The following is a 112,807-nucleotide window of genomic DNA, read 5'->3' on the forward strand; positions in this document are numbered from 1 at the left end:
CCGCGACACTCGCCGCACTCGCGGCCAAGGCATCAATGCGTGCCGTGCAGCGTTCGCCCAGCCGTGACAAGGTGTTGTGCATGGCCAGTCCGTCGAACAGGTCGCCGCCAATGCTGTTGAACGCCGCGATCACCGGTGACACGCCGTCATCGACCGCGCGCAGATCCTGCATAAACTGACTGGCCGTAATGCCCCAGGTACCGATCTCGCCGTAGACAAAGACTTCGATCACGCGCTCGGTCGCTTCGCCACTGGCGTGCACGGCGTACCAGCTTTTGTCCTGCACCGGCACCCGCTGGCCGGCTTTGTTGTAAATGCGTGGCGGCGTGTTCTTGCTCATGTCTGCTCCTTGTCGTCGAGCGCCTGAAGCAGTTCGACGAGCGTGCTGTAATTAAGACCTTTACCCCGAGCGCGCTCGGCATCGGCGGCGTTTTCTTCGTCCACCGTTTCGGCGTCATAGCCGGTGCGCAGGACCATTTCGCTACGCGAGGCAAAGCCGGCGTTCACTTCCATCGTGCGTGACTGAACATCCTGAACCGGATGGATATACGCCCAGCCTTGTGGCACCCAGCGTGTACGCAGGTACTCACGGCGTCGTTGGGCGTAGTCCGGCAACAGCACGGCGCCACTGAGCACCGCCATATCCATCCACGCGGCCCGCACTGGGCGACATAACTGGTGCACATACACACCGAATTGCAGCTGCTCCAGTCGACGCCGGAACTCGGTAAGCACCACCCGTAGTGCACGGTCGTTCACTTCGCGCATGTCGCCTGTGAGGATCTCGTATGGCATTCCGGCGCCGGCCGCTGCCGCCATCAATTGCTGACGCATGAAATCCGGGTAGTTGTTGCCGGCATCTGGCGGCGAGGAAAACTCGACCTCCTCGCCCGGCAACAACTCCTGCATGGTCCCGGGCTCCAATGCCACCATCGGCGTGAAGCCATCCGAAGCGAGGTTCAGTGGCGCTCCGGTCACTGGGTCGACCGGCGTCTGGATGTCATCCGGTGATGGCTTCTTGATGAAGCCGGCGAACAGGTTGGCCACCTCTTGGCGGAACAACACCGCATCGTCGTAGTTGTCCAGGCTGCGCAGGCGCTTGAGCACCGGCGATAAACGCGGCAGACCACGCAGCTGACCCGGTTCGACCGGCTCAAAAATGTGCAGCACCTGGCTCGCCGGTACGCGCACCAATTGGTTGTAGCCACTGTTCAACGACGCGGCATCGCCGGGATGCGAGCGATACATCCAGTACGCCACCCGGCGGCTATCCGGACTGAACTCGATGCCGGCGCGAATGACGTTGCCGTTACGGGCCATTTCGGACTTGTCGTGTGGCACAAACTCCGGCGCCAGCACCTGGAGTTGCAGCGGCACCACCAGCCCCTCATCAAGGCTGCGCGGGCGCAGGCGGACAAAACATTCGCCGGCCGTTTCCACCGTCCGAGCGATCAACGCCTGCTGTCCGTAAAAGTCGGTGAGACCATCGGCGTCGGATTCTTCGGTCCAGTCGGCCCAGAGCTCCTGCAGCAAATGCCGAAGCTCGTCATCCTGGGTTTTTGGCCGCGGCGTGATACCGGTGCCGATCAGGTTGCTGACCCGTTTGTCGATGATGTTGAACGCGTACGGGTCGTTGCGCACTGCTGCACGGGAACGCGAACGCAGGTTGCGCAGCGCCGGAATGGCAATGCTGTTGAAACCGGCGTCGGGCGCATCCCAACTGGCGGAACGACGCCCTTCAGCCGCGCCTTCATAGCTGGCCTTGATATTCGAGGGAATCAAGAAACCGCTGCGGCCCAATGTTGGAAAGTGACGAGCCATTACAGTCCCTTGCCTCCATGGTAAAGCCGCACGATGCGGGACCGAGGGCCTGCCGCCGCGATCAGCGAGCTACGAATTTCGTCGCGTGCCCTGAGCAATTCGTCGATGTCGCGGTACTCGACGTTGCGATCGGCGTAACGCACGATTTTTTCGCCACGCGCGATTGCCTTCTCGACCGCGTCGAGTTGCTGTTGGGTAAAGGCCATGGGGAACGCTCTAAAGTAATAAGACAACGTGAGTTGCAACGGTGCGTTTTCACTCAGCGCCGTTTTTTGAGGTAGCCGCTGCTGGAGCTTCGACGCTGGGGCGGTCGTGCAATCGGCAGCAATACTGCGGCTGGCTTGGCTGGTGGCGGCACGGGATCCGCCGATTGCTGCGGAGATAACACCGGAGCGCGGACGCGTTCGACTGCAATGGCTTTTTCACCCGGCGCCGCCTGCAACAGGGCGCTTTTCACCCGCTCCCAGTCGTGTTCCTTGTAGCGATTCAGGCCCAGGTAATGCGCCATCGCCAGGCTGTACACCATCAAGTCGAGGGCTTCGTTGCGCTCCGCCTTGCCCTTGACCCATTCGATTTTTTTGTAGCCTTTGATGTACCGAGTCACCTTGCGCTCGGCGACGCACTGGGCGAAGAAATCATCCGGCAGGTCGTTGGCAAAGTGCAGCGCGCCGGGGCCGTCCTCTACTGGATAGCGGTTGTAAATCCAATCCTTGGCCGTGTCGGTACCGATGAACCACAGCTCGACACCCTTGCGTTCGGTCAGGCCTTTCCAGGTGACGTCCATCATCGATGGCCGCTGCGCAATCACCGGCCGACCTGACTTGCTCGCGCCCTTGACGGCGAAGATGTTGCGCCAGCGCCGCAGCCGGCAGAACTGGTACACCTCGTCGGTGTGGTTGCCGCCGGAGTCGATACCGGCTGCCCGGATTGTCAGGTCCGCGCCACACGGATGCGGATAACGCGCCTTGAGTTTGTCGTCGAGTACGGACCAGGTGCATTCGTCGGAGGGATCGCCCCAGATCACCTGGTAGTCGATGATCCAGCGCTCCATGCCGGCGCCCCAGCCCACCACCATGAACTCCAGCCGGTTGGCTTGAACATCGACCGAGGCCGTGAGCATCAGCACGGCGAACGGCATCGACCCCAGCCCGTAAGTTTCCAGGCGGGCCCGAGCCATCAGCACATCGGCTTTGGTTTGCTCTTGGGCGCTGTCCCAAACCTTGGCCAGACGGGTGTTATAAAACACCTGCATCGGCTCCAGATCGCCGCGGGACATGGCGGTCTTGGCCTTCTCGAACTGCTTGGCCAGCGCGGCCCAGCCTGTCCAGCCGGGCGGCGAGTACAACGCATTGAGGTTGAAGCCGACGGTTTCACCATCGCCCTGGGCATGGGCGCGCCACTCGCCTTTGGCCAACATCTCACCCTTGTGATGTTCCTCGATCAGCACGTCACAGTCAGGCCCGGCGCACTCGTAGTGTGCCCGTTGGCAATCCGCCGAATAATGCAGGCGTTCCCATTCGAGGACTTGCATGTGCCCGCAATTCGGGCACGGCACGTAGTAAAAACGCTGGTCGCTGGTCTCGAACAGGTCGGCAATGCGCGAGGCGCCCCGGATTGTCGGCGAACTGGAAAAGTAGAACTTGGCATTACGGCCAAACGTACTGCCCCGGGTTTCAGCCAGCTCAATCGGGTCGCCCTCCTCGCCCACGTCCACCACCCAGCGATCCACTTCATCGCCATAGATGTACCGGGCCGACAACTCCGACAGGTTTGCCGCCGATCCGGCGGTGGTGACATACAGCGAACCACCTTCGAATTCTTTGGTGTCCATGGTGTTGCGCGCATCACGCGAACGGTTCGCCGCGACTCGTTCGCGCAGCACTGGGGTGGCCTTGATGGTCTTGCCGATGCGCGACGAGACTCGCTTGGCCAACCCCAGGCTGGGCAACAGCGTGAGAATATTCGACGGCGCCATATGGATCAGGCCGCCAATCCAGTTCAAGGCGATCTGGGTTTTCATCAACTGCGAGGCCACCATGGTCACCACGCGCTTGCACGGGTGGGCCGGTGACAGGCAGCGCATGGGCTCGCGGGCATACGGTGTTCGCGCTGTGCGGTACTGTCCTGGCTCGGCCGCCCCGGCATCCCGCGGGATGCGCATGAACTCATCAGCCCACTGATCGATCCAGACATCCGGCTCTGGCCGCAGCCCGCGGAAATACGCCTCCCGGTACACCGCTGCACCGTCGGGCATTTCCGCTGACATGGATTAGCTCGCTGCAGTCAAAGAATGGATGAGGTCAGTCGAGGACATCCGCTCGGCATCGTCCAACACCCGGCGCAAGGCAGCAGTGAGGTGCTTCTCGATTTGCCAGTGATCACTCATGGCGGCCAATTCGGGGGCCAACTGTGGCGGCATACCCAGCAACAGATCCCGTAACATTCGCCCGGTCGTGTACGCCGCCGTTTTAACGGCCTCCAACTCGACGTGGGCGCCGCGATTCCTGTGAAACTCGCTCTCGGTCAAGCGTGACTCATAAAACTCGCGATAGGCGCGCGACTCCTGAAAGTCCGGGATGCCCTCGCCGGACAATGGCGCCTGGTGCGAAAGAACGGCTGAAGGCTCGTATTCGATCTGGGGGCCCGGGGTATTGCCTTCCGGCCTGCGCTGTATCCGTTCGCGCTCGTGCCGCGCCGCCACATTGGCTTTGCTCGGATCCGCTGTGCTGAACAGCAATCGGTCCGTGGCCTCGACATCCACCATGCCGTCCGCCAGCAGAACCAGACGACCGCTCTTGGCCAACTTCGACACATAGGGTTTCGACCAGCCTTGGCGCGTGGCGAACTCCGCTTTGGTGAGTGCTGTCATGTCCATGCCTTACGGTTAACCCGGCAGGGCCGAGGGTTAACCGAGTAAAATAGTCGGTTAACTCCTAGGTCAACCACCTCAAGACCACGGCCCACCTGGCTTTCAGCCAATTCCATAGCCTTTCAATCATTTGCTTAGTTAACTCTTGGTTAACTACCTTAGTTAACCGGGCTGAAAGCCGCGGCCCGCCTGACGTTCAGCCGACTCGACAGCTGGCTGAGTTAACCAGGTTAATTCGTTAGTTAACCGCACTGTAAGTCACAGCCCATAAGGCTTTCAGCTAAGTTAACCAAGGGAGTTAACCAGTTAACTAACTCTGGAGGGGTGCCGCTAACGCGTTTGCGCGAGTCTTATGCCCCGTGTTCCTTGGAAGTTGCCAGGGTCCCCGGGCCTCTGCCGTCTGTCGGAGTCACTCACTGCGTTTGAAACGGAGGCAGTCGACTAAGAGCATTACTTTGCACGATGAGATCGCTTGTTTACGGCTCATGCGGATATCGCAGCAATCTGGCGGGCAACCTCGTCATGGATCAGTTTGGCTGACCAGGTATGCGCAACGACGTCAGTGCCGGCTTCCAGCATCGCGGCATCACCTTCGACGGGAATGGCAGGCAGATCGGTCAGATCGTTGTAGCTACCGGAGAAGTCCGAAGTCCCACTACCAATTGCGGCACGCGCAGCCGCGGCGTCAACACTGACCAGCACCGCCTTACCGACATCCGACGCGTCCGTGATGTTGTCCGAGGTGATGTCGCCCGGTGCACTGCCAACATTGCTTGATCCCTTCACTACAGCCTGAAGCACTTGAAAGCCTTCAGTGATGGAGACAGGACTACCATAAGGCTGCCAACCATCGGCGAGGGCCTGTGCCAGCTTGACCGTCAGCTCCTCGGGAGTGTTGGCGACAACGGTTTCGTATTGGGTGTAAGCCATTCTCTAAATCTCACGATTGAATGATTGAGCGGCGAGCGGCTGACATGCACGCGAATCACCACAGTGGATGTGGCCCGTGACGGCGTAGGCCAGCAGGAGCACAAGTGGCAGCGTCCAGGAGCGGCGCTTCACGGCGCCGAATCCGATTTGGGAAACTTGAAGTCAGCGAACCGATCAGCCAGATCGGCGATTTTCTTCACGCCAAGAAAACCGATGAACACCCCGGCAGCCGTGGCGAAGTTCTGCGGTAAGCCGAAGTACTCCAACAGCGGAATCAGTCCAACGGTGATCAGTGTGCAAAGCGAAGCTTCAAGCAGTGCCTGTCGCCGCGAGCCACCGCCATAAATGATCCGCAAAGCACCGACCACGAATGACAATGCTCCGGCGTAGATCGTCGACGCATGCTGTCCCAGCCACGCGAATAGGACCAACCATGTTTCTGGTTTGTCGGGCATGTTTTTCATCCGAATTCCTCCCTTTCGGGGAGCGCAATAGGTCCGGCTCCAGCAGCAGTCCCCGCTTGGAGCGATGGATGTGGCGGCACCGAAAACGAAAAACCCTGCTCGATGGCAGGGCTTGTAAAGGACACAAAAAAACCCGACTCAATGGTCGGGCTCTTTAAAGGCGTCTCGCTGCGTTGACAGCAACACACGCTGCTATAAAAGCAAATCTATCCCGCGCGGAAAAGGCTTTTTGCAATAAAAGCGAAGCTTTACCCAAATTGGTACGGCCCTTCGAGACAGGCAGAAATCGGCCCAGATGCTGCCGGTCGCGAAACATTGTTTACAACCCAAGATGAGCAGGAGTGTACCGATTGCGACTTGGGGCATGGAGACTCTCACGAAAATGAAGAGTCCAATTTATCGGTGGGGGCTGGCAGGCGCGAAGGCCTCCAAGAGCAGCTCGCTGTCTTCTTGCTGAGGTAGTGATTGCCTTTCTAGCTCGTCCTGAGCCTGGTAAAACAAACGTGACATTACGAATCTGTTAGCTGCCAAGTCTAGGGGGCGTAGCGCCAAGCACTCCGAACCGGAGAACCGACCCTGACCTCTGGGGCCTACAGCTCACTCTCCATGCCCCGTTACCGAGACTGCCTTGATTTCAAGGTCTGAACTGGCCAGAGGCCACCCGAGTAGTGCTATCTTCGACAAGAGATAGCTTGGGCTTAGCTGTGACTTTGGATCGCAGGGAAATGGGTAGATCAGTTGGTCGACTAGAAACACTAAACAACATCTGTAATTTACTTATAAAGCAAGGAGCATGGCTTTGTTAGTCGCAAATGAAGGGCTCGAAATTCCTGAGGCAGCAATTAATAGCGCATTGACCAAATTATCATGGAAACTCCTAAAAAGAGAGCTTGATAAATTTCAATGGTATAGAAACCCGCTTGCATTACTAAGCGCAATTATGCGGACAGAAACACTTATCAATAGACGCCCGAACGCGGAAAAAACAAGAAAGAGAAAAGAACTATTCGATGACCTCATAGCCTTCATATCTCTTAGACTTGATAAGCCTTTGCTCGACCACTTTAAGAAAATGCTTGAATTCTTTGGCGTTGTAGAAACATGCTTTAGTGAAGTATTGAGTTTTGAAGGTGAGCTATCCGCTTTAAAAGATTTAAGTCCAGAAACCAGGCTATGGTCTACTATGACCTGGTTCGTAGGGGATCAAAATCATTTATATAAAAAAGTAGAAGATCAATTTAAGACAGGGACACCAGTACTTATAAACAGTCTTTCAGTAACTGATGCGTACGGTATTCCCGTAGACCCAGAAACTTATCACACGCAACAAGTCGAAGCCTTAGGCTCCGCTATATTGATGGAAGCTTATCGCAATAACTGGTTTAGCTCTGATGGGATTGTAGTAATTCCCGACCGAGTTCCTGTAGATGATGCCGAGGCATTTAAAGCCGGATCAATTCTCTATAATGCAAACATCTGGGCACTCATAGACATCCTACAAGAGCATGTGCGCTACCTAGGTAGAGAACATGATATTAGGGAGGCGCATGAATATGACAATGCCCCCGACAACTTTAAATTTGGAATTGAATTTGGGGAATCCACCAAAGCGCAAATTTTTGACTTCATCGCCGGCCAACGAAATAGCTCTAGGGAATCCACAAACTTTTTCTCCATAAACAAGGATTCCACGCTTAATTCATTACTGGACACGGCCGCAGCAATTAGTGGGTCGAAGACTGTCAAAGACCACTACCATGCTGCATCATCGCTCACTACATTACTAAGCTACAATGTACTTGAAGATGATGCGCTGTATGAAGGGTTAACTTTAAGTGACTGGATTGATGGCTTTTGCTTAATTAGAGAATTTTGTACTGCCATGCTGCCCAAAGCTTCCGAAGGAAAGCCCATGATTTCTGAACTTATCACTTTCAGTCAAGACTCCTTATTAGTTCATCTTCAATCCTCCGGAATGACCAAAGAAAAATCACTTACCTTTGTTAAAAATATAACCTTCCATCGAAAGGCAAGAGATCTTTTTGATGCGCCACTCATAAAGACATCAACAGGATTTGCAGTTATTTACGACATTCTCAAAGGAAGCGTAATAAGCAGAGCGATCGCATCGAACATACTGAGTAGAAAAGGTGAATTTAAGCCAAAAGGAGATGGACTTGAAAACGAAGTAAAAGAGCTTTTTATCTCCCATGGGGTCGAGGCGGTAGGCTACAAAAGAAAATACCCTGAGCCAGAGGGAGAATATCAGTACGATGTTTTAGCACTATGGGATGGCAAACTATTTGTTTTAGAATGCAAGAATAGATGGCTTTGCGAAGGTCGCCCGGTTGCGATCTATAATTTCTTAAAACAAACTCGCGAAGATGTCCGCCAAGCAACAAGACTGGTAAACGGTTTAAAACTTCATCCTGAGATGGTACATGCGGCATTTGGTCGAGAAGTAAAGTACGACGAAATTATTCCGTGCGTCGTTGCTGGGCTACCATACGCGATGCCAGACCAACTAGGTGGCGTGTTTTTTACTGACATATCGATACTCACCAGATTCTTTTCAGATAGATATTTTGGCGTGGAATACACTGATCGATCTAGAGAAGATCAACATGTAATTTACGATCAGTGGGAAACAAATGCGCCCTTAGTTTCCGACCTTATCAAAACGCTTCGTAACCCTATACAAGTAGCTATCACGAGCAGCACTCTTGGTACAAGAAATGTGGAATTTCCGGTTGGTCGATCTATCCACCTAAAGTCTTCCTACACCTACACCAAACAGTTAAATCTAGAAGCATACCGAGACATCATAAATAGTTTGTAATTTTCGCATACTCAAGGACAACAATATGCAACAGAACAACACGGACACAAAGGGAAGCTTTTCCGTAAGATATAAAGAGTTATCCTTTGATGGGGATGAGTGGCCAAGCGGCGAAGACAAGCTCTCTAGGCGGAAAGAAATTGAAAATCTAACTCCGCTATTAATAAACGCACAAGCGCCACTTGTAATATGCTTGGACGCCCCATGGGGCGCAGGAAAAACAACGTTCCTCAAGCTGTGGACACAGTACTTACGGTCACTTGAAATCAAAAGCCTATACTTAAATGCTTGGGAAAATGATTTTGCAGATGACCCGCTACTCCCACTATTAGCGACATTCGACAACTGGATGGCTGCTGAAAAAGAGGAATCCAAAGCAAAAGTCGCTTGGAGCAAGGCCAAAAAATTTGTTCCTGGCCTACTCAAATCCTCTGCCGTCGCTGCGGCCAAAGCTGCATCGTTTGGTATATTAGACATAGATAAAGAATTAGAGAAACTTGCCGGAGATGTAGTCGGAGGTGCAGTCGGCGACATTGTAGATAGCTTTAATGTGAAACAAAAGTCATTAAAGCAATTTAAAGATCAGCTATCCCTAGCTCTAGAAGGCTTACCGAATAGCCAAAACAATCTAGTTATTTTTATTGACGAACTAGATAGATGCCGCCCTACTTATGCAATTGAAATGCTGGAGCGAGTCAAGCATCTTTTTGATCTTGATCGAATCATATTCATACTTGCAATGAATCGAGATCAGCTAGGTAAAGGAATCCAAGGAGTGTATGGTTCATCATTCAATGGCATTCAGTATTTGAAGAGATTCATCGATATTGACTACCAACTTCGAACACCATCCATTAAGGAGTATATTTCTGTAAGACTACAAGAACAGGAAGTTGTAGACTACTTTCGAGCGCGACAGGATGGACGTTATGATCTTGAACACATAACTGAACTTATGACGTATCTTTCGCTTCGGTTCGAGTATACCCCTCGCGACATTAATCAGCTGATTGGCAGACTAAAGCTTATTTTTCGCAGCATTCCTCATAATCATTACCTTGATGAGTCAATCATCGTGCCTTTGTTAGTCTTGAGGCAAGAAAACCCACAGCTTTATACTCGGTATTCAAAGGATGCATTTTGCGCCAATGATGTAATTGAGTTCTTGTCAGGGGCTCGAATTGGTGAGGGTGCGTTGGAGCATCGCATTGCTGTAATGTTCGGCTACCTAATAGGTGCTGCTAGAGACCCACACTCCAACCAAAGTCTGGAGAGCGTCCTTGCGCCTTGGAAAAAATGGTCCGAGATGCTGTCAGAAGCAGCTGAAGCATCCCAACTCCGATCAGAGCTGCAAAGAACAGTCAATGTGGTGATTGAGCTTGCTACTAAAGATCGTGAACTCAGAAGTCGAAGAGGGCTTAACGAGCTAGCTTTTAAGCGTATTGAGCTAGTCGGAGAAATTAATTTCGCATAACATTCTGATGCGAGCAATGAGATATCGCCCAGTCCTTAGCGAATCAATTCCATGTTAATTTACTTCTGGAATTGAATTCGCTAAGGATATTACCCATACCCCCGAGGATCCCAGTAATACTCTACTCGGAAAACTTTCATGAGATGAATTTCCCAAAATTCCTTAGACGCATTAAGTTTGCTATTGGGCGATTTCCGCCTTTCGTCTCCGTCAATTTCGGGTCGATTGCTGCCTTTTGTGATAGGCAGTAATCGACAGATAAATTAGGCAGCTTGCCGCATTGAATGGACAGCACAATCGATCCATGCTGCCCCTGCTCTCGCCAGTTCACGCGTTTTCCCTTCGCTTATGCCGTAGTACTTGCCAACCCGGACCATGGTCCATTTGGCACCGTAGTACAGCCAAATAATATCTCCCATTTGCTGATCCCTATGCGCAAGTCTGGCCACCGCATTGTCGATGGCCATTGCCCAATCGTCGGTGATGCAATAATTTTGGCTCGGCGACACTTGCGGCATCGCCTGGCGCATCAGAGCAAAGGTCGGTGAGGTGTAATTTGGTATCCCTGCCCCGTCCATTCGCCACCATCCCCACTGTTCCAACAAGTACTCGGTGTCTCCTAATGGTCGGCCTGCCGGCTTACGAATCATCATGCATTCAATCCCCTGTGTAATTTGATCCGCCGGCACCGCGACGGTTGTTCTGTTGGTAGTATTCGGCTGGGCCAGATATCGACGAGCCCTGCTGGAGCACTGCAATTTCGCGCTGAGCCCACTGCAATTTGAAGCTCAACTGCGTCACCAATTCGTCCGAAGAAAGTACCACCCTGCTACCCAAAACTACCCAACCGGAGCCGTTGCAATCACTGCAAACCAGCTCATAAAAAACGCCCTGCACCACCGCTTTTCCTTTGCAGGCCGGGCAAGGCTCCAGCTCGATCCGCTCTCTCTTAAAACCGAAGCCTTGCCCTTTTTTCATGTTTCAAATCCTCGCCTTTAACAAATTGTGGAAGTGCCTCGCAGGCCCCGCCGTTTGTGGCGTTCAAGCTAACTTGCGAATCTTCATATCTAACGCCTGTCTGCCCATGAATGCCCCTGAAGCCATGACCATCTAACCAGTCGTGCCACTTCACCAGCGCCAGTCGACGCTGCTCGGTGGCCTGGGTGTTGATGTACGTCGAGGCGATCTTGCCCAGTGAGTGATTGAGCAACATCTCGCCGATGTGGCCGTCAATGCCAAGGTCCGTCCAGGCTGTTCGAGCTACCTTGCGCAGGTCGTGACTGGTCCAAGCCCCCTGCCCCAATCGCGTGAATACGGCGCTGGCCTGATTCTCGCTAAGCGGCAGACCACGACGTGACGGAAACAGATAGGCACCCTCGTAGCCGCTGGCTCGCTGGCAGATGCGGTACCGGCGCAACAGCGCGCAAGCTTGATCGGTCAGTGGCAGCCGGTGCTCGGTTCGGCTTTTGGTGTGCTCGGCAGGGATGAACCACTCACGCTCGGACAGCGCGATATCAGCCCAGCGGGTCATTCGTGTCTCGCCTATACGTGTGCCGTGACAGAGCATCATCAGGGCCAGCATGACGTCACCCGGTGCGCTGTCGAAGCGCTCGGCCAATAGAGTGACAATCTCCGGCACCTGCACACCACGAAGGCGCGCCGGCTTGGGCATGATCTGGGCAGTGGTGAAGTCGGAAAACTTGATTCCGGCCATGGGATTGGTCGGGATCAGGTCCAATTTATGGGCTTGGCGAAAAGCCACGGCCAGCAGACGAAACAGCTGTTGCACGTATGACAACGACAGCACAGCCTGCAATGGCCACATCAGTTCTTTGTCCAGGGAATAGGCGCTCACCGCCCGAATCGGCAAATCCCTCAAGCGTGGCGTTAAGTGGCAAGCAATCGCTGACTTGGCCCCGGCCTTGCGCTTGTTCGACAATGAGCGCGCCTTCGCCATACGCTCGCTAAACCAATCGAGAAGATCACCAACGGTACTCCAGACCTCAATGGCAACACTGGAATCGGGTTTGAGCACCAGACGCTGACGCAGCTCGGGCAGGACTGACAATACTGCCGCGGGCTTCAAATCCGGATAGCCCGCGATACGGTGCCACTTACGATTCGCGACCAAGTACCACGACCCACGTGCCCGCCTGCCGCTAAACCGAAAATACAGGCCGGGATGCCGAGGGTCGCGCAACGTGGTCACAGTCAGATCGGCTGCCTGGCGCCGGATCTCAGGTTCGGTGAGTGACACGGCCAGCGTAGTCATGCACCGGACACCAACTTATCCAGAGCAAACTCTCTCAGCACTTCTTGAAGACGCTTGGCCTTGATAATGGCTGCGGCGTTGCTCTCCCGCTCAGCCTCGACAGAAAGCGCCACTTCCTCAATACGTGCCGCTAGCTTTTTCATGCGTTGTCCGACTTCGTCAGCAAAGCTGATGACTTCGCCAGACAGCACCGCCAACGTATCCAGGGCGCTGGTATCGGCCTTTTTAATGGTCACAACGGCCGACTGGGTTTCTTTTGGCATGCTTTGCTCTCTCGGGGATTTGATAGTGATGGCGGTACGCTGAAAGTGACCGTTAACGGGTTCGCGAATGAGACCTGCCTCCTTCAACTCACCCAAGCCGCGACGGACAGCCGGGAACTGGGCCCCCGTGGCTTCGGAAACCATCAACGAATTGAAAATGTCGTGGGCACTCCAAGGCTCTTGGATTGGCACGACCTGAAACACCTTGCGGGCAAGTGAAGATTGCCCGGCGAGCATGTTTTGTTGCTTGGCTGCATTCATCAGAAGCCACCTGTGGGATTGAATGGATCAGGGAGGGAGTTCAATCGGGTACGAGGAAGCGAGGCTTGTTGCTGCTCGCGTTTTCCCGGGTCACTGGCAAAACGAGCCAGCAACTGGGCGCGTGCGACCTTGCCGTCAAGCGGGATCGACTGTTGCGACATGGTCATCAACAACTGCGCCTCGCCGTACTCTTCCGCGAGTTGCGTTTCGGGCTTTTGCGAGTCGTGACCAATTCCAATGGCGATGTCTTCGAGCGGCTGTCCGCTGACCAACATCCGGATGGTGATGTCATAGGCGCGATCAAAGACCTTGCTGGCCTTCTCGGACACCAAGCTGCTCAGGTTATGCATCTCGCATTGAAGCGCGGCATGACGTACCGCCGGGTGCGACCACTCGCGGAAAAATGCTCGGCTCGGGGCCAAATTAACCAGCGCTTCACGGAAGGCCTTATCGTGTGTAGGAATGCCCAGCATTTCAGGCGTTGGCTGACACCACTTCACAAACTTACCGACGCTCGGCGCGAAATCGTCGCCGTGCTGTCGGCAGTTCTGCAAGCCATAGCGAATCTGCTCGAGGGTATTGATCCCGGCGACGATGAAAGCCTTGATCCAACTGCGCTTCGCAGCCCGCAAGGCTTCATCATCTGGCCAAGCTTGTTTCCAGGCGGGAAAGATCGCTTGCAATTCCTTGAACAGCGAGTTGACGACGTCAGTGGTACCAGGCGGCAATTGTTTCGGTTGAACCAGAGCCACGGGCGGCAGGTTGCCCATCTTGCTCAGCAACTGATTGGCGCTACAGGGTGCTTTCAGCTCCATCACAAATCCCCCAGATCATCAGCCCAACTGGAGTCATCGAAGTCTGGGGACACCGATGAGCTGGAAGCCACTTTGACCTGCTCACGTTTGACCCAACGAATCAGACGAAAACACCAACCGGACGCGCTGTCGACGGTGGCAGGCTTGGCGACGAAGAAACCCTTGAAGCCAGCGAGCAAGTCACTGGTGAGCGAATCAACCGGCAGACCGGCAATCGTGAGCTGATCAGCCAGCGCCTTCTCGCTCGGCAACCAAGCGGCGAACATGGCAAAGCGCTGACGATCATCCAATGACGCGATGGCCGCTTGCTCCTGCTCGGAAATCACATCGGAAATCTCGCGCTGCAGCTGCTGTTCGGTTACTTGATGGTTAAGTGACGTATTGGGTGCAGATTCTGCACCCCGCTCTGTCACAGACTGCACCCCGTTCTGTTGTGATTTGCACCCCGTGGCGTCATTTGCACCCCGTTTTGTACGGGGTGCAGGATTTGCACCCCGTGATAATTGAAGGTCATAAACGACCGGGCGGCGGTCATGGCGATCGATGTGTACGGCGGCGATGGCTTGATTGCCCTCCTGAATCAGCCCAGCCTTCTCCAGGTCGTCCAATTTGTAGCGGACGGTACGCTCAGACAAACCGGTGTCCAGAGCTAGGGTGACGGCCGATGGAAAGGCACCAGCACCGTTCGAGCCGGCATAGTTGGCCAGACACAGCAGCACATGCCGCGCGCTTGAATCTTTCAGAGAATCGATGGGCAAAGAGAGTGCCCAGGACATTGCTTGAACACTCACTGCGAGGCTCCGATGTTAAATTCAGCCAAACGGGCAAGGCCTTTGGGAGTGACCATTGGATCGAATGCCACGCGCTCGATGCCGATCTCCGGGTCAGGCGTTAAGGCCGTTACCTTGTGAGTCATGTAGCCGGCGGTGATGCGCGGTTGATAAGCAACCCAGCGCTTGGAACCCTTGCGGCGGAAAATCCACCGATGCTGTTCAAGCCAAGCAAACAATTTCGCGGGCTGGAGCTGCAACTGCTTGGCGGTGTCGGTGATGCAGATCGCCCCGCCGGCCGCCGCCAGACGCTTGATCGCGGCGACTTTCGGTGCTTGATCGAGAATGACCAGCCGCAGCGACTGGTTGTCCTTGGCTTGGTCGGCGGCAGCCTGCAACGCTTCGGCGTAGGTAGCCGGGATCTGAAAATGATTGAGCTGGGCTTCGAGTTCCTGCCAGCGATCAATAATTTTTGCGCGGAATTCGACGCTGTAACCCGAGACCACCACCAAGGTGTCGCGCTGAGATAACAAGAACTCGCGATAGACCTGACCGTTTTGTGGGTGGACGTAGGGGGTGTCGTTTGACGAAACGACACCCTTGGCAACCAGCGCGCGGATGGTTTTCAGGACGTTGTCGTGCGTGCTGCCAGTCAGCTCGGCGATCTCGCGTGACGACATGGTGTGACATGACACGTTTTGCGATTGACCAAGACGTGTCACGACATCGAAGGTATTGCTCGGGGCAATATGGCTGTGCATAATCATCGCTCTCTAGTTTTACGAATCAGCCGACCTCGACCGTCGGCTTTTTTGTGTCTACGACTCAGGCGATCGACTTCAGCACTGGGCGAGATTTTTCGATCATCTCTTCGGCCTTCCGGCCAAGTTCCCCTGCCCTTGCTTCAACTTGCCGACATTCCTTGGCGAACGCTGGTAAGTGCGGCAGGTCCTTTTCGCTCATCACTTGGTCGTCGAACACCTCGCTTCCAGTGTCAATCACATCCCCCAGGGCACGGATCAACGCACTGAAGCTTTTGCTCCCGCATTGTTCGGTCGCCATCTGGCGGGCACCAATCAAACCGTGACGGCTGGCCAGTTCATTGACGCAGTGATCACGGAACTCAGGCTCGAGTGCATTCACCCACGACTCTTCCAGCCAAGAAGGAATTTCCTGCTCGCTCGACAGCCAGCGTTGAACACGTTTGAGCCAACGACCTGTTGCCCTCACGAACGGGAGGACATCGTTCAACCGCGCCAGCTCATCGAAATCAGGTACCTTCGCCAACTCGATCTTCGCGGCAGGGACGATTAAGTAAATTTCTCGGCTCAGCGCCTGGGCGAAATCGTCCTGGCTCAGGTTGGTGCGAGCGATCTGATTTGCCGCATGCGCAACCAGCACCTGATCGCGGGTTTGCAATTTGTGTCCTGGACTGGACGTATCCATATGAACTGCTCTCTTCTAATCTGACTTCAATGGAGCGCTGGATAATGTGATTGATTAACCAGCGAGACGCTGAGGTTGGGCAGGAAAGGGCTTTACCTCTTCCGCCTCGAAGCTGCCGTCATCAAATTCGGTCACATAAACTTCCCGCCCTGCTTTTAAGGCTTTGCTGATGCCGCCTTGGCTCATACGAAGCGCTGTTGCTGCTTTTAGCTGGCCAACTTTCGTCACAAAATCTTTGAGTGGTATGCGCTGCATACAGAACCTCTTTCACCATGCATACGCAAAAGTATTACCTGCGGTCTTTATTAAGTCAATATCGGCGGTCTTAGATTGATATTACCTGACGTAATACAGTGCTTTTATGAATAAACCTTTGAAAAAACGCCCATTGAGCGACGTAGAGCAGCAGGAATGCGCCGCGCTGAACGCGCTCTATAAAGCGAAGAAAAAAGAGCTCGGGCTGAGTCAAGAAAAAATTGCTATAGAAGGCCTCAAGGCCAATAGCCAGAGCGCTGCGAGCCACTATTTGACAGGGCGAAATGCCTTGAACATCGAGGCCGCCTCTGTATTTGCGCGTTATTTGAAAGTCCCTGTTTCAGCCTTTAGCGAGCGTCTTGCTAAAGAAATCGGCTCGCTTTCAAGCTCTGAGCCTTCGAATGTGGGTTCAACTCGTCAACCCATTGAGTCCTTCCGCTATCCAGTCATCAGTTGGGTTGCCGCAGGTGCCTGGGCGGAAGCCGTCGAACCCTTCCCTCCTGGGTTTTCAGATCGATACGAGCTATCGGACTACAACTCAAAGGGCCCCGCTTTCTGGCTTGAGGTCAAAGGTGACTCGATGACATCTCCGGTCGGGACAAGCATTACTGAAGGAACGCTGATCCTAGTTGATACTGAGGCTGACGTTCAGGCTGGAAAACTAGTGGTGGCCAAATTGGCTGACAGTGACCAGGCCACCTTCAAGAAGCTCGTAGATGACGGTGGTCGGCGTTACTTGAAGCCATTGAACCCTGCCTACCCTACAGAGATGTGTGCAGAGAACTGTCGAATCGTCGGAGTCGTGGTTAGGGCGCTGCAAAAGCTATAAACATGGCAACCCATCTTATCTACCTCTAGAGAGCCCGCCATGAGCGGGCTTTTTCGTCTTCCGACCACACAATTTTTTCTCTTTTTCTAAATCCGCAGCCTTCGTTTCTCTTTTTACATAAGGACGGCTGCAGGTGGCAGAAAAGGGCTATCCCAACCCGTCAAATATTTGACATTTTATGGTGGTGTTTTCAAACGACAAAAGTAAGGATCACCGTATGCATCGCCCTCTTTCTGCAAGCTCAACTGAGACTTTATGTGAGCGTCTACGCCGACGTATCCAACGCCTCATCGCTACACCGCATGCGCAGAAGATCCAATCCGTTTTAGTCACCAGATCAGAGAACGAATCTGCCGAAGCGTGGCACCAGGTGATGCAGGAGATTGAAGACACCGATGGGGTCCGCATGGATCGGCTTGAGTGCGGCGCCATTAGGATCGGGTGGCGAGAGTACTGCGAAGCGTAGAGAGAGCCCGCGATTGAGCGGGTTTTTATTATCTGCTGTATTTTTTATTACCTGCGGTCTTGACCAATTGTATTATCGCGAGTAATTTATTGCTCAGGCCATCGGCTTAGCAGCGAAAGCCGCGCCGCTCTTTAACAGTCAGCGAAACAAACAACAAACCGCATTGCCTCTATCGGCGACCGGCGAGCAGACAGGCCCGAAAGCCTGCCCACGACAGGATCAACCTGGACGGCTGATCGATGGTGAAACGCCAGAACCGTGTGAATGACCCGGCAAGCAATGCGCCCCGCCCCTCCGGCGGCAATAGAACGGACAGCATCACTGCTGCACCTAGGTGACAGGGTGCAGCGGGATGTAATCCCACCAGAGGAAACACCATGTTCGGAATGAAAAAACTCTTCGGCAAACAAGTCGGCAATGCCCAGGCCGAAATGAAGAAGGTCGTTAACCGCGACTTGATGCAGGCCATTGTCGGTGGCGGCCTATTGGTCGCTGCGGCTGATGGTGAGATTGAAGCCAGTGAGGTTTCCAAGCTGGATGAGTTGATTCGCTCCAACCCGAATTTGACACACTTCGGCAGCGAGATCACCGAAACCATCAATCGTTTTACAGGCCAGTTGAACGCCAACTTTCAAGTAGGTCGACTGGCGATCAAGCGGGAACTGGCCGATATCAAAAACGTTCCGGCCGACGCGGAGGAAGCCTTCGTCAACATTCTTGCTGTTGCCCAGGCTGATGGTCAGATCGAGCCAGCAGAGCTGGTGGTGCTGAAGGAAATAGGCATGCACTTCGGTCTGCGCCTGGCTGACTACGGTATCGAGGCGTGAAGTACGCGACAAAGGTTCTGCTGATCCTGCTGGCAGTGATCGTCGGCTGCATGTTGCTGAGCAACGCAGCCTCACGGGCCACTTGCTTCTACTACGGCTTCCAGACTGACCGAGAGACCCGCTACGCCGCCTTTGTTGGCTGCATGGTTCTGGTTGACGGGGCGTGGTTCCCACGCAATGAAGTCCGCGTAATGCAGTGATGTTTCACTGATGCCGCTTCTTGCAAGGCGGCATTGGGAAACCCACTCACGCAAGGAAATGGACAATGCTGATTTTGACTCGCAAAGCAGGCGAAAGCATCAACATAGGCAACAACATCACGATCACAGTGCTGAGTGTTAGCGGCAAACAGGTACGTATCGGAACTAGCGCCCCCAAGGATGTCCAGGTGCACCGAGAAGAAATCACGCAGCGCATTCAGGCGTGTTTGTCGAAGCCCGCGATGGCACCACCAGCGATCACTTAAGCAGGCCCTCGTGACACAAACAATGGCCCGGTTCCGATCGGGCTTTTTTACGCCTGCCTTTTATCAATCAGCCCCCTTCCCTGCCCAATGGCCACCAGTAGGTGGTCGGAGTGCTAATGAATACACCTAACCTACTCCGAGGGATCAACCATGCATCCATCATTTCAAGAGCGCATCGATGAAGTCGGTGAGCTGCTGCAACGAACAAAGGCCGCCCGCTCCGGGTTCTACAGTCGTATTGATCGACGAGCCCCGGCCAAAAATGTGCGCTACCAAGTCGTCGGCGGAAGCTTCGGCATGTATCAGATTAAAGACCTCACCACCGGCAAGACTCGCGCCTTCCGTAACGACTACAAGGCCGCTCACGACCTTGCCATACAGTTTGAAGCCAAGGCCAATCGCCAGATTACGGTGGCGCTATGAAAAAGCGAAAGCCCAACAATATGCGTACCCGGATAGAGCGAGCGAGCCGGGCACTGCTCAATGCCAATCACGTCGCGGTGGTCCACATCGACCCCAGCGGACACCAAGGGATGATCAACAGGAAGAGCTGCACGAGCATCCCGCCAGGACAACGCATGGCCGAAGCAGTCTGCGACGTTGCCCATCGCTGGACGATCTATGTCAGCGTCCAGTGTCGCGATCAACGCGGGCACCGCTACACGAAATCGGTGGAAGTCGCCCCTCAAGGCAACTATCTGGCCGCGCACCTCGAAGACGTGATCGAGGACACCTACAAAGCCCTGGTCGCCGAGAGCAATCCGAATCATCGGGTCGCGTCGGGCTGGATCGCCATTCCCGCCGACATCTCGTTGACCGAAGAACAGGCCGCCCGGATGTTCGACGCCGTGGGCGTATGGAACCAGCAGATAGCAGCATGAGACGTGTCAGCAGCCAGCGGCGCCAGCGCCTTCGTCAGCCTCAATTTCACCTTCCCCCTAGCGGCCTAATGGCCATCCCGGAGAAACAGCCATGTCTACCCCAACCGACACCGCAGAGTTCCTCGAAGAGCTGAACGGCGGCGCATTCGCTAACCAAATAGGCCACGCCCTTTCCGAAGTAGCCGCCGGGGTGGTTGATCACGGCAAGGCCGGCAAGCTGGTCATTACCCTGGACTTCAGCCAGATCGGCGAATCGAGCCAGGTAAAGATCAAACACAAGCTCGACTACAAGGTGCCGACCAAGCGTGGCACCCGCAGCGAGAACACCAGCCTGGATACGCCAATGCACGTCGGCTCCGGTGGAAAGATCACTCTCTTCGCCGAGAAGCACGACCAGCTCTTCAGCCGTGAACAAGCCCCAATCACCCCCCGCAACTAACCGCTCAACCATCAAGGAACTGACCAATGTCTCTGACCAAAGAAGCGATCCAGCTCATCACCGATACCGCGCTCGAAGCGAGCGGTAAAGCGCTGGCCACCCAAACGCCTACCATCGTGCTGCCCGAAGGTTGCCAAGTGGTCACACTGGAGAAGTGGCAGGCCGGTCGCAGCCGCTTTCGTGGCATTTACTCTACCCACTCGCTGGCCGACTTCAGCGCGTACGTCGCCGCAAGGACAATCCCATCCGCCAAGGGCTTCATCGACCAGGACGAAATGACCTGCACGCTGCTGTTCAACCTTGGCACCGATGCACTGCCAGGGCACGCAGATGACCGTGCCGTTCTGAAACTGAAGGCATCGGCCGGCTACAAGGCCGCTCAAGGCATCGGCGGCCGGGCTATGACGCAGAAGGATTTGAGCGACTGGATCGAAGATTGGCATCAGTACCTGACACCAGTAGATGACGAAGGGAAAGAAATCCCTGTCGCCAGGGCCATTGCAGCCGTGCGCACAATCACGGTCAAGGCGACCAGCGAATCCGAAACCACCGTCGGCGACACCAGCGCCAGCCGTAGCGCAATGGATCAGATCGAAGCCCGCAGCAAAGAAACGTTACCAGCGGCCCTGTTGTTCAGCACCATCCCTTACGAGGGCCTGACCGAGCAGCAGATCAATCTGAGGACATCTGTGATCACAAGCGGCGCCCAACCAGCACTGAAGCTTCGTTGGGTCGGTGAAGAGGTTCAACGCGAAGACATCGCGCAGGAGTTCAAGACAGTTCTGCAGCGCAATATCGGCGATGCAGCAGTACTTACTTTGGGTGCTTTCGATCCGAAGTAAGCGCTTCAGGCCGGGAAACCGGCCTGACCACCCTTACCTATTGCGCTGATGTCATGCGCTTAGCATGCTGGCAGCAATCTGCAATAAGACCGTAGCCGCCGCAGCAAATGCAGCCCTACTGTTCCATTTTGACTGCAAGCGCAACGTCCCAAAAAGCTCACCGCCATCGATCACGGCGCACTTCCAATAGTCGTCATCTGGCTTGCCTTTGAACTCGGGCGGTACAGGTGCTTTGACAATTGCGGCGACCACCCAAAACGCCGCCGAAAGCAAACCGGCAACGAGTGATGCGACATTCGCCACTTGTGCGTAGTCCACAGAATCTCCTTGATCCGGCCCCATGCCGGGCCAAACACAAATACCCCACTCCAACGAATCACGCCAGCCGGCGAAGCTGACACCTTACTGGTGATGCCCCACCTTTCGTATGCAGCAAACGGCTGCATCTAAGCGAATACAGCTTCACTTAGACGATTTCGATCTGGAGGATCGTCGACCTCGTAAGCGACACCATGCTCGACAACACCGAAGCCTACGACCAAGACGAAGGCAAAACCGTAACCCTGGATAAAGCGCTGCGCCAAGAGCTGGAACAACTGACCGAACCGGCCTACCTGCACGGCTGGGAATAACCCTCCCCATCTTCTGCCGCCACGCGCGGCACGGAGCACCCAATGAAACGAGAGCTGATCAAGATCAGTGAGTTCCAGCGCCGACGCTGGGGCGAAAACGGAACACCGCAATGCCCTCAGGCGATTCGCAACCACATCCGCAACGGCGTAGTGCCCGGCGAGCAGATCGGGAAACTCTGGTACGTTGACTGGACCGCATTCAACCGCTCGGATGGAAACGACCTGGTGGCTATGGTATTGAAAGGAGCTGCATGATGGCACCACGGCCGCGCAATACTGCGAACAAGAACCTACCGCAGAACCTGTACTTCGATGCGCGGCGCTCGACCTATCGCTACCGCCGGCCAACCGACGGCAAGTGGTTTCAGTTCGGCTCCGACCGCATCAAAGCAATCGACGCCGCAAAGCAGCTGAACCTAGAGTTTATGCGCGGCGCTGACCTGGTCGGCGCCGTGATGAGTGCTTCATCTGAGTCGTTCACCACTTTCCTCGACACCTACGAACGTGATGTCCTGCCGCCGCGCGAGCTGGCCAAGGGCACGCTCAGCCTATACGCGGTGCACTTCCGGCGCTTCCGTAAGCAGTTTGAGGGCAAGGCTGTCGACCAGATATCCATCCGTATGGTTGCAGAGATGTTGGACGCACTTACCCCGCGCACAGCAAACCAGTGCCGCGCACTGCTGACTGACATCTTCAACCACGCGGCGGCCAAAGGCCTGTGTCCGGACAACCCCGCAGCGAGCACGATTAATCGAATCGAGAAGAAACTGCGCAAGCGCCACACCGTCGATGGCCTGAAAGCCATCCGGGAGAAATCGCCAGTCTGGCTGCAGAACGCAATCGACTTGGCGTTGATCACCGCTCAGCGCCGGACGGATATCCTGGACATGCGCTTCGACGGAGTACGCGAGGGGTTTCTATACGTTGTACAGAAGAAGACGGCCAAGGCCAGTGATGCGGCGTGGATTCGCTTTAGAGTGACACCCGAGTTGCAGGCCGTGATCAGCCGATGCCGTGACGACACCGCTTCGCCGTACCTGGTGCATCGGAAGCCGGACCGCCTGAAACAGAAGCAGGCGCAGACGAAGGACCACTGGACGAAGGTTGAAGAGAGGTATTTGACTCGAGCGTTCAAAGGCGCCCGGGAGGCGGCGGAATGCTACGAGGGATGGAAGGAAGAAGAGATGCCGGGCTTTCATGAAGTGCGGGCGCTGTCGCTGCACCTGTACAAGAAAGCCGGAAAGAATGGGCAGAAAATTGCTGGTCATGCGAGCGAGGGCATGACCAAAAACTACCAGCGGGACCACGAGGAAATCGTATGGTCCGAGGCGATTCCAGACCTGAATATCAGCGAAATCACTGGATAGTTTTGCGCCAGTTTTGCGCAGGTTTTGCGCAGACACAAAAAAGCCGATCTATCTGATCGGCTTAAGTGTCTGATTTTACTCAGAAAATATGGTCGGGACGGAGTGATTCGAACACTCGACCCCTAGCACCCCATGCTAGTGCGCTACCGGACTGCGCTACGCCCCGACTAGGCGTGAAACTCATCCCTCAACCTCGAGGAACGCTCAAGAATATATCGCAAGCTTTTGAAAACTGGAAGTATTTAAAAGCAGAAAATTATTTCTTGAGGACAACCAGCACATCTTCCAATTCAGCAATCATCTGCCGAATCATCTGTTTGTACTGGGTGGTGTCATCTTTGGCTTCATCACCGGACAAGCGCAGGCGCGCTCCGCCGATGGTGAACCCCTGATCGTAAAGAAGCGCGCGGATCTGCCGGATCATCAGCACGTCCTGGCGCTGATAATACCGGCGGTTTCCGCGGCGCTTGACGGGGTTGAGCTGAGGAAACTCCTGCTCCCAGTAGCGCAGCACGTGCGGTTTTACCGCACACAGCTCGCTGACTTCACCGATGGTGAAGTAGCGTTTGCCTGGGATGACGGGTAGCTCGTCGTTATGACTTGGTTCCAGCATAAGCCTCAACTCGGGCCTTCAACTTCTGCCCTGGACGAAAGGTGACCACACGGCGAGCCGTGATCGGGATTTCTTCACCCGTTTTCGGATTGCGGCCAGGCCGCTGGCGTTTGTCCCGAAGGTCGAAATTGCCGAAACCGGACAATTTGACTTGTTCGTTGTCTTCAAGAGCGTGCCTGATTTCTTCAAAAAACAGTTCGACCAATTCCTTGGCCTCCCGTTTGTTCAGGCCCAGCTCTTCATACAGACGTTCCGCCATTTCAGCTTTCGTCAGAGCCCCCATACGTCACTTCCTTAACGTGGCGTTCAACCTTTGTTCGAGCGAGGTGAGGATGTTTTGCGTTGCGGTATTCACCTCATCGTCATTAAGAGTGCGCGATGGATGCTGCCAGGTCAAGCCGACTGCGAGGCTTTTTCTATCAGGATCAATGCCTTTACCCTGATACACGTCAAATAGCCTGAGGTCTGTCAGCCATTCGCCTGCATTTTCACGGATTACGTCCAGCACGGCCGTGGCCGCGACAGCTTTGTCCGCGATGAGTGCAAGGTCACGACGCACTTCAGGAAAACGTGATAACTCGTGGAATTTAGGCATTTTGCCCGACGCCACTTCGGCCAGAACCAGCTCGAATACGAAAACCGGACGGTCGAGGCCGAGGGTTTTCGACAATTCAGGGTGGATTGCACCCACGAAGCCGACCAGACGACCTTCACGTTCGATGCGCGCGGTTTGACCCGGGTGCAGCGCCGGGTGTTTGCCCGGTACGAAAGTGAACGAGTCCAGTGCACCGGCGAAGCCCAGTACTGCTTCCACGTCAGCCTTGACGTCGAAGAAGTCGACGGTATCGCGACCTTGCGCCCAGCCTTCCGGCAGACGGCTACCGCAAACGACACCAGCGAGCATCGGCTCCTGCTTCAAGCCTTCGAGCTGACCGACGAAACGCAGGCCGCTTTCGAACAGGCGGACGCGATCCTGTTGGCGGTTCAGGTTGTGCTGAAGCGCCTTGACCAGGCCAGGCCACAAGGACGAGCGCATGGCTGCCATGTCGTTGGAAATCGGATTGGCCAGCAGCAACGGTTCAACACCCGGATTAAACAGTTCGAACTGTTTCGGATCGATGAAGCTGTAGGTGATCGCTTCCTGATAACCACGGGCTACCAGCAGACGACGCAGCTCAGGCAGTTCGCTACGGGCTTCGGCCTTGGCTTGCGGTGCCAGGCGCGCTTGCGGGTAACGGACCGGCAGGCGGTTGTAGCCGTACAGACGCGCCAGTTCTTCGATCAGGTCGACTTCCAGGCTGATATCGAAGCGATGGCTTGGCACTTCGACGCGCCACTGCCCTTCCCCATCAGCAGTAATGGTCAGGCCCAAACCGCCGAGCAGACGCTCGACTTCGGCCGACGCCATTTCCATGCCCAGCATCTGGGTGATGCGCTGGGCGCGCAAGGTCACCGGGGCGATCGATGGCAGGTGCTGTTCGCTGACGGTTTCGATGATCGGGCCGGCTTCCCCACCGGTGATTTCCAGCAGCAGGCCAGTGGCGCGCTCCATGGCTTCACGGGCGAGCTGCCAGTCGACGCCACGCTCGTAGCGGTGCGACGCATCGGTGTGCAAGCCGTAGGAACGGGCCTTGCCAGCGACGGCGATCTGGTCGAAGAACGCGCTTTCCAGGAAGATATCGCGAGTGGTCGCAGTGTTGACGCCGCTGTGCTCGCCACCCATGACGCCGGCAATTGCCAGGGCGCGGGTGTGGTCGGCGATCACCAGCGTATCGCTACGCAGGCTGACTTCCTGACCGTCGAGCAGTACCAGCTTTTCGCCTTCTTCGGCCATGCGCACACGAATGCCGCCATTGATTTCGGCGAGGTCGAACGCGTGCAGCGGTTGACCCAGTTCCAGCATCACGTAGTTGGTGATGTCGACGGCAGCATCGATGCTGCGCACGTCGGCACGACGCAGACGCTCGACCATCCACAGCGGTGTTGGCCTGGACAGGTCGACGTTACGGATCACACGACCCAGGTAACGCGGGCAAGCGGCAGGCGCCAGCACTTCGACCGAACGCACTTCATCGTGCACGGCCGGCACGACAGCAACCACCGGACGGGTGACTTTGGCGTCATACAGCGCGCCAACTTCACGGGCCAGGCCGGCCAGGGACAGGCAGTCACCACGGTTCGGCGTCAGGTCGACTTCGATGCTGGCATCGTCCAGGCTCAGGTATTCACGAATGTCCTGACCGACCGGCGCATCGGCCGGCAATTCCATCAGGCCATCGTTGCCCTCGCCCACTTGCAGCTCGGCTTGCGAGCACAGCATGCCGTTGGACTCTACGCCACGCAGCTTGGCTTTCTTGATCTTGAAGTCGCCTGGCAGTTCAGCACCAATCATGGCGAACGGGATCTTCAGGCCCGGGCGCACGTTGGGCGCACCGCAAACCACCTGAAAGGTCTCCGAACCATTGCTGACCTGGCAAACACGCAACTTGTCGGCGTCCGGGTGCTGCTCGGTGCTCAGCACCTCGCCCACCACCACACCGGTGAATTCGCCGGCGGCCAGCGTAACGCTGTCAACCTCAAGACCGGCCATCGACAGACGAGCAACCAGCTCGTCACGACTTACCTGCGGGCTTACCCAGCCGCGCAGCCATTGTTCACTGAATTTCATCCTGCTCTCCTAAGAATTCGTTACGACTAGCGAAATTGCGCGAGGAACCGCAAGTCGTTGTCGAAGAACAGACGCAAGTCGTTCACGCCGTAACGCAGCATGGCCAGACGCTCAACGCCCATGCCGAAGGCAAAGCCCGAGAACTCTTCCGGGTCGATCCCGGACATGCGCAGCACGTTCGGGTGAACCATGCCGCAGCCCATGACTTCCAGCCAGCCAGTCTGCTTGCAGACGCGGCAGCCTTTACCGCTGCACATCACGCATTCCATGTCGACTTCAGCGGACGGCTCGGTGAACGGGAAGTACGAAGGACGGAAACGCACTGCCAGTTCTTTTTCGAAGAACACGCGCAGGAACTCTTCGATGGTGCCCTTGAGGTCAGCGAAGTTGATATCGCGGTCGACCAGCAGGCCTTCGACCTGGTGGAACATCGGGGAGTGGGTGATATCCGAGTCGCTACGGTACACACGGCCTGGGCAGACGATGCGGATCGGCGGCTGTTTCGACTCCATGGTGCGGACCTGTACCGGCGAGGTATGGGTGCGCAGCAACATGTTGGCGTTGAAATAGAAGGTGTCATGCATCGACCGGGCCGGGTGATGGCCTGGGATGTTGAGCGCCTCGAAGTTGTGATAGTCGTCTTCGACCTCAGGGCCTTCGGCGATGCCGTAGCCGATGTGGGTGAAGAACTGCTCGATACGTTCCAGAGTGCGAGTGACCGGATGCAGACCACCGGAGGTCTGGCCACGGCCAGGCAGGGTCACGTCAATGGACTCGGCGGACAGTTTGGCGGCCAGGTCGGCCTCTTCAAACAGTGCCTTGCGCGCATTGAGAACCTCTGTGACACGCTCCTTGGCAACGTTGATCAGCGCGCCGACCTGCGGGCGCTCTTCTGCCGGCAAATTCCCCAGGGTCTTCATCACCTGAGTCAATTCACCCTTTTTGCCAAGGTAGTGAACCCGGATTTGCTCCAGGGCATTGATATCTTCAGCGCTTTGCACAGCCTCGAGTGCTTGCGAAACGAGCGCGTCCAGGTTTTCCATGTACAGACTCCAGATACAAAATAGGGGAAGAGCTTGAAGGCTCTTCCCCTATTTATGACGTTTAACACCTGGCCCCACAGAGGTGAGGCCGGGTGACTGTCGGGGGTACTTAAGCCAAGGTGGCTTTAGCTTTCTCGACAATCGCAGCAAACGCCGCTTTTTCGTTCACTGCCAGATCAGCCAGAACCTTACGGTCGATCTCGATGGACGCTTTTTTCAGGCCGGCGATGAAACGGCTGTAGGACAGACCGTTGATACGAGCACCAGCGTTGATACGAGCGATCCACAGAGCGCGGAACTGACGTTTTTTCTGACGACGGTCACGGTAGGCGTATTGGCCTGCCTTGATTACCGCTTGCTTGGCAACACGGAATACGCGCGAACGTGCACCGTAGTAGCCTTTAGCAAGTTTCAGAATTTTTTTGTGACGCTTACGGGCAATGACGCCACGCTTAACACGAGCCATGAGTTACTTCCTCTATTCTTGACTAAAATTAACGAAGGCGCAGCATGCGCTCGACTTTTGCCACGTCAGACGGATGCAGCAAGCTGCTACCGCGCAGTTGACGCTTACGCTTGGTCGACATTTTGGTCAGGATGTGGCTCTTGAAAGCGTGCTTGTGCTTGATACCGTTAGCAGTTTTCAGAAACCGCTTAGCAGCACCACTTTTGGTCTTCATTTTTGGCATGTTCGGATACTCCGCATTCAGTTGATAAACATAATCAGAAGGCCTGCCGTGCCCTGTTGATTACTTCTTCTTTTTCGGGGCGATGACCATGATCAGTTGGCGTCCTTCCATCTTCGGATGCTGTTCGACCGAACCGTACTCGAGCAGGTCAGCTTCAACCCGCTTGAGGAGTTCCATCCCCAGCTCCTGGTGGGCCATCTCACGGCCGCGGAATCGCAAGGATACCTTGGCCCTGTCCCCATCACTCAGGAAACGTACCAGGTTGCGCAGTTTTACCTGGTAATCCCCTTCCTCCGTCCCTGGACGAAACTTGATTTCTTTAACCTGAATCTGCTTCTGGTTTTTCTTGGCCGCGGCAACCTGCTTCTTCTTTTCGAAGATCGATTTGCCGTAGTCCATCAGTTTGCAAACAGGGGGTACTGCATCGGCGGAAATTTCCACCAGATCCAGTTTGGCCTCTTCAGCCTTAAGAAGCGCGTCTTCAATTGACACAATCCCAAGCTGTTCACCTTCAGCCCCAATTAACCGAACCTCGCGTGCCGAGATATTCTCGTTGATCGGGGCCTTCGGTGCAGCTCGTTTATCTTGTCTCATTTCACGCTTAATAATAATTACTCCGAATCTGGGCGACCACGCCGGGAAACCGCTTGCGCGAGGAACTCAGCGAACTGGGCGACGGGCATCGAGCCCAGGTCAGCACCTTCACGAGTACGCACAGCGACAGTCTGCATCTCGACTTCCCGATCTCCGATAACCAAGAGATAAGGAACCTTGAGCAAAGTATGCTCGCGGATTTTAAAGCCGATTTTTTCATTTCTCAAGTCAGACTTGGCACGAAAACCGCTTTCGTTGAGGGTTTTTTCCACTTCGGCGGCGAAATCTGCTTGTTTGTCGGTGATATTCATCACCACTGCCTGGGTCGGAGCAAGCCACGCCGGGAATGCACCCTCGTAATGCTCGATCAGGATTCCGACGAAACGTTCGAAGGACCCCAGGATCGCCCGGTGCAACATCACCGGGTGCTTGCGACTGTTGTCTTCGGAGACGAATTCGGCTCCCAGACGCACTGGCAGGTTAAAATCGAGCTGCAGGGTACCACACTGCCACACGCGACCGAGACAATCTTTCAGCGAGAATTCGATCTTCGGACCGTAGAAGGCGCCCTCACCCGGCTGCAGATCGTACGGCAGGCCCGCGCTATCAAGGGCTGCAGCCAATGCAGCTTCAGCGCGATCCCACAACTCGTCGGAACCGACGCGTTTTTCCGGACGAGTGGACAGCTTCATCTCGACGTCTTTGAAGCCGAAGTCGGCGTAGACGTCCATGGTCAGCTTGATGAATGCAGCGGATTCGGCCTGCATCTGCTCTTCAGTACAGAAGATGTGGGCGTCGTCCTGAGTGAATGCGCGCACACGCATGATGCCGTGCAGCGCACCCGATGGCTCGTTACGGTGGCAGGCACCGAACTCGGCCAGGCGCATCGGCAACTCGCGGTAGCTTTTCAGGCCCTGGTTGAACACCTGCACGTGGCAAGGGCAGTTCATCGGCTTAATGGCGTAGTCGCGGTTTTCCGACTGGGTGGTGAACATGTTGTCGGCGTAGTTGGCCCAGTGCCCGGATTTCTCCCACAGGCTGCGGTCAACGACCTGGGGGGTCTTGATCTCGAGGTAGCCGTTGTCGCGCTGAACCTTGCGCATGTACTGCTCGAGCACCTGGTACAGCGTCCAGCCGTTCGGGTGCCAGAACACCATGCCCGGCGATTCTTCCTGGGTGTGGAACAGGCCCAGGCGCTTGCCGATCTTGCGGTGATCGCGCTTTTCAGCTTCTTCGATGCGCTGGATGTAAGCGGCCAGCTGCTTCTTGTCGGCCCATGCGGTGCCGTAGACGCGCTGCAACTGCTCGTTCTTGGCATCGCCACGCCAGTAGGCGCCGGACAGCTTGGTCAGCTTGAAGGATTTCAGGAAGCGCGTGTTCGGCACGTGCGGACCGCGGCACATGTCGACGTATTCTTCGTGATAGTACAGGCCCATGGCCTGCTCGTTCGGCATGTCCTCGACCAGGCGCAGCTTGTAGTCTTCGCCACGGGCCTTGAACACTTCGATCACTTCGGCGCGCGCAGTGACTTTCTTGATGACGTCGTAATCTTTCTCGATCAGTTGCTGCATGCGCTGTTCGATGGCGGCCAGGTCGTCCGGGGTGAAAGGACGTTCGAAGGCGATGTCGTAATAGAAGCCTTCGTCGATGACCGGACCGATGACCATTTTGGCCGTCGGGTACAGCTGCTTGACCGCATGGCCAACCAGGTGGGCGCAAGAGTGGCGAATGATCTCCAGCCCCTCTTCATCCTTTGGCGTGATGATTTGCAGCGACGCGTCGCTGTCGATGACGTCGCAGGCGTCGACCAGCTTGCCATTGACCTTGCCGGCCACGGTGGCCTTTGCCAGGCCAGCACCAATGGATGCGGCGACCTCGGCTACGGAAACCGGGTGATCGAATGTACGTTGACTGCCGTCGGGAAGAGTAATAGTTGGCATGGCGCCTCCTCTCCTAGTGGTGACCCCTACCAAAGGTCACGTGGGTTGGGATGAGCCAGTACAAGATCCGGTCCAGGCCATTCAATGACGAACGCCTGCCTTACAGCGGCAGGAGCCTTGCGGCCAACCGGAAAACCGAACCAGAGTGACTGGGATTCAAATCAGGATTATTCGAACATGTGCCGCCACCGGGACTGAAGGTCATCCGGGGCCTGCAAATACCCGAGCCGAGCATGCTAGCACAGATGAACGGTCGTCGATGCACGCAGCTTTGCTGCGAGGGCAAATCGGGCAAATTTATGCCAGAGTGCTGAACTTGAACCCCGCATCAGCCCTCAGATAACAAGTCATTGACCCAAAAGGAGCATCTCAGCATGCGTCTGAATCGTTTGTTCGCCTTCGTCGCCCCTGTCGTTCTACTGCTGCCCCTGGCCGCCCATGCAGAATGGCCAAAGGGCGAGCGGGAGAAATACATGGCGCAGTGCGTTCCTGCAGCTGCAGAGAAGATTGGTACGCCAGCAGCCAAATCCCACTGTGCTTGCGGCGCCGACGCCATCAAGTCATACCCTGCCGCTGATATCCAGGCCTTGATGAACAACACCGCCAGTGCTGAATTGAAGCAGAAGGCCCTGGGCAAAATTGCAGCCTGCAAAGCCACCAGCAAAGAGCAAAAATGATCCGGTTTCGGCGTTTCGAGCCATGAATTACCGGTAAAAAGCCGCTGAAACGGCCCCTTTCGTACAATTTATTAAGGTTTTACAGCTTTTTTTATCACCTTTATTTTCGGCTAGAAGCCTTATAAACCGGGGCTTTCAGCCGATTCAGGGAATCGGCAAGACACGACTGGTTCGCAAACAGCGCCTGCGGGGGGCTCCCAAAGCGAACATTTCGACTATGATACTCGGGTGTGCCCAGTTGGCCTGAGCAGCACAGTACTACTGAAAATATATGTTTCTTGGAGATACACCATGTCTAATCGCCAAACCGGCACCGTTAAATGGTTCAACGATGAAAAAGGCTTCGGCTTCATCACTCCTCAAGGTGGCGGTGACGACCTGTTCGTACACTTCAAAGCTATCGAAAGCGACGGTTTCAAAAGCCTGAAAGAAGGCCAGACCGTTTCCTTCGTGGCTGAGAAAGGCCAAAAGGGTATGCAAGCTGCTCAAGTTCGCCCAGAGTAATTTCCAGGCGCACTAAAAAAACCCCGTCCATGTGACGGGGTTTTTTATGGCACAAACAAAATCAGCCGCAGTTGACGCGGATGACTACGTGACTGGCATCGGTGTTCAGGTTCAGGCGGTCAGAGCGATACTCCAGCGTCACCATATCGGTTGGCAGGAGGAAGCGGGCATTCTGCGCGCCGGCGCGGGTACGCGCATGCTCCAGCAATTGCGGGGAAGCCTGTTTGCCAATGGCGAAATCGGCAGCCTTTGCCTCGCAGCGACTATGGCCGGTATCTGAAGTCGCAACAGCATCCGTTGCCGGCTCCGTGGCGGTAGTGCTGCAACCGGCCAACAAGGCAGCGGCCAGCACAGTACCCAATGACGCGAGCTTCCAAGGCATGAAGCCTCCTATTTCAAAAAATTAAGCTGAATTCGTGCGACAACCCGACTGCCGCCTGGTTTCACGGGACGGCACTTCACTTCGCCCCCGACCCGCACGAACGGCAATTCTGCCCGAGCACCGGCCAGCCTTCACTCTGCAAACGTGACTGAATGTGAACAGGACTCAATAGACGTCGATATAGTCGTACGGCGGATTCGGCCAGTTCTCTTTCAACGCATTGAAGATCTGCATGACCCACACCTCATCGCTGGCGGCGACACGTCCGACGTAGCCGGAACCCTTGGCCCAGGTTTCGAGGCGAAACAACAACCCGTCGATCTCGGTACCGCCGACGATCCCCGAAGAAATATAGGCAATGCCTTGCCGGGTGACCCGCAACTGGGTGTGTTCATCGTCACTGGCGGCGGCCAGCAACTGACGCACGGACTCAAGCGTCAAACCGTCAGGGGAATTCAAATCGATCTGCACAGCGTAGCCCTTGAAGAATATCAATGACCAAGTGTCGCATAGCCCGCCCTTGATGCCTAAGTCGGGGTGTAAAACGCCGTACAAAATGCTTAACTCGACGCTCGGACCTTTCCCCACTTAACGAGCGCCACCATGACCACCGTAAGCATCGACGCCGACATCAAGGCCAAGTGGCCAGACGGCCACAGCTCATACAGCCCAGGCAGCACCGAAGAGCTGGCCATTATCGGTATTGACCTGCTGGTCCGGGACATCGGGGCCGAAGCCGCTCAGTCATTCATCGAGCAGGTTTTCGAGAAGCACCTGGCCGACCAGAGAGCCGCGACAGATAGCGGCCGGGAGTAATCCCGCCCGCCGGCACCTGCACCTGCACAGGGAAGAGGCTATTTGAGGCGAGCCAGTCGTTCGGTCAGCAGATCGAAAAAGCCCTGGGCATCGCCGCTTTCAACCCAAAAGGCGTTTTTTGGCGCCTTGAGCGTGTCGTACCAATCGACAATGGTCTGGCCGAAGGTCGGGCCTTCGCGACTGTCGACCACCACGTTCACCGTACGACCGCTGAACAGCCCGGGCTTGAGCAGATAGGCGATGACCGTGGCGTCATGCACCGGGCCGCCCGCGATGCCGTAGTGCTCCATATCACCTTTGATGTACTCATTGAGAATGGCGCAAACCAGCTTGCTGGCCGTGTTGTCCAGTGCCGCAATCTGCCTCAGCCGCGACTCACTGGTGAGGATCTTGTGAGTCACGTCCAGCGGCAGGTAGGTCAGCCTCACCCCGCTCTTGAGTACCACTTCAGCCGCATGCGGGTCGGCGAACAGGTTGAATTCGGCCACCGGTGTGATGTTGCCACCGTTGAAATGCGCGCCCCCCATGACCACCACTTGCTTGATGCCCTGCACGATCTTCGGCTGCTGGATCAGCGCCAGGGCCAGGTTGGTCTGCGGGCCAAGCATTGCCACGGTAATGCTGTGGGGCTCGGCCGTCATCAAGGTGTCAATCAGATAAGTCACGGCACTGCCGTCGGCCAGACCTGGCCGGGGCTCATGCACGGTGATCCCCGACAAGCCCTCCTTGCCATGAATGTCTTCGGCGTAGATCGGCGTGCGCATCAGCGGCTTCGGCGCCCCGGCGTAGACAGGCACATCCTCTCGCCCCGCCCACTCCCGTGCCAGCCGGGCATTGCGTGAGGTCTTGTCCAGGCGAACGTTGCCGGCAACGGTGGTCAGCGCACGAATGTTCAGCTCATCGGGTGACGCCAGGGCGAAGAGCAAGGCCACGACGTCGTCGGCACCCGGGTCGGTGTCGATGATCAGCTCGATCTTTTCCGCCGCCCGGGCGCCGGTTGCAGTATTCAGGGACAAAGGCAGCAGACTCCATAGCGGATGGTGCAGTGTTTCAACCGAGCGGCAAGACTCAGAACGTTACCCCGGCGATCAACACGATGTTGCAGTACGGCTGACATTCACCAGTGCGCACGATCGCCCTCGCCTGCCGGCTCAGAACCTTGAACTCTTCATGGCTGAGCAGTTCGCGCCGCCCCAGTGAACCTGCGGCGTCCAGTTCATCCAGCACAGCCAGTGCCGACGGTTTTTTCTTGAGGATCTCGTGAGCCAGAACATGGCTTTCAACCTGCATTTCGCTCAGTACGACGTTCAAGGTGCTGACGAAATCCGGAATGCCATGGGTCAGCGCCAGGTCGATCAATTCGACGCCCGGCGGAACCGGCAATCCTGCATCGCCGATCACCACTTTGTCGCCATGGCCCAATGAGGCGATCAGCCGTGATAACGCGATGTTGAGCAGAGGTGTCTTTTTCATGGTGCTTGAAATGCCTGTACGTCGGACAAAGCCGGAATCGAGGGCTGCGCGCCGGCCCGGGTGACCGATAGCGCCGCAGCCACCTGGCCGAAACGGATCGCTTCAGCTTCACCTTTGCCGGCAGCAAGGGCCGCCGCGAAACCGCCGACGAAGGTATCGCCGGCCGCAGTGGTGTCGACCGCCTTCACGCTCGGCGCCGGGAAGTGCTGGAAGCTGTTGCCGTCGGCGAATAACGACCCTTGGGCGCCGAGGGTAATGATCACCTTGCCGGCGCCCATGTCGATCAGCTTTGTCGCCGCGGCTTGCGCAGTGTCCAGCGAATCCACCGCAACGCCGCTCAGGGCCGCCGCCTCGCTTTCGTTGGGAATCAGGTAATCGATCGACCCATACCAATGCGCTGGCAGCGCACGACTGGCCGGTGCCGGATTGAGGATGACAATCTTGCCCAGTTCGCGGCCGCGCTTGAGCGCATGACCCACGGTGGCATCCGGCACCTCGAGCTGACAGATGAGCAGATCCGCCGCCTGCAACACCGGATCGAAACGCTTGAGTTGATCTGCCGTCAGCGCACCGTTGGCACCGGGGACAATCACGATCGAGTTCTGGCTGTTGTCGTCCACCACAATCAGCGCCACGCCACTGGAACCGTCAACGGTGCTGACCGCCTGGCAGTCGATTTGCTCGGCCAGCAGCGCTGCGCGCAACGCGTCGCCATAGGCGTCACGCCCCACGCAACCAATCATCGAAACCTGCGCACCCAGGCGCGCGGCGGCCACGGCCTGGTTAGCGCCCTTGCCGCCGGAAACGACGGAAAACGACTCGCCGATCAACGTCTCACCACCCTTGGGCAGACGTGATGCCCGGGTCACCAGGTCCATGTTCAGACTGCCTACTACCACTACTTTTGCTGGCATACATTGCTACTCATCGATTCTGTTTCAGCGTTATTTCTGATTCAGCGAAACTGGGCAAATACGCCGGCCAGCGGCGCAGTTGATTCACGCATGACAATACTGGGCGTGACGATGCGTTGTTCGGTGCTGCGCTGCGGCGTAGCGATCCGTCGCAACAGCACTTCGGCCGCCATCTCACCGAGTTGCAGAATCGACTGCCCCACGGTGGTCAACGAAGGATAGACATAACGGCTCATCTGGATATCGTCGAAGCCGATCACCGACAGCTCGCCAGGCACCCGAATATTGAGCTCGGCGGCAGCCCGCAGCACGCCGATGCCCATCAAGTCGTTGGCGGCGAAAATCGCCGTGGGGCGATTGTGCTGCAGCAGAACGGTGGCGGCGGCGTAACCGCCGGTACTGGTGAAATCGCTTTGCACAATGCGCTCGGGCACCACTTCAATGCCAGCCTCCTCCAGCGCACGGCAGTAACCGGCCAGACGCATCTGCGCGACACTGGTGGTTTGCGGCCCGATGATCGTGGCGACATCCCGATGCCCCAACTCCAGCAGGTGCCGGGTCGCAAGATAGGCGCCGTATTCATGATCGATACGCACCAGATCCACATCGACGCCTTCCAGACCACGGTCAACGATCACCATTGGCGTGCGCACGCTTGCCAGGCCCTGGGCCAGACCGCTATCGCCACCGGCCGAGGCGACGATCAGCCCGTCGATGCGTTTTTCCAGCAACACCCGCAGGTAACTGCGCTGCTTGTCCGGGTTGTCGTCGGAGTTGCACAGGATCACGCAGTAGCCGTTGCGCTCGCAGTAATCCTCGATTCCCCGGGCCAGCTCGGCAAAGTACGGATTGAGGCTGTTAGGCACCAAAAGTCCGATGGTTGCGGTGGTCTTGGCCTTCAGGGATCGCGCCACGGCACTGGGTACATAGTCGAGGGTCTGGATCGCCGCCTCGACCTTAATGCGAACTTCTTCGCTGACCGGCCGGGTCTTGTTCACCACGTGAGAAACCGTGGTGTAGGAAATTCCGGCGAGCGCTGCTACATCCTTGATCGTTGCCATGACTCAGGTCCGCCGGCTTGCGCGCTGACTGCGATAAGTATCCAGCACCACCGCCACCACGATAACCGCGCCGGTAATGATGCGCTTGGTCGGTTCGGTCGCGCCGATCTGCGCCAGCCCCGCAGCCAGCACGGAAATGATCAGGACACCAAAGAATGTGCTGATGACCGAACCGCGACCACCCATCAGGCTGGTCCCGCCGATCACCACGGCGGCGATCACCTGCAGCTCCAGGCCGGAGCCGGCATTCGGGTCCGCCGCCTCCAGCCGCGAAATCTGGAACAACGCAGCGATGCCGGCCAACAGCCCCATCAGACTGAACACCAGAATCTTGTACGGCTTCGGATTGATTCCCGCCAGGCGCACCGCCTCTTCGTTGGTGCCGATGCCGATCAGGTAACGACCGAACACAGTACGGGTCAACACGGCCTGGGCGACGAAGATGATCAGCAAGGCGATGATGAACGACGGCGAGATGCCGAAGGCAATCGGGTTGGACAGCCAGGCGAAGGCATCGCCGATGTAGGCCGTGCGTGAACCGGTCATCTGGTACGCCACGCCCCGGGCCATCTCCAGCACGCCCAGGGACACGATGAACGAAGGAATCCGCCAGGCCACGGTAATCGAGCCGGTGATTGTGCCAGCGAGCGCCGCAATGGCCATGCCGAGTAATGCGGCGGGCAGAACGCTCCAGCCCCAGCCGAGAATCGCCACGCTGACCGCCGACGCCGCCAGCGCCAGCACCGAGCCCACCGACAGATCGATACCGCCGATGATCAATACAAACGTCATGCCGACCGCCAGCACCATCAGGTCAGGAATCTGGTTGGCCAAGGTGCTGAACGTATCGTAAGACAGAAAATGGCTGCTCAGCATTGAGAACAGTACGACCATCGCCAGCAAGGCCCCGGCCAGCCCAAGGTAGGTGCCGAGCCCGTAAAAATTGCCATTGCGCTTGCCGACGGAAGAGGCGGTTTTCATGGAAGATCCCTAGGCGCGGCTTCATTGAGCAGCGCGTCACGTTTTTGGTAGCCGGCGAAAGCGGCGGCAAGCAACTCATCCTGGGTCCAGCTGTCACGCTCGAAGGTTTCGATCAGACGCCCCGCCGACAAGACACCAATGCGGTCGCAAATCAACATCAGCTCCCGCAAGTCACTGGAGACCACCACCAGCGCCTTGCCCTGACGGGTCAGCTCGCCGAGCAGGTTGTAGATGTCGAACTTGGCGCCGACATCGATGCCACGGGTCGGCTCGTCGAACAGCAGCACCGAGCAATCGCGCTCCAGCCAGCGACCGATCACGACTTTCTGCTGATTGCCGCCGGACAGCTCGGACACCGACTGCCCCGGGCCGGAACTGCGGATACGCATGGCGTCGATCTGACGCTGCGCCAGCGCGCTCTCGTCTGCGTGATTGACGAAGCCGGCGCTGGAAATCCCCGGCATGTTGCCCAATGCGATGTTGGCACCGATCGATTGCGTCAGCAGCAGGCCTTCGCCCTTGCGATCCTCGGTAATCAGCGCGATGCCGTGACCAACCGCTTCCACCGGGGAGCGGATGCTGACCACCTGCGCGGGCGATCCCAGGGCAACGCTGCCGCTGTCCGCGAGGTCGGCACCGAAGATCAGCCGCAGCAACTCGGTGCGCCCTGCCCCGATCAGGCCCGAAATGCCGAAGATCTCACCAGCGCGGACTTCGAAGGACACATCACGAACCTTGTCCGAGCGGCTAAGGCCCTTGACCGTCAACGCCGGCGCGCCGATCTTGCGCGAGCCCATATCGATGTGTTCACCCAGCTCGCGCCCGACCATCAAGGTGACCAGTTGCTCACTGTTGTAGTTAGCCATCGGCTCGACGCAGACCAACTGGCCGTCGCGCAGTACCGCAATGCGCTGCGCGACCCGCGCCAGCTCTTCCAGACGATGGGAGATATAGATGATCGAGACGCCGCGCGCCTGCAGACGGGTGATCTGCTCGAAAAGCATCTCCACTTCCCGCGCCGTCAACATCGCGGTGGGCTCGTCGAGGATCAGCACATGGCAATCACCGATCAGGTTGCGGGCGATCTCCACCATCTGCTGATGGCCGATGCCCAGCTCACCGACCAGGGTGTCCGGGTCGATCGCGTCGAGCCCGACCTGGGCCATGGCTGCTATTGCCGCCTGGCGCAATTTGTTGCGACTGATCCATCCGCCCTTGTTGGGCAAATTGTCGAGAAACAGGTTTTCCGCCACCGACAAAGTGGGCAGCAGATTGAGTTCCTGCATGACCATGCGGATGCCCAGGCCTTCAGCCTGAGCCCTGCTGCCCGGGCGGTAGTCCAGCCCTTGAAACTGCATCTGGCCGGTAGTCGGCGTGACCAGCCCGCCGATGATCTTCGACAGGGTACTTTTGCCCGCGCCGTTTTCACCGGTCAGCGCCAGCACTTCGCCGCGCATGAGCGTCAGATCGATGCCGGCCAGGACCGGTTGAGCGTAGGTCTTGCCGATGCCGCTGACCGCAAGGACAGCGTTCGGGGCGCAAACGGACATAGAAAATCTCCATGCGCCCGCCCCGAACGGGCGAGCACTGTTGAGGCGCCAGAGGACTACTTGGTCACCAGCTCTACCGGAGTTTCGATGACGCCACTGGCGCCGCCTTCGACCTTCTCGCCCTTGAGAATCTTCAGCGCAGTCTCGATGCCGAATACAGCCTGTCTGGCCGCAAACTGGTCAGCGGTCGCCAGCACGCGGCCATCGGCGAGCATCGGCTTGATGGCATTGATGTTGTCATAGCCGACCACTTGCACCTTGCCAGCCTTGCCCGCTGCCCGCACGGCAGACACCGCACCGACCGCCATGCTGTCGTTGCCGGCCAACAGGGCCTTGGTTTGCGGGTATTCACTGAGAATCGAGGCGGCCACTTTGTTGCCTTTATCGATCTCCCAGTCGCCGGACTGCAGGGACACCACCTTGATCTGCGCCGCTTCCATCGCATCCTTGAAACCGGCGGTGCGCTGTTGGGCATTGGTGGTGGTGGACACACCTTCGATGATGCCGACTTCGTCACCGGCCTTCAGCTGTTTCGCCAGATAATCACCCACCAGACGCGCGCCCTTGCGGTTGTCAGGGCCTACGAATGGCACGCTGATGTTTTTGCTTTTGACCACGGCCGGGTCAAGCTGATTGTCGATGTTGACCACGGTGATACCGGCGTCCACGGCTTTCTTGATGACCGGGACCATGGCTTTCGAATCCGCGGGCGCAATCACCAGCGCATTGACCTTGGCCAAAATCATCTGCTCGACGATGCGCGTCTGGCCTGCGGTATCGGTCTCGTCCTTGATGCCGTTGGAGATCAGGTCGAATTCGCCGGAGTGCTCCTTCTGATAGGCCTTGGCACCGTCCTCCATGGTCAGGAAGAACTCGTTGGCCAGGGATTTCATCACCAGCGCGACTTTGGGTTTTTCGGGCGATTCGGCGAAGGCCGAAGAGACAGGCAGTGCAGCGGAGGCCGCAGCCAGCACAGCGATAGCGAGAAGACGTCCAGCAAATGGCAGCTTCATGGGTTCACTCCGATCTTATGATTATTGTGAGCAACGCTTGCGCTGACGTATGTTGCAGGCCCGCTGGATGACTATGCTCATCCCGGGCGACGCGCAAACGTTTGCGTTGACCGAACTATGCGAACCCTGCCGGGATTTGTCAACGGCCGTACAAGGGCTGACAGGAAGAGAGGACAAATGCCTGCACGCTTTGGAAACATCCACGGATAACGACATTTCAAATTCTTGAAAAAAGATCCCTTGAGGAAACATCGTCCCCCCTGCGGTTTTCTTTAATCTCGATGCCACCTGGAGATGCCACCTTGGTGAGATGGTTGTGTTAGCCGGTGACAAAAAACCTCGCCCCGCCTTACACCAAACGGAACAAATCGCTGTCAGACGATCTTCTTGAATTTTAAGCAGTTGCGAAAAGTAGTACAGTTAAATACTGTATGTACGTACAGCTTAATAAGGATAATCCCATGGACACCACTGTCACTCCTGACACCTACGTACGCATGGGCATGCGCGTACAGAAAATCATCAACTCCCCCACTGCGCAGAAAGCCAGGGCAGCGCTGATCTTTCGCCTGCCTGAAGAGCCGGTGGATGAATGGGAGCGCCTGCTCGAAGAAATCGACGAGAACGACAACGTCACCCTCGCCTATCGCGATGATGGTGGCGTGCAGATTTTCTGGGTTGTGCCGAAGGAAGATTGAGTCGATGACTGCCCGCTGTTTCGCTTTACTGTTTCTGCTGTTCGCCACGGGCGTCCAGGCGGACGCACCGCGCACGTTCGATGAGGCCAAGAAAATCGCGTGGGAGCTGTATGCCCCTCAATCAACGGAGTTTTATTGCGGCTGCAAATACACGGGCAACCGGGTGAACCTCGCCGCATGCGGTTATGTGCCACGCAAAAATGCCAAGCGCGCGTCCCGTATCGAATGGGAGCACATCGTTCCGGCCTGGCAGATCGGCCATCAACGCCAATGCTGGCAAGAGGGCGGACGCAAAAACTGCACACGCTACGATGCCGCCTACCAGAAGGCTGAAGCCGACCTGCATAACCTGGTACCCAGCATTGGCGAGGTCAATGGCGATCGCAGCAACTTCAGTTTTGGCTGGTTGCCGGAGCAGTCGGGTCAATACGGCTCCTGCCTGACCCAGATCGACTTCAAGGCCAGGAAAGTCATGCCCCGCCCTTCCATTCGCGGCATGATCGCCCGGACTTATTTCTACATGAGCAAGGAATATGGCGTACGTCTGTCCAGGCAGGATCGACAACTGTACGAAGCCTGGGACAAAACCTACCCGGTCCAGTCCTGGGAACGTCAGCGCAACCAGAGCGTGGCGTGCGTCATGGGGCGCGGCAATGAATTTGTCGGCCCGGTAAACTTGAAAGCCTGCGGCTAAGCCCGCACGCCAAAAAAAACACCAAGGCCCCGGGACGAAGTACCCGGGGCCTTTTTGTGATCAGTGCTCTATCACGCGCAAGGTTACTGAACCGCCGGACGCTCAAGCACCAGCAACTCGATGTTCTGTTTCTTCGCCCGGGTGAGCGATGCGCGGACCTCATCCTGCTTGGCCTGGGCCTCGGCCCGTGAGTTGTATGGCCCCATCAGAATACGTGTCTGGCCATTTTCCTTGACTACACTGGACATGAAGCTGTGCTCGATCAGCCATCCGCTCAGATCGCTGACCGCCTGAGGTGTTTCACCTCGCACTTCAAGATCCCATTGCGGCCCAGACACCTGTGCAGTTGCTGGTTCCACCGGCGGCCGTGGCTTCGGCGTGTCCACGCTCTTGCCCTCACCACATCCTGCCAGCGCCAATATCGCGATTACCCAGAACATTTTGCGCACAGCGTATCCCTCAGAATGCCAAAACGAGGATTTTAACACTCATGAATACTTCACGAGACCCGCAAAATGGGCACAAAACAGCGAGAATGATGGTTGCGGCCTCTGTATAGTTACGCCCTGGGAATTAATGTCGCTACTGAACGTCAGAAAGAGACACCCAAAAAGTGAGACTTCGCACTAATCTATACGTACCACCGACCTCTGCACTGTCCGAATCAGGTGCCCCACCAAGCAATCAAGGAGAAGACCATGCTGATACTCACCCGCAAAGTCGGTGAAAGCATAAATATCGGTGATGACATTACAATCACCATTCTGGGCGTAAGCGGCCAGCAAGTCAGGATCGGCATCAACGCACCGAAAGACGTTGCAGTGCATCGCGAAGAAATCTACCAGCGCATCCAGGCCGGTCTGACCGCCCCGGAAAAGCCGCAAACCTGATTCTTGCAGTCAGTAGCCAGCCCGTTCCCCCCGGACCACGGCTGGCTAAAGATTCAAATCCCGCATCCCGCCCAACTTGCCCGCTCGGCGCTACCCAAAAGCCACTCCCCGCGCCATCCCTGTGGCCGCAACCACCATCAGCAGCACCAGCAGCGCTTCGACATGACTTATGCGCGCGAACAGCTTCGCGCGTGCGGTGTCGATAGCCGTTTTACGCCCAAGCGCGATCCGCCACTTGATCAACGTCACCATCGGTGCAATCTCGAGCAACAGGATCAGCACGAAAAACGTCATCTTGAGATGGAACAACGGCTGATGCAGGTAATAGTCCGCGCCTTTTTCATACCCGCCGAAGGCCCGCATCCCGCCACTCAGTAACAGGACGACGGCGCAGATCCCCCAAAGGTTGTCCGCGATCAATACGCTGCGTGCCTCCCCGACCCCATCGGCCAATCGTCGAAAAGCCGTGCCTCGCGCCAGCACCGCCCAGAACCCCACCACCAGCGCCAGAAGATGGCCCGCCGCAAGCATCCAGTGAGTCAGCATCGAGAAACTCCTTTCAGGACGAAGTTGAATCAACCTGTCAGTAGTAGCCCATGAAGTGACGGGCTGCATCGGCGCCTTTGGTCGACCTTTATCGACGGAGCCAGAAAACCGCCACGCACCAACGGCGCTTGAAGAGCCCGGCACACACCACTCGTCGCCTGGGGCAGCGCAGCACTCAACAGGCCTGCATCATGGCGTACGGATTGCACTTGTGGCCTGTAGCTGCCCGGAACGACATAATTCTGACGCGGCAATCATTCAATCAACGCTTAAGGACTTCCAGCGATACGCTCGGCCAGTCACCAGGAGATGTAACGTGTCAACGCTCAATGAAATCGCAATGAATCACGCGAGAATGGCCATGGAAAAGGCTGCAGAGTCGACGGTACCGAGCGAGCGACACATCCAGATTGTCGGCTTCGAAGTACCGACAATGGAAACGCAACCCAATATTCCACTGCACCTCATCGCTGGAGTGCAGGACTCCCACAACAGCCAGGTGGCCGGTTACTCGCTCTGACTTTTACACAGCGAGCCACGAACTGATCGGCACGTCACATAACCGCTGACCGTGTAGGGATGGCATCTCAAAGGCGCCCTTCAGACACGGTCACCGGCTGCCCTCTTTCTGCACATAAGCCTTTGCCCGACGCCACTTGCAGAGCGTCACTTTTCCACTGCTATGCTGGTAACAGCTGTTTCCCAAACCAGAGAAAAGCAGCATGGCAGCAGAAGGCAAGCGACTCCCACTCACTTTCAAGGTTATGGCCTGCCTGGCCGCAGGCATCCTTGTGGCCTGGGTAGTCACAACGCTGCTCGACACTTACTTCAACATGCCATTGCTGGCAGACACCAAGGGCTGGCTGCTACGTGCCGGGGATTGGCTTTTGCTGGAAACGCCAATGCCGAATTGGTCGCTGATGCTGATTATCGCGACTTTGATCGGCACTCTGTCTGTTGCGATTTACTACACCCGCAGCCCTGACGGGGCTGGCGGTGAGCTGCATGAGATAGAGCGCAAGGTTTACAAAAAGAACAACCCGCAGTTTCCGCAACTGACAGAGAACCAAACGCTACTGATGGAAGTTCTGGCCTACCATGCGAACTACCGGAAAATTGCAAGTCTGGACTCAGTCTGCAAACTTGTCTCAATCAGCACACTGGAAGTTGAAGTCGGTCTAAAGCAACTTGAAGCTAAACGCCTAGTGAAGCGAAGTGCGACACGGGGGACGTTCGGCGCCACCACATTTTCACTTACCGTGGCGGGTAAGGATTATGCTCTGGAGCGATTTGAGCTTACTTAGTAGAGACACATGAGGTGCGGCCATGAGTTCTCGATCACGCGACTTCACCCTGGGAAGCGGACGAAAAACGACGAAGCACTGTCACGAGGGGCGCAACTAAAAGGAAATCGAGTACCGGGAGGTAGGCGCCGATCTACTCTTTTAACGAAATAAGCTTCTCCTCTTCTGCCCCTGTGATCTCGGTAGGAACATCGTAGGAATTACTTGCGGCCAAAAGCTCTGCAAATTCGCTTGGCACCTTGCCCCCTTTAACCATCGCAGCGAAGACCGCGTAGACATCACTTTTGTCACCAGCTTTTCGCAGTGTAGATTCGTCATTCAACCAAACATAGATGATGGTTTTGGGGGCGTCAGAGCGAAACTGGAAGAAAAGACGGTATCGGGGAGCCATCCCTTGCTTTTTAACGCGAAGCCAATGCTTGTTGGTTTTTCCCAAAGTTGTACCTTGACGGTAATTGGGATGTGCCGGGTTAGCTGGCACGTTGACCAGAATATTTTCGGTCACGGCATCAAGCAGCTTGTAGGACGGGTGGTGGTGAAAACCATCAGGGTTTTTCGCAGCAGCTCTCTCGACCTCTGCGGTAAGCGTTTCAAGGCGCTCCAAGAAAAACGGGTGGGCATATAATGCCCACCCGTTTACGATGTTCAGCGTGCTTTCCGTCACGTAATTTTAGCCTTCCAGAAGCTCGCTACGACGACTTTGTTCAGCCTTCGTGCGCAGAGCCTGGATCCGGCTCAGAAGCCCAGTAGGAATGGGCTTGATGCTATCAGGCTGACTCTTGATGTCATCGGCAAGAAAATCTAGAAAATCGGCTTTGCTTTGAAGCTCTGCCTTTTTTTCTGCAAAGGACACAATGTTGGCTTTAGACATGACGTCTCACCTTTGAAAAATGTGCCAACCCTATCAGGGGTAGCTCGGTCCGCTGCTAGCGACCTCAACCGGTGCGGATTCTGGCCTGGAAAGACCTTATCAGCGCTGCCAGCCCCTTTAGAGAAGCCAGCCTTGAACCAGTGACATAGTTATTATGTAGATAAATTCGGCTTTGTTCAACTCAACATAGGCGAATCACTGATGCAATCTACACCGCACTAAAACTACGAGCTCCTGCATAAGAGGTGGGGATTTTGCAAAAGTTTTGCAAATCCAAGACAACAAAAAAGGGCCCACCTTTCGGTGAGCCCTTCCAGACCGCCCAGCAGAGCGGATTTTGTTTGGTAGGCGCGATTGGACTCGAACCAACGACCCCCACCATGTCAATGTCTGCTTGAGCAAGCTGCAAGCCTTGGTGCTCAAGGATTTCACAGAACGCCCACTCACATTATGAGGCGTCTAAAATGGCCAATTTCCGCTTACTTCCGTCCGGCAACTGGAATGCTCAGGTACGGATAAAGGGCAAACCTCCCCAGTCGAAAACTTTCAGCAACAAAGCTGAAGCAGAGTCATGGGCGAACCAGCTCGAAGCCGTGACGATGGATCGCAAGCACCACACCATTTATACGCTGGGCATGACCTACTGCGAAGCCATGCTCAAGGGGAAAGGCAGCTACGATCACGCACTGAAAGTCGTGGAGCATCTGGGCAGACACTTCACGCAGCCCATTCACGAAATCACGCCGCAGATGATCAACGACTTCAAGATCATGCGATTGAATAAGGTGAAGCCAGCCACATGCAGAATTCAACTCGCCTTCATGTCGCGGTTCTACCGATTCGCAAAACGCGGCTTGCTGATCGACATTCACAACCCTGTAGCTGATATCGCACTCCCCAAACCTGATCGGTCTTCAGACAAGGTGATTAGTGCAAGCGAGCTTGAGCGGTTACTGACGAAGCTGTCACCCATCATGAAACCCATTGTCGAACTGGCATATGAGACTGCCATGCGACGCTCTGAAATCCTGAAGCTGACCAAAGACTGCCTGCACCTCAAGGATCGAATTGCCGATGTGATCGATGGAAAGAACGGTACACGGTCAGTTCCCCTCACCCACCGAGCAGTGGAAATTCTTCAAATCGCCCAATTGTGCGCCACCGTAGAACGTCACCCGAGCAACCTGATTTTCCCAGTCACTCCACATGCCGTATCTCAGGCAGTGCGATTGGCACGAGTCAAGGCTGGCTTAGACAGTAGTGTCCGGCTGCACCAGCTCAGGCACACCAGAATCACCAATGTCGCCAAGAAGGGCTTCAACAACGCACAGATCATGATCGTCTCAGGCCACCGGGATACACGATCCGTTGCCCGGTATTCCCATTTGAATGTCAGGGATGTTCTGCATCTTATTGATTGACCAATCGGATGGGCCGCCAGCCTCGATTAACTGAAAGGTTGGCGGCCCTGAAAACCCGTTAGAAACCATCGATAAACCCGAGCATAACCTGCACTGGATTCGTCATGTTCTGAGGAACAACTGTCACTCAGTCCAGTGTTTACGGGCTTACATGGCTGTCTGGACTAAGCGGGGCGCTTTCTCTCCGATGGAAACTGGTTTATGCAAAATGGCACGCCGAAATAGGGCTAAAAATGATCAGTGCTTCGAGTAAAATCAAACGCACATCCAAACTATTATCGCAACCACATATTGACAGGCGGTCGATCTCATGAGATGATGACCATCTGCTTCAGTGAGCAGACAGACAATTTAGAAACCTCCACGCGACCACGGTGCGAACAAATCGCCCAGAAATCGCAGGAGGTTTTTTAACGCCTGAATTTTGGCTGACCACCACCCGACGGTCATAGCAAACCAAGAGAAGCACCATGACAAACGCAATCCAAGCAACACCAACGTTGAGGTCGACGACATCGAATAGCTGAGTCCCCACTCCTCCGTAGCGAGAAGAATGACGAGCCCGATGCCGACCAATGTGTCGGTTTTTTATTGCCCATTTTTCAACTGAACGGAGGTAACAACATGCAACAACACAGCATCATCGACATCACCAAAACTATCCTCGTGGCCCCTTGTGTGGCTGGAATCCACCTTGACTACAGTCTCGGGGAAGAGATACCGCTATTCGCTCCCCCATTGGATGAGTCGCTGACCTACGGCTTTGGCTACAACTCTGGGCGCCGCCGTAAGGCCATGGGAATGCCCCACTTCAAAACAGGGAAGGGAACGCCATACACAGCGTGGCACAACATGATGCGGCGAGCTTACGGCCCCAAGAAGAGCCCCGCTTATGAAGATTGCAGCGTCTGTAGAAAGTGGTGGGACTATCAAGAATTTGCAGCTTGGTATTCCGTGCAACCCTATGCGTTCGAGCCCGACGCAGAGTTGGACAAAGACATTCTGGATCAACTGAACTCCGCGTACTCACCAGAGCATTGCTCGGTCGTTCCGAAGCTGATCAACCAGATTTTCAGGAACACTCGGAGTCGTCGCGGGAAGCTGCCTCTTGGAGTGTCGGAAAGGTCAGGCGGTATGGGTGTCGTGTCTACCCTTTCGATGTTCGGAAAACGAGTCGAACTAGGGACGTTCACAGACATTACGGAAGCCTTCAAAGCTTACCAGTCGGCCCATCAGGCGTACTGCAATCAGTTGGCAGATAGCTACGAATCAAAACTTGATGCACGTGTGATCAATCGACTACGAACCTGTTCCCGCCACATCCGGGACTGATTTACCCCCAAGTACCACCGAAGGCACACGCCTGCGGTAACCACTACTAACGAGGCACACGCCTATGAAATGAACTTGAAGACAGGAGAACCATCCATGCCACACACATTTGTTCTGAATTTGATCCCCACCTCAGCCAATGACGAGTTGGCTACTGGAGCTGGAGTCGCACCGCCCCCAACAAAATCGGACTCTGGCCACACCCTTGATGCACCGACGATCGAAGAGCAAGTCGTACAGCTACGACGGGGCGGTCTATCCATTGCCAAAATTGTGCAAGCCACAGGACTCCCTGAACGCAGAGTCAAAGCCCTGACTAAAGATGTACCAATGGGGATTTCTACACCCTTTGATAAGTCCGTGAGTCGAATTTATGACCTCGCGACTCGCTCCCAAGGAATCAAAGACTACGAGCTTCGTGGCATCTTGCATCAAGAGTACGGTTGTAAATGGGATACTGCTGAAGGGCGTTACTACAGCAGTTTCGACGCAGATGTGGTCAAACGAGTCAAAGAAAGGGTGCGACAGCGTGCGTCCAAGGACGACTCAAACGTCATCTTCGTAATGGACTGGGTAGATGAAGCGGCGCCAACTGGAAGTCGCCTCTTCCTCGAAGAATCTGCACTCAATTTGATGTGCAGGATAGATGAGTGCATCAATCAGTTCATGGAGCTCCATGGTGCTCATGCGACAGAAGACAGTGAAGATGCCGACTTGGCACAACGCAAACAGGCATTTGCTGCTCGAAAGCATATTCTGAAGATCGTTAGCGCGCTTGGTGCGGAACCAGTCGCCAAACTACTTGTGCGAACGACTGCCGTGACGAACTCATTGGATGGCGTTCCTGACATGAGCTGTCCAAAAGTTCCAGACGCACGAGACGAATACTTCCCAGAACCTTCGAACAATGACCCGTTTCTGGAATATGTCGAGTCTCAGGGGTGGCTGGGATAAGCGACCTAACACGGAGTTACCTGTCCGGCTCACGCCCACCATATGTATAGGGTCGGACACCGGACGGGAAGCTCACAGTTACACGCGAGTGAATCTGCACCAGTACGAGCGTTTCTGCATCGTCCCGATCCCGGATCAGTACACCAGTAAATTAAATGAAATCAACACACACCCAAGCTCTTGCTCTTGATCTGCTCCACCGAAGGTGACGTGCAATAACTGTCAGCATCCGCTAACCGGGCACTGCCGAATACGGACGTATTCATTTCCGCACCGACAAACAAGATCACAAGCGAAGAGCTGGATTTGTGTAAATTTAATTAATTACTGGAGTACATCCGAAGGAGGTGTCGGCGGTCACGCCACAGCGGAGCCCCTTGGAAGCTCACGCTTCGGTGCATCCAGCCAGCAGACCTGAAGTGGTATCCCGCTCAAAGCTGATGCTTTGGGTGTGCAACTGCTACAGCCTATGGCTTATTGCCTGAAATCACGTCCAGCCATCCCGGTGATTTTTGGTACGAGAGCCTGTCCTTTGGCACCAGTTGAACTGTTCGGATTCGAGCGGCAACGATCTCTAAGCAGCGAACTCGTAGCTCGACCCAACCAACACCGAAATGGGCTTGACGATGAGCATCCGCAGTTAGGGCGATGACATTCTCAACCGTATCAAGGCCACCCTCTGAAAGAGGAATGATGTGATGCGTTTCTAGATAGATTCCGCCGTTGCTCATAAAGAAGCCGGGAACCCCTGTTAGCTCGCAGACACCCCCTGAACGCTCCAACACCCGACGACGAACGCTTGGATCGCGATACCGTTGCACACCATTATAGGTATATGTAGCAGGCCGCTCATCAGTAGTAAATTGATCTACTACCGAAGCATCTTTCACCACTCCAACTTCCAACTGCATGGGAGTTTCATCAACTCCAGCCGTTTCAGCAACAACACCCAGTGGAGCAGAATTACCACGAACCAGCGTGAACGCCCCTGTCTCCTCTTCGAACGACTCTACGAACCACGACTGATCATCCAGTTGGCGCCCAGTCGCTCGATCATGCTTTGCTCGTTCATCTTCCGTCTCACGCTCACGAACAGGTCCTGTCACGATTACTACCCGAACAGGAGTGGTGTTCATGTAGGCTAGCTGGACTGTCGTGCTGAAATGCTGCGCACGATTGATCCGTGGGTCTTTGATCGTTCGATTTCGATTCTTGGGGTCTTTTTCAAGCTGCTGGATCAAGGTATCGGCATATGCTCTCAGATTTTCTGAAAAGCAAATACGCCCTTCACTGTCGACATGCAATCCTTCCCACCAAACACACAACAGCAGGATATTTCTGTCGGCGCTTCGAAAAGACCATTCATAACAGTAGCCACCATTTGATTGAGGCAGGGTTACTGGTCGGCCATCCGTCTTCCTGAAGCTCCATTCATTAACGTCTATCCCTGCACTCTGAACACAGTCAATGATCATCCACTTGCCAGTTGGTCGAAGCGTTTCAAGACCAATACCCATTCCCTACTCCCTGTACGCCAATGCATTTTCATGACGATGATAACAGCGAGTCATCAAACGGTCGTTAAACGATACCTTCCAGACGGACGGAATACAGCATCATAAATATAGGCATTGATATTTTTTGATACCTTGATACAGTGATACCACGTTTAATGATCCCCATCAAGGAGCCGCCCGCCATGTCCCGTACCTTCCTCTACTGCCGCGTTAGCACCTCCACCCAGTTCACAGAGAACCAAGTGCAGGAAGTCAAATCTGCTGGGTTCGATGTACAGGCTAAGCGTGTAGTGGAAGAGACAATCTCAGGTAGCGTGGCTGCTAACGAGCGCCCCGGCTTCCAGAAGCTTCTGGAAAGGATGGAGTCTGGAGACGTGCTGATCGTCACCAAACTAGACCGCCTTGGCCGCAATGCCATGGATGTACGCCAGACCGTTGAGCATCTGGCTACTAATGGCATCCGCGTTCACTGCCTCGCCCTTGGCGGCGTAGACCTAACATCAGCAGCAGGCAAGATGACCATGCAAGTGCTAGGGGCTGTAGCTGAGTTCGAACGTGACCTGCTGATCGAGCGTACACAAGCTGGGTTGGCACGTGCAAAGAGTGAAGGCAAGAAGCTTGGACGCCCTGAAGCACTCAACACCACAGCAGCAGTACAACGACTCAAATCAAAGGACATGACACAGGCTCAGGCAGCAGCGGAGCTGGGTATGGGCATTGCCACTATCAAACGCCATTGGAACAAGGACAGCATAGATATCTAACGCCCTCCATGAGCTTGCATACCGCTCGTGGTAGCGAGTTCACACCTACGGCAGTACGTCGCCTGATGCTGGCTTTCAACGTCTCGTTCTGAGGCTGTAGTAGCTTCAGAGCCGACCAATTTATTTTGAGATTTGTCGAGTTTCCATTTGGCCTAGTCGTGTTGTGCTAAGTGCCTGGGCCACGCCGACCGTTTTCATGATGACCCCACCCCCCTCTTCCTAAAAAGTGCCCATAAAAATTTGGGCGGCTGGGTAGTTCGCACAGGAACGCCCTGTCTTATTTTCTAGCTGGAATGCCTGAAACTGAATCAGAAGTGCTATCCCGAAAAATACGGATTTTGGAAATTCAACGGGGAATGGGTCCGCCCGATGTCTGGACACTCGTCAGATCACCCTGCCACCATATGGCATCTTCCCCACCATCAAGGATCAAATCTTGTCACCTAAAAGAACCATCGGAATCGTCCTCGCGGTCGGCATCGCCTACATCGTTATTAAAGGTGTGATCAACGAACCAACCAAACCTACAAACTCGACCGCGAGCACCTATACAGCTTCTACTCCCGTCACCGAGCACCCCGAAAGCACAGCAACCTACAATCAAGTGAACGCGGACATAGGGTGCAAAAGCACCTACAGCGATCAGAAAAAAGACGATATCTTCAATGCTAAATACAAAAACCACTGGATGACATGGAAAGGCGAGATTGCTCTGCTGGAGTCTGACGAGGCTTCATTGAATGTGGATGGCGTAGGGACTCAAGACCTACAGGTCGATTTCGCAGACAAGCAGGCCGGGTATGATCTCTCAAAAGGAAGCCAGCTCAAGGTGCGTTTCCTGATGAAGACGGCTGGCGGGTGCTTCCTTCCTTTCAGCGGTCAAGATGCGACCGTTGTTCGATAGCCACTCTTGATGGTCAGAGTAATTCTCTCCAAGCGTTTACCGCCCATATCAATGATGGCAAAGTGACAACAACTCAAACCACGCAGGAAGCAAAGACAATGAAAGACATCGTGATCACCGTAGTGAATTTCTTCGCTTGGATAGGGATCATCGTGGCAACAGTTGTGGGATATTTTGCAATGAAGGGCAACTACGAGTACATCGGCGCCTTGATTGGCTTCGCCGTTGGGTGCCTAGGCTCTGGTGTGTGGTTTGTCCTCTCAGCAATCCACCAGAATATCCAGACCATCCGGGACATTGCAGTCAAGCAGTCGCAAGCCTGAGCAATACGGCGGCTAAAAAGTCAGCCGCCACCCCTCCTCCAGTACCGCCCTATCGCAGCAGTTCGCCTAGGACCTAGGCTCCCCCACAAGTGCTAACACCGCCATCCATGCTTTCATTCGTTACTCCCAGATGGCGTTTGTATTAGATGCAGGAAAACTGGATGTACCAGTAGTTGGACTGTGCCCAATAGGTGCCACTCCCCGAAGTGAAGGCCGCCCCGCCTTCAGGGTTATTCCCTTCACCCTCAATCCTATATCGTCCCTTGCAGGCAGTGTGCATCTGCTTGTAAGCATCTTCTCGACGCATTTTGCGAACGATATCTGCCCCATCGTTGAGGTACTTGATCACCCCCAACCGAGCGCCCTCGTTGACTGGTGCATATGCTGCTCCCGAGTCAGGTGAGGACACCATCTGAGCGCCAGTACAGCCCGCAACGCATGCCAACGTGATCCCGCCCAACAGCATTTTCAACTTAGGCATCTAGCCGCCCCCCCTATATCCGCTGAGCTGCGAGCTTATCAACTAGCCATCACCAGTGCCATCACGTCACACGTTCGCCCTAGGCGCTCAGGACTTCTCACTACGGCTATCCATTTACTGCCCATACTGATGATGGCACAGTGATCAAAACGCAAACCCGGCATGGAGCAAAATAGTTGAAGGTAATTTTATTTCTTTGGATGTGTACCAATAGCGTTGTTCCCGGCAAGTCTGATGACACGGGATGCCTTCCGCCAATGGTAGACCCAAAGCCTTATACATCAGTGGAAGCTTGCGTTTCTGAAGCAATCCAACGCCAAGGCGCTGCTGCATTCGCCGCCATCAACCAACCTCCCGGGCCGAAAGGCAGAATGTTGGCCGTGATGGATTTTCGGTGTGTTGAACAAGATGGAACAGCACTACCAGAGCGGCCCGAGAATACATTTCAATCCGACTGGGCCAAGAATGGCATACACCTGATTCGGTACTAATGTGGCGGATACCCTGCTCAGTCGTCCGTATGACAGCCTACGAGATTGCGACTCAGCCGGGAGGGATGCCATCGTGCATTTCCTGCTGACTGATGCAGAGGAAGGGATTCGAGGCCACACCGTTTCTTATAGCTGCCTCTAGGAGACGCACCTTATGAACGAGGCTAGGCAATACTGGCAATGCTTCTGATATCTGTGGCTATATAACTCACCACCACAACACACATCGAAAGAGTAAGGGCGGAGCATGCGGATACCACAGGAAATCTTGGATCAAGTGCGAGATGATCCGTTAGCGGGAGCCATTGCAGCTTGTGAGTTTGTCGAATCATCACTAGAGCCTGACTCAGCATGGCAGCCAGATGACGAGGAGCTGCTTTTCGAAATTTACGGGCTAATAAGCACTCTGCATGACGCAAAGCGAATCGAATACATTGCTAGCGAGCCAGATATCAACGCCGCATTTCCACATAGCTGTGGATATCTGTCTCGCTTTATGAACGATGTCAAAGAACAGCTTGAATCAAATCATCGAAGCCTTACAAAAAAACGCAAGTTCGAACAACTCAAGAAACATTTTTCACTTACGATCAATGATGCCTTCGGCTATGAATTCACAGACGGCGACCTTAAGCGAATTCAGCAGCTACTGAATGAATTACGAGAAATGATTTCGGCCAACACGGAGCTGGATGCGGATCATAAGCAGCGCCTTCTGAAGCGGCTTGAAGAAATGCAGAGAGAAATGCACAAAAAGATTTCCGACCTCGGCAGATTTTATTCGTTTGTAGGCGAAGCTGGCGTGATGCTCGGAAAGCTTGGAAAGGATGCCAAACCGCTTGTTGACCGAATGAGAGAGCTGGCTGGAATTGCATGGAATGCTCAAGCTCGGGCAGAAGAGCTACCAAGTGGCAGCGATCTTCCAATGCTTGGCAATGACTCTCAGCCACCTGCAATCGAGTGACCCTGCACACTCAAACAAGCTTCACGCATCAGCTACAACCCCTCTCAGCAGTTGCCGCAGGCACAAGTAAAGCTGCTTGCGGCACATCTAAATCCTCCACGAGATAATCGTTCACATTGCCCAGTGTGAACGAAGCCTATATTTTGTGAACGTTCTGATGAAATCCAAGACAACAAAAAAGGGCCCACCTTTCGGTGAGCCCTTCTAGACCGCCCAGCAGAGCGGATTTTGTTTGGTAGGCGCGATTGGACTCGAACCAACGACCCCCACCATGTCAAGGTGGTGCTCTAACCAACTGAGCTACGTGCCTGCTGTGAGGCGGCATTCTACGGAATTCCGGAGGGGTGTCAACACCTTTTTTCGCGCTAACCCTATGAATATGCAAAATATTTAATTTTTCGCTTGCAACGAAGATTTTACGGGTGGCTGGCGGGCAATTTTTAACTCGGGTAGGATCATCACACTCGTAAAATATATTAAACAGAGGCTGCAGGATGGCGAACACCCCCTACCCAGAGTCCTACTACGCCGCATCGGCCAATGCTGTCCCCCCGCGCCCGGCGCTGCAGGATGATGTCGAGACTGATGTCTGTGTGATCGGTGCCGGTTACACGGGGTTGTCCTCTGCCCTGTTCCTGCTGGAAAACGGTTTCAAGGTAACCGTGCTCGAGGCCGCCAGGGTTGGTTTCGGGGCGTCGGGGCGCAATGGCGGGCAGATCGTCAACAGCTACAGCCGCGATATCGATGTGATCGAGCGCAGTGTCGGCCCCAAGCAGGCCCAGTTGCTGGGGCAGATGGCGTTCGAGGGTGGGCAGATCATTCGTGAGCGGGTCGCCCGATACAACATTCAGTGCGATCTGAAGGACGGTGGCGTGTTCGCCGCGATGACCAGCAAGCAGATGGGCCATCTGGAGTCCCAGAAGCGCCTGTGGGAGCGCTACGGCCACACCCAACTGGAGTTGATGGATCAACGCCGCATCCGCGAGGTGGTGGCCTGCGATCAGTACGTCGGCGGGATGCTCGACATGAGCGGCGGGCATATTCATCCGCTCAACCTGGCTCTGGGTGAAGCTGCGGCGGTGGAGTCCCTGGGTGGCACCATCTATGAGCAATCGCCTGCGGTGCGCATCGAGCGCGGTGCGAACCCGGTGGTGCATACGCCACAAGGCAAGGTCAGAGCGAAGTTCATCATCGTCGCGGGCAACGCTTATCTGGGCAATCTGGTGCCGGAGCTGGCCGCCAAGTCGATGCCCTGTGGCACTCAGGTGATCACCACTGAACCTTTGGGCGAGGAGTTGGCCAGGAACCTGCTGCCTCAGGACTACTGCGTCGAGGACTGTAACTACCTGCTCGACTACTACCGCCTGAGCGGTGACAAGCGCCTGATCTTCGGAGGTGGCGTGGTGTACGGCGCGCGGGATCCGGCGAACATCGAGGCGATTATCCGGCCGAAGATGCTCAAGGCCTTCCCGCAGCTCAAGGACGTGAAGATCGATTACGCCTGGACCGGCAACTTCCTGCTGACGCTGTCGCGCCTGCCTCAGGTCGGTCGCCTGGGCGACAACATCTACTACTCCCAGGGCTGCAGCGGCCATGGCGTGACCTACACGCATCTGGCAGGCAAGGTGCTGGCCGAAGCACTGCGCGGCCAGGCCGAGCGTTTTGACGCCTTTGCCGACCTGCCCCATTACCCGTTCCCCGGCGGACAATTGCTGCGCACGCCGTTTGCGGCATTGGGTGCCTGGTATTACGGGTTGCGGGACAAGTTCGGGTACTGAGCCGGAAAAACAAAAAGGCCTGCAACGATGCAGGCCTTTTGTTTTGGAGCTTTTGATCTTACAGCCGATCCCGAGGGATGCCGCTACGAATCCGCAGGATGTCCGCCAGCACTGCCAGCGCAATCTCCGCCGGGGTCTTGCTGCCCAGGTTCAGCCCGATCGGCGCATGAATCCGCGCCAGCTCCGCATCCCCCAAACCGCCAATGCGCCGCAGCCGTTCGAAGCGTTTGTGCGACGTCTGGATGGACCCCATCACACCGATGTAGAACGCATCAGTGCGCACTGCTTCCATCATCGCCAGGTCATCGATACGCGGGTCATGGGTCAGCGCCACGACCGCCGTGTCGCTGTGGCAGCCACCATCGGCGATGAACACCGACGGTAACTGACGTCGAATCTCTACGCTCTCCAGCACGACACCTTCGAGCACCTCGTCCCGTGGATCGCACAGAATCACTTCGAAGCCCAGGCCCACGGCAAACTCGGCGCAAGCCTGAGCGACGCTGGAGTACCCGGCCAGCAGCAAGCGCTGGGCAGCCCCGACACGCACTCGAACCCGGTCGATTTCACGCTCGATGCGCACACCCTGCTCGCGATCATCGAACAGACTGCGCGCACCGCTGGCCAGATCGACTTCACGAATCAGCCGGCGCCGGCCCAACAAAGCCGACTCCAACTCCCGCAGATGCGCCTGCGCCTCGCAATCAGCCTCAAGCTTCTCCACCAGCACATCGAGCACGCCGCCACAGGGCAGACTGACCCGGGAGCGCGGATCTTCGCCTTCGCCATAACGAACGACACTGACAGCATCCTCAAATGCACCTTCGGCGACCCGCTCGAGAAAGTCTTCCTCCACGCAGCCGCCGGACAGCGAGCCGATCCACTGGCCAGCAACGTTCACCGCCAGCAACGAGCCCGGCGCGCGCGGCGCCGAGCCGTAGGTGGCAAGCACCGTACAGAGCCAGATGCGCTGGCCGGCCGTCGACCACTCCAGCGCCCGACGCACCACCTGCAGATCGAGATGCTGCATGTCAGTGCGCCTTGTGCTCGGTCGCCGGCGCTTCGGCCTGCAACTTCTGCACGTCGTTGACCGCCAGATCACCCGGCTGACCACCCCACCCCTGACGCAGGTAATTGAGCAGATCAGTCAGTTGTTCGGCACTGAGCTTGTCGGCGAACCCAGGCATCGGCTGCATGTGCTCGAAACCGGAGAATTTCTGCTCGCCGATACCGTCTTCGATCACCCGCACCAGGTTACGCGGATCTTCCAGGCGCAACGTGGTGTTGCCACGCATGGCCACGGCGATGTGCGGTTTGCCTTCGCCACCCTCGGCGTGACAGCCGGCGCAGACGTTCAAATATTCCTGACGGCCGCGCCGGGCACTTGCGCTCAACTTGTCCAATGGCACCTCGGTGAGCACTTTCGCCGCCGGTGGCTGGTCGCCGAGCAGGAAGGTGGCCATGGCGGCCAGATCCGGATCACTGAGGCCCTGGGTGCTGTTGTGGAACACCGGGAACATCTCGTTGAACATCGTGCCCTGGGCGCTCATGCCGTGCTTGAGGAACGAGCTCAGGTCCTGATGGTTCCAGCCGCGGGCAGCCAGGTCAGTGGCCAGCAGGCTCGGGGCCAGGTAGCCATTGAGGATACCGCCGGTCATGCGCTTGTCCTGTTGCATTGCACCAGGCAGGCCGCGCGGGGTGTGGCACTCACCACAGTGACCGAGCACGTCGACCATGTACTGGCCGCGCTTCCAGGCTTCGCTCTTGCCTTGGGCCGGCTCCAGCTTCACGTCCTTGCCGTACATCATGTTCCAGCCCATCAGGCCCAGACGCACGTTGAACGGAAAGCTCAGGCTGGTGACCGGCGCGGCGCGCTCGATCGGCTCGACGGTTTTCAGGTAGGCATGAATGGCGTCAGAGTCTTCACGGGGCATCAGGTGATACGAGGTGTAGGGCATCGCCGGGTACAGGTTCGCGCCGTCGCGACGCTTGCCTTCGGTCAGCGCGGCAAAGAACTCTTCATCGCTGTACAGGCCGATGCCGTGCTCTTTGCTTGGCGTGATGTTGGTGCCATAGATGGTGCCGAACGGCGAGACGATCGGCAGGCCGCCTGCGTACGGAGCGCCACCCGGCGCGGTGTGGCAGGCCATGCAGTCAGCGGCGCGGGCCAGGTATTCGCCGCGCTTGACCTGATCTTCGGCGTGAGCCAGAAAAACCGGCGCAGCCAGGCCGACCGCCAGCGCAAGGCGGGTAAGTAGATGCTTCATGCTCAACCCTCCTTGACCAGGCCGAGATCGGTCAACACGTTGCGGGTCGCGCTGTAGTAGCGCACATACCCGGTGCAACGGCAGATGTGATGGCCGAGGCTGTCCTCGATGACTTTTTCCAGCTGGCTTTTGACGATCGGCTGACGCTGCAGCTTTTCCACCAACACGGTCGCGGCGTTGACGAAGCCCGGTGCGCAGTAGCTGCACTGGAAGGCGAACTCATCGACGAAGCGCTGCTGGATCGGGTTCAGCTCAGTGACCTTGCCCTGCTCATCGCGGGTCGCATGACCTTCGATGGTTCGCACCTTCTTTCCTTCGAAATAATGCGCACCGGTGATGCAGGTACGCACTTCTTCGCTGGTGCCGTCCGGGTTATCGACGATCACCACACAAGCGTGGCAGATGCCCTGGCCGCAGCCCAGGCGCGAACCGGTGAGGTTCTTGTATTCGTGCAGATAGTCGATCATCGGCAGGTCATCAGGGATGTCCACCGGGCCGACGGTTTGACCATTGAGGGTCAGTTGAAGCGGACGGTTAGCCATTGAGGGCCTCCTTGATGCGTGCAGAAGTGATAGGCAGGTCGCGGACACGTTTACCGATGGCATGCGCCACGGCGTTACCAATGGCACCGACCACCGGGATCATCACCACCTCGGCGATGCCCTTGGACGGATCGCTTGGCGACAGTGGCGGCAGGATTTCTGCGGTCTGTTTCCAGACAGCCACGTGCCGCGCCATTGGCAGACGGTAACGGTTGAAGTTCCAGTCACCCTCCCCTGGCCCGCCTTCGTACAACGGCATTTCCTCCATCAGCGCATGACCGATGCCCATGGCGATGCCGCCTTCGAGCTGGCCCTTGACCAGTTCTTCCACCAGCACCCGACCGCACTCGACCCACGAATGGTGGTTGAGCACCGACACTTCGTTCGAGCCCTTGTTGACCTTCACTTCCACCAGCGTCGCAACCGGGCTGTAGTAAGTTACCGCCGCGTTGTTCAACTGGGTCGCCGGATAGGCGATGTTCTGCCGATCGAGCAGGTGGAAACCGGCGCTGGTCATCTGCGCCTTTTTCGCCTTCGGTGCACCGTCGCCGTACTTGACGGCAAGACCGTCGAGCGGCAAACGCTCGCGCACGCCGTCGATGCTGAACTCGGCCTCGGCCCAGCTCCAGCGGTTGAAGCCGTGCACGGTGGCACCAGTCACCAGGCCACGTTCGTGGGCGCGCTTGGCCAGTACTTCAAAGGCCAGGGGCTCCATGCCGTTGGCAGTGAGCTTGCCGTCGACCCAATGGGCATCTTCGCGACGCACCACGTAAGGGTTGGCCTGGCCGCCGAACGGGCCCTGTCGCCAGATTTCCAGCGCCGCCGGCCACAGGCCGTGGTTGAACAGCACGCGCGCCGCTTCACGGGTGGCGTGGCTGAAGTAGTACGCGGAGTTGGTCGCCGAGGAGGCTGAGGCCACTTTGCCGACCCAGCGCGGGTTGCGCAGGAAGTTGTCCTGCTCGGCCTGACTCATGATGTAAGGGTTGCCGCTGGTAATCAGCTGCATCTCTTTCCATTCGGTTTCGCCGGTTTTCACTTCGTGCGCCGGGCTGCCGAGGAAGTCGGCCACTACCATCGCTTGGGAAGTGGACATGCCGGTGCCGATTTCAATGCCGATGTGGCGCAGGTTGATGCGACCCTCGGCAGTGAATTCGATGCTGGCCATCGGCGCTTCGGAACCGGTGCCGAAGTCTTTCTGGCAAATGGCGAAACCAATGCCGTACCAGTTGTCGGGATCGGCTGCTTCGCGCTGCTTCTTGATCGCGGCGCGGTTTTTCCAGGTGTCGTGGACCGCCGCCTTGTCGAGAATCTCGTGCAGGCGCAAGGCACCCGCCGGGATCGCGCCCTGGGTGTTTTTCATGCCCGAACGCAAGGCGTTCTTGCGGCGCAGGTCGATAGCATCGACACCGAGACGATCGGCGATTTCGTCGACCATCATCTCGGTGGACGCCATGGACTGCAGGGTGCCGTAGCCGCGCATCGAACCGGCTTCAACGCCGCGCGAATGGTAGGCGGTGACCTGCAAATCGTTCTGCGGCATGTAGTAGATCGACTGCGCCGCCGTGGCACCCACTGCTGCCACCGACGCGCTGTAGTTGATGCGACCGCCACCGTCGACGCTCATATCGGCGCGGAAGATCTTGAAGCTGTGGTCGGTCTTGTCCACCGCCAACTGGTAGCGGATGTCGAACGGGTGACGCTTGATCCCGCTCTGGAACTGCTCGTAGCGGTCGTTGGCCAGACGCACTGGCACACCCGCACCGTACAGCGCCGCCAGGGCTGCGTAGTAGACGAAGATGTTGTGGTCCTTGGAACCGTAGCCAACGGTGTAGCCCGGGTGCATGTTCAGGTTGGCCAGGCCGAAACGCGACGGCGCAATCATCTTCGCGGTCTCGGTCGCTGCCTCCAGTGGGCACTGGGTCGCCACCACAAAATGCAGGGTCTTGGTCGCCGGATCGTACCAGCCGTTACCGTTGTCCGGCTCCATCGCCGCAGGCTCGATCGATGGGGTCTTGTAGCGTTCGTCGAACACCAGCCAGTTGTCTGGCGGAGTGTCGATCTGCTGTTTCATGCGGTCAGCGTAGAACAGCCCGCGCTCGGTCAGGTTGCCGTGCAGGTTGGGCTGGGAGTTCCACACCGGCCGACGGTTTTTCAGCATCGGGAACAGGATCGAGTCCTTGAGGCTGGCGAACTCATCTTCGTCTGCCGAAGTCGGCCCGCCGACTCGCACGTAGCGGAAGCTGCCGTAGGGGTCGCCTTCGTAGAACGGTACTTTCTCGCCGTAGCGGATTGCCTTGTCATTGAACTTGAGCTGGGCCTTGGCCTTGCGGAAGCGCTCGAAGTCGTTCCAGATCAGGATTGCCACCGGGTGACCGATGAACATCGGCACCTTGCCGACCGGCAACAGCGGATCCGGGGCGTGCTCCTCAGGGAAGACGATACCGTCCTTGATCAGGTCGTCGGCGGTGACGATGCGGTCAGGCTGCAGCTCGGCGCCCAGCCACGACAGGTCATAGCCATCGTAGATGCGATCGGCCTTGATGGTTTTGAGCAGCATGGCGTGGCCTTGCTGCTGCGGCCAGCCCGGCATGTCCTTGGCGCGGATGTCGCGGGCAAAGACTTTGCTGCCGCAGACTTTGGACAAGGCATCGTTACGGGCACGCGCCTTTCCGTTATTGCCAAGCCACTGCTCGGACGGCACGGTCACGCTGTTTTCCATCAAGGCGGCCAGCGCCTGGCTGCTCAATGGCGTGAGCGTCACGCTCACACCCGCTACCAGCCCGCCCTGAAGGAACGAGCGCCGGGATATATCACGGTTGGACATGGATCATCCTCTGGACGGTTATGGGGTCCGCCCTTCTGGTTATGTACTGGAAATCACGAGTCTTGCAGAAGCCCCACCTGACGACGCGGAGGGCTGTAATGAAGTGCAAAGCTGACTGACAGGTTAAGTTTATAGGCTTATGCGCTCGCAGCAAACATCCCGGCACAAAAAACTGACCAAAGAATCAAAAAAACTGCGACGGCCTGACGCAGGGCTGTGGGCATCGGGAAACCGTAGCCAACGCCACCAGATAGCCAGTCGACGCGATCAAAAGCCCGACAGGCTTTATCCGACACCAAGGCATTCAGAAAGGATTAAGAGGAAGAATAGGAGAGACGCGAAGGAAATCCAGATTTCAGAAACAAAAAACCCCGGTCTTTCGACCAGGGTCTTTGCTATCGACTCGAAGTCAGCCAACGGCTTTCTTCGTAGCTCCAAGGCGTTCAGCAGGCCTCGGGGCAGATATGGCGCAGCGGACGGGACTCGAACCCGCGACCCCCGGCGTGACAGGCCGGTATTCTAACCGACTGAACTACCGCTGCGTATCGCTTTGAGCAGATGCTCAAGTAACTTGTCTGATTGAAAACTCAGTAGCTTTTCAATCTCGAACCAGGACGTGCCTGACTCGGAAAATATGGCGCAGCGGACGGGACTCGAACCCGCGACCCCCGGCGTGACAGGCCGGTATTCTAACCGACTGAACTACCGCTGCGCGTCGGTGGAGGCATTTCAGCCTACCTCTTGCTTTCGCAAGTATCTCGGAAGTGGTGGGTGATGACGGGATCGAACCGCCGACATTCTGCTTGTAAGGCAGACGCTCTCCCAGCTGAGCTAATCACCCGTTTGCATCTCCGAGGCCGCGAAATTTACGCAGGTAGCGAACCTAAGTCAATAGCAGGATTGAAGTTTTTCTAAAAAAGACAAAATTATGTATGTGCAGTGAGACTGCTTTCGCGAGCAAGCCCGCTCCCACAGGGGAAATGCATTCCAAATGTGGGAGCGGGCTTGCTCGCGAAGAGGCCAGCCAATTCAACATCAATCTGAATTGATCGATGTGGTTTATTCGCTATAGATCATCTTCTTGGTCATCCCGCCATCGACCACAAATTCCTGCCCCGTGACGAAACCGGCATTCCTCGACAACAGCCAGGCCACCATCGCCGCCACATCCTCGACCGCCCCCACCCTGCCCGCCGGATGCTGCGCATGGTCGGCCTCGGTCAACGGCTCGGCACGCCGCACCGAAGGATCCCGGGTATCGATCCAGCCAGGGCTGACGGCATTGACCCGGATCTCCGGACCCAGACTGATGGCCAGGGCATGCGTCAGGGCCAACAGGCCGCCCTTGCTCGCCGCATAAGCCTCGGTGTCGGGTTCCGATTGCCCGGCGCGGGTCGAGGCCAGATTGACGATGGCCCCGCTGTGCGCGCGCAGATAAGGCGCACAATGCTTGGCCAGCAGCATCGGCCCGCTGAGATTCACCGCCAGCACACGATTCCAGTACGCCAGATCGAGGCTTTCCAGAGTGATGTTGTGCGGGTCGGCCACCGCGGCGTTGCACACCAGTGCATCGAGGCGGCCGAACTGCCCCAGCACCTCGGCAACGCCCAGCGCGACCTGCCCTTCATTGGACACATCCATGGCAATGAACCAGGCATTGTCGCCCAGCACCTTCGCCACTTTCGAACCGCGCTCCCGATCCAGGTCCGTCAGCACCACTTGCCAACCCTCGCTGATCAGCCAGGCGGCGATCCCCAGCCCGATGCCGCGCGCAGCACCGGTCACCAGCGCTACGCGGCCATGGGAGCCGGTGGACGGCGTGGACAACTCGATCACAGCGCAGCCAGGCCGCGCGCCAGATCGGCTTGCAGGTCTGCCACGTCTTCCAGGCCGACCGCAACGCGGATCAGACTGTCGCGAATACCTGCCGCTTCACGCTCCTGCGGCGCCAGACGGCCGTGGGAGGTGGTGCTCGGGTGCGTAATGGTGGTTTTGCTGTCGCCCAGGTTGGCAGTGATCGAAATCAGGCGCGTCGCATCGATAAAGCGCCAGGCGCCCTCTTTGCCGCCCTTGACCTCGAAACTGACAACCGCGCCGAAACCCTTCTGCTGACGCAGGGCCAGTTCATGCTGCGGATGGCTCTTGAGGCCGGCGTAATGGACTTTCTCGATGCCGTCCTGCTGCTCCAGCCATTCAGCCAGTTGCTGGGCGTTGGCGCAATGCGCCTTCATCCGCAGGTTCAGGGTTTCCAGGCCCTTGAGGAAGATCCAGGCGTTGAACGGGCTCAGGGTTGGCCCGGCGGTACGCAGGAAACCCACCACCTCTTTCATCTGCTCGCCGCGACCGGCCACGACACCACCCATGCAACGGCCCTGGCCGTCGATGAACTTGGTCGCCGAGTGCACGACGATGTCTGCGCCCATTTTCAGCGGCTGCTGCAAGGCCGGGGTGCAGAAACAGTTGTCGACTACCAGCATCGCACCTTTGGCGTGAGCGATTTTCGCCAGCTCAGCGATGTCCACCAGCTCCGCCAGCGGGTTGGATGGCGACTCGACGAAGAGCAGCTTGGTGTTGGCCTTGATCGCTGCATCCCAACCGGACAAGTTGGCCAGGGGCACGTAATCGACTTCGATGCCAAAGCGCTTGAAGTACTTCTCGAACAGGCTGATGGTCGAACCAAATACGCTTTGCGACACCAGCACGTGATCGCCGGCGCTGCACAGGCTCATCACCACCGCCATGATCGCGGCCATGCCGGTCGCCGTGGCCACCGCCTGCTCGGCGCTTTCCAGTGCGGCAATGCGCTCCTCGAAGGCGCGAACGGTCGGGTTGGTGTAGCGAGAATAGACGTTGCCCGGCACTTCCCCGGCGAAACGTGCAGCCGCATCGGCGGCGGTACGGAACACATAGCTGGAGGTGAAGAACATCGGGTCACCGTGTTCGCCTTCCGGCGTACGGTGCTGACCGGCGCGTACGGCCAGGGTATCGAACGCTACACCTTCGAGGTCGCTGTCCAGCCGACCGGCATCCCATTCCTGACTCATGCTGTCACTCCTTGCCCTGCTCTCGATAAATAAAATTTTTCAGTAGATACAGAACCGGCCCCTAGGGGCCGGTAGAAACTCAGTTGTTGTACAGATCGATGATCGCACTGACTGCCTGCGTCTTGACCTTGGAGGCATCGTTACGTGCCTGCTCGATCTTGTTCAGGTAAGCCTCGTCGACGTCACCGGTGACGTACTGGCCGTCGAACACCGCACAATCGAACTTGTCGATCTTGATCTTGCCGCCACCGACCGCTTCGATCAAGTCAGGCAGATCCTGATAGATCAGCCAGTCGGCGCCGATCAGCTCGGCCACGTCCTGGGTCGAACGGTTGTGGGCGATCAGTTCGTGGGCGCTCGGCATGTCGATACCGTAGACGTTCGGATAACGAACGGCCGGGGCCGCGGAGCAGAAGTAGACGTTCTTGGCGCCGGCTTCACGGGCCATCTGAATGATCTGCTTGCAGGTGGTACCGCGAACGATGGAGTCGTCCACCAGCATCACGTTCTTGCCGCGGAACTCCAGTTCGATGGCGTTGAGTTTCTGGCGTACGGATTTTTTCCGCGCGGCCTGGCCCGGCATGATGAAGGTCCGGCCGATGTAGCGGTTCTTCACGAAGCCTTCGCGGAATTTCACGCCCAGGTGGTTGGCCAGCTCCAGGGCCGCAGTGCGGCTGGTGTCCGGGATCGGGATGACCACGTCGATATCGTGCTCGGGACGCTCGCGCAGGATCTTCTCGGCGAGCTTCTCACCCATGCGCAGACGGGCCTTGTACACCGACACGCCGTCGATGATCGAGTCCGGACGCGCCAGGTACACGTGTTCGAAGATGCACGGGGTCAGGGACGGGTTGGTCGCGCACTGACGGGTGTGCAGCTTGCCCTCTTCGGTGATGTAGACCGCTTCGCCCGGCGCCAGATCGCGGATCAGGGTGAAGCCGAGCACGTCCAGGGACACGCTTTCGGAAGCGATCATGTACTCCACGCCCTCGTCGGTGTGACGCTGACCGAAGACGATCGGGCGGATACCGTGCGGATCGCGGAAACCGACGATGCCGTAGCCGGTGATCATCGCCACCACCGCGTAACCACCGACGCAACGGTTGTGCACGTCGGTAACGGCGGCGAACACGTCTTCTTCGGTCGGCTGCAGCTTGCCGCGCTGGGCCAGCTCGTGAGCAAACACGTTGAGCAGCACTTCCGAATCGGAACTGGTGTTGACGTGGCGCAGGTCAGATTCGTAAATCTCCTTGGCCAGTTGTTCAACGTTGGTCAGGTTACCGTTATGCGCCAGGGTGATGCCGTAAGGCGAGTTGACGTAAAACGGTTGGGCCTCGGCCGAAGTCGAGCTGCCCGCGGTCGGGTAACGGACGTGGCCGATACCCATGTGGCCGACCAGACGCTGCATGTGACGCTGCTGGAACACGTCACGCACCAGACCATTGTCCTTGCGCAGGAACAACCGGCCATCATGGCTGGTCACGATACCGGCAGCGTCCTGGCCGCGGTGCTGGAGGACGGTTAGCGCGTCATACAGCGCCTGATTGACGTTCGACTTACCGACGATACCGACGATGCCACACATGCGACGCAACCCCTACTTAATGGATCTGAACTGAGCACTACTCACTGAGGCGTTTTGGCCGTCGGCAAGAGTTGCTCCTTGAACGGTATATCAGCGGGTACGCTGATTCCGCTGGCAAGCCACTGACTGCTCCACCCGAGAATCAGGTTTTTGGACCAGTCTGCGACCAATAGAAATCTTGGTACGAGCTGTGATTCTTTCCACCACCCGTCCTGCTGTACCGGCCCCAGGCTCAACAGCCCGACGGCAATGACCACCAGCAACCCGCCACGGGCGGCGCCGAAGGCCATGCCGAGGAATCGGTCGGTCCCGGACAACCCGGTGACGCGAACCAACTCGCCGATAAGATAATTGATCATTGCGCCTACGATTAAAGTGGCGACAAACATGATGGCACAACCCGCGATCACGCGAGCCGATGGCGTTTCGATGTATCCGGCGAGGTACTCGGACAATGAACCACCGAACATCCAGGCAACGACTCCTGCGATGATCCAGGTCAGCAGCGACAGTGCTTCTTTGACGAAGCCGCGGCTCAGACTGATCAATGCGGAGATGGCGACGATTGCAACGATCGCCCAGTCAACCCAGGTAAATGGCACAGTGCAGCCTACAGACGGATAAGGCGGCGCATTTTAGCAGAGCCCGTGCCTGTCGGTAAGCTGCGATTGCCTGTGCATTTCAAATCGGGGCGATAGTTTTAACCGCGCTCCGGCTGAAAGCGCACGACAAAACCCTTGAGGTTCTGCTGGCGGCTGAGCAAGTCACGCAAGCGATCGGCTTCGGCGCGTTCGATCAACGGCCCGACAAACACGCGATTCTTGCCGTCGGCGGTACGGATATAGGCGTTGTAACCCTGGCTGCGCAGGGATTTCTGCAGTTTTTCGGCACTGTCACGACTCGCCAGACTGGCCAGTTGCACCGACCAGCTGACCGACAGCCCATTGGCGTCGACGCGGCTCTGAGTGGTATCGGGCTTGCCCGGCGCAGCGGTGATTGGCTGTACCGGCGCTGTTGCCGGCTTGGCTGCCAATGCCGGCGCAGGAGCAGGCGGCGGGGTCACCGCCTTGGCCGTCGGTGCTGGGGCGACAGGAGCCGCAGGCACTACAGGCGCTTCCTGCTGAGCGATTTCTTCATCGCTCGGCACCGGTTCCTGCGGCAAGGCTTGAGGTTCGGGAACCACCACCGGCTCGACCTGCACCTGAGGCAAGGCCGGCGCCTGCGGTGCAGCCGGGGCCTCGACGATCACCTGGCGCTGCTCATCCTGACGGGAAAACAGCATCGGCAGAAAAATAACCGCCAGTGCGACCAGCACCAGGGCGCCGACCATGCGCTGTTTGTATGCCTTATCCAGCAATGCCATTTGCCGCTTCCTCCGTGGAGCGCCGGGCCAACCATTCCAGGGCCTCGGCAACACAATAAAATGATCCGAACAACAGGATTTCGTCGTTGCTCGAAGCGTTGGCGCACTGCCCTTCCAGGGCTGCAGCCACACTGTCATAAGACGCTACCGAAGCGCCAATGTTCTGCAATGCCTGGTGCAAATCGGCAACCGGTCGTGTCCGTGGCGAATCCAGGGGGGCGACGGCCCAATGCTGGACACTAGCATTCAATTCGCCGACAACACCATCAAGATCCTTGTCCACGAGCAACCCGAACACCGCCAGGCGCTTGCCAGCCAGCGGTCGGCTCGCCAGGCGACGGGCCAGATACTCCGCCGCATGGGGGTTATGCCCCACATCCAGCAACAGATTCAAACGCTTGCCTTGCCAGTCGAACTGACGGCGATCCAGACGACCTACAACTCGCGTCGCCTGCAGCGCCTGAACAATCTGCGCCTCTACCCAGGGCAAGCCCAGCAGCAGGTACGCCTGCAAGGCCAGCGCGGCGTTTTCCATCGGCAGATCGAGCAACGGCAGGTCACGCAGCTCGACCGCTCGCCCTTGAGCGTCAAGGCCGCGCCATTGCCAGTTGTGATCAGTGACACCGAGGTCAAAATCGCGCCCGCGCAGGAAAAACGGGCAATCGAGCTCGCGCGCCTTGTCGAGCAGGGGTTGCGGAGGATTCAGGTCGCCGCACAGCGCGGGTGCGCCCGGGCGGAAGATGCCGGCCTTTTCGAAGGCCACGGACTCGCGGGTATCGCCCAGGTAATCCGCGTGATCGACGCCAATGCTGGTGACCAGCGCCATGTCGGCGTCCACCACGTTGACCGTGTCCAGACGACCGCCCAGCCCTACTTCCAGCACCACGGCATCAAGAGCTGAACGCTGAAACAGCCAGAACGCTGCCAGCGTGCCCATTTCGAAATAGGTCAGGGACGTGTCACCACGCCCCGCCTCTACCGCAGCAAAGGCCTCACACAGTTCGGCATCACTGGCTTCGACACCATTGACCTGCACCCGCTCGTTGTAACGCAGCAGGTGCGGAGAATTGTAGACGCCGACTTTCAAGCCCTGGGCGCGCAGCAACGAAGCCACGAACGCACAGGTGGAACCCTTGCCGTTGGTGCCGGTGACCGTGATCACCCGAGGCGCCGGCTTGCCCAGCCCCATGCGGGACGCTACCTGCTGCGAACGCTCCAGGCCCATGTCGATGGCCGAAGGGTGCAACTGTTCAAGGTAGGCGAGCCATTCGCCAAGGGTACGTTGGGTCATATGTTGGCAGGTGCCGGTGGAACCACGATCGGCTCGATTGGTGCAGCGACGAACTTCGGCGTCGGCAGGCCCATCATTTGTGCCAGCAGGTTACCCAAGCGCGGACGCAGTTCCTGACGGTGAACAATCATGTCGATGGCGCCGTGTTCCAGCAGGAACTCGCTGCGCTGAAAACCTTCGGGCAGCTTTTCGCGTACGGTCTGCTCGATAACGCGCGGACCGGCAAAACCGATCAGGGCTTTCGGCTCGCCGACGATCACGTCGCCCAGCATTGCCAGACTGGCGGAAACACCGCCGTAGACCGGGTCGGTCAGCACGGAGATGAACGGGATACCCTCTTCACGCAGACGCGCCAGCACCGCGGAGGTCTTGGCCATTTGCATCAGGGAGATCAGCGCTTCCTGCATCCGCGCACCGCCGGAAGCGGCGAAGCAGATCATAGGGCAGCGTTTTTCCAGGGCGTAGTTGGCGGCACGAACGAAACGCTCGCCGACGATGGCACCCATCGAACCACCCATGAAGGAAAACTCGAACGCCGAGACCACAACCGGCATACCCAGCAGGGTACCGCTCATGGACACCAGTGCGTCTTTTTCGCCGGTCTGCTTCTGTGCAGCGGTCAGGCGGTCTTTGTACTTCTTGCCGTCGCGGAATTTCAGACGGTCAACCGGCTCCAGGTCAGCGCCCAGCTCGGTACGCCCTTCAGCGTCGAGGAAAATGTCGATGCGCGCGCGCGCGCCAATACGCATGTGGTGATTGCACTTGGGGCAAACGTCCAGGGTCTTTTCCAGCTCCGGACGATACAGCACCGCCTCGCAAGAAGGGCATTTGTGCCAAAGACCTTCAGGCACCGAGCTCTTCTTGACCTCGGAACGCATGATCGAAGGGATCAGTTTGTCTACTAACCAGTTGCTCATGCTTTCTTTCTCCAGTACCGGCGGCCCGAACGCTCTGGTTCGCAGCCCCGCGTATGCCCTTGAGCTAAATTCATGTGTGCGGCGATGTCTGGTGGGGGCCGGGTCAGTCAAGCGTGACCTGCGTACCACCCATCAATCCTCAGCCGTTTTGTACAGTGCAGTGGACGGCGGCAGTCTGCCAGCCGTCACATCAACGTAGAGCCTTGATGAACGCTTGAATCTTCGCGTGATCCTTGATGCCCTTGCTCGCTTCGACCCCGCCACTGACATCCACGGCATAGGGCCGGACCCGCGCCACCGCGCCGGCGACATTATCCGGGTTCAGGCCCCCGGCCAGGATGATCGGCTTGCTCAGGCCTTGCGGTATCAAAGACCAGTCGAATGCTTCGCCGGTTCCGCCGGGAACACCTTCGACATAGGCGTCGAGCAGTATGCCGCTGGCGCTTGGGTAAGCATCGCAGGCGGCGGCGATGTCATCACCGGCCTTGACCCGCAGCGCCTTGATGTAGGGACGGTGCCAGCCTTCGCAATCGGCGACGCCTTCATCGCCATGGAACTGCAACAGGTCCAGCGGCACCGCATCGAGGATTTCCCCCAGCTCGCAACGACTGGCGTTGACGAACAGCCCCACGGTGGTCACGAACGGCGGCAGCACCTGGATGATTGCGCGCGCCTGCTGGAACGTCACCGCCCGGGGGCTTTTGGCGTAGAACACGAACCCGATGGCATCAGCCCCGGCCTCGACCGCTGCCAACGCATCTTCTATGCGGGTAATCCCACAAATCTTGCTGCGAACGGCTGACATGTCGACACAACTCCAAGACAAATCCGGGAAAGTCCCGGATGGTAACAAAAGCGTTCGAGGGCGTCAGCCGTCAAGTTCCGAGAAGCCGGTGAGGAAGTGTGGGCCGATGTAACGCTCGGGCAACTGGAACTCGTCACGGTACTCGACCTGCACCAGGTACAGGCCGAACGGATGCGCGGTGACCCCGCCGGTACGGCGCACGCGACTCTCCAGCACTTCCTTCATCCACTCCACGGGGCGCTCACCGGCACCGATGGTCATCAGCACGCCGGCGATGTTGCGCACCATATGGTGCAGGAAAGCACTGGCGCGAATATCCAGCACGATCATCTTGCCATGACGGGTGACGCGTAGGTGGTGCAGCTCCTTGATCGGCGATTTGGCCTGGCACTGTCCGGCGCGGAAAGCGCTGAAGTCGTGAGTGCCGAGCAGGTAGCGGGCAGCCTCGGCCATGCGCTCGACGTCCAGCGGACGGTGATTCCAGGTGATTTCTTCGTTCAGGTGCGCCGGGCGGATCTGATCGTTGTAGATCACGTAGCGGTAGCGTCGGGCAATGGCCTTGAACCGCGCATGGAAATGCGCCGGCATGACCTTGGCCCAGCTGACACTGACGTCATGGGGCAAGTTGATGTTGGCGCCCATGACCCAGGCCTTCATCGAGCGCTCGACCTGGGTGTCGAAATGCACCACTTGGCCACATGCGTGCACCCCGGCGTCGGTGCGCCCGGCGCAGAGCAGCGACACGGGCGAGTCAGCCACTTTCGACAAGGCGTTTTCCAGGGTTTCCTGCACGGTGAGTACGCCCGATGCCTGGCGCTGCCAGCCGCGATAGCGCGAGCCTTTGTATTCAACGCCCAAGGCGATGCGGAAAAAGCCGTCGGCTGCCATTTCGGCGGCCGGGTTATCTATATTTGCCAAGGAGTGACAGCCTGCTGATGTGCGCAAAGGCGGGCATTATAAGGCCGACTGTAGGGGATGCCAGTACAACCGTCGCAGCTGCGGTGAATGTGCGGGCCCCTTCGCGGGCAAGCCCGCTCCCACAGGTTTCAGCTGTGTGCACAAAATTTATGCGCGATGCCGATCACTGTGGGAGCGGGCTTGCCCGGGATGGGGCCAGTATTGCCACATCATTTTCCGATAAAACAAAAACGGCAGCCTCACCAGGCTGCCGCTTCGTTTACACCCAAAACTCCACTCAAGCCAAACGCGACAGCATCTCCTTCGCTTCGCTCTTCTGCTCATCACTGCCTTCGGTCACCACCTCGTTGAGGATGTCACGGGCGCCGTCGCTATCACCCATGTCGATATAGGCCTGGGCCAGATCGAGCTTGGTGGCGGCTTCGTCGGTTCCTGAGAGGAAGTCGAAGTCCTCATCATCACCCAAGGCCGCATCGGCTTCGGTGAAGGTCGGCTCGCCGATGCTATGGGACAGGTTTTCCAGCTCGGCGTTGACGTCCTCCAGTTCTGCCGCGAACGCATCCGGAGCCTCTTGCGCGTCCATTTCATCGGCCAGTGACAGGTCGAAATCCGCCGGCAACTCCAGGTCGTCCAGCGCAACCTCGGGAGCGGACGGCGCTTCGACGGGCGGCAAGTCCTTCACGCCTTCATCCAGGTCCAGATCCAGCAGGAAGTCATCTTCGGCGAGCATCGCCGGCGATGGCTCGGCACCCAGATCCAGGTCCAGATCGAAATCCGACAGGTCGTCGAGGTTTTCCTTGATCTCGGTCTGCTGCTGCAACACCGAGCCAAAGCTCAGGTCGTCGTCCAGCGGGAAGTCGTCCAGATCAGCCAGGGTAGTGACTTCTCGTTCCGGCGCCGCTGGCGTAACAGGCGTAACAGGCGTAACAGTGTCCAGATCATCCAGGCTCAGGTCGAATGCACTGTCGAGATCGTCCTCGGCAACTTCAGGTACCTGCGGCTCATCCAGCAGCAGCTCCTTCACGTATTGTGCATCCAGCTCGGCAGCGACGGCCGCCGCGGCAATACCGCCGGCAGCCACCAGCGCCATGGCCGGGAAGCGGCTTTTCAGCTGCTCGACCTGGGCGAAGTTATCGCCGTTGGCCACCAGCTGACGCTCCTGGGCGACGAACGCATCACGATCGCCTTGCTGGGCGTAGACCTCCATCAGCTTCAGGCGCAAGGCGCTGCGCTGAGGCTCGCGTTTGACGCCGTCTTCGAGCAACGCCGCCGCCTGGTTCAGGCGCCCGGCATTGATATGGGACTGCGCCTGCCCCAATACATCATCGGAGCGATCGGCCGCCGGAGACACCAGCGGTGCGGCGATTGGCGTGGTCATTACGGCAGAAGCGACCACCGGAGCCGGGGTTGGTACCGGAGCAGGTTGTGGCGTCGGCGTCGGCGTGGCTGCCAGCTTCACACTCGGAGGTGGAACATCGAGCCCCTCGAAGCTGCTGTGCGGCAAGTCGAGATCGGCCGGGAACTGCTGTTCTTCGGCAAGCGCCCGGGCCATGCGCATATGCTTTTCGGCTTCCTGCTGGGCTTTGCGGCGACGGGCCAGCAACAGCAACAGGAGCAGCAGCACCACTGCGCCACCACCCACCAGCCCGAGCAGCGCAGGATTGGTCAGCAGCTCATTGAACTTCTGATCGCCGGTCGCCACTGGCGCTGGCTCAACAGGCTTCTCGGCCGGCGCTGGAGTCGCCTCGGTTGCCGCCGGCGCAGTTGCAGCCGCACCAGGCGCCGGATTGGCCACCAGTTCGGCAGGCATCGTCTTCGAAGGCTGAGCCGCAGCCCCCGCCGCCCCTTCAACCTGCAACTTGGCCAGTTGATTATTCTTCAGTTCGATCAGCCGCTGTAGCTTGTCCATCTGGCTTTGCAGATCGGCCATTCGGCTTTTCAGTTCGGCGTTGTCCCGACGACTGGTGTCGAGGCTTTCCTGCGTCAGCGCCAGCTTGTCGTTCAGCGCCTTGGCATCGCCAGCGGCGCCTTTGCCCCGACTGCTGCCGGATTCGGCAGACACCAAGCTCAACTTGTCCGCCGCGCTTTGTGCGGGCGCAGCCTGGGTGCCAGGACGATTGGTCGCGTCGAGCTGCTGCTGCCCTGCCGCCGGCCTGGCCACGTAACGTCGACCCTGGCGCCACGCGGTGTTTTGCGCGGCCACTTCAGCGATAGCCTTGGGTTGCGCCAGGTTGGTGCTTTGTACCTGATCAGGCAAACGCAGCACCTGACCGGTTTTCAAGCGGTTGATGTTGCCATCGATGAAGGCATCCGGGTTCAGCGCCTGAATAGCCAGCATGGTTTGCTGGATCGACCCGCCGTTACGCGCCTTGGCGGCGATTTCCCAGAGGGTATCGCGCGGCGTGGTGATGTGCTGGGTCGGCTTGCTTGCACCGGTAACCGGCGCGGCGACGGCTGGCGTCGTTGCAGGCTGCGCAGCCGCCTCGGCGGTTTGCGGCGAAAACTTGGAGGGATCGAGCAGCAGGCTGTAATCGCGCAACAAGCGGCCGTTCGGCCACATCACCTGAACGAGGAATTTAACCATTGGTTCGGAAAGTGGCTTGCTGGAGGTCACACGCAGGATGCTTTTGCCGCCGGCATTGAGAACCGGGGTGAAGGTCAAGTCGTTGAGAAACGCCTGGCGGTCGACACCGGCCTTGGCGAAATCTTCAGGTGAAGCCAGGCTCGGCACCACTTCCGCAGCGGTGAGTTCCTTGACATCGAGCAGCTCGATTTCCGCAACCAACGGCTGGTTGAGCGTCGATTTCAGGGTCAGCTCCCCGAGCCCGAGGGCATGCGCCATACCGGAGGACAGCGCCGAGGCGGCCGCTATTGCTAACACCAGTTTGCGAACTTGAACCATGGTTCATCCTTAGTTTGAACATTCCTCGGCCAGCGAGAAGGTATTGATAGCCGCTGCCGCAAGGCATTGCGCACGACGGCGAGGGGGCGTCGCGCGCGATCGTTTCATTGATGCCACGCAAAGCCCCGAAGAGCGGCTCGCCTTCGGCATTCCGGCAAGCATAGGCCTGCCCGGAATCATTAGACAAATAGTTGCCAAGTATCTTTTACAGCAGGTCTTTTATCAACAATTCAGCCAGTTGCACAGCATTGAGCGCGGCGCCTTTGCGTACGTTATCTGACGTCATCCACAGATTAAGTTCCGCCGGGTCATCTATACCGCCGCGCACCCGACCAACGTAGACCACATCCTGCCCTACCGCATCACCCACCGGGGTCGGATAATCACCGGCTTCCACCAGTTCGATACCGGGTGCATCGTCCAGGGCCGCGTTGACTTTTGCCAGGTCAATATCGCTCGCCGACTGAAGGGTCACGTTAAAGCTATCGCCAAAAAACACCGGGGCTTGAATGCAAGTGACGGAAATTTTCAACAAAGGCATCGCGATGACCTGGCGCAGTTCGCGTACCAGGCGTTTTTCCAGCAGTGTATGACCGTGCTCATCCGGCTTGCCAACCTGTGCCAGCAGGTTAAACGCCATCTGCCGGTCGAAGAAGCTTGGCTCCAGCGGGCGGACATTCAACAACTCGGCGGTCTGTCGCGCCAGTTCGGTCACGGCTTCGCGGCCTTGCGCCGAAACGGCCAGGCTGGCGGTCAGGCTGACGCGCTGCAAGTCGAGCAAACCGAGCAATGGCGCCAACACCACGGCCAATGTCGTGGCCGAAGGGCTCGGGCTGCTGACCTGGAAAGGTTTTTTCAAACCGGCCAACCGTTCTGCGTTGGCTTCCGGCACGACCTGCGGCGCCTGATCGGCTGGCAAGGCGCCAGACAAATCGATCAGCGAGCAGCCGGCCGCCGTGGCGCGCGAGGCGAAACTCAGGGTCACTGCCGGGCCGGCGGCGAAGAACACCAGCTGCACTTTGCTGAAGTCGAACTCGTCGACTTCACGCACCCGCACGTTCTTGCCACGAAACGGCACCGAATGGCCAGCCGATTCGCTACTGGCCAGCAGGTGCAGGTTGCCGACCGGAAAATCGCGTTCCTCGAGGATCTGCACGAGGGTTTCGCCGACAGTACCGGTGGCGCCGATCACGGCGATATCTATGGGCTGGCTCATGGTTTGACCTCTGGTGAAACGGGGGGGAGCGGCACTTTACCGGGTGACTGGCATGCAGGCAATTTCTGACGGGGATTGGTAGTGCCTGTACCGGCCCCTTCGCGAGCAAGCCCGCACACAGGGGTACATATTCCATTGTGGGAGCGGGCTTGCTCGCGAAGGCGGCTTATCAGGCAACCGCCCCCACTGCCAGGTATTAAAAAACCCGCGCCTCTTGCAAGGCGCGGGTTCTTTCACAACGTCAGTCGATCAACGCTCGAGCAGGATCCGCAGCATGCGACGCAGCGGCTCGGCCGCGCCCCACAGCAGCTGGTCGCCGACGGTGAATGCGCCAACGAACTGAGACCCCATGTTCAGCTTGCGCAGACGGCCAACCGGAACATTCAGGGTGCCAGTGACCTTCGTCGGGCTCAGCTCCTGCATGCTGATATCGCGGTTGTTCGGTACCAGCTTGACCCAAGGGTTGTGCTGGCTGATCAGCCCTTCGATATCGGCGATCGGCACGTCTTTGTTCAGCTTGATGGTCAGCGCCTGGCTGTGGCAACGCATGGCACCGATGCGCACGCAGATGCCATCGACCGGGATCGGGCTCTTGAAACGACCGAGGATCTTGTTGGTCTCGGCCTGGGCCTTCCACTCTTCGCGGCTCTGACCGTTCGGCAGTTCCTTGTCGATCCACGGGATCAGGCTGCCGGCCAGCGGCACACCGAAGTTTTCGGTCGGGTACGCGTCGCTGCGCATGGCTTCGGCCACACGACGGTCGATGTCGAGGATCGCGCTGGCCGGATCGGCCAGTTGATCGGCGACAGCGGCGTGGGTCGCACCCATCTGCTTGATCAGTTCACGCATGTTCTGCGCGCCGGCGCCGCTAGCCGCCTGATAGGTCATGGCGCTCATCCACTCCACCAGGCCGGCTTCAAACAGACCACCCAGGCCCATCAGCATCAGACTGACGGTGCAGTTGCCGCCGATGTAGTTCTTGGTGCCCGCGTCCAGTTGCTGGTCGATGACCTTGCGGTTGACCGGGTCCAGGACGATGACCGCGTCATCCTGCATGCGCAGGCTGGAAGCGGCGTCGATCCAGTAACCCTGCCAGCCGGCTTCGCGCAGTTTCGGGAAGACTTCACTGGTGTAGTCGCCACCCTGGCAGGTCAGAATCACGTCGAGGGTTTTCAGCTCTTCAATGCTGTAAGCGTCCTTGAGCGGAGCAATATCCTTGCCCACGGACGGGCCTTGGCCACCGACATTCGAAGTGGTGAAAAACACCGGCTCGATGAGATCGAAATCCTGCTCTTCCAGCATCCGCTGCATGAGCACGGAACCGACCATACCGCGCCAACCGATCAGACCTACACGTTTCATCGCAACTACACCTTCTTAAAAAGTGGGCCGCTGCTTTCGAAGTTGAAAGTGGCAGCGGGCCCGAGAGATTACAGATTCCGGAGCGCGGCGACTACTGCGTCGCCCATTTCCTGGGTACCGACTTTAGTGCAACCTGCCGACCAGATGTCGCCTGTGCGCAAGCCCTGATCCAGCACCAGGCTGACGGCTTGTTCGATGGCATCGGCCGCGGCCTGCTGGTTGAAGCTGTAACGCAGCATCATCGATACCGACAAAATGGTCGCCAACGGGTTGGCGATGCCCTTGCCTGCGATGTCCGGCGCGGAACCGTGGCAAGGCTCATACATGCCCTTGTTGTTGGTATCCAGGGACGCCGATGGCAGCATGCCGATGGAGCCGGTGAGCATCGACGCCTGGTCGGACAGGATGTCGCCGAACATGTTGTCGGTAACGATCACGTCAAACTGCTTCGGCGCACGCACCAGTTGCATGGCAGCGTTGTCGACGTACATGTGGCTCAGCTCGACTTGCGGGTAATCCTTGGCCACTTCCTCGACGATTTCACGCCACAGCTGGCTGGATGCCAATACGTTGGCCTTGTCCACCGAGCACAGCTTCTTGCCGCGCACCATGGCCATGTCGAAGCCGACACGGGCGATGCGGCGGATTTCGCTTTCGCTGTACGGCAGGGTGTCGTAGGACTGACGCTCGCCATTTTCCAGGGTACGGGTGCCGCGTGGCGCGCCGAAGTAGATGCCGCCGGTCAGTTCGCGAACGATGAGGATGTCCAGGCCGGCGACGATTTCCGGCTTCAGGCTCGAAGCTTCGGCCAGTTGCGGGTACAGGATCGCCGGACGCAGGTTGCCGAACAGGCCCAATTGCGCACGGATTTTCAGCAGGCCGCGCTCAGGGCGGATGTCACGCTCGATGGTGTCCCATTTCGGGCCGCCAACCGCGCCCAGCAGCACGGCATCGGCAGCGCGGGCACGTTCCAGGGTCTCGTCGGCCAGGGGCACGCCGTGCTTGTCGATGGCTGCGCCGCCGATCACGTCGTGGCTCAGCTCGAAGCCGAGGCCGAACCTGTCGCTCGCCAGCTCCAGCACCTTGACCGCTTCGGCCATGATTTCCGGGCCAATACCGTCACCTGGGAGAATCAGAATCTGCTTGCTCATGCTTTCCTCATGTCATCAGTCGGTGCGCCCCTGGGGCACACCCGGAAAAACTCTATCGATCGGTGGCTATCTTTCTACAAACAGCACCAGCACATCGGTACTGAACGAACCATCAGCCTCAATCTCGAAATATTCGCGCACTTCATTGCCCATCGACTGCTGCAACTGGCGGATCGCGGCGCGCATCACCTCGGGTGTGCGCATGCGCTCGACCCAGGAGGTGTATTCCAGACGCAGACGTTGCCGTGTGGTGCTGCGGGTGTGCAACCCCGCTTCGCTCACCTGGCGCAACCACTCGCCCGCAGAGTAATCGCGCACATGGCTGGTGTCGCGCAGCACTTCGACGCTTTGCAGGTAAGTGTCGAACAATGGGCTACCCGGTGACAACACATCGATGAACGCTGCCACGCCACCAGGCTTGAGCACCCGACGCACTTCCCGCAGGGCCAGGCCGAGATCGCTCCAGTGGTGCGCAGAGTAACGGCTGAAGACGAAATCGAACTCGCCATCGGCGAACGGCAGGCGCTCGGCGGCACCGTTGACCGTGGACACGTTGCTCAAGCCACGGTCTTTAGCAGCGGCAGCGACCACATCGAGCATCTGCTGCGACAGGTCGTAGGCCACCACTTCTTTCGCCAATGAGGCTACGTGAAAACTCACATGACCGGCACCGCAACCCAGATCCAGAACCCTGGCATCGCCCTGCCCCGCCAGCTCGGCCTGCAGCAGCGCGAATTCAGTGCCTTGAGCGTGTACGGCGCTGCTCAGGTAGGCCGAGGCCTGTTCACCGAATTGCTTCTGGACTACCTGACTGTGCTGGGCGGTGCTGGTCATGAGGGGCTTCCTTTTGGCGTGAGTCTTGTGTCGTCTGAGCTGCCGTCTTCGCGAGCAAGCCCGCTCCCACAGAGGTTTTGTTTACGCCGCAAATCCAATGTGGGAGCGGGCTTGCTCGCGAAGGGGCCGGCCCTGCTTACATCAATTTCAAATCAATCAAGCATCACGAAACAACCAAGGCTGGCTCGCCCGATGCTTGCCTTCAAACGCCGCAATCGCCTCATGGTCCTGCAACGTCAAGCCGATATCGTCCAGGCCATTCAACAGGCAATGCTTGCGGAAGGCGTCGATTTCAAAGTTCAACACCTTGCCATCCGGACGGGTCACCGTCTGGGCTTGCAGGTCAACCTGCAACTGGTAACCAGGGTTCGCTTCAACCTGCTGGAACAGTTCGTCGACTTCGGCATCGCTCAAGATGATCGGCAGCAAGCCATTCTTGAAGCTGTTGTTGAAGAAGATGTCGGCATAGCTCGGCGCGATGATGCTGCGAAAACCGTATTCTTCCAGTGCCCATGGCGCGTGCTCACGGCTGGAGCCGCAACCGAAGTTCTCGCGGGCCAGCAACACGCTGGCGCCCTGATAACGCTCGGCATTGAGGACGAAGTCCTTGTTCAGCGGGCGCTTGGAGTTGTCCTGATACGGCTGCCCCACATCCAGGTAGCGCCATTCATCGAACAGGTTCGGGCCAAAGCCGGTGCGCTTGATCGATTTCAAGAATTGCTTGGGGATGATCTGGTCAGTGTCGACGTTGGCACGGTCCAAAGGCGCGACAAGTCCAGTGTGCTGGGTAAAAGCTTTCATGCTGCGCTCCTTAGATCAATTCACGGACGTCGACGAAACGACCGTTTACAGCGGCGGCCGCGGCCATGGCCGGGCTGACGAGGTGGGTGCGGCCACCGGCGCCCTGACGGCCTTCGAAGTTGCGGTTGGAGGTCGAGGCGCAATGCTCGCCGGACTCCAAACGGTCCGGATTCATCGCCAGGCACATCGAGCACCCCGGCTCACGCCATTCGAAACCGGCTTCGAGGAAGATCTTGTCCAGGCCTTCCGATTCGGCCTGGGCTTTCACCAGGCCCGAGCCCGGCACCACGATGGCCTGCTTGATGGTCGAAGCCACTTTACGACCCTTGGCGATCACGGCCGCAGCGCGCAAATCTTCGATCCGCGAGTTGGTGCAGGAGCCGATGAACACGCGGTCCAGTTGAATGTCGGTGATCGCCTGATTGGCGGTCAAACCCATGTACTTCAAGGCACGCACGATCGAATCGCGCTTGACCAGGTCCATTTCCTTCGCAGGGTCCGGCACGTTCTGATCCACGGCCAACACCATCTCGGGCGAAGTGCCCCAGCTGACTTGCGGCTTGATCTGGGTCGCGTCGAGTTCGACGACAGTGTCGAATACCGCATCGGCGTCGGACACCAGGTCCTTCCAGGCTTCGACGGCCAAGTCCCACTCAGCGCCTTTCGGGGCGAATGGACGGCCCTTGACGTAAGCCACGGTCTTCTCGTCCGCCGCCACCAGGCCTACGCGAGCGCCGGCCTCGATGGACATGTTGCAGATGGTCATGCGGCCTTCGACGGACAGGTCACGAATCGCGCTGCCGGCGAACTCGATGGCGTGACCGTTACCGCCGGCGGTGCCGATCTTGCCGATCACGGCCAGAACGATGTCCTTGGCAGTCACACCGAACGGCAACTTGCCTTCGACAGACACCAGCATGTTCTTCATTTTCTTGGCGACCAGGCACTGGGTGGCGAGCACGTGCTCGACCTCGGAAGTGCCGATACCGTGAGCCAGGGCACCAAACGCGCCGTGGGTCGAGGTATGGGAGTCGCCGCAGACCACGGTCATGCCCGGCAAGGTCGCACCCTGCTCCGGGCCGATGACGTGGACGATGCCCTGGCGAACGTCGTTCATCTTGAATTCGACGATGCCGTATTCGTCGCAGTTGTCGTCGAGGGTCTGGACCTGCAGACGCGAGACCTGGTCAACGATGGCCTCGACGCCGCCCTTACGCTCAGGCGTGGTCGGTACGTTGTGGTCCGGGGTCGCAATGTTGGCATCGATGCGCCAAGGCTTGCGCCCGGCCAGACGCAGGCCTTCGAAGGCTTGCGGCGAGGTCACTTCGTGAATGATGTGACGATCGATGTAGATCAACGCAGAGCCATCGTCGCGCTGCTTGACCAAATGCGAATCCCAGAGCTTGTCGTAGAGCGTTTTGCCGGCCATCAGACGGTTTCCTCATCAGCTTGTTTCTATGCCTTGGGTCTGAGCGATTCAATAACCCCTTGGCTTGTGAGGCTGATCCTATGGCGTTACATTAAATAACTCAAATTCATATTTTTTATGCTTTGGATAACCATCTGGAATACAACCATGGACCTGGCCAACCTCAATGCTTTTATTGCCATCGCCGAGACCGGCAGCTTCTCCGGCGCCGGTGAACGCCTGCACCTGACCCAGCCGGCCATCAGCAAGCGCATCGCCGGGCTGGAGCAGCAATTGAAGGTGCGCCTGTTCGATCGCCTGGGTCGCGAAGTCAGCCTGACCGAAGCCGGCCGCGCCCTGCTGCCGCGGGCCTATCAGATTCTGAACGTGCTCGATGATACCCGCCGCGCCCTGACCAACCTCACCGGCGAAGTGAGCGGCCGCCTGACCCTCGCCACCAGCCACCACATCGGCCTGCATCGGCTGCCGCCTTTGTTAAGGGAGTTCACCCGACGCTATCCCCAAGTAGCACTGGATATTCAGTTCCTCGACTCGGAAGTGGCCTATGAAGAGATCCTCCACGGCCGCGCCGAGCTGGCGGTCATCACCCTGGCCCCGGAACCCCACACACTGGTCAAAGCCACACCGGTGTGGGACGACCCGCTGGACTTCGTGGTCGCCCCCGAGCACTCGCTGATCAACAACGGCAAGGTCAGCCTGGCCGACATTGCCCGGCATCCGGCGGTATTCCCCGGCGGCAACACCTTTACCCACCACATCGTCCAGCGCCTCTTTGAAGCCCAGGGCCTGACGCCGAACATCGCCATGAGCACCAACTACCTGGAAACCATCAAGATGATGGTCTCGATCGGCCTGGCCTGGAGCGTGTTGCCGCGCACGATGCTCGATGAACAGGTCGCGCGCATACCTTTGCCGGGCATACAGCTCACTCGCCAGCTAGGCTATATCCTGCACACGGAAAGGACGCTGTCGAATGCTGCGCGGGCCTTCATGGCCTTGCTGGATGCTCAAATCGAACTGCCAGGGACTCAAGGCTGACTTGTGCTACTCCTATAGGGCCGCGAATTCCTGCAACAAACGCCTATTCAGCTCAAGGCCTGCCAATGCCGAAATCTGTTGACCGTATTCCACCGATGCCACGTATTCAGGCGCTTGATCCCAAAAACTCCGAACAGAGCTGGGAAAGCGCCTCTCAATTGCTGGCCGCACTCAATGGCGCGCGCCTGGGTGCCTGGTATTGGGACATCGAACGCGGGCAGATCAGTTGGTCCCGGGGCACTCAGGCGCTGTTCGGCTTCGACCCCCGGCAACCGCTGCCGGCCGATCTGGAATACCTCGACTTGCTGGCCCCGGAGGATCGGGCGAAAACCGTGCGCGCCTTCCACGCAGTCGTTGCCGGCGCGCCGCTGGAACAGGTGATGCGCCACCGCATCCGCTGGCCCGACGGCAGCCTGCACTGGCTGGAAATCAGCGGCAGCCTGGTACCAGACAAAAAAGGCCGCCCGCGAATGATTGGCGTGATCCGCGAAATCACCCAGCAGCGCCAGCGCGAGCAGGCGTTGAGCAGCTCGGAAAAGCGCTTTGCCACATTGTTTCACCTGTGCCCGAACATGGTCCTGCTGACCCGCCAGGAAGACGGCCTGATCACCGAAGCCAACCAGCATTTCGAAAGCCTGTTCGGCTGGCCGGTGCAACACGCGATCGGTCGTACCACCCTGGAGCTTGGGCTGTGGGTGCATCCGCAACAGCGAGCGGAACTGGTCGCGGCCACCAAGGCCAAGGGTGACCTGGTGAGCATGGAGGTGCAATTTCGCGCCAGTAACGGGCGGATCCTCGACGGCATTCTCAGCGCTCAGAAAGTCGAACTCGAAGGCCAACCCTATCTGCTGAGCACCTTCCTCGACACCACCGAACGCAAAGTCGCCGAACAGGCCCTCAAGGACAGTCAGGAACGCCTCGACCTGGCCCTGGACTCGGCGCAGCTCGGCACCTGGGACTGGCACATTCCCAGCGGCATGCTGTATGGCTCGGCGCGCGCCGCCCAACTGCACGGGCTGGAGCCCAAACCCTTCCACGAAGCCTTCGAAGCGTTTTTTGAAGGAGTGCCCGGCGATGAACGCGACACCATGCGCGACGCCTATCGCAGCTTGCGCGAAGGTCCGGCCGGCAATTATCAGCTGACCTATCGCGTACAGTTGCCCGACGGCAGCTCACGCTACCTGGAAAGCCGCGCCCGCCTCTACCGGGATGAAAACGGTGTGCCCCTGCGCATGGCCGGCACCCTGCTCGACATCACCGATCAGGTCGAGCGCGAACAACGGCTGGTGGCCTCCGAAGAGAAATTCGCCACCCTGTTCCAGGTCAGCCCGGACCCGATCTGCGTGACTCGCCAGGACACCGGTCAGTTCATCGAGATCAACTCCAGCTTCAGCCAGATCTTCGGCTGGAGCGCCACCGATGTGATAGGCCGCAGCGCCGACGAAATCGGCCTGTGGGACGCTTCGGCAAAAAGCCTGCAACGGATCGAACGAGTCATCCGCGAACAAGGCCTGGACAATGTGGCCATCCTCGTCCGGCACAAGGACGGACAATCCCTGACCTGTGTGATATCCAGCCGCCAGATCAGTGTCGGGGAGCAGCCGTGCATCGTCACCACCTTGCGCGACATCAGCCAGCAGCAGCGCTCGGAAGCCGCTCTCAAGTCCAGCGAAGAGAAGTTCGCCAAGGCGTTCCACTCCAGCCCCGACGCCATCACCATCACCGAGCGCGACACCGGCCGTTATCTGGAGGTCAACGATGGTTTTTGCCGCCTGACCGGCTACCGGGCCGACGAAGTGATCGGCCGCACGGTGTATCAGGTCGGAATCTGGGCTGAAGACAAGCAGCGCTCAGCGCTGCTGGCCGAGCTGCAACTCAAGGGCCGGGTTCACCACCAGGAGATGCTCGGGCGTAACAAGCGCGGCGAGCTGCTGACCGTCGAAGTCTCGGTGGAACCCATCACCCTCAATGAAACCGCGTGCCTGCTGCTCACCGCGCGGGACGTCAGCCTGCTGAAAAATGCCGAAGCGCAGATCCGCCATCTGGCCTATCACGATCCGCTGACCAACCTGCCCAACCGCGCCCTGCTGATGGACCGCCTGAGCCAGCAGATCGCCCTGCTCAAGCGCCACAACCTGCGCGGTGCGCTGATGTTCCTCGACCTCGATCACTTCAAGCACATCAACGACTCTCTCGGCCACCCGGTCGGCGATACCGTGCTGAAGATCATCACCGCCCGCCTTGAAGCCAGCGTCCGCATGGAAGACACCGTGGCCCGCCTCGGTGGTGACGAATTCGTGGTGCTGCTCAGCGGCCTCGAAGGTTCGCGCAACGAGGTCAACGATCAGGTACTGGAGCTGGCCGACACCATTCGCGAACTGCTGTCGGAGCCGATGTTCCTCGATGGCCAGCGCCTGCAAGTGACACCGAGCATCGGCATCGCCCTGATTCCCGACCACGGCTCGACGCCCACCGACCTGCTCAAGCGCGCCGACATCGCGCTTTATCGCGCCAAGGATTCGGGGCGCAATACCGCGCAGATGTATCACAACACCATGCAGAAGGCCGCGAGCGAGCGCCTGCGCATGGAAACCGACCTGCGCCAGGCCTTGTCCCGGGGCGAATTTCACGTGCACTACCAACCCCAGGTCGACGCCCGCGGCGACCGCATCGTCGGCGCCGAAGCGCTGGTACGCTGGAACCACCCGGAGCTCGGCGCGCAATCGCCCAGCGAGTTCATCAAGGTCCTGGAAGACAGCGGGCTGATTCTGGAGGTCGGCAACTGGATCCTCGATGAAGCCTGTCACGCCTTCGAGCACTTGGTCGCAAATGGCCTGGTGGACCCGCACAGGTTCAGCCTGTGCGTGAACATAAGCCCACGCCAGTTCCGCCAGAACGACTTTGTCGAGCGCGTCGAAAACAGCCTGACCAGCTGCGGCCTGCCCTGCTCGCTACTGAAACTGGAAATCACCGAAGGCATCGTGATCCAGAACCTGGAAGACACCATCAACAAAATGCGCCGCCTGAAGAAGCTCGGCGTCAGTTTTGCCATGGACGACTTCGGCACCGGTTACTCCTCACTGACTCACCTCAAGCGCCTGCCCGTCGACACCCTGAAAATCGACCAGTCGTTCATCCGCGACGCCACCAGTGATCCGAACGACGCCGAGATCATCCGCGCCATCGTCGCCATGGCCCACAGCCTGGATCTTAAGGTGATTGCCGAAGGYGTGGAGACAGCGGAACAGCTGGAGTTTCTGCAGGGGCTGGAGTGCCATTTTTATCAGGGGTATCTGTACAGCCCGCCACTGCCGATCGCAGAGTTCCANCTGCCCGTCGACACCCTGAAAATCGACCAGTCGTTCATCCGCGACGCCACCAGTGATCCGAACGACGCCGAGATCATCCGCGCCATCGTCGCCATGGCCCACAGCCTGGATCTTAAGGTGATTGCCGAAGGCGTGGAGACAGCGGAACAGCTGGAGTTTCTGCAGGGGCTGGAGTGCCATTTTTATCAGGGGTATCTGTACAGCCCGCCACTGCCGATCGCAGAGTTCCAGAAACTCCTGAAATAACACAACCCCNTTCTGCAGGGGCTGGAGTGCCATTTTTATCAGGGGTATCTGTACAGCCCGCCACTGCCGATCGCAGAGTTCCAGAAACTCCTGAAATAACACAACCCCCGCAGGAACTGCCGAACGGCCCGAGCCTTCGGCAGATCCTACAGAACATCAAGAACCGTCCTACACCAAACAACGCAACCTCCGATTTATCTCCCTGCACCGCCTCACTAGCGTGTTCGTCCCTGCCAATAGACCAAGGACAACCCTGCCATGAGGCGTTATCACATCACCGTCGGCGCCACCACCACGGTCGACNACACCGCCTCACTAGCGTGTTCGTCCCTGCCAATAGACCAAGGACAACCCTGCCATGAGGCGTTATCACATCACCGTCGGCGCCACCACCACGGTCGACGGCACCGTGAAAACCGGCTACCCGTACCGCGACATCAACGGCCAGCTCATGGCCCGCGAGGGCGATGACGTCTATTGCCCGGAGTGCGACAGTACCGGCACCATCGTCTGCGACGGCCCGCGCCTGTCGGAATATATGGACGATCGCCGGGCCGCCCTGGAAGGCGACCTGTGCCACTGCAAATGCGACCCGTCGCCCCGGTTGATTGCCGTCCAGACCCTGGTGTGCCAGGAGATCGAGACGCCCAAAGTCGCCCCGCCTCAACGCACCGCCGCACCACCCGCACCACCCGCTACGCCGGCTGCACAGCACCCGCCCGCCGCCGAAGCGCGTCCTGCCAATTTCACCCCAACACCGAGCCGACCGGTGTCGTCCTACAGCGAACTGCCCGGGCACGCCTGCGAGAACCTCTGGCGTGGTTATCAACAACGGGTGGAAAACGTCGTGGCACCGGGTGGCAAGTTGATTACCGATCCCAAGGCGCGCAACAAGGCGATCAATGCCGCCTACGCCCAGCTTTGGCGACACGATCAACGTTTCCAGTGGGCGGGCCTTGCAGCCTTTGCTTCGAAACAGGTTGGCTGCGGATTGCTGCATGCGGCGGAGTCGGTCGAGAAAATGCAGGNCGATCAACGTTTCCAGTGGGCGGGCCTTGCAGCCTTTGCTTCGAAACAGGTTGGCTGCGGATTGCTGCATGCGGCGGAGTCGGTCGAGAAAATGCAGGCTGAATCAGAGGCTATGCAGCAGTTGCGGGACAGCTCACGAAAAGGGCTGGCCGGTTTGATCAGCCCCAGTGAACGCGAAAAGCGCGCAGCAATAAGGGAGTTCGAACAGCGCCAACGGGACTACGAACAGGCCAACCGTGACAACCCGGTGTGGGGGTTTACCCATTGGGGTGTCGACAGTGCGTTGCCCCTTGCGCAACAGGCGTACCGGTTTGTGCATGAGATGCTGGCGATGGGTAATACCACGCTGTTTCTCGATGTGTATCCGTTGCATGTGTTTTATGCGGAGCGTGGGTTGGAGGCGTTGAAGGATTGTCTGGGGGCACGTAGCAACATATATGGGCAGAGTGAAAACCCTGTGCTTTGGCCAATCGGGCACGAAAAGCTTAAGTTCGGAACTGATCACAAGGAAATCCTCCTGGCCTTCGAGGCGATTGACGCTGGCAATATCGCGGAAAGTGTCGCACTTCTTGCCGAGCACGAGCAGGTCAACATCCTGCAACCGGCGATGTACGATCACAGTGGAATGAAATGGATGATGCGCGGTAACCATTTATCCTACGTCACCGACGTTCCTTCCGGGGCGGCTCAGGCCATTGAACTGACCCTGGCCAGTCAGTGCCGTCCTGTCGAGGACGAGCGCACCATTGGATTTAGTAACTTCCCCTTCGCCGACCTGGCTGACGTCAAGAGCCGTATGGCCTTCGTGCTTAAAGCCGCGGCCCAGTTTGACGATTTGCTGCAAAGCGACCAGCGCGATCGGATTGCGCAGTCGATTCGGGAAATCGCCTTGGGTGGGGGCGTACGATGAGTTTGATGCACCATCTGCGTTGGCGGCGTGGCATTTTGGTAGTGGTGGTCGCATGCCTCCTGACGCTATCAGCAATTGTGTTGCTATCGGACGACCCGGAAATCGCCTTGGTAATTGGCGAGCCATACGAGGCAATGCGCCAGCGTTCCAGCGCAAGTATCGATTCAGCCATACCGGGCCACTCCTGGTTCAACATTCCCAAGTCTGATGCCCGTCTTCGCTTCGCAGATCCCCAATTCGGCTTTGTGACGCCATTGGCCCGATTCTTTACCGTGAGTTTTACGGATGAGAAGGTGAGGAGTGTCCGTATGTCCCCACAAATCGAGCCACTACTGCTCGACGACGCACTCAAGGTTGTACTGGATTTACAGGACCAATGGCGCAACGCTGGTTGGGTGCCCATCCGGAGCAAGGAGTTCCCATCATTTGCCGACACCCCGCAATGGCGAGTCCAATTACGGGACGTGAACAAAGGCGGAAAAACCTATTGGCATGCGGGAAACCAGTATCAAGTGATGATGTTGGTTAATCGCTTCAAGGACAACAAGCGTCCCACAGAAGAACGCTACCTGATCACGCTGTCACTGGCCACGCCCTGGACCAACCCTTGATCCGGCCTCGCAAGTTGGCATCTACACTCGTTAACCATAACCCCTTTCACTGGCTGAGACCCTCTCAACGTGCCCAGCATCTACCAGATCAAACCCGCCTTCCAAAACCTCCTGCGCCCCTTGGTCCGACGGTTGTTCGACAAAGGCACCACCGCCAACCAGATCACTATGCTGGCAGGCATCGGCTCGGTGCTCGTGGGCGTAGTGATCGCCGCTTTCGTGCACCACCCCGGGGTGTTTGTGCTGGTGCCTGTATGGATGCTGGTGCGCATGGCGCTCAACGCAATCGATGGCATGCTCGCCCGTGAATTCAACCAGCAGTCGAATCTTGGCGCCTATCTCAACGAGCTCTGCGACATCGCCGCCGACTGCGCGCTTATCCTGCCTTTCGCGCTGTTGCCGGGTGTCAGCCTGTGGCTGGTGCTGCTGGTGAGCCTGCTCGCCTTGTTCAGCGAGTACAGCGGCGTGCTGGGGCCGATGGTCGGTGCCTCGCGGCGCTACGACGGGCCGATGGGTAAAAGCGACCGGGCTTTCGTGCTGGGGGTCGTGGCCACCGGCATCGCACTGGGCTGGCTCGGCGCCCTGTGGATCAATGGGGTGTTCGCAGTCATCGCCGGGCTGTTGCTCTGCACGCTGGTCAATCGGGTCCGCCAGGGACTCAAGGAAGCACAACAAGACAGCCCTACGGCATAAGGAAATGGCAATGCGCGAAGCTCAAGACCAGACATTCACCACCCACGATGGCGTGGAATTGTTCTACCGCTACTGGCCCGGCATCCCTGAGGCGGATGAACCGCGCAAGGCCGTATTGTTGTTTCACCGTGGCCATGAGCACTCCGGGCGTATTGCACATCTGGTGGATGAACTGGACCTTCCCGGTTTTGACTTCTTTGCCTGGGACGCCCGCGGTCATGGACGCTCTCCCGGCGCCCGGGGCGACAGTCCGGGCTTCGCCACCAGCGTGCGTGATGTCCAAACCTTCTGCGAGCACTTGGGGACGACCTACCAGATAGACGAGGAAAACCTGGCGGTGATCGCCCAGAGCGTCGGCGCGGTGATCGTGGCGACCTGGGCTCACGATTACGCGCCACGGATTCGCTCGCTGGTGCTGGCGTCACCGGCATTCAAGGTCAAGCTGTATGTGCCCTTCGCCCGTCAGGGGCTGGGGTTGATGCGCCAGTGGCGCGGCAACTTTTTCGTCAACAGCTACGTCAAGGCACGCTTTCTCACTCATGACCCGCAACGCGCCGCCAGCTACGACAACGACCCGCTGATTACCAAGGCCATCTCGGTCAACGTCCTGTTGGGCCTTTACGAAGCCGCCGAACGAGTCGTCGCCGATGCCCAGGCAATTCAGATACCCACTCAACTGCTGATCTCAGGCGCCGATTTCGTCGTGCATCGCCAACCCCAGGAACAGTTCTTCGAACGCCTGGGCAGCCTTCACAAGGAAAAACATATCCTGCCGGGATTTTTCCACGACACACTGGGCGAAAGGGATAGAGGACCTGCCGTCGCCAGCGCACGCCGCTTCATTCTGCAAAGCTTTGAACAAGCACTCGAAAGACCTTCGTTACTGACAGCCGATCGCCTGGGCCTGACCTGCGCCGAATCCGAATCCTTGGCAGCAGCCCTGCCGCGCAATTCCCTGCGCGACCTGTACTGGCGCATGACCCGCGCCAGCCTGAGACTTGGCAGCCGGCTGTCATCCGGCGTCAAGCTGGGCTTCGACACCGGTTTCGATTCCGGCAGCACCCTGGACTACGTCTACCGCAATACTCCCACCGGCACCTCGGGCCTCGGCCGCCTGATCGACCGCAATTACCTTGACTCCATCGGCTGGCGCGGCATCCGACAACGCAAACTGCACGTCGAGGAGCTGCTGCGCCTGGCCATGCAGCAATTACGCGAGCAAGGTAGCGAAGTGCGTATCGTCGATATCGCTGCCGGGCATGGTCGCTACATTCTCGAAGCCTTGCAGGGCGTCAACCCGCTACCCGAGTCGATCTTGTTGCGTGATTACAGCGACATCAATGTGCGTGACGGTAACGCGTTGATTCGGGAAAAAGGCCTGGAGGGTATCGCGCAATTCGTCAAGGGCGATGCGTTTGACCGTACCGACCTCGCCGCGCTACAGCCCAGGCCGACGCTGGCCGTAGTCTCCGGTCTATACGAGCTGTTTGCCGACAATCAAATGGTTGGCGCTTCCTTGGCCGGCCTCGCCGATGCCGTGGAACCCGGCGGCTATCTGGTATATACCGGCCAGCCCTGGCACCCGCAACTGGAACTGATCGCCCGCGCCCTGACCAGTCACCGCGAAGGCCAGGCCTGGGTCATGCGTCGACGCACCCAGGCGGAAATGGATCAACTGGTGGCAGCCGCCGGCTTCCGCAAAATCTGCCTGCGCGTCGATGAATGGGGCATCTTCAGTGTGGCGCTCGCCCAAAGGGTCTCGTGATGCTGCGTCTGGCAAACCCGGCACGCGAGCCGGGTCTGATCAAGCCTGCACTGCTTTGGTTGCTACTGCTGGCGCCGCTGTTCTTTGGCACCTATGGCTTCGCCACCTGGTTCACCACCCAGCGCGATGATGTCGGCACTCTGGTGTTCAGCTGGGAAAACCACATGCCGTTCTGGGGCTGGAGCATCGTCCCGTACTGGTCCATTGACTTGCTGTACGGACTTTCCCTGCTGCTGCCCGACAGTCGACAGGAACTGAAACGCCATGCCTTGCGACTGCTCACAGCACAGTTGGTCGCCGTCAGCTGTTTTCTGATCTGGCCGTTGCGCTTCACCTTCGCCCGGCCGGAAATGGATGGCGTGTTTGGCTGGATGTTCGATGTGCTGGCCGGCTTTGACAAGCCGTTCAATCAGGCTCCATCCCTCCACATCGCACTGCTGGTGGTGTTGTGGTCCTGCTACCAGCGGCACTTGCAGGGTGTCTGGCGGGTATTGATGCATGGCTGGTTCGCCCTGATCGGGATCTCGGTGCTGACCACCTACCAACACCACTTCATTGATCTGCCCACGGGCGCCTTGCTCGGCTGGCTGTGTGTCTGGCTGTGGCCGCTTGAAGGTCCCAGCCCCTTGCACGGCGCACGCCTGACAACAGAGAAAAAGCGCTGGCGACTGGCGCTGTATTACCTGCTGGGGGCTATCGCTTGCGTTATCCCGGCCTTTGCCGGCAAGGGGGCGTGGCTGTGGCTGCTCTGGCCTGCCGTGGCGTTGCTGCTGGTGGCACTCAATTATGCTGTGCTGGACGTCGGTGGCTTTCAGAAACGCGCTGATGGGCGCCTGTCCGCTGCCGCCCGCTGGTTGCTGGCGCCCTACCTGATCGCGGCCCGGCTCAACTCGCGCCTGTGGACCCGCAAGGATCCAGATCCCGATCTGGTACTCGACAACGTCTGGCTCGGACGCATACCGACTCCACAGGAACTCGAGGACAGTACCTTCACCGCAGTCGTCGACCTTTGTGCCGAACTCTCGCTCAACCCTGGTTGCATCGCCTACCGCTCATTGCCTGTCCTGGACCTTACGGCACCCGGCACAGCGCTAATCGGAGAAGCGGCGCTGGCCATCGAAAGTCTGCGCCAGCAAGGGCCGTTGCTGGTTTGCTGCGCCCTGGGTTATTCGCGCAGCGCCACTGCGGTGGCTGCATGGCTGCTACACACCGGGCGGGCTGCAAGTGTCGAAGAAGCCGTTGCGCTGATCCAGCTCGCACGCCCGGGGATTGTCCTCGGTGCTCGCCACCGCCAGGTACTGGAACAACTATCGCAAACCAGAGAGGTAAGCCGTGTCCATTGATATGCAGTTATACGTGACAGCCAGTCTGTTGCGTCGTGGTAGCTCTCTGGATCGACTGTCCAACGGCCTTACGCTGTTGGGTGCCTTGTTTGGCCTGAGCCAGTCCCTCCTGGCAGAACAGGGGTTCTGGAGCGCGACCTGCAGCTGCGGGCTGCTGTTGCTCGGCCTGGGGCAAAAATACTGGGCGCTGCGGGTGGCTTTCGATGCCGATCTGTTCCAACGCCTTGCCGAGCGAGCTGAAAACCTTCCCGAGCAAACACTGGCTCTGGATCAAGCCCTGACAACGCTCAATTTGCAGCCCGCCGAACATGGCGGCCGCCCCTGGAGCGAACGTATCGCCGGCGCCCTGAAACTGTTGCGCCGCCAGGTGCTGCTAGTGACGGCACAGGTACTGTTGACCCTGTTTTTCATCCTGGCCGGCCCTTGGCTGAACTTTGCCGGATAAGGAGTTCTCATGCTGGAACCCGTAGTTGCCACCCTCATTACCTCCGCCGCCCGACTGCTCACCGGTGCTCGCAGCCTGTGGTTGGGGTGCGCGCCGCAAACGGTGCAGCGCATCTATTTCGCCAATCACAGCAGTCATGGCGACTTCGTTCTGCTCTGGGCCTCCTTGCCAGCTCCCTTGCGCCACATCACTCGTCCGGTTGCTGGCGCGGATTACTGGCTCAAAAGCGCCCTGCGTCGGTACATCATCAAAAGGGTTTTCAATGGCGTGTTGATTGACCGTGAACGCAAGGACACTGCCGACAATCCCTTGCAGCCGATGCTCGACGCCCTGGAAAACGGCGATTCGCTGATCATCTTCCCGGAAGGCACACGCAACCCCGAAGACGGTCTGTTGCCATTTAAAAGCGGGCTGTATCACCTGGCCAGGCAATACCCCCAGGCTCAATTGATTCCGGTGTGGATCGCTAACCTCAACCGCGTCATGCCCAAGGGCCGTGTCCTGCCGTTGCCGCTGTTGTGCACCATCAGCTTTGGCGACCCGCTGGCGCTGGACGAAGACGAAAGCAAGGCGCAGTTTCTCGAACGCAGCCGCGAAGCGCTGCTGACTCTCGCCGGGGAGCACGCCTGACATGGACAAACAGACATTGATGTTATTTGCCGGCATCGGCGCGTTTCTGCTGCTGGCCTCGCTGATCGGTTTTGTGCTCAAGCGACGCACCCGTGGTAGCCCCAACCCGGTGATCGACAACCTCAACGCCCGAATCAACGCCTGGTGGGTAATGGTGCTGGTGATTGGTATCGCCTTCTGGCTCGGCACCGGCGCAGTGATCCTGCTGTTCTACACCGTGTCGTTCTACGCCCTGCGCGAGTTCCTGACTCTCACGCCCACCCGCCGCAGCGACTACCCCGCATTGGTGGCGGCCTTCTACCTGGCGCTGCCGCTGCAGTACCTGTTGATCTATTACGACTGGTACGGACTGTTCTCGATCTTCATTCCGGTCTACGTGTTCTTGCTCCTTCCGATCCTGGCGTCCATGGGCGGCGACAGCACGCACTTCCTCGAGCGAGCCTCGAAAGTCCAGTGGGGCTTGATGATCGCGGTGTTCTGCGTATCCCATGTGCCCGCCCTGCTGACCCTGGACATCATCGGTTATGAGGGGCGGAACCTGCTTTTGATCGCCTATCTGATAATCGTGGTGCAGATGTCGGACGTGCTGCAGTACGTTTGTGGCAAATTGCTCGGTAAACGCAAGATCGCCCCGAACCTGTCGCCTTCCAAAACGCTGGAAGGCTTTGTCGGCGGCATTGTGCTGGCCTCGCTGATCGGCTGCGGATTGTGGTGGATCACACCGTTCACCGCCTGGCAGTCACTGCTCATTGCCCTGCTGATCAATTTGCTGGGGTTTGCCGGCGGCATCGTGATGTCGGCGATCAAGCGCGACCGTGGCGTAAAGGACTGGGGGCATATGATCGAAGGCCATGGCGGCATGCTCGACCGACTGGACTCGGTGTGCTTTGCGGCACCTATTTTCTTTCATCTGGTGCGCTATGGCTGGACTTGATAGAACCGTGCCGACAAAAACATCCCCGACAAATCGGCACTGCCCGTCGACACCCTGAAAATCGACCAGTCGTTCATCCGCGACGCCACCAGTGATCCGAACGACGCCGAGATCATCCGCGCCATCGTCGCCATGGCCNTTCTGCAGGGGCTGGAGTGCCATTTTTATCAGGGGTATCTGTACAGCCCGCCACTGCCGATCGCAGAGTTCCAGAAACTCCTGAAATAACACAACCCCTGCAGGAACTGCCGAACGCGGCCTGAGCCTTCGGCAGATCCTACAGAACATCAAGAACCGTCCTACACCAAACAACGCAACCTCTGATTTATCTCCCTACACCGCCTCACTAGCGTGTTCGTCCCTGCCAATAGACCAAGGACAACCCTGCCATGAGGCGTTATCACATCACCGTCGGCGCCACCACCACGGTCGACNCACCGCCTCACTAGCGTGTTCGTCCCTGCCAATAGACCAAGGACAACCCTGCCATGAGGCGTTATCACATCACCGTCGGCGCCACCACCACGGTCGACGGCACCGTGAAAACCGGCTACCCGTACCGCGACATCAACGGCCAGTTCATGGCCCGCGAGGGCGATGACGTCTATTGCCCGGAGTGCGACAGCACCGGCACCATCGTCTGCGACGGCCCGCGCCTTTCGGATTATCTGGACGATCGCCGGGCCGCCCTGGAAGGCGACCTGTGCCACTGCAAATGCGACCCGTCGCCCCGGTTGATTGCCGTCCAGACCCTGGTGTGCCAGGAGATCGAGACGCCCAAAGTCGCCCCGCCTCAACGCACCGCCGCACCACCCGCANGACCCGTCGCCCCGGTTGATTGCCGTCCAGACCCTGGTGTGCCAGGAGATCGAGACGCCCAAAGTCGCCCCGCCTCAACGCACCGCCGCACCACCCGCAACGCCGGCTACACAGCACCCGCCCGCCGCCGAAGCGCGTCCTGCCAATTACACCCCAACGCCGGGCCGGCCGGTGTCGTCCTACAGCGAACTGCCCGGGCACGCCTGCGAGAACCTCTGGCGTGGTTATCAACAACGGGTGGAAAACGTCGTGGCACCGGGCGGCAAGCTGATTACCGATCCCAAGGCGCGCAACAAGGCGATCAATGCCGCCTACGCCCAGCTTTGGCGGCACGATCAACGTTTCCAGTGGGCGGGCCTTGCAGCCTTTGCTTCGAAACAGGTTGGCTGCGGATTGCTGCATGCGGCGGAGTCGGTCGAGAAAATGCANCGATCAACGTTTCCAGTGGGCGGGCCTTGCAGCCTTTGCTTCGAAACAGGTTGGCTGCGGATTGCTGCATGCGGCGGAGTCGGTCGAGAAAATGCAGGCTGAACACGAAGCGGGACAGAGCCTGATGAAGAGTGCAAACAAACGATTCAGGTTGTTCGGCCTTGGCGAGCCTGAGCGACAAGCGAGGCTGCAGGACTACCAGCAAGCACAACGAGACTACCAACAAGCCCGCCGGGACAATCCGGTGCCGGGATTGGACCATCGGCGCGACGGTGAACCCTTGTCCCTAGTACAACAACAATTTCAGCATGTGTACGAGATGCTGGCCATGGGCAATACCACGCTGTTTCTCGATGTGTATCCGTTGCATGTGTTTTACGCGGAACGGGGGTTGGAAGCGCTCAAGGTATGCCTGCCTTCTCGAAAAGACATCTATGGAAGTGGTGAGCATCCGGTGCTGTGGCCTGTCGGGCAAGAAACACTGCAGTTCGGGATTGACCACAAAGAAATCCTTTTGGCGTTCGAAGCAATTGAATCTGGCAACATCCCCAAAAGTGTCCAACATCTGGCTTGGCACGAACAACAGAATATCCTGCAACCAGCGATGTACAGTGACTGGCGATTCAACTCGTTGCTGTACAGCAATCATCTTTCCTATCTGGTCGGTCTGCCGTCCGGTGCCGCTGAAGCCATCGAGCTGACGTTGGCCAGTCAATGCCGCCTGGTAGATGACCAACGCACGGTTGGCTTCAGCAAGAGCGTGTTTGCCGACCTTTCCGACATCAAGCAGCGCATGACTTTTGTGCTCAGAGCCGCAGACCAGTTTGACAAGCTGTTGCATAGTGACCAGCGCGACCAGCTTGAGCGGTCGATTCGAAATATAGCCCTAGGCGGTGGCGTGCGATGAGCCTGCTGCAATGCGTGGGCTGGCGACGTAGTGCGCTGGCACTGGCAGTCGCCGTCCTCCTCACGCTTGCGGCGATTCAAACACTTTCGGATGAGCCAGAAATCGCACTGATGATAGACGAACCCTGGGAGGATATGCGCCGTCGCTCCAGTGCAGCCATTGATCCAGCCATTCCCGGACACTATTGGGGTCTATTGCCCAAGTCTGATGCTCGCCTGCGTTTCGTAGACCCACAATTCGGCTTCGTGACCCCATTGGCCCGTTTCTTCAGCATAAGTTTCGATAATGAGCGGGTCGGTAATGTCCGCATGTCCCCGCAAATCGAACCTTTGTTGCTCAACGACACCCTCAAGGTCGTGCTTGATCTGCAAGAGCAATGGCGAAAGGCGGGATGGGTAAACATCCGGGCAAAGGAAGATCCACCTTTCGCCGACACGCCGGCGTGGCGTGCCCGCTTGCGCGACGTGAACAAGGGCGGTACGTCCTATTGGCACGCCGGTGACAAATACCAGGTGATGCTGGTGGTTCATCGCTTCAAGGACAACAAGCGCCCAACTGAAGAACGCTACCTGATCACGCTGTCACTGGCCACGCCCTGGACCAACCCTTGATCCGGCATTTGACACTGGAGCTCATAGGCGCACCGGCTGAGGATAACGGGTGGATCGTCCACTTCGGCTACGCCAGGCACGAACAGATCAACATCTTGCAGCCTGCTATGTACGGTGACACTGGACTAAAATGGTTGCTCCGCGGGAACTATTTCTCCTACGTCACCAACTTTCCTTGCGGGGCTGCGCAGGCCGTTGAGCTGACTCTGTCCAGCCAGCGCCGTCCCGTCGAGGACGGGTGCTCCATTGGTTTTAGCAACTTTCCCTTCGCCGATCTGGCAGACGTCGACCGGCGTACGGCCTTCGTGCTTAAAGCCGCAGCACAGTTTGAGGATTTGCTGCACAGCGATCGGATTGCGCAGTCGATTCGGGAGATTGCTTTAGGTGGCGGCGTACGATGAGCGTACTGCATCGTGTGGGCTGGTGCCGCTGCTTTTCGCTGCTGGCAGTCGCGGCCCTCCTGGCAGCAGCGATTGAAGTCCTATCGGATGAACCGGAAATCGCCCTGTTGATTGGCGAGCCTTACGAAGCCATGCGTCAGCGCTCCACTGTGAGCATAGATCCTGCCATTCCAGGTCGATCATGGTTCAGCATGCCAAAATCCGACGCGCGCCTGCGCTTTATTGATCCTCAGTACGGTTTTGTAACCCCACTTGCCCGTTTTCTGACGGTGATGTTCGATGATGAACGGATCCATGGTGTCCGTATGTCCCCACAAATCGAGCCACTACTGCTCGATGAGACCCTCAAGGTCGTGCTGGATCTGCAGGAGCAATTGCGCTCAGCCGGCTGGACTCCGATCCGGGTTGAGGAAGACCCACCATTCGCCGATACGCCCCAATGGCGGGCCCAATTGCGCGACGTGAACAAGGGCGGCACCTCCTATTGGCATGCCGGTAACCGCTATCAAGTGATGCTGGTAGTCGGCCGTATCAAGGATAAAAAGCGCCCCACGGAAGAGCGCTACCTCATCACGCTGGCACTAGCCACGCCCTGGACCAACCCTTGAACTGGCCTTTGACGCTGGAGCTCATTGGCGCACCGGCTGAGGATAACGGGTGGATCGTCCACTTCGACTACGCCAGGCACGAACAGATCAACATCTTGCAGCCAGCTATGTACGATGACACTGGACTGAAATGGTTGCTCCGCGTTAACCAGTTTTCCTACGTCACCAACTTTCCTTGCGGGGCTGCGCAGGCCGTTGAGCTGACTCTGTCCAGCCAGCGCCGTCCCGTCGAGGACGGGTGCACCATTGGTTTTAGCGACTTTCCCTTCGCCGATCTGGCAGACGTCAAGCGGCGTATGGCCTTCGTACTTAAAGCCGCGGCGCAGTTTGACGATTTACTGCACAGCGACCAGCGCGGCCAGATTGAGCGGTCGATTCGAGAGATCGCCCTAGATGGGGGCGTACGATGAATTTGGTGCACCGCGTGGACTGGCGACGTAGTGCGCTGGTACTGGCAGTCGCCGTCCTACTCACGCTTGCGGCGATTCAAACACTTTCGGATGAGCCAGAAATCGCACTGATGATTGGCGAGCCTTACGAAGCCATGCGCCAGCGCTCCAGCTCAAGTATCGCCCCAGCCATATCGGGGCATTCCTGGTTCGCTGTTCCCAGATCCGATGCGCGACTGCGCTTCATTGATCCCAAGTACGGTTTCGTAACGCCCAAGGCCCGCTTTCTAACGGTAATGTACGATGACGAACGGATTGGAGGTGTCCGAATGTCCCCCCAAGTCGAACCTCTAACGCTCGACGAAACCCTCAAGGTCATACTGGATCTGCAAGATCAATGGCGTAAAGCCGGCTGGGTACCCATCCTGGTCAAGGAATTCCCATCGTTCGCCGACACGCCGCAATGGCGGGCCAAACTGCGCGATGCCAACAAAAGTGGTTCGGCGTACTGGCGAGCTGGCGACAAATATCAACTGATGTTGCTGGCTCACCGCTTCATGGACAAAAAACGCCCTACCGAGCAGCGCTACCTCATTACACTGGGAATCCACCAGTCTCGAGGGATGGAATGAGTTTGATGCACCGCCTGAACTGGCCGCGTGACAGTTTTGTATTGGCGGTCGCATCCCTCCTGACGCTATCAGCAATTGTGTTGCTATCGGACGACCCGGAAATTGCCTTGGTAATTGGCGAGCCATACGAGGCAATGCGCCAGCGTTCCAGCGCAAGTATCGATTCAGCCATACCGGGCCACTCCTGGTTCAACATTCCCAANTGCCTTGGTAATTGGCGAGCCATACGAGGCAATGCGCCAGCGTTCCAGCGCAAGTATCGATTCAGCCATACCGGGCCACTCCTGGTTCAACATTCCCAAGTCTGATGCCCGTCTTCGCTTCGCAGATCCCCAATTCGGCTTTGTGACACCTTTGGCCCGATTCTTTACCGTGAGTTTTACGGATGAGAAGGTGAGGAGTGTCCGCATGTCCCCGCAAATCGAGCCACTACTACTCGACGACACCCTCAAGGTCATACTGGATCTGCAAGATCAGTGGCGTAAAGCCGGCTGGGTACCCATTCGGCTCAACGACTACCCATCGTTCGCCGATACGCCGCAATGGCGAGCTCAACTTCGCGATGTCAATAAAGTCGGTGCAGCCTATTGGCGAGCCGGCGATAAATATCAACTGATGCTGCTGGCTCACCGCTTCAAGGACAATAGACGTCCCACCGAGGAACGCTACCTCATCACACTGGGAATCCACCGATCTCGGGGTGTGCAATGAGTTTGGTACGCCGCCTGAACTGGCAGCATGGCGTTTTGGTACTGGCGGTCGTATCAGCCTTGGCGCTTTCAGCAATTGAGTTGCTATCCGAAGAACCGGAAATCGCCCTGCTAATTGGCGAACCTTGGGAAAATATGCGCAAGCGCTCCAGCGCATCGATTGATCCAGCCATCGCCGGCCATTTTTGGGGACGTTTACCCAAGTCGGACGCTCGTCTTCGTTTCATCGATCCTCAATATGGGTTCATAACTCCGCTGGCACGCTACTTCACGGTTACGTTCAATCGTGACGGGTCAATCAACGGTGTCAATATGTCCCCACAAATCGAACCTTTGCTGCTCGACGAAACCCTCAAGATCGTGCTGGATCTACAGAAGCAATGGCGCAACGCTGGCTGGGTACCCATCCGCGTTGAGAAAGATCCACCATTCGCCGACACGCCAGAGTGGCGTTCCCGACTGCGTGACGTGAACAAGGGCGGCACCTCCTACTGGCATGCGGGCACCCAGTATCAAGTGATGCTGGTGGTCAATCGATTCAAGGATTACAGGCACCCCACCGAGGAGCGCTACCTCATCAAGCTGTCACTGGCCACGCCATGGACCAATCCTTGACCTGGCCCGCTGACGATAGATGTATCGTTGCCAGAGTTGCGATGCTCAACTGTAAATCAGCCTGCGCTGACGTCACGATAGCGCCGAAAATCTTTTCAGCACGCAGAAAAGCAAATGCCCCGACACGTCGGGGCATCCGCTTTTTCCGTAACAGGACGGGTTTTCACACAGCCTGTAACGGCATTTTTCTACATCGACTCAATGCTGCAAAGCCGGCTTCTGCACCCCATTGATCGGGATGCGCTTGGCTTTCGCCTCTTCCGGAATCACCCGCAGCAGGTCTATGCTCAGCAGACCGTTGCTCAAACCGGCGGCCTTGATTTCGATATGGTCCGCCAGACGGAAGGACAGTTTGAATGCACGCTGGGCGATGCCCTGGTGCAGGAAGGTCACGTCTTCGTTGGCGTCGCGCTTGCCACCACTGATGGTCAGCACGCCTTTCTCGACTTGCAGCTCCAGGTCTTCTTCCTGGAAGCCGGCCGCCGCTACGACGATGCGGTATTGGTCGTCGCCGTGTTTTTCCACGTTGTAAGGCGGGTAGGTGCTGCCTGGCTCATTGCGCAGGGCGGTTTCGAACAGGTCGTTGAAACGGTCGAAACCAACCGAGGAACGGAACAGTGGTGCCAGGGAAAATGCAGTAGTCATGAATCAAATCTCCTGAAAACAATCAGCAAGGTTTTTTGTCTCCGCGACCCGAATTCGGCATCGCGTACCCCTTAGATAGGGACCGCTGATTGCATTTCAAGAGTTTTTTTGCAGATTTTTTTCAGGCTGCTTCAGCGACCGGCAGACCCAATAAACGTGAGACCTGATCGAGTTCAGTCTCGCGACGCAGGAGGGAAAACAGCTCCACCGCCTCAGGGTAATTGCGGGTCAGCATGGCCAGCCACTGCTTCAGGCGACCCGGCGATTGCCGAGCGGTCATCTGCGCCTTGGCTTGCAGCCAGAAATCCTGGATCAGCGGCAGCAGCTCGGCCCAGGTCATCTCGACCACTTCTTCGCCGGCCCGTGCCGCGGCGATTTGCCGGGCCAGGTCGGGACGAGAAACCAGGCCGCGACCGAGCATGATGTCCTCCACGCCACTGATCTCGCGGCAACGGCGCCAATCGTCGACGCTCCAGATATCACCGTTGGCGAACACCGGCACCTTGACCACATCCTGCACCCGCGGAATCCATTCCCAGTGGGCCGGCGGCTTGTAGCCGTCCACCTTGGTCCGCGCATGCACTACGATGTGCTCCGCCCCGCCCTCGGCCAAAGCCGTGGCGCACACCAGCGAACCGTCCGGGCTGTCGAAACCCAGGCGCATCTTGGCGGTGACCGGAATGTGCGCAGGCACGGCGCGACGGACGTGCTCGACGATCTGGTTCAGCAGTTCAGGCTCTTTGAGCAGTACTGCGCCACCACGGGATTTGTTCACGGTCTTGGCCGGGCAGCCGAAGTTCAGGTCGATGACCTCGGAACCCAGCTCGCAGGCGAGCGCGGCGTTTTCCGCCAGGCACACAGGATCCGAACCCAATAGCTGCACGCGCAGCGGCACGCCGGACGCGGTGCGGGCGCCGTTGAGCAGTTCGGGGCCGAACTTGTGGAAATAGGCCGGCGTGAGCAACTGATCGTTGACCCGGATGAACTCGGTCACACACCAGTCAATGCCGCCCACCCGGGTCAGCACGTCGCGCAGGATGTCGTCGACCAACCCCTCCATGGGCGCCAAAGCAATTTGCATGAAAAACACACTCAACGAAAAACGTGCGGCAGTTTACTGGATTACGCGAAAAATCTGCAGAACATCGCAGATTCATCAATGTGGGAGCGGGCTTGCTCGCGAAGGCGGTGTGTCATTGAGCAGTGATACAGGCTGACCCACCGCTTTGGCGAGCAAGCCCGCTCCCACATTAGTTACACCAATGCCTGCTGCTGAACCGCCGGGCCGTAGCCTTCAATGAACTCAGCCGGCATACGCTTGGGCTTGCCGCTGGACAGCTCGATGCAGACGAAAGTGGTCTGCGCACGCAGCAACGTCGAATTGTCGCTGGGGCGAATCAACTGGAAGTGCCGGGTCATTTTCAGGCGCTGATCCCAATCGACGATCCAGGTCGCCAACTGCAACTCATCGCCTTCATAGGCGGCCGCCAGGTAATCGATCTCGTGCCGCACCACTGCCATCGCCCGATCCAGGCGACGATATTCGACCAGATCCAGGCCCAGACGCTGAGAGTGACGCCAGGCGCAGCGTTCGAGCCAGGTCACGTACACCGCGTTGTTTGCGTGGCCAAGCCCGTCGATGTCCTCGGCGCCCACCTGCAGATCAATGACAAATGGTGTTTCCCGATCCCAGCCCATGCCCCACTCCCGGTCAGATAATTTCCACCGGCGCAGTGTAACGGATGCTCAGGCCGATTGGCGTGATTGCAGGCTGCGTCCGGCCAGCAGTGATAACACGCCATCAATTACCCGAGGGTCGGCCAGTACGCGCTGATGACCACCCTCTTGCAGGCGCAGTAAACGGCTGTCGAACCAGGCTTCGTGGATCAGTTGCGACTCCTTGACCGGTACAAGGCAGTCATCTTCGGCATGGACGATCAGGCCAGGCATGTCGAGTTGATAGTGCGCGACATCCAGCATCGCAGCGCGCATGCCGACGTCTTGCTCGACCTGGCGAATGAACGCCGAACGGGCCTTGGGCGGCAGCCGCACGTAGCGTGCAAAGCCGCGCAATACGCCAAGGATGCGTGCCGGGGCGGCAATGGTCACCAGGGTTTCGGTACGCAAGCCCAACTGCACCGCGAGCATTGCACTGGCACCACCCATGGAATGGCCGATGACCGCTTGCAGCGGTGGCAATTCGGCGGCGGCCTCGAGCATGGCGCGGGCGAACAGCATGACATTGGCTTCACTACCGGGTGAACGACCGTGTGCGGGGCCGTCCAGGGCCACCACCGAGTAACCGGCATCGACCAGCGCCGTGATCAGGCTGGCGAACTGGGTTGGCCGCCCTTCCCAGCCATGCATCAGCAGTACTGCCGGGCCTTGCCCCCAGCGCAACACCGAGAGGCCGAAACGCAAGGTGATGCGCTCGGACTTCGCCAGCAGCGGCAGCTCCCAGTCCCGGGGTGGCAGGTCCCGCGGGGTCATGAAGGCCAGGCGCATTTTTCTTGCAACCAGCTTCGGTGCGAACCAGCCCAAGGTACCATTAACGCCACGAACCCACTTCAACGTGCTCATCGCATTCTCCCCAGGCCGCAGCCTTCAGGTCAACGCACAGCCGACTTGGCGGCGCGCAGTAAACGATCGGACAACTCACCCGGCCCCAGCGCGCGCGCCAGGGACAGGCCGCCGACCATCAAGGCCATATCGGCCAGAGCTTTGTCGGTTTCTTCGGGGCTGGCCGCCAACTGCGCGATCATCAGCTCCAGGTGTTCATTCAGGGCCGCCCGAAATTCGTCCGGCAGGCGCCCCAGTTCGCCGACCGAAGCCGGGATCGGGCACGCCGATTCGGAGGAGTCACGGTGCTTGCGTGACAGGTAGAACGCAGCCACCAGTGCCCGGCGCTCTTCGCCGGTCAATTGGGCGTCCATGTCGGCAATCAGGTCGCGACGGTGACCGAGCAGCTGCTTGAACGCTTCCAGCATCATCGCGTCCTTGCTTTCGAAGTGCGCGTAGAAGCCGCCGACCGTCAGGCCCGCCGCGCCCATCACTTCACCCACGCTTGGCTCAGCCGGCCCACGCTGGATTAGCGCCGAGCTGGCCGCCTTGAGGATACGTTCGCGGGTTTGAGCTTTTTTATCGTTCATCGATGCCTCCGAATATTACGACTAGAATATTATTCTCATAATAATTTTCTGCAAGCCGTAGATGTGACCGCTGGTCTGAAGAACAGTTTGATAAGAAATGGGGGATTTGGCCAAACGCCAGACAAACAAAAGGGCCATTCAATAATTGAATGACCCTTATAAAATCCCGCAGAGCGGGTAATCGTGGCGTCCCCTAGGGGACTCGAACCCCTGTTACCGCCGTGAAAGGGCGGTGTCCTAGGCCACTAGACGAAGGGGACACAAACCCTTCTATACAACTGATCAGTGCTGAGAGCTGATCGATTCAAGGCCGGTGTGGCCAGACCTTGAACTTGTAAAATTGGTGGAGCTAAGCGGGATCGAACCGCTGACCTCCTGCATGCCATGCAGGCGCTCTCCCAGCTGAGCTATAGCCCCGGATTTTTCGCCTCGCGGCGGAGCGACATCTTGCAACATCGCTTCTGTAAAACTGGCGTCCCCTAGGGGACTCGAACCCCTGTTACCGCCGTGAAAGGGCGGTGTCCTAGGCCACTAGACGAAGGGGACGCAAACCCTTCTATACAACTGATCAACGCTGAGTGTTGATCGCTTCAAGGCCGGGGTGGCCAGACCTTGAAGTGTAAATTGGTGGAGCTAGACGGGATCGAACCGTCGACCTCTTGCATGCCATGCAAGCGCTCTCCCAGCTGAGCTATAGCCCCTCATCGTTGATGTCATCGCTGAGGACGGGGCGAATCTTAAGGGCGTATCGAAGGCCTGTCAAACTTATTTTGCAAAAAATTTAAAATTTTTTGCCGACATAACAATCACTTACCGCCCTCCCCCCGAAAATTCGGGGGTCTGAGGGCCACCGCGCGCACCACGACGGGGGCACACAATGGCCATCAGCCCTTCACCAAGCGTGTCAGGCAATAGCACCCAACAGCTTTTCCCACTCTTTGTTTTCTTTCTTCGAAACGCCGCCCAGCAGGTCGAGCGCCTGACGCAAGCGGAAACGGGTCAGGTCCGGACCGAGGATCTCCATCGCGTCCAGCACCGATACCGAGCTGGCCTGCCCCGTGATCGCGGCGAACATCAGCGGCATGGCATCACGCAGCTTCAGCTCCAGGGATTCGACCACCGTCTGGATGGTTGCGGTAATGCTGTCCTTCTCCCACTGGCGCAGGCTTTCCAGCTTCCACAGGATCAACTGCATCAACTGACGGACCTGATCGCCCGAGAGCTTCTTCGATTCGAACAGCTTCGCATCCGGATTCACGCCACCGGCAAAGAAGAACCCGGCCAGCGGTGCAACCTGGCTGAAGGTTTCAACCCGGCCTTGCACGTGCGGCGCGATCTTCATCATGTACTCGGAGTTGAGCGCCCACTTCTGCACACGCGCGGCGAATTCTTCCACCGGCAGGTCACGCAGCCATTGGCCATTGAGCCACGACAGCTTTTCGATGTCGAAAATCGGCCCGCCGAGGGACACGCGCTTGAGGTCGAAGTTGTCGACCATTTCCTGCAGGGAGAACTTTTCACGCTCGTCCGGCATCGACCAGCCCATGCGCCCCAGGTAGTTGAGCATCGCTTCCGGCATGAAGCCCATGCGCTCGTAGAAGGTCACCGAGGTCGGGTTCTTGCGCTTGGACAGCTTGCTCTTGTCCGGGTTACGCAGCAGCGGCATGTAGCACAGCTCCGGTTGTTCCCAGCCGAAGTACTCGTAAAGCAGGATCAATTTAGGCGCCGACGGCAGCCATTCCTCGCCACGCAACACGTGAGTGATGCCCATCAGGTGGTCATCGACCACGTTGGCCAGGAAGTAGGTCGGCAGGCCGTCGGTCTTCATCAGGACCTGCATGTCCATGCGATCCCACGGGATTTCAACGTCGCCACGCAACATGTCCGGCACCACGCAGACACCTTCGCTCGGCACTTTCATGCGGATCACGTGGGGCTCGCCGGCCGCCAGGCGACGGGCCACTTCCTCCTTGGACAACAGCAGCGCGCGGCCGTCGTATCGCGGAGTTTCGCCACGTGCCTGCTGCTCGGCACGCATCTGGTCCAGCTCTTCAGCGGTGCAGAAGCACGGGAAAGCGTGGCCCATGTCGACCAGTTGCTGGCAGTACTTCTGGTAGATATCGCCGCGTTCGCTCTGGCGATAGGGACCGTGCGGGCCACCCACATCCGGGCCTTCGCTCCAGTCGATGCCCAGCCAGCGCAAGGCGTCGAAAATCTGCTGCTCGGACTCGCGAGTCGAACGCACTTGGTCGGTGTCTTCGATCCGCAGGATGAACTCACCGCCATGCTGCTTGGCAAAGCAGTAGTTGAACAATGCGATGTAAGCGGTACCTACGTGGGGATCCCCGGTAGGCGATGGCGCGATGCGAGTGCGGACGGTGGTCATGGCATGTCTCAAAAAGAATAAAAGCGAATATCCAACAAGAGGCGAATGGTAACAGGCGACACCCGCCCGGCTCCAGTGAACAGGGCATTTAAGCCAAGGTTGCGGGTGTTACATGCGTATTACGCAGTGAATGAGCAAATATCAGCCACCGGCATTTACCGCTGATCGGCTGTATGCCAGATTGGCCTGCTGATATATTCCCTTACATTTTAATGACTACAGTTTGCCCCATGCCTGCCCAACTCAAGCGTCGCCTGTACACCTTCCTCCTGATTGTCCTGCTGATTGCCGGCGGTCTGTTCGCCCACTGGTTCTTGAAGGGGCGCTTTTACGAAAGCACCGACAACGCCTATGTCCAGGGCGAAATCACCCGCGTATCGAGCCAGTTGTCCGCCCGCATCGACCAGGTGCTGGTGCACGACAACCAGCACGTCGAGAAAGGCCAGCTGTTGATCAAACTCGAAGGCGATGACTTCCGTCTCGCCGTCGATCGCGCCAACGCTGCCCTCGCCACCCGTCAGGCCGAGCGCCTGCAAGCCCAGAGCAAACTGACCCAACAGGCCAGCCTGATTGCCGCCAGCGAAGCACAGGTCGCCTCCAGCCAGGCGAGCCTGGGCCGTTCGCAGATCGATCTGATTCGCGCCGAGACCCTGCGCAAACCCGGTTACGTCTCCGAAGAGCGGGTGACCACCCTCTCCGCCGACAACCACATCGCCCGCTCGCAAGTGGCCAAGGCCCAGGCCGATGCGCAGAGTCAGCGCCAGCAGATCAACGCTTTAAGCGCCGAAATTAAACGCCTCGATGCGCAGATCGCCAACGCCAGTACCGATCTGGCCCAGGCCGAACTGAACCTGACCCGCAGTGAAATCCACGCGCCTATCAGCGGCCTGATCGGCCAGCGCGCCGCGCGCAACGGTCAAGTGGTGCAAGCCGGCGCCTACCTGATGTCGATCGTCCCGGATGAAGACATCTGGATTCAGGCCAACTTCAAGGAAACCCAGATCGGGCACATGCAGCCCGGGCAGAAGGCCGAACTGACCTTCGATGCCTACAGCGACACGCCAATCGACGCGCGGGTCGACAGCCTGTTCGCCGCCTCGGGCGCGCAGTTCAGCCTGTTGCCGCCGGACAATGCCACCGGCAACTTCACCAAGGTCGTACAACGGATCCCGGTCAAACTGACCTTCGCCGCGGACAACCCGCTGCGCGGCAAGATTCGTCCGGGCATGTCGGTCACCGCTACTGTGAATATCAAAGACGCCCCAGAAGATGGCCGGTGATCAACTGATCCGCCCGGTCGGCGAACCGACCCGGCGGGACTGGATCGCGGTGATGAGCGTGATGCTCGGCGCCTTCATGGCGGTGCTGGACATCCAGATCACCAACTCATCGCTCAAGGATATCCAGGGCGCACTGTCGGCCACCCTGGAAGAAGGCTCGTGGATTTCCACCTCGTACCTGGTGGCGGAAATCATCATGATCCCGCTCACCGCCTGGCTGGTCCAGCTGCTGTCGGCCCGCCGCCTGGCGGTATGGGTGTCCCTCGGGTTTCTGGTCGCCTCGCTGCTGTGTTCCATGGCCTGGAGCCTGGAGAGCATGATCGTGTTCCGCGCCTTGCAGGGTTTTACCGGCGGCGCGCTGATCCCGCTGGCCTTCACCCTGACCCTGATCAAACTGCCGGAACACCACCGGGCCAAGGGCATGGCGATGTTCGCCATGACTGCGACCTTCGCCCCTTCCATCGGCCCGACGCTCGGCGGCTGGCTGACGGAAAACTGGGGCTGGGAATACATCTTCTACATCAACATTCCGCCCGGACTGATCATGATCGCCGGCCTGATGTATGGCCTGGAGAAGAAAGAAGCCCACTGGGAACTGCTCAAAAGCACCGATTACGCCGGCATCGTCACCCTCGGCGTCGGGCTCGGCTGCCTGCAGGTGTTCCTGGAAGAAGGCCACCGCAAGGACTGGCTGGAATCGAATCTGATCGTGGCGCTGGGCAGCATTGCGCTGATCAGCCTGATTACCTTTGTGATCGTGCAGTTTTCCAGACCCAACCCGCTGATCAACCTCGGCATCCTCGGCAATCGCAATTTCGGTTTATCGAGCATCTCCAGTATCGGCATGGGGGTCGGTTTGTACGGCTCGATCTATCTGCTGCCGCTGTACCTGGCTCAGATCCAGAACTACAACGCCCTGCAGATCGGCGAAGTGATCATGTGGATGGGTGTGCCGCAGCTGTTTCTGATTCCGCTGGTGCCCAAGCTGATGAAGATCATTTCACCGAAATGGCTGTGCACCCTGGGTTTCGGGCTGTTCGGCATGGCGAGCTTCTACTCCGGGGTGCTGAACCCGGACTTCGCCGGACCGCAGTTCAATCAGATCCAGCTCCTGCGCGCACTCGGCCAGCCGCTGATCATGGTCACCATCTCGTTGATCGCCACGGCGTACATCCTGCCTCAGGATGCGGGTTCGGCATCGAGTCTGTTCAACATTCTGCGCAATCTTGGCGGCGCCATCGGCATCGCCCTCCTCGCCACGTTGCTGGATGCGCGCACCAAGACCTACTTTGATTATTTGCGCGAGTCCATCGTGCCGAGCAATCCGCAGGTGGCCGAGCGGATAGCGTCGTTGGCGGACCGGTTGGGCAGTGAAACGGCGGCGCTGGGCAAGCTCAGCGAGATCGCCCACCAGCAGGCAGCGATCATGGCCTACAACGATGCGTTTCATTTTCTCGGGATAGCGCTGGGGATCAGCATGCTGGCGGTGTTGCTGACCAGGAAGTTGCCGGTTGGTATCAAGGTTGGTGAGGCGCACTGACCAACTGCTGCACTGAGACTACTGATCCCATCGCGAGCAGGCTCGCTCCCACATTGGACCGCGTCCGTCGAGACGACCCAATCAACTGTGGGAGCGAGCCTGCTCGCGATGAGGCCAGTTCAGACGCTACCAATCAAACGGCAATCAGCCGCTCACGCAACTTGGCAATCTCGTCGCGCATCTGCGCCGCCGCTTCGAATTCCAGGTCGCGTGCCAGTTGGTACATCTTCTCTTCCAGCGCCTTGATGCGCTTGGCGATCTCGCCCGGTGAACGCAGTTCGGCTTCGTAACGGGCGTTTTCCTCGGCGGCCTTGGCCATGCCTTTGCGCTTCTTGCTGCGCGAACCCGGCACGGTGGCGCCTTCCATGATGTCGGCCACGTCCTTGAATACACCTTTGGGCGTGATGCCGTTGGCCAGGTTGAACGCGATCTGCTTGTCGCGACGGCGCTCGGTTTCACCGATCGCGCGCTCCATGGAACCGGTGATGCGGTCCGCATACAGAATCGCCCGGCCGTTGAGGTTGCGGGCCGCCCGGCCGATGGTCTGGATCAACGAACGCTCGGAACGCAGGAAGCCTTCCTTGTCGGCATCGAGGATCGCCACCAGAGACACTTCCGGCATGTCCAGGCCTTCGCGCAACAGGTTGATCCCCACCAGCACATCGAAGGTACCGAGGCGCAAATCGCGGATGATTTCTACACGTTCCACAGTGTCGATATCCGAGTGCAGGTAGCGCACCCGCACGCCGTGGTCGGCCAGGTAGTCGGTCAAGTCCTCCGCCATGCGCTTGGTCAGCGTAGTGACCAGTACTCGCTCTTCGAGGGCGACGCGCTTGGTGATTTCCGACAGCAAGTCGTCGACCTGGGTCAGTGCCGGGCGGATTTCGATTTGCGGGTCCACCAGCCCGGTCGGACGCACCACCATGTCAATGACGCGCCCGGCGTGTTCGGCTTCGTAGTTGCCCGGCGTCGCCGAGACAAAAATCGTCTGCGGGCTGATGCTTTCCCACTCGTCGAACCGCATCGGCCGGTTGTCCAGCGCCGACGGCAGGCGGAAGCCATATTCCACCAGCGTTTCTTTACGGGAGCGGTCGCCTTTGTACATTGCCCCGACCTGCGGCACGCTGACGTGGGACTCGTCGATCACCAGCAAGGCGTCCGCCGGCAAATAGTCGAAGAGCGTCGGCGGCGGCGCACCGGCTTCGCGGCCGGACAGGTAGCGCGAGTAGTTTTCGATGCCGTTGCAGTAACCCAGCTCGAGGATCATCTCCAGGTCGAAACGGGTGCGCTGCTCCAGGCGTTGCGCCTCCACCAGTTTGTTGTTGGAACGCAAGTATTCCAGGCGCTCCTGCAACTCGACCTTGATCCCCTCTACGGCGCCCATCAGGGTTTCCCGGGGCGTCACGTAGTGGCTTTTCGGGTAGAAGGTAAAACGCGGCAATTTGCGGATGACTTCGCCGGTCAGCGGATCGAACGCCGACAGGCTCTCCACTTCATCGTCGAACAGTTCGATGCGGATCGCTTCGAAATCCGATTCCGCCGGGTGGATATCAATCACATCGCCACGCACGCGGAAAGTCGCACGGGCGAAATCCATGTCGTTGCGGGTGTATTGCAGGTCGGCGAGACGGCGCAGCAATTCACGCTGATCGAGTTTGTCGCCGCGATCCACGTGCAGCACCATCTTCAGATAGGTTTCCGGGCTGCCCAGGCCGTAGATGCACGACACCGTGGTGACGATGATCGCGTCCTTGCGCTCCAGCAGCGCCTTGGTCGCCGACAACCGCATCTGTTCGATGTGATCGTTGATCGAGGCGTCCTTCTCGATGAAGGTGTCCGAGGACGGCACATAGGCTTCGGGCTGGTAGTAGTCGTAGTAGGAGACGAAGTATTCCACCGCATTGTTCGGGAAGAACGCCTTGAACTCACCGTACAGCTGCGCCGCCAGGGTCTTGTTCGGCGCCAGCACCAAGGTCGGGCGCTGCACCTGGGCGATCACATTGGCGATACTGAAAGTCTTGCCCGACCCGGTTACCCCAAGCAACGTCTGGTGCGACAGCCCGGCATCGATCCCCTCGACCATCAGGCGGATGGCCTCCGGTTGATCGCCGGCGGGCTCGAAACGGGTGACAAGCTGGAATTCAGACATGAAGTACCTCTGGATCACTCTTGCCGGTGACGCCGACACGAACGAGAAAGACCGCAAACGACCGCTGTCGCCCGAGGAAAAAACTGGATTATGCTCAATGTGGAGCCGATTGCCGGCGCTTTCAAGGCAAACGTCTTACATCCCGTGAAGCCTTGGCCTCGACCAAGCGACTGGCGGTCGAAAAATAATGGAAAAAACATACCGGAAAACCTGATTCGCCTGTCGCCATTGAACACTGATGGCCTCTATACTAGCTCCCCGTTTGTGCACCGCTCTAGTGCATTCGGCTGGAGCGCGACACGTCCCTCCACTCTCCATTCAGAGCCGCCGCAATAATGAGCCTGTTCTCCGCTGTCGAAATGGCACCACGCGATCCAATCCTGGGCCTCAACGAAGCATTCAACGCCGATACCCGTACCAACAAGGTCAATCTGGGAGTCGGTGTTTATTGCAACGAGGAGGGGAAAATTCCACTCCTGCGCGCCGTTGTCGAAGCCGAAACGATTCGCGTCGCTCAACACGCTTCCCGCGGCTACCTGCCCATCGACGGTATTGCCGCCTATGACCAGGCCGTGCAAAAACTGCTGTTCGGCAATGATTCGCCGCTGATCGCAGCAGGCCGCGTGATCACCACCCAAGCCGTTGGTGGCACTGGCGCGCTGAAAATCGGTGCCGACTTCCTCAAGCAGCTGCTGCCGAACGCCGTCGTGGCAATCAGCGACCCAAGCTGGGAAAACCACCGCGCACTGTTCGAAACCGCCGGCTTCCCGGTGCAGAACTACCGCTACTACGATGCCGCGACCCACGACGTGAACCGTGCCGGCCTGCTGGAAGACCTGAACGCATTGCCAAACGGCTCGATCGTTGTGCTGCACGCTTGCTGCCACAACCCGACCGGCGTGGACTTGAGCCCGGCGGACTGGAACAACGTGCTGGACGTGGTTAAAGCCAAAGGTCACGTGCCGTTCCTCGACATGGCCTACCAGGGCTTTGGCGATGGCATCGACGAAGACGCCGCCGCTGTACGCCTGTTCGCTGAATCGGGCCTGACCTTCTTCGTCTCCAGCTCGTTCTCCAAGTCGTTTTCGTTGTACGGCGAGCGCGTTGGCGCCCTGTCGATCGTCAGCGAATCGAAAGAAGAAAGCGCGCGCGTGCTGTCGCAAGTCAAGCGCGTGATCCGCACCAACTACTCCAACCCGCCGACCCACGGTGCAAGCATCGTCGCCGCTGTGTTG

117 protein-coding genes, 9 tRNA genes and 3 pseudogenes (2 of these 129 running past the window's edge) are annotated in these 112,807 nt (G+C 58.1%); 54 read left to right on the top strand and 75 right to left on the bottom strand.

The genetic code is table 11. The features are described 5' to 3' along the window. The 7 genes from ASE98_RS03450 to ASE98_RS03480 form a co-directional block, all read right to left on the bottom strand. Positions 1 to 340, bottom strand: the 5' portion of a protein-coding gene (locus ASE98_RS03450; RefSeq protein WP_060539987.1) for a head maturation protease, ClpP-related. The gene continues 809 nt to the left of window position 1, outside the view; the window shows 340 of its 1,149 coding nt (coding positions 1–340); it begins with the start codon at positions 338 to 340; its stop codon lies off the left edge, out of view. After that, positions 337 to 1,821 (bottom strand): phage portal protein, encoded by a 1,485-nt coding sequence (locus ASE98_RS03455; protein ID WP_060539988.1) that lies wholly within the window; start codon positions 1,819 to 1,821, stop codon positions 337 to 339. The genes ASE98_RS03450 and ASE98_RS03455 overlap by 4 nt, the downstream gene beginning before the upstream one ends. Continuing rightward, complete coding sequence (locus ASE98_RS03460; RefSeq protein WP_027923826.1) at positions 1,821 to 2,027, bottom strand: phage head-tail joining protein; 207 nt, start codon at positions 2,025 to 2,027, stop codon at positions 1,821 to 1,823. The genes ASE98_RS03455 and ASE98_RS03460 overlap by 1 nt, the downstream gene beginning before the upstream one ends. A gap of 53 nt (positions 2,028 to 2,080) precedes the next feature. Then, positions 2,081 to 4,087, bottom strand: coding sequence for a phage terminase large subunit family protein (locus ASE98_RS03465; protein WP_060539989.1), 2,007 nt, complete (start codon positions 4,085 to 4,087; stop codon positions 2,081 to 2,083). Positions 4,088 to 4,090: 3 nt separating this feature from the next. After that, positions 4,091 to 4,690 carry a hypothetical protein gene (locus ASE98_RS03470; RefSeq protein ID WP_060539990.1) on the bottom strand — a complete coding sequence of 200 codons (600 nt, stop codon included), beginning with the start codon at positions 4,688 to 4,690 and terminating at the stop codon, positions 4,091 to 4,093. Between the two features lie 483 nt (positions 4,691 to 5,173). Beyond that, positions 5,174 to 5,620, bottom strand: a complete 447-nt coding sequence (locus ASE98_RS03475) for a DUF1737 domain-containing protein (RefSeq protein WP_060539991.1) — start codon at positions 5,618 to 5,620, stop codon at positions 5,174 to 5,176. A gap of 128 nt (positions 5,621 to 5,748) precedes the next feature. Next, the gene (locus tag ASE98_RS03480) at positions 5,749 to 6,084 is read right to left on the bottom strand and encodes a phage holin, lambda family (protein ID WP_060539992.1); all 336 of its coding nucleotides are present in this window, start codon (positions 6,082 to 6,084) and stop codon (positions 5,749 to 5,751) included. Between the two features lie 793 nt (positions 6,085 to 6,877). Here ASE98_RS03480 and ASE98_RS03485 point away from each other — a divergent pair. Together ASE98_RS03485 and ASE98_RS03490 are read left to right on the top strand one after the other, a co-directional pair. Next, positions 6,878 to 8,923 carry a hypothetical protein gene (locus tag ASE98_RS03485; protein ID WP_060539993.1) on the top strand — a complete coding sequence of 682 codons (2,046 nt, stop codon included), beginning with the start codon at positions 6,878 to 6,880 and terminating at the stop codon, positions 8,921 to 8,923. 25 nt (positions 8,924 to 8,948) lie between these two features. Next, on the top strand, positions 8,949 to 10,397 hold the full coding sequence (locus ASE98_RS03490) for a KAP family P-loop NTPase fold protein (protein ID WP_060539994.1): 1,449 nt from the start codon (positions 8,949 to 8,951) through the stop codon (positions 10,395 to 10,397). A 263-nt stretch (positions 10,398 to 10,660) separates the two neighbouring features. Here ASE98_RS03490 and ASE98_RS03495 read toward each other — a convergent pair whose 3' ends face one another. The 9 genes from ASE98_RS03495 to ASE98_RS03535 form a co-directional block, all read right to left on the bottom strand. Beyond that, positions 10,661 to 11,050 (bottom strand): antiterminator Q family protein, encoded by a 390-nt coding sequence (locus tag ASE98_RS03495; RefSeq protein WP_177336944.1) that lies wholly within the window; start codon positions 11,048 to 11,050, stop codon positions 10,661 to 10,663. A gap of 4 nt (positions 11,051 to 11,054) precedes the next feature. Further along, positions 11,055 to 11,375, bottom strand: coding sequence for a hypothetical protein (locus tag ASE98_RS03500; protein ID WP_060539996.1), 321 nt, complete (start codon positions 11,373 to 11,375; stop codon positions 11,055 to 11,057). Continuing rightward, positions 11,347 to 12,669, bottom strand: coding sequence for a tyrosine-type recombinase/integrase (locus ASE98_RS03505; protein ID WP_060539997.1), 1,323 nt, complete (start codon positions 12,667 to 12,669; stop codon positions 11,347 to 11,349). The genes ASE98_RS03500 and ASE98_RS03505 overlap by 29 nt, the downstream gene beginning before the upstream one ends. After that, positions 12,666 to 13,193: a hypothetical protein gene (locus ASE98_RS03510; protein ID WP_060539998.1), complete on the bottom strand. Its 528-nt coding sequence runs from the start codon at positions 13,191 to 13,193 to the stop codon at positions 12,666 to 12,668. The genes ASE98_RS03505 and ASE98_RS03510 overlap by 4 nt, the downstream gene beginning before the upstream one ends. Beyond that, positions 13,193 to 14,008, bottom strand: coding sequence for a replication protein P (locus ASE98_RS03515; protein ID WP_082457467.1), 816 nt, complete (start codon positions 14,006 to 14,008; stop codon positions 13,193 to 13,195). The genes ASE98_RS03510 and ASE98_RS03515 overlap by 1 nt, the downstream gene beginning before the upstream one ends. After that, entirely contained in the window at positions 14,008 to 14,784 is a 777-nt protein-coding gene (locus tag ASE98_RS03520) for a helix-turn-helix domain-containing protein (protein ID WP_060539999.1), read from the bottom strand. The genes ASE98_RS03515 and ASE98_RS03520 overlap by 1 nt, the downstream gene beginning before the upstream one ends. A gap of 11 nt (positions 14,785 to 14,795) precedes the next feature. Then, positions 14,796 to 15,458, bottom strand: coding sequence for a Rha family transcriptional regulator (locus ASE98_RS03525; RefSeq protein ID WP_060540168.1), 663 nt, complete (start codon positions 15,456 to 15,458; stop codon positions 14,796 to 14,798). 145 nt (positions 15,459 to 15,603) lie between these two features. Continuing rightward, a complete protein-coding gene (locus ASE98_RS03530; protein ID WP_060540000.1) occupies positions 15,604 to 16,224 on the bottom strand; it encodes a hypothetical protein in 621 nt (206 codons plus the stop codon). A gap of 54 nt (positions 16,225 to 16,278) precedes the next feature. Beyond that, entirely contained in the window at positions 16,279 to 16,479 is a 201-nt protein-coding gene (locus ASE98_RS03535; protein WP_060540001.1) for a Cro/CI family transcriptional regulator, read from the bottom strand. Between the two features lie 106 nt (positions 16,480 to 16,585). Here ASE98_RS03535 and ASE98_RS03540 point away from each other — a divergent pair, with 106 nt between their 5' ends. From ASE98_RS03540 to ASE98_RS03580, 9 genes are all read left to right on the top strand, one after another. Continuing rightward, positions 16,586 to 17,308 carry a LexA family transcriptional regulator gene (locus ASE98_RS03540; RefSeq protein WP_060540002.1) on the top strand — a complete coding sequence of 241 codons (723 nt, stop codon included), beginning with the start codon at positions 16,586 to 16,588 and terminating at the stop codon, positions 17,306 to 17,308. Positions 17,309 to 17,525: 217 nt separating this feature from the next. After that, a complete protein-coding gene (locus tag ASE98_RS03545) occupies positions 17,526 to 17,774 on the top strand; it encodes a DUF1654 domain-containing protein (protein ID WP_060540003.1) in 249 nt (82 codons plus the stop codon). Between the two features lie 377 nt (positions 17,775 to 18,151). Further along, the gene (locus ASE98_RS03550) at positions 18,152 to 18,601 is read left to right on the top strand and encodes a tellurite resistance TerB family protein (RefSeq protein WP_060540004.1); all 450 of its coding nucleotides are present in this window, start codon (positions 18,152 to 18,154) and stop codon (positions 18,599 to 18,601) included. Further along, the gene (locus ASE98_RS03555; RefSeq protein ID WP_060540005.1) at positions 18,598 to 18,801 is read left to right on the top strand and encodes a hypothetical protein; all 204 of its coding nucleotides are present in this window, start codon (positions 18,598 to 18,600) and stop codon (positions 18,799 to 18,801) included. Before ASE98_RS03550 ends, ASE98_RS03555 begins: the two co-directional genes overlap by 4 nt. A gap of 65 nt (positions 18,802 to 18,866) precedes the next feature. After that, positions 18,867 to 19,067 carry a carbon storage regulator CsrA gene (gene csrA / locus ASE98_RS03560; RefSeq protein ID WP_060540006.1) on the top strand — a complete coding sequence of 67 codons (201 nt, stop codon included), beginning with the start codon at positions 18,867 to 18,869 and terminating at the stop codon, positions 19,065 to 19,067. A 150-nt stretch (positions 19,068 to 19,217) separates the two neighbouring features. Further along, positions 19,218 to 19,490, top strand: coding sequence for a hypothetical protein (locus ASE98_RS03565; protein WP_060540007.1), 273 nt, complete (start codon positions 19,218 to 19,220; stop codon positions 19,488 to 19,490). Then, positions 19,487 to 19,948, top strand: a complete 462-nt coding sequence (locus tag ASE98_RS03570) for a hypothetical protein (protein ID WP_060540008.1) — start codon at positions 19,487 to 19,489, stop codon at positions 19,946 to 19,948. Before ASE98_RS03565 ends, ASE98_RS03570 begins: the two co-directional genes overlap by 4 nt. Positions 19,949 to 20,039: 91 nt before the next feature. Beyond that, on the top strand, positions 20,040 to 20,387 hold the full coding sequence (locus ASE98_RS03575) for a hypothetical protein (RefSeq protein WP_060540009.1): 348 nt from the start codon (positions 20,040 to 20,042) through the stop codon (positions 20,385 to 20,387). 26 nt (positions 20,388 to 20,413) lie between these two features. Then, positions 20,414 to 21,229 carry a DUF2303 family protein gene (locus ASE98_RS03580; RefSeq protein ID WP_060540010.1) on the top strand — a complete coding sequence of 272 codons (816 nt, stop codon included), beginning with the start codon at positions 20,414 to 20,416 and terminating at the stop codon, positions 21,227 to 21,229. 51 nt (positions 21,230 to 21,280) lie between these two features. Here the strand turns inward: ASE98_RS03580 and ASE98_RS03585 are convergent, their stop codons facing one another. Beyond that, complete coding sequence (locus ASE98_RS03585) at positions 21,281 to 21,547, bottom strand: hypothetical protein (protein WP_060540011.1); 267 nt, start codon at positions 21,545 to 21,547, stop codon at positions 21,281 to 21,283. 356 nt (positions 21,548 to 21,903) lie between these two features. Here ASE98_RS03585 and ASE98_RS03590 point away from each other — a divergent pair, with 356 nt between their 5' ends. Beyond that, the gene (locus ASE98_RS03590) at positions 21,904 to 22,116 is read left to right on the top strand and encodes a hypothetical protein (RefSeq protein WP_045060620.1); all 213 of its coding nucleotides are present in this window, start codon (positions 21,904 to 21,906) and stop codon (positions 22,114 to 22,116) included. Next, entirely contained in the window at positions 22,116 to 23,228 is a 1,113-nt protein-coding gene (locus ASE98_RS03595) for a phage integrase Arm DNA-binding domain-containing protein (RefSeq protein ID WP_060540012.1), read from the top strand. Before ASE98_RS03590 ends, ASE98_RS03595 begins: the two co-directional genes overlap by 1 nt. An 89-nt stretch (positions 23,229 to 23,317) precedes the next feature. Here the strand turns inward: ASE98_RS03595 and ASE98_RS03600 are convergent. The 9 genes from ASE98_RS03600 to thrS form a co-directional block, all read right to left on the bottom strand. Then, positions 23,318 to 23,394 (bottom strand) — tRNA-Pro (locus ASE98_RS03600). A gap of 90 nt (positions 23,395 to 23,484) precedes the next feature. Next, entirely contained in the window at positions 23,485 to 23,841 is a 357-nt protein-coding gene (locus tag ASE98_RS03605) for a MerR family transcriptional regulator (RefSeq protein WP_003179985.1), read from the bottom strand. Next, positions 23,822 to 24,124 (bottom strand): integration host factor subunit alpha, encoded by a 303-nt coding sequence (gene ihfA, locus ASE98_RS03610; protein ID WP_002553164.1) that lies wholly within the window; start codon positions 24,122 to 24,124, stop codon positions 23,822 to 23,824. The genes ASE98_RS03605 and ihfA overlap by 20 nt, the downstream gene beginning before the upstream one ends. A gap of 3 nt (positions 24,125 to 24,127) precedes the next feature. After that, the gene (gene pheT, locus ASE98_RS03615) at positions 24,128 to 26,509 is read right to left on the bottom strand and encodes a phenylalanine--tRNA ligase subunit beta (protein WP_060540013.1); all 2,382 of its coding nucleotides are present in this window, start codon (positions 26,507 to 26,509) and stop codon (positions 24,128 to 24,130) included. 26 nt (positions 26,510 to 26,535) lie between these two features. After that, complete coding sequence (gene pheS, locus ASE98_RS03620) at positions 26,536 to 27,552, bottom strand: phenylalanine--tRNA ligase subunit alpha (RefSeq protein ID WP_007905876.1); 1,017 nt, start codon at positions 27,550 to 27,552, stop codon at positions 26,536 to 26,538. Positions 27,553 to 27,661: 109 nt separating this feature from the next. After that, the gene (gene rplT, locus ASE98_RS03625) at positions 27,662 to 28,018 is read right to left on the bottom strand and encodes a 50S ribosomal protein L20 (protein WP_007905879.1); all 357 of its coding nucleotides are present in this window, start codon (positions 28,016 to 28,018) and stop codon (positions 27,662 to 27,664) included. Between the two features lie 28 nt (positions 28,019 to 28,046). Continuing rightward, positions 28,047 to 28,241, bottom strand: coding sequence for a 50S ribosomal protein L35 (gene rpmI, locus ASE98_RS03630; protein WP_002553160.1), 195 nt, complete (start codon positions 28,239 to 28,241; stop codon positions 28,047 to 28,049). Between the two features lie 60 nt (positions 28,242 to 28,301). After that, the gene (gene infC, locus ASE98_RS03635) at positions 28,302 to 28,853 is read right to left on the bottom strand and encodes a translation initiation factor IF-3 (protein ID WP_170947229.1); all 552 of its coding nucleotides are present in this window, start codon (positions 28,851 to 28,853) and stop codon (positions 28,302 to 28,304) included. After that, complete coding sequence (thrS, locus tag ASE98_RS03640; RefSeq protein WP_060540014.1) at positions 28,853 to 30,775, bottom strand: threonine--tRNA ligase; 1,923 nt, start codon at positions 30,773 to 30,775, stop codon at positions 28,853 to 28,855. The genes infC and thrS overlap by 1 nt, the downstream gene beginning before the upstream one ends. Before the next feature lie 374 nt (positions 30,776 to 31,149). Here thrS and ASE98_RS03645 point away from each other — a divergent pair, with 374 nt between their 5' ends. Next, the gene (locus tag ASE98_RS03645) at positions 31,150 to 31,452 is read left to right on the top strand and encodes a hypothetical protein (RefSeq protein ID WP_060540015.1); all 303 of its coding nucleotides are present in this window, start codon (positions 31,150 to 31,152) and stop codon (positions 31,450 to 31,452) included. 291 nt (positions 31,453 to 31,743) lie between these two features. Continuing rightward, complete coding sequence (locus tag ASE98_RS03650; RefSeq protein ID WP_003179963.1) at positions 31,744 to 31,956, top strand: cold-shock protein; 213 nt, start codon at positions 31,744 to 31,746, stop codon at positions 31,954 to 31,956. Positions 31,957 to 32,017: 61 nt separating this feature from the next. Here ASE98_RS03650 and ASE98_RS03655 read toward each other — a convergent pair whose 3' ends face one another. Further along, positions 32,018 to 32,338 (bottom strand): I78 family peptidase inhibitor, encoded by a 321-nt coding sequence (locus ASE98_RS03655; protein WP_060540016.1) that lies wholly within the window; start codon positions 32,336 to 32,338, stop codon positions 32,018 to 32,020. Between the two features lie 165 nt (positions 32,339 to 32,503). Next, entirely contained in the window at positions 32,504 to 32,809 is a 306-nt protein-coding gene (locus tag ASE98_RS03660; protein WP_060540169.1) for a hypothetical protein, read from the bottom strand. A 132-nt stretch (positions 32,810 to 32,941) separates the two neighbouring features. Here ASE98_RS03660 and ASE98_RS03665 point away from each other — a divergent pair, with 132 nt between their 5' ends. Then, the gene (locus ASE98_RS03665) at positions 32,942 to 33,154 is read left to right on the top strand and encodes a hypothetical protein (RefSeq protein ID WP_060540017.1); all 213 of its coding nucleotides are present in this window, start codon (positions 32,942 to 32,944) and stop codon (positions 33,152 to 33,154) included. A 38-nt stretch (positions 33,155 to 33,192) separates the two neighbouring features. On the opposite strand, the gene ASE98_RS03670 is transcribed toward ASE98_RS03665, so the two are convergent. From ASE98_RS03670 to ASE98_RS03700, 7 genes are read right to left on the bottom strand one after another with little or no spacing between them, the layout of a single operon-like run. Continuing rightward, positions 33,193 to 34,200 carry a nucleoside hydrolase gene (locus ASE98_RS03670; protein ID WP_060540018.1) on the bottom strand — a complete coding sequence of 336 codons (1,008 nt, stop codon included), beginning with the start codon at positions 34,198 to 34,200 and terminating at the stop codon, positions 33,193 to 33,195. Positions 34,201 to 34,222: 22 nt separating this feature from the next. Further along, positions 34,223 to 34,627: a D-ribose pyranase gene (rbsD, locus tag ASE98_RS03675; protein WP_060540019.1), complete on the bottom strand. Its 405-nt coding sequence runs from the start codon at positions 34,625 to 34,627 to the stop codon at positions 34,223 to 34,225. Next, a complete protein-coding gene (gene rbsK, locus ASE98_RS03680; RefSeq protein WP_060540020.1) occupies positions 34,624 to 35,541 on the bottom strand; it encodes a ribokinase in 918 nt (305 codons plus the stop codon). Before rbsK ends, rbsD begins: the two co-directional genes overlap by 4 nt. A gap of 41 nt (positions 35,542 to 35,582) precedes the next feature. Next, entirely contained in the window at positions 35,583 to 36,602 is a 1,020-nt protein-coding gene (locus tag ASE98_RS03685) for a LacI family DNA-binding transcriptional regulator (RefSeq protein ID WP_060540021.1), read from the bottom strand. A 3-nt stretch (positions 36,603 to 36,605) separates the two neighbouring features. Further along, positions 36,606 to 37,583: an ABC transporter permease gene (locus ASE98_RS03690; protein WP_060540022.1), complete on the bottom strand. Its 978-nt coding sequence runs from the start codon at positions 37,581 to 37,583 to the stop codon at positions 36,606 to 36,608. Then, on the bottom strand, positions 37,580 to 39,133 hold the full coding sequence (locus ASE98_RS03695; protein WP_060540023.1) for a sugar ABC transporter ATP-binding protein: 1,554 nt from the start codon (positions 39,131 to 39,133) through the stop codon (positions 37,580 to 37,582). The genes ASE98_RS03690 and ASE98_RS03695 overlap by 4 nt, the downstream gene beginning before the upstream one ends. A gap of 56 nt (positions 39,134 to 39,189) precedes the next feature. Next, complete coding sequence (locus ASE98_RS03700) at positions 39,190 to 40,146, bottom strand: sugar ABC transporter substrate-binding protein (protein WP_060540024.1); 957 nt, start codon at positions 40,144 to 40,146, stop codon at positions 39,190 to 39,192. 461 nt (positions 40,147 to 40,607) lie between these two features. Between ASE98_RS03700 and ASE98_RS03705 the strand changes: the two genes are divergently transcribed. Further along, the gene (locus ASE98_RS03705) at positions 40,608 to 40,844 is read left to right on the top strand and encodes a DUF1654 domain-containing protein (protein WP_060540025.1); all 237 of its coding nucleotides are present in this window, start codon (positions 40,608 to 40,610) and stop codon (positions 40,842 to 40,844) included. Positions 40,845 to 40,848: 4 nt separating this feature from the next. Further along, positions 40,849 to 41,538 carry an endonuclease gene (locus tag ASE98_RS03710; protein WP_060540026.1) on the top strand — a complete coding sequence of 230 codons (690 nt, stop codon included), beginning with the start codon at positions 40,849 to 40,851 and terminating at the stop codon, positions 41,536 to 41,538. Positions 41,539 to 41,621: 83 nt separating this feature from the next. Here ASE98_RS03710 and ASE98_RS03715 read toward each other — a convergent pair whose 3' ends face one another. Then, entirely contained in the window at positions 41,622 to 41,987 is a 366-nt protein-coding gene (locus tag ASE98_RS03715) for an SPOR domain-containing protein (protein ID WP_060540027.1), read from the bottom strand. Positions 41,988 to 42,236: 249 nt separating this feature from the next. On the opposite strand from ASE98_RS03715, the gene csrA (ASE98_RS03720) reads away from it, so the two are divergent. Then, positions 42,237 to 42,428 (top strand): carbon storage regulator CsrA, encoded by a 192-nt coding sequence (csrA, locus tag ASE98_RS03720; RefSeq protein WP_008057174.1) that lies wholly within the window; start codon positions 42,237 to 42,239, stop codon positions 42,426 to 42,428. A gap of 90 nt (positions 42,429 to 42,518) precedes the next feature. On the opposite strand, the gene ASE98_RS03725 is transcribed toward csrA (ASE98_RS03720), so the two are convergent. Continuing rightward, positions 42,519 to 42,974 carry a DUF2214 family protein gene (locus tag ASE98_RS03725; RefSeq protein WP_060540028.1) on the bottom strand — a complete coding sequence of 152 codons (456 nt, stop codon included), beginning with the start codon at positions 42,972 to 42,974 and terminating at the stop codon, positions 42,519 to 42,521. 316 nt (positions 42,975 to 43,290) lie between these two features. Between ASE98_RS03725 and ASE98_RS03730 the strand changes: the two genes are divergently transcribed. Then, positions 43,291 to 43,494 carry a hypothetical protein gene (locus ASE98_RS03730; RefSeq protein WP_060540029.1) on the top strand — a complete coding sequence of 68 codons (204 nt, stop codon included), beginning with the start codon at positions 43,291 to 43,293 and terminating at the stop codon, positions 43,492 to 43,494. 202 nt (positions 43,495 to 43,696) lie between these two features. After that, complete coding sequence (locus ASE98_RS03735) at positions 43,697 to 44,278, top strand: hypothetical protein (RefSeq protein WP_060540030.1); 582 nt, start codon at positions 43,697 to 43,699, stop codon at positions 44,276 to 44,278. Between the two features lie 133 nt (positions 44,279 to 44,411). Here the strand turns inward: ASE98_RS03735 and ASE98_RS03740 are convergent, their stop codons facing one another. Beyond that, positions 44,412 to 44,942: a type II toxin-antitoxin system YhaV family toxin gene (locus ASE98_RS03740; RefSeq protein ID WP_082457470.1), complete on the bottom strand. Its 531-nt coding sequence runs from the start codon at positions 44,940 to 44,942 to the stop codon at positions 44,412 to 44,414. A 6-nt stretch (positions 44,943 to 44,948) separates the two neighbouring features. Then, positions 44,949 to 45,149, bottom strand: a complete 201-nt coding sequence (locus ASE98_RS03745; protein WP_060540031.1) for a hypothetical protein — start codon at positions 45,147 to 45,149, stop codon at positions 44,949 to 44,951. A 464-nt stretch (positions 45,150 to 45,613) separates the two neighbouring features. On the opposite strand from ASE98_RS03745, the gene ASE98_RS03750 reads away from it, so the two are divergent. The 3 genes from ASE98_RS03750 to ASE98_RS03760 all read left to right on the top strand — a co-directional run bounded on the left by ASE98_RS03750 (position 45,614) and on the right by ASE98_RS03760 (position 48,856). Further along, entirely contained in the window at positions 45,614 to 46,570 is a 957-nt protein-coding gene (locus ASE98_RS03750) for a tyrosine-type recombinase/integrase (protein ID WP_060540032.1), read from the top strand. A 624-nt stretch (positions 46,571 to 47,194) separates the two neighbouring features. Beyond that, the gene (locus ASE98_RS03755) at positions 47,195 to 47,902 is read left to right on the top strand and encodes a hypothetical protein (protein WP_060540033.1); all 708 of its coding nucleotides are present in this window, start codon (positions 47,195 to 47,197) and stop codon (positions 47,900 to 47,902) included. A 96-nt stretch (positions 47,903 to 47,998) separates the two neighbouring features. Beyond that, positions 47,999 to 48,856, top strand: a complete 858-nt coding sequence (locus ASE98_RS03760; RefSeq protein WP_060540034.1) for a hypothetical protein — start codon at positions 47,999 to 48,001, stop codon at positions 48,854 to 48,856. A 467-nt stretch (positions 48,857 to 49,323) separates the two neighbouring features. Here the strand turns inward: ASE98_RS03760 and ASE98_RS26440 are convergent, their stop codons facing one another. Next, the gene (locus tag ASE98_RS26440; protein ID WP_156465467.1) at positions 49,324 to 50,373 is read right to left on the bottom strand and encodes an HNH endonuclease; all 1,050 of its coding nucleotides are present in this window, start codon (positions 50,371 to 50,373) and stop codon (positions 49,324 to 49,326) included. A gap of 182 nt (positions 50,374 to 50,555) precedes the next feature. Here ASE98_RS26440 and ASE98_RS03765 point away from each other — a divergent pair, with 182 nt between their 5' ends. The 4 genes from ASE98_RS03765 to ASE98_RS03785 all read left to right on the top strand — a co-directional run bounded on the left by ASE98_RS03765 (position 50,556) and on the right by ASE98_RS03785 (position 54,300). Further along, the gene (locus ASE98_RS03765; protein WP_060540035.1) at positions 50,556 to 51,137 is read left to right on the top strand and encodes a recombinase family protein; all 582 of its coding nucleotides are present in this window, start codon (positions 50,556 to 50,558) and stop codon (positions 51,135 to 51,137) included. A 436-nt stretch (positions 51,138 to 51,573) separates the two neighbouring features. Continuing rightward, positions 51,574 to 52,041, top strand: a complete 468-nt coding sequence (locus ASE98_RS03770; protein ID WP_060540036.1) for a hypothetical protein — start codon at positions 51,574 to 51,576, stop codon at positions 52,039 to 52,041. A 98-nt stretch (positions 52,042 to 52,139) separates the two neighbouring features. After that, positions 52,140 to 52,364, top strand: coding sequence for a hypothetical protein (locus ASE98_RS03775; protein ID WP_060540037.1), 225 nt, complete (start codon positions 52,140 to 52,142; stop codon positions 52,362 to 52,364). Positions 52,365 to 53,583: 1,219 nt separating this feature from the next. Next, positions 53,584 to 54,300, top strand: coding sequence for a hypothetical protein (locus ASE98_RS03785; protein WP_060540039.1), 717 nt, complete (start codon positions 53,584 to 53,586; stop codon positions 54,298 to 54,300). A 233-nt stretch (positions 54,301 to 54,533) separates the two neighbouring features. Here the strand turns inward: ASE98_RS03785 and ASE98_RS03790 are convergent. Further along, positions 54,534 to 54,610: transfer RNA gene (locus ASE98_RS03790), tRNA-Val, on the bottom strand. A 184-nt stretch (positions 54,611 to 54,794) separates the two neighbouring features. On the opposite strand from ASE98_RS03790, the gene ASE98_RS03795 reads away from it, so the two are divergent. After that, positions 54,795 to 56,078: an NAD(P)/FAD-dependent oxidoreductase gene (locus ASE98_RS03795; RefSeq protein ID WP_060540040.1), complete on the top strand. Its 1,284-nt coding sequence runs from the start codon at positions 54,795 to 54,797 to the stop codon at positions 56,076 to 56,078. 58 nt (positions 56,079 to 56,136) lie between these two features. On the opposite strand, the gene ASE98_RS03800 is transcribed toward ASE98_RS03795, so the two are convergent. The 23 genes from ASE98_RS03800 to leuC form a co-directional block, all read right to left on the bottom strand. Beyond that, complete coding sequence (locus ASE98_RS03800) at positions 56,137 to 57,108, bottom strand: XdhC family protein (RefSeq protein ID WP_060540041.1); 972 nt, start codon at positions 57,106 to 57,108, stop codon at positions 56,137 to 56,139. Between the two features lies 1 nt (position 57,109). After that, positions 57,110 to 58,345, bottom strand: coding sequence for a c-type cytochrome (locus tag ASE98_RS03805; RefSeq protein ID WP_060540042.1), 1,236 nt, complete (start codon positions 58,343 to 58,345; stop codon positions 57,110 to 57,112). A gap of 2 nt (positions 58,346 to 58,347) precedes the next feature. Further along, entirely contained in the window at positions 58,348 to 58,887 is a 540-nt protein-coding gene (locus ASE98_RS03810; protein WP_060540043.1) for a (2Fe-2S)-binding protein, read from the bottom strand. Continuing rightward, complete coding sequence (locus ASE98_RS03815; protein ID WP_060540044.1) at positions 58,880 to 61,711, bottom strand: xanthine dehydrogenase family protein molybdopterin-binding subunit; 2,832 nt, start codon at positions 61,709 to 61,711, stop codon at positions 58,880 to 58,882. The genes ASE98_RS03810 and ASE98_RS03815 overlap by 8 nt, the downstream gene beginning before the upstream one ends. A 465-nt stretch (positions 61,712 to 62,176) precedes the next feature. Next, positions 62,177 to 62,253 (bottom strand) — tRNA-Asp (locus tag ASE98_RS03820). A gap of 93 nt (positions 62,254 to 62,346) precedes the next feature. Then, positions 62,347 to 62,423, bottom strand: a tRNA-Asp gene (locus tag ASE98_RS03825). A gap of 53 nt (positions 62,424 to 62,476) precedes the next feature. Further along, positions 62,477 to 62,552, bottom strand: a tRNA-Val gene (locus tag ASE98_RS03830). 218 nt (positions 62,553 to 62,770) lie between these two features. Further along, positions 62,771 to 63,547, bottom strand: coding sequence for an SDR family oxidoreductase (locus ASE98_RS03835; protein WP_060540045.1), 777 nt, complete (start codon positions 63,545 to 63,547; stop codon positions 62,771 to 62,773). After that, positions 63,544 to 64,755: an O-succinylhomoserine sulfhydrylase gene (locus tag ASE98_RS03840; protein ID WP_060540046.1), complete on the bottom strand. Its 1,212-nt coding sequence runs from the start codon at positions 64,753 to 64,755 to the stop codon at positions 63,544 to 63,546. The genes ASE98_RS03835 and ASE98_RS03840 overlap by 4 nt, the downstream gene beginning before the upstream one ends. A gap of 79 nt (positions 64,756 to 64,834) precedes the next feature. Further along, positions 64,835 to 66,340, bottom strand: a complete 1,506-nt coding sequence (gene purF / locus ASE98_RS03845; RefSeq protein WP_060540047.1) for an amidophosphoribosyltransferase — start codon at positions 66,338 to 66,340, stop codon at positions 64,835 to 64,837. Between the two features lie 41 nt (positions 66,341 to 66,381). Next, positions 66,382 to 66,942 carry a CvpA family protein gene (locus ASE98_RS03850; RefSeq protein ID WP_060540048.1) on the bottom strand — a complete coding sequence of 187 codons (561 nt, stop codon included), beginning with the start codon at positions 66,940 to 66,942 and terminating at the stop codon, positions 66,382 to 66,384. 98 nt (positions 66,943 to 67,040) lie between these two features. Beyond that, positions 67,041 to 67,703: an SPOR domain-containing protein gene (locus ASE98_RS03855; protein WP_060540049.1), complete on the bottom strand. Its 663-nt coding sequence runs from the start codon at positions 67,701 to 67,703 to the stop codon at positions 67,041 to 67,043. After that, positions 67,687 to 68,994: a bifunctional tetrahydrofolate synthase/dihydrofolate synthase gene (gene folC / locus ASE98_RS03860; RefSeq protein WP_060540050.1), complete on the bottom strand. Its 1,308-nt coding sequence runs from the start codon at positions 68,992 to 68,994 to the stop codon at positions 67,687 to 67,689. Before folC ends, ASE98_RS03855 begins: the two co-directional genes overlap by 17 nt. Beyond that, on the bottom strand, positions 68,991 to 69,911 hold the full coding sequence (accD, locus tag ASE98_RS03865) for an acetyl-CoA carboxylase, carboxyltransferase subunit beta (RefSeq protein ID WP_060540051.1): 921 nt from the start codon (positions 69,909 to 69,911) through the stop codon (positions 68,991 to 68,993). Before accD ends, folC begins: the two co-directional genes overlap by 4 nt. Positions 69,912 to 70,101: 190 nt before the next feature. Further along, positions 70,102 to 70,716, bottom strand: coding sequence for a phosphoribosylanthranilate isomerase (locus tag ASE98_RS03870; protein WP_060540052.1), 615 nt, complete (start codon positions 70,714 to 70,716; stop codon positions 70,102 to 70,104). A 63-nt stretch (positions 70,717 to 70,779) separates the two neighbouring features. Beyond that, positions 70,780 to 71,604: a tRNA pseudouridine(38-40) synthase TruA gene (gene truA, locus ASE98_RS03875; RefSeq protein WP_060540053.1), complete on the bottom strand. Its 825-nt coding sequence runs from the start codon at positions 71,602 to 71,604 to the stop codon at positions 70,780 to 70,782. Positions 71,605 to 71,911: 307 nt separating this feature from the next. Further along, positions 71,912 to 74,536, bottom strand: coding sequence for a FimV/HubP family polar landmark protein (locus ASE98_RS03880; protein ID WP_060540054.1), 2,625 nt, complete (start codon positions 74,534 to 74,536; stop codon positions 71,912 to 71,914). A 205-nt stretch (positions 74,537 to 74,741) separates the two neighbouring features. Next, the gene (locus tag ASE98_RS03885) at positions 74,742 to 75,752 is read right to left on the bottom strand and encodes an aspartate-semialdehyde dehydrogenase (RefSeq protein WP_060540055.1); all 1,011 of its coding nucleotides are present in this window, start codon (positions 75,750 to 75,752) and stop codon (positions 74,742 to 74,744) included. 249 nt (positions 75,753 to 76,001) lie between these two features. After that, positions 76,002 to 77,114: an aspartate-semialdehyde dehydrogenase gene (gene asd / locus ASE98_RS03890; RefSeq protein ID WP_046026895.1), complete on the bottom strand. Its 1,113-nt coding sequence runs from the start codon at positions 77,112 to 77,114 to the stop codon at positions 76,002 to 76,004. A gap of 68 nt (positions 77,115 to 77,182) precedes the next feature. After that, entirely contained in the window at positions 77,183 to 78,265 is a 1,083-nt protein-coding gene (leuB, locus tag ASE98_RS03895; RefSeq protein ID WP_060540056.1) for a 3-isopropylmalate dehydrogenase, read from the bottom strand. A 66-nt stretch (positions 78,266 to 78,331) separates the two neighbouring features. Continuing rightward, positions 78,332 to 79,099 (bottom strand): class I SAM-dependent methyltransferase, encoded by a 768-nt coding sequence (locus ASE98_RS03900; protein ID WP_060540057.1) that lies wholly within the window; start codon positions 79,097 to 79,099, stop codon positions 78,332 to 78,334. 156 nt (positions 79,100 to 79,255) lie between these two features. After that, positions 79,256 to 79,900, bottom strand: a complete 645-nt coding sequence (gene leuD, locus ASE98_RS03905) for a 3-isopropylmalate dehydratase small subunit (RefSeq protein WP_060540058.1) — start codon at positions 79,898 to 79,900, stop codon at positions 79,256 to 79,258. Positions 79,901 to 79,910: 10 nt separating this feature from the next. Next, positions 79,911 to 81,329 carry a 3-isopropylmalate dehydratase large subunit gene (leuC, locus tag ASE98_RS03910; protein WP_060540059.1) on the bottom strand — a complete coding sequence of 473 codons (1,419 nt, stop codon included), beginning with the start codon at positions 81,327 to 81,329 and terminating at the stop codon, positions 79,911 to 79,913. Between the two features lie 147 nt (positions 81,330 to 81,476). On the opposite strand from leuC, the gene ASE98_RS03915 reads away from it, so the two are divergent. From ASE98_RS03915 to ASE98_RS04005, 22 genes and pseudogenes are all read left to right on the top strand, one after another. Then, a complete protein-coding gene (locus tag ASE98_RS03915) occupies positions 81,477 to 82,367 on the top strand; it encodes a LysR family transcriptional regulator (RefSeq protein WP_060540060.1) in 891 nt (296 codons plus the stop codon). A 65-nt stretch (positions 82,368 to 82,432) separates the two neighbouring features. Then, positions 82,433 to 85,695: sensor domain-containing protein (locus tag ASE98_RS03920; protein ID WP_236707772.1), on the top strand; the 3,263-nt coding region annotated here is incomplete at its 3' end. A gap of 1 nt (position 85,696) precedes the next feature. Beyond that, positions 85,697 to 85,942: pseudogene (locus ASE98_RS27650) on the top strand (EAL domain-containing protein); the annotation flags it as partial. A 358-nt stretch (positions 85,943 to 86,300) separates the two neighbouring features. Next, a partial coding sequence (locus ASE98_RS27085) for a PAAR domain-containing protein (RefSeq protein WP_236707773.1) occupies positions 86,301 to 86,970 on the top strand: 670 nt, incomplete at its 3' end. Between the two features lies 1 nt (position 86,971). Beyond that, a pseudogene (locus tag ASE98_RS27655) lies at positions 86,972 to 87,881 on the top strand (DUF2515 family protein); the annotation flags it as partial. Beyond that, positions 87,878 to 88,492 (top strand): hypothetical protein, encoded by a 615-nt coding sequence (locus ASE98_RS03930; protein ID WP_060540061.1) that lies wholly within the window; start codon positions 87,878 to 87,880, stop codon positions 88,490 to 88,492. The pseudogene ASE98_RS27655 and the gene ASE98_RS03930, both read left to right, overlap by 4 nt. A 69-nt stretch (positions 88,493 to 88,561) precedes the next feature. Next, a complete protein-coding gene (locus ASE98_RS03935; RefSeq protein ID WP_060540062.1) occupies positions 88,562 to 89,185 on the top strand; it encodes a CDP-alcohol phosphatidyltransferase family protein in 624 nt (207 codons plus the stop codon). Between the two features lie 10 nt (positions 89,186 to 89,195). Further along, a complete protein-coding gene (locus ASE98_RS03940) occupies positions 89,196 to 90,950 on the top strand; it encodes a bifunctional alpha/beta hydrolase/class I SAM-dependent methyltransferase (RefSeq protein WP_060540063.1) in 1,755 nt (584 codons plus the stop codon). Continuing rightward, positions 90,950 to 92,293 carry a phosphatase PAP2/dual specificity phosphatase family protein gene (locus ASE98_RS03945; protein ID WP_060540064.1) on the top strand — a complete coding sequence of 448 codons (1,344 nt, stop codon included), beginning with the start codon at positions 90,950 to 90,952 and terminating at the stop codon, positions 92,291 to 92,293. Before ASE98_RS03940 ends, ASE98_RS03945 begins: the two co-directional genes overlap by 1 nt. Continuing rightward, positions 92,283 to 92,738, top strand: a complete 456-nt coding sequence (locus ASE98_RS03950; RefSeq protein WP_060540065.1) for a hypothetical protein — start codon at positions 92,283 to 92,285, stop codon at positions 92,736 to 92,738. The genes ASE98_RS03945 and ASE98_RS03950 overlap by 11 nt, the downstream gene beginning before the upstream one ends. Positions 92,739 to 92,747: 9 nt before the next feature. Next, on the top strand, positions 92,748 to 93,368 hold the full coding sequence (locus ASE98_RS03955) for a lysophospholipid acyltransferase family protein (RefSeq protein WP_060540066.1): 621 nt from the start codon (positions 92,748 to 92,750) through the stop codon (positions 93,366 to 93,368). A gap of 1 nt (position 93,369) precedes the next feature. After that, positions 93,370 to 94,302 (top strand): phosphatidate cytidylyltransferase, encoded by a 933-nt coding sequence (locus tag ASE98_RS03960; RefSeq protein ID WP_060540067.1) that lies wholly within the window; start codon positions 93,370 to 93,372, stop codon positions 94,300 to 94,302. Between the two features lie 488 nt (positions 94,303 to 94,790). Next, the coding region (locus ASE98_RS25535) for a PAAR domain-containing protein (RefSeq protein WP_162237380.1) at positions 94,791 to 95,120 on the top strand (330 nt) is incomplete at its 3' end. A 250-nt stretch (positions 95,121 to 95,370) separates the two neighbouring features. Then, positions 95,371 to 95,549, top strand: a 179-nt coding sequence (locus tag ASE98_RS27090; protein ID WP_442962690.1) for a DUF2515 family protein, incomplete at its 3' end; no start/stop codon positions are given. 62 nt (positions 95,550 to 95,611) lie between these two features. After that, complete coding sequence (locus tag ASE98_RS27660; RefSeq protein ID WP_442962691.1) at positions 95,612 to 96,457, top strand: DUF2515 family protein; 846 nt, start codon at positions 95,612 to 95,614, stop codon at positions 96,455 to 96,457. Then, positions 96,454 to 97,068, top strand: coding sequence for a hypothetical protein (locus ASE98_RS03975; protein ID WP_060540070.1), 615 nt, complete (start codon positions 96,454 to 96,456; stop codon positions 97,066 to 97,068). The genes ASE98_RS27660 and ASE98_RS03975 overlap by 4 nt, the downstream gene beginning before the upstream one ends. Further along, positions 97,065 to 97,469: a DUF2515 family protein gene (locus ASE98_RS03980; protein ID WP_060540071.1), complete on the top strand. Its 405-nt coding sequence runs from the start codon at positions 97,065 to 97,067 to the stop codon at positions 97,467 to 97,469. Before ASE98_RS03975 ends, ASE98_RS03980 begins: the two co-directional genes overlap by 4 nt. Further along, the gene (locus tag ASE98_RS03985) at positions 97,466 to 98,077 is read left to right on the top strand and encodes a hypothetical protein (RefSeq protein ID WP_060540072.1); all 612 of its coding nucleotides are present in this window, start codon (positions 97,466 to 97,468) and stop codon (positions 98,075 to 98,077) included. The genes ASE98_RS03980 and ASE98_RS03985 overlap by 4 nt, the downstream gene beginning before the upstream one ends. Continuing rightward, positions 98,074 to 98,487, top strand: coding sequence for a DUF2515 family protein (locus tag ASE98_RS03990; RefSeq protein WP_060540073.1), 414 nt, complete (start codon positions 98,074 to 98,076; stop codon positions 98,485 to 98,487). The genes ASE98_RS03985 and ASE98_RS03990 overlap by 4 nt, the downstream gene beginning before the upstream one ends. Then, complete coding sequence (locus ASE98_RS03995; protein ID WP_060540074.1) at positions 98,484 to 99,098, top strand: hypothetical protein; 615 nt, start codon at positions 98,484 to 98,486, stop codon at positions 99,096 to 99,098. The genes ASE98_RS03990 and ASE98_RS03995 overlap by 4 nt, the downstream gene beginning before the upstream one ends. 203 nt (positions 99,099 to 99,301) lie before the next feature. Continuing rightward, positions 99,302 to 99,809 (top strand): annotated as a pseudogene (locus ASE98_RS04000) (hypothetical protein); the annotation flags it as partial. Further along, positions 99,806 to 100,423, top strand: a complete 618-nt coding sequence (locus ASE98_RS04005) for a hypothetical protein (RefSeq protein ID WP_060540076.1) — start codon at positions 99,806 to 99,808, stop codon at positions 100,421 to 100,423. The pseudogene ASE98_RS04000 and the gene ASE98_RS04005, both read left to right, overlap by 4 nt. 198 nt (positions 100,424 to 100,621) lie before the next feature. Here the strand turns inward: ASE98_RS04005 and ASE98_RS04010 are convergent, their stop codons facing one another. The 10 genes from ASE98_RS04010 to gltX form a co-directional block, all read right to left on the bottom strand. Next, positions 100,622 to 101,068, bottom strand: coding sequence for an Hsp20 family protein (locus tag ASE98_RS04010; RefSeq protein WP_060540077.1), 447 nt, complete (start codon positions 101,066 to 101,068; stop codon positions 100,622 to 100,624). 121 nt (positions 101,069 to 101,189) lie between these two features. Continuing rightward, on the bottom strand, positions 101,190 to 102,149 hold the full coding sequence (locus ASE98_RS04015; RefSeq protein WP_060540078.1) for a tRNA dihydrouridine synthase: 960 nt from the start codon (positions 102,147 to 102,149) through the stop codon (positions 101,190 to 101,192). 173 nt (positions 102,150 to 102,322) lie between these two features. Then, complete coding sequence (locus ASE98_RS04020) at positions 102,323 to 102,766, bottom strand: acyl-CoA thioesterase (protein ID WP_060540079.1); 444 nt, start codon at positions 102,764 to 102,766, stop codon at positions 102,323 to 102,325. 48 nt (positions 102,767 to 102,814) lie between these two features. Beyond that, positions 102,815 to 103,648, bottom strand: a complete 834-nt coding sequence (locus tag ASE98_RS04025; protein ID WP_060540080.1) for an alpha/beta fold hydrolase — start codon at positions 103,646 to 103,648, stop codon at positions 102,815 to 102,817. Positions 103,649 to 103,677: 29 nt separating this feature from the next. Continuing rightward, the gene (locus tag ASE98_RS04030; RefSeq protein WP_060540081.1) at positions 103,678 to 104,217 is read right to left on the bottom strand and encodes a TetR/AcrR family transcriptional regulator; all 540 of its coding nucleotides are present in this window, start codon (positions 104,215 to 104,217) and stop codon (positions 103,678 to 103,680) included. 184 nt (positions 104,218 to 104,401) lie between these two features. Next, positions 104,402 to 104,477, bottom strand: a tRNA-Glu gene (locus tag ASE98_RS04035). Positions 104,478 to 104,558: 81 nt separating this feature from the next. Further along, positions 104,559 to 104,634 (bottom strand) — tRNA-Ala (locus ASE98_RS04040). A gap of 53 nt (positions 104,635 to 104,687) precedes the next feature. Then, positions 104,688 to 104,763 (bottom strand) — tRNA-Glu (locus tag ASE98_RS04045). A gap of 79 nt (positions 104,764 to 104,842) precedes the next feature. Continuing rightward, a tRNA-Ala gene (locus tag ASE98_RS04050) sits at positions 104,843 to 104,918 on the bottom strand. A 203-nt stretch (positions 104,919 to 105,121) separates the two neighbouring features. Beyond that, positions 105,122 to 106,603: a glutamate--tRNA ligase gene (gene gltX, locus ASE98_RS04055; RefSeq protein ID WP_060540082.1), complete on the bottom strand. Its 1,482-nt coding sequence runs from the start codon at positions 106,601 to 106,603 to the stop codon at positions 105,122 to 105,124. A gap of 230 nt (positions 106,604 to 106,833) precedes the next feature. Between gltX and ASE98_RS04060 the strand changes: the two genes are divergently transcribed. Both ASE98_RS04060 and ASE98_RS04065 read left to right on the top strand, forming a co-directional pair. Next, entirely contained in the window at positions 106,834 to 107,883 is a 1,050-nt protein-coding gene (locus ASE98_RS04060) for an HlyD family secretion protein (protein WP_060540083.1), read from the top strand. A gap of 49 nt (positions 107,884 to 107,932) precedes the next feature. Then, a complete protein-coding gene (locus tag ASE98_RS04065) occupies positions 107,933 to 109,423 on the top strand; it encodes an MDR family MFS transporter (protein ID WP_177336946.1) in 1,491 nt (496 codons plus the stop codon). A 133-nt stretch (positions 109,424 to 109,556) separates the two neighbouring features. Here the strand turns inward: ASE98_RS04065 and uvrB are convergent, their stop codons facing one another. Next, on the bottom strand, positions 109,557 to 111,572 hold the full coding sequence (uvrB, locus tag ASE98_RS04070) for an excinuclease ABC subunit UvrB (RefSeq protein WP_060540085.1): 2,016 nt from the start codon (positions 111,570 to 111,572) through the stop codon (positions 109,557 to 109,559). A 335-nt stretch (positions 111,573 to 111,907) separates the two neighbouring features. Between uvrB and ASE98_RS04075 the strand changes: the two genes are divergently transcribed. Next, positions 111,908 to 112,807 carry the 5' portion of an amino acid aminotransferase gene (locus ASE98_RS04075; RefSeq protein ID WP_060540086.1) on the top strand. The gene runs 297 nt beyond the window's last position, so only the first 900 of its 1,197 coding nucleotides appear in the window; it begins with the start codon at positions 111,908 to 111,910; the stop codon falls past the right edge of the window.

The organism is Pseudomonas sp. Leaf48 (assembly GCF_001421885.1).
In the GTDB taxonomy this organism is placed as follows: Bacteria; Pseudomonadota; Gammaproteobacteria; order Pseudomonadales; family Pseudomonadaceae; genus Aquipseudomonas.

Coding starts and splice junctions, on each gene's coding strand:
- rpmI (WP_002553160.1), bottom strand. CDS start 28,241: ATGCCAAAAATGAAGACCAAAAGTGGTGCTGCTAAGCGGTTTCTGAAA.
- ASE98_RS03565 (WP_060540007.1), top strand. CDS start 19,218: ATGCATCCATCATTTCAAGAGCGCATCGATGAAGTCGGTGAGCTGCTG.
- ASE98_RS03485 (WP_060539993.1), top strand. CDS start 6,878: ATGGCTTTGTTAGTCGCAAATGAAGGGCTCGAAATTCCTGAGGCAGCA.
- ASE98_RS03525 (WP_060540168.1), bottom strand. CDS start 15,458: ATGTCGTCACGCGAGATCGCCGAGCTGACTGGCAGCACGCACGACAAC.
- leuD (WP_060540058.1), bottom strand. CDS start 79,900: ATGAAAGCTTTTACCCAGCACACTGGACTTGTCGCGCCTTTGGACCGT.
- ASE98_RS04010 (WP_060540077.1), bottom strand. CDS start 101,068: ATGACTACTGCATTTTCCCTGGCACCACTGTTCCGTTCCTCGGTTGGT.
- ASE98_RS03690 (WP_060540022.1), bottom strand. CDS start 37,583: ATGAAAACCGCCTCTTCCGTCGGCAAGCGCAATGGCAATTTTTACGGG.
- ihfA (WP_002553164.1), bottom strand. CDS start 24,124: ATGGGGGCTCTGACGAAAGCTGAAATGGCGGAACGTCTGTATGAAGAG.
- purF (WP_060540047.1), bottom strand. CDS start 66,340: ATGTGTGGCATCGTCGGTATCGTCGGTAAGTCGAACGTCAATCAGGCG.
- ASE98_RS03495 (WP_177336944.1), bottom strand. CDS start 11,050: ATGATGATTCGTAAGCCGGCAGGCCGACCATTAGGAGACACCGAGTAC.
- ASE98_RS03490 (WP_060539994.1), top strand. CDS start 8,949: ATGCAACAGAACAACACGGACACAAAGGGAAGCTTTTCCGTAAGATAT.
- ASE98_RS03530 (WP_060540000.1), bottom strand. CDS start 16,224: ATGGATACGTCCAGTCCAGGACACAAATTGCAAACCCGCGATCAGGTG.
- ASE98_RS03945 (WP_060540064.1), top strand. CDS start 90,950: ATGCTGCGTCTGGCAAACCCGGCACGCGAGCCGGGTCTGATCAAGCCT.
- uvrB (WP_060540085.1), bottom strand. CDS start 111,572: ATGTCTGAATTCCAGCTTGTCACCCGTTTCGAGCCCGCCGGCGATCAA.
- ASE98_RS03995 (WP_060540074.1), top strand. CDS start 98,484: ATGAATTTGGTGCACCGCGTGGACTGGCGACGTAGTGCGCTGGTACTG.
- ASE98_RS03750 (WP_060540032.1), top strand. CDS start 45,614: ATGGCCAATTTCCGCTTACTTCCGTCCGGCAACTGGAATGCTCAGGTA.
- ASE98_RS03700 (WP_060540024.1), bottom strand. CDS start 40,146: ATGAAGCTGCCATTTGCTGGACGTCTTCTCGCTATCGCTGTGCTGGCT.
- ASE98_RS03940 (WP_060540063.1), top strand. CDS start 89,196: ATGCGCGAAGCTCAAGACCAGACATTCACCACCCACGATGGCGTGGAA.
- ASE98_RS03765 (WP_060540035.1), top strand. CDS start 50,556: ATGTCCCGTACCTTCCTCTACTGCCGCGTTAGCACCTCCACCCAGTTC.
- ASE98_RS03470 (WP_060539990.1), bottom strand. CDS start 4,690: ATGACAGCACTCACCAAAGCGGAGTTCGCCACGCGCCAAGGCTGGTCG.
- csrA (WP_060540006.1), top strand. CDS start 18,867: ATGCTGATTTTGACTCGCAAAGCAGGCGAAAGCATCAACATAGGCAAC.
- csrA (WP_008057174.1), top strand. CDS start 42,237: ATGCTGATACTCACCCGCAAAGTCGGTGAAAGCATAAATATCGGTGAT.
- ASE98_RS03785 (WP_060540039.1), top strand. CDS start 53,584: ATGCGGATACCACAGGAAATCTTGGATCAAGTGCGAGATGATCCGTTA.
- ASE98_RS03955 (WP_060540066.1), top strand. CDS start 92,748: ATGCTGGAACCCGTAGTTGCCACCCTCATTACCTCCGCCGCCCGACTG.
- ASE98_RS03725 (WP_060540028.1), bottom strand. CDS start 42,974: ATGCTGACTCACTGGATGCTTGCGGCGGGCCATCTTCTGGCGCTGGTG.
- accD (WP_060540051.1), bottom strand. CDS start 69,911: ATGAGCAACTGGTTAGTAGACAAACTGATCCCTTCGATCATGCGTTCC.
- ASE98_RS03520 (WP_060539999.1), bottom strand. CDS start 14,784: ATGTCCTGGGCACTCTCTTTGCCCATCGATTCTCTGAAAGATTCAAGC.
- ASE98_RS03685 (WP_060540021.1), bottom strand. CDS start 36,602: ATGGCAACGATCAAGGATGTAGCAGCGCTCGCCGGAATTTCCTACACC.
- folC (WP_060540050.1), bottom strand. CDS start 68,994: ATGACCCAACGTACCCTTGGCGAATGGCTCGCCTACCTTGAACAGTTG.
- ASE98_RS03590 (WP_045060620.1), top strand. CDS start 21,904: ATGAAACGAGAGCTGATCAAGATCAGTGAGTTCCAGCGCCGACGCTGG.
- ASE98_RS04060 (WP_060540083.1), top strand. CDS start 106,834: ATGCCTGCCCAACTCAAGCGTCGCCTGTACACCTTCCTCCTGATTGTC.
- ASE98_RS03595 (WP_060540012.1), top strand. CDS start 22,116: ATGGCACCACGGCCGCGCAATACTGCGAACAAGAACCTACCGCAGAAC.
- ASE98_RS04030 (WP_060540081.1), bottom strand. CDS start 104,217: ATGAACGATAAAAAAGCTCAAACCCGCGAACGTATCCTCAAGGCGGCC.
- ASE98_RS03800 (WP_060540041.1), bottom strand. CDS start 57,108: ATGCAGCATCTCGATCTGCAGGTGGTGCGTCGGGCGCTGGAGTGGTCG.
- gltX (WP_060540082.1), bottom strand. CDS start 106,603: ATGACCACCGTCCGCACTCGCATCGCGCCATCGCCTACCGGGGATCCC.
- leuB (WP_060540056.1), bottom strand. CDS start 78,265: ATGAGCAAGCAGATTCTGATTCTCCCAGGTGACGGTATTGGCCCGGAA.
- ASE98_RS04025 (WP_060540080.1), bottom strand. CDS start 103,648: ATGAGCACGTTGAAGTGGGTTCGTGGCGTTAATGGTACCTTGGGCTGG.
- ASE98_RS03705 (WP_060540025.1), top strand. CDS start 40,608: ATGGACACCACTGTCACTCCTGACACCTACGTACGCATGGGCATGCGC.
- ASE98_RS03570 (WP_060540008.1), top strand. CDS start 19,487: ATGAAAAAGCGAAAGCCCAACAATATGCGTACCCGGATAGAGCGAGCG.
- ASE98_RS03985 (WP_060540072.1), top strand. CDS start 97,466: ATGAGCGTACTGCATCGTGTGGGCTGGTGCCGCTGCTTTTCGCTGCTG.
- ASE98_RS03775 (WP_060540037.1), top strand. CDS start 52,140: ATGAAAGACATCGTGATCACCGTAGTGAATTTCTTCGCTTGGATAGGG.
- pheS (WP_007905876.1), bottom strand. CDS start 27,552: ATGGAAAACCTGGACGCGCTCGTTTCGCAAGCACTCGAGGCTGTGCAA.
- ASE98_RS03735 (WP_060540030.1), top strand. CDS start 43,697: ATGGCAGCAGAAGGCAAGCGACTCCCACTCACTTTCAAGGTTATGGCC.
- ASE98_RS03465 (WP_060539989.1), bottom strand. CDS start 4,087: ATGTCAGCGGAAATGCCCGACGGTGCAGCGGTGTACCGGGAGGCGTAT.
- ASE98_RS03455 (WP_060539988.1), bottom strand. CDS start 1,821: ATGGCTCGTCACTTTCCAACATTGGGCCGCAGCGGTTTCTTGATTCCC.
- ASE98_RS03870 (WP_060540052.1), bottom strand. CDS start 70,716: ATGTCAGCCGTTCGCAGCAAGATTTGTGGGATTACCCGCATAGAAGAT.
- thrS (WP_060540014.1), bottom strand. CDS start 30,775: ATGCCAACTATTACTCTTCCCGACGGCAGTCAACGTACATTCGATCAC.
- ASE98_RS03880 (WP_060540054.1), bottom strand. CDS start 74,536: ATGGTTCAAGTTCGCAAACTGGTGTTAGCAATAGCGGCCGCCTCGGCG.
- ASE98_RS03480 (WP_060539992.1), bottom strand. CDS start 6,084: ATGAAAAACATGCCCGACAAACCAGAAACATGGTTGGTCCTATTCGCG.
- ASE98_RS03760 (WP_060540034.1), top strand. CDS start 47,999: ATGCCACACACATTTGTTCTGAATTTGATCCCCACCTCAGCCAATGAC.
- ASE98_RS03475 (WP_060539991.1), bottom strand. CDS start 5,620: ATGGCTTACACCCAATACGAAACCGTTGTCGCCAACACTCCCGAGGAG.
- ASE98_RS04020 (WP_060540079.1), bottom strand. CDS start 102,766: ATGGGCTGGGATCGGGAAACACCATTTGTCATTGATCTGCAGGTGGGC.
- ASE98_RS03810 (WP_060540043.1), bottom strand. CDS start 58,887: ATGGCTAACCGTCCGCTTCAACTGACCCTCAATGGTCAAACCGTCGGC.
- ASE98_RS04005 (WP_060540076.1), top strand. CDS start 99,806: ATGAGTTTGGTACGCCGCCTGAACTGGCAGCATGGCGTTTTGGTACTG.
- ASE98_RS03510 (WP_060539998.1), bottom strand. CDS start 13,193: ATGAATGCAGCCAAGCAACAAAACATGCTCGCCGGGCAATCTTCACTT.
- ASE98_RS03960 (WP_060540067.1), top strand. CDS start 93,370: ATGGACAAACAGACATTGATGTTATTTGCCGGCATCGGCGCGTTTCTG.
- asd (WP_046026895.1), bottom strand. CDS start 77,114: ATGAAACGTGTAGGTCTGATCGGTTGGCGCGGTATGGTCGGTTCCGTG.
- ASE98_RS03755 (WP_060540033.1), top strand. CDS start 47,195: ATGCAACAACACAGCATCATCGACATCACCAAAACTATCCTCGTGGCC.
- rbsK (WP_060540020.1), bottom strand. CDS start 35,541: ATGCCAGCAAAAGTAGTGGTAGTAGGCAGTCTGAACATGGACCTGGTG.
- ASE98_RS03550 (WP_060540004.1), top strand. CDS start 18,152: ATGTTCGGAATGAAAAAACTCTTCGGCAAACAAGTCGGCAATGCCCAG.
- ASE98_RS03655 (WP_060540016.1), bottom strand. CDS start 32,338: ATGCCTTGGAAGCTCGCGTCATTGGGTACTGTGCTGGCCGCTGCCTTG.
- ASE98_RS03745 (WP_060540031.1), bottom strand. CDS start 45,149: ATGTCTAAAGCCAACATTGTGTCCTTTGCAGAAAAAAAGGCAGAGCTT.
- ASE98_RS04015 (WP_060540078.1), bottom strand. CDS start 102,149: ATGCAAATTGCTTTGGCGCCCATGGAGGGGTTGGTCGACGACATCCTG.
- ASE98_RS03535 (WP_060540001.1), bottom strand. CDS start 16,479: ATGCAGCGCATACCACTCAAAGATTTTGTGACGAAAGTTGGCCAGCTA.
- ASE98_RS03645 (WP_060540015.1), top strand. CDS start 31,150: ATGCGTCTGAATCGTTTGTTCGCCTTCGTCGCCCCTGTCGTTCTACTG.
- ASE98_RS03605 (WP_003179985.1), bottom strand. CDS start 23,841: ATGCTGGAACCAAGTCATAACGACGAGCTACCCGTCATCCCAGGCAAA.
- ASE98_RS03575 (WP_060540009.1), top strand. CDS start 20,040: ATGTCTACCCCAACCGACACCGCAGAGTTCCTCGAAGAGCTGAACGGC.
- ASE98_RS03460 (WP_027923826.1), bottom strand. CDS start 2,027: ATGGCCTTTACCCAACAGCAACTCGACGCGGTCGAGAAGGCAATCGCG.
- ASE98_RS03815 (WP_060540044.1), bottom strand. CDS start 61,711: ATGTCCAACCGTGATATATCCCGGCGCTCGTTCCTTCAGGGCGGGCTG.
- ASE98_RS03855 (WP_060540049.1), bottom strand. CDS start 67,703: ATGGCATTGCTGGATAAGGCATACAAACAGCGCATGGTCGGCGCCCTG.
- ASE98_RS03665 (WP_060540017.1), top strand. CDS start 32,942: ATGACCACCGTAAGCATCGACGCCGACATCAAGGCCAAGTGGCCAGAC.
- ASE98_RS03915 (WP_060540060.1), top strand. CDS start 81,477: ATGGACCTGGCCAACCTCAATGCTTTTATTGCCATCGCCGAGACCGGC.
- ASE98_RS03795 (WP_060540040.1), top strand. CDS start 54,795: ATGGCGAACACCCCCTACCCAGAGTCCTACTACGCCGCATCGGCCAAT.
- ASE98_RS03500 (WP_060539996.1), bottom strand. CDS start 11,375: ATGAAAAAAGGGCAAGGCTTCGGTTTTAAGAGAGAGCGGATCGAGCTG.
- ASE98_RS03710 (WP_060540026.1), top strand. CDS start 40,849: ATGACTGCCCGCTGTTTCGCTTTACTGTTTCTGCTGTTCGCCACGGGC.
- ASE98_RS03975 (WP_060540070.1), top strand. CDS start 96,454: ATGAGCCTGCTGCAATGCGTGGGCTGGCGACGTAGTGCGCTGGCACTG.
- ASE98_RS03885 (WP_060540055.1), bottom strand. CDS start 75,752: ATGAGCCAGCCCATAGATATCGCCGTGATCGGCGCCACCGGTACTGTC.
- ASE98_RS03840 (WP_060540046.1), bottom strand. CDS start 64,755: ATGAGTCAGGAATGGGATGCCGGTCGGCTGGACAGCGACCTCGAAGGT.
- rplT (WP_007905879.1), bottom strand. CDS start 28,018: ATGGCTCGTGTTAAGCGTGGCGTCATTGCCCGTAAGCGTCACAAAAAA.
- rbsD (WP_060540019.1), bottom strand. CDS start 34,627: ATGAAAAAGACACCTCTGCTCAACATCGCGTTATCACGGCTGATCGCC.
- ASE98_RS03580 (WP_060540010.1), top strand. CDS start 20,414: ATGTCTCTGACCAAAGAAGCGATCCAGCTCATCACCGATACCGCGCTC.
- ASE98_RS03900 (WP_060540057.1), bottom strand. CDS start 79,099: ATGACCAGCACCGCCCAGCACAGTCAGGTAGTCCAGAAGCAATTCGGT.
- ASE98_RS03515 (WP_082457467.1), bottom strand. CDS start 14,008: ATGGAGCTGAAAGCACCCTGTAGCGCCAATCAGTTGCTGAGCAAGATG.
- ASE98_RS03930 (WP_060540061.1), top strand. CDS start 87,878: ATGAGTTTGATGCACCATCTGCGTTGGCGGCGTGGCATTTTGGTAGTG.
- ASE98_RS03650 (WP_003179963.1), top strand. CDS start 31,744: ATGTCTAATCGCCAAACCGGCACCGTTAAATGGTTCAACGATGAAAAA.
- ASE98_RS26440 (WP_156465467.1), bottom strand. CDS start 50,373: ATGGGTATTGGTCTTGAAACGCTTCGACCAACTGGCAAGTGGATGATC.
- truA (WP_060540053.1), bottom strand. CDS start 71,604: ATGGCAGCCGACGGCTTTTTCCGCATCGCCTTGGGCGTTGAATACAAA.
- ASE98_RS03545 (WP_060540003.1), top strand. CDS start 17,526: ATGCATCGCCCTCTTTCTGCAAGCTCAACTGAGACTTTATGTGAGCGT.
- ASE98_RS03695 (WP_060540023.1), bottom strand. CDS start 39,133: ATGTCCGTTTGCGCCCCGAACGCTGTCCTTGCGGTCAGCGGCATCGGC.
- ASE98_RS03505 (WP_060539997.1), bottom strand. CDS start 12,669: ATGACTACGCTGGCCGTGTCACTCACCGAACCTGAGATCCGGCGCCAG.
- pheT (WP_060540013.1), bottom strand. CDS start 26,509: ATGAAATTCAGTGAACAATGGCTGCGCGGCTGGGTAAGCCCGCAGGTA.
- ASE98_RS03540 (WP_060540002.1), top strand. CDS start 16,586: ATGAATAAACCTTTGAAAAAACGCCCATTGAGCGACGTAGAGCAGCAG.
- ASE98_RS03805 (WP_060540042.1), bottom strand. CDS start 58,345: ATGAAGCATCTACTTACCCGCCTTGCGCTGGCGGTCGGCCTGGCTGCG.
- leuC (WP_060540059.1), bottom strand. CDS start 81,329: ATGGCCGGCAAAACGCTCTACGACAAGCTCTGGGATTCGCATTTGGTC.